The organism is Algoriphagus winogradskyi, from assembly GCF_900182815.1.
Classification (GTDB): Bacteria; Bacteroidota; Bacteroidia; order Cytophagales; family Cyclobacteriaceae; genus Algoriphagus; species Algoriphagus winogradskyi.
Window position 1 is genome coordinate 576,715 of record NZ_FXUA01000002.1, and the last position, 115,343, is coordinate 692,057.

General features: G+C 41.0%; 110 protein-coding genes, 2 tRNA genes and 1 pseudogene (2 of these 113 only partly in view). 66 read left to right on the forward strand and 47 right to left on the reverse strand.

The annotated features are described in order from the left end of the window. The 3 genes in view from QOL76_RS06950 to QOL76_RS06960 are tightly spaced (at most 47 nt apart) and all read right to left on the reverse strand, a layout consistent with a single transcriptional unit that may run on beyond the window. Positions 1-364 carry the 5' portion of a hypothetical protein gene (locus tag QOL76_RS06950; protein ID WP_283412311.1) on the reverse strand. The gene continues 146 nt to the left of window position 1, outside the view, so only the first 364 of its 510 coding nucleotides appear in the window; it begins with the start codon at positions 362-364; its stop codon lies beyond the left edge, outside the window. Positions 365-411: 47 nt separating this feature from the next. Further along, a complete protein-coding gene (locus QOL76_RS06955; protein ID WP_283412312.1) occupies positions 412-699 on the reverse strand; it encodes a winged helix-turn-helix domain-containing protein in 288 nt (95 codons plus the stop codon). Next, positions 686-1,261 carry a hypothetical protein gene (locus QOL76_RS06960; RefSeq protein ID WP_283412313.1) on the reverse strand — a complete coding sequence of 192 codons (576 nt, stop codon included), beginning with the start codon at positions 1,259-1,261 and terminating at the stop codon, positions 686-688. The genes QOL76_RS06955 and QOL76_RS06960 overlap by 14 nt, the downstream gene beginning before the upstream one ends. Positions 1,262-1,460: 199 nt before the next feature. Here QOL76_RS06960 and QOL76_RS06965 point away from each other — a divergent pair, with 199 nt between their 5' ends. The 3 genes from QOL76_RS06965 to QOL76_RS06975 all read left to right on the forward strand — a co-directional run bounded on the left by QOL76_RS06965 (position 1,461) and on the right by QOL76_RS06975 (position 2,916). Beyond that, positions 1,461-1,913, forward strand: a complete 453-nt coding sequence (locus QOL76_RS06965; RefSeq protein WP_283412314.1) for a DinB family protein — start codon at positions 1,461-1,463, stop codon at positions 1,911-1,913. Beyond that, positions 1,910-2,278 (forward strand): VOC family protein, encoded by a 369-nt coding sequence (locus QOL76_RS06970; RefSeq protein WP_283412315.1) that lies wholly within the window; start codon positions 1,910-1,912, stop codon positions 2,276-2,278. The genes QOL76_RS06965 and QOL76_RS06970 overlap by 4 nt, the downstream gene beginning before the upstream one ends. Before the next feature lie 179 nt (positions 2,279-2,457). Next, positions 2,458-2,916 carry a copper resistance protein NlpE gene (locus QOL76_RS06975; RefSeq protein WP_283412316.1) on the forward strand — a complete coding sequence of 153 codons (459 nt, stop codon included), beginning with the start codon at positions 2,458-2,460 and terminating at the stop codon, positions 2,914-2,916. Between the two features lie 3 nt (positions 2,917-2,919). Here the strand turns inward: QOL76_RS06975 and QOL76_RS06980 are convergent, their stop codons facing one another. Next, positions 2,920-3,852 (reverse strand): hydrogen peroxide-inducible genes activator, encoded by a 933-nt coding sequence (locus QOL76_RS06980; RefSeq protein WP_283412317.1) that lies wholly within the window; start codon positions 3,850-3,852, stop codon positions 2,920-2,922. A 178-nt stretch (positions 3,853-4,030) separates the two neighbouring features. On the opposite strand from QOL76_RS06980, the gene QOL76_RS06985 reads away from it, so the two are divergent. The 3 genes from QOL76_RS06985 (at position 4,031) to QOL76_RS06995 (ending at position 6,278) form a co-directional block, all read left to right on the forward strand. Continuing rightward, a complete protein-coding gene (locus QOL76_RS06985) occupies positions 4,031-5,332 on the forward strand; it encodes a Gfo/Idh/MocA family protein (protein WP_283412318.1) in 1,302 nt (433 codons plus the stop codon). Between the two features lie 88 nt (positions 5,333-5,420). Next, positions 5,421-5,855: a MarR family winged helix-turn-helix transcriptional regulator gene (locus QOL76_RS06990; protein WP_283412319.1), complete on the forward strand. Its 435-nt coding sequence runs from the start codon at positions 5,421-5,423 to the stop codon at positions 5,853-5,855. Next, positions 5,856-6,278 (forward strand): organic hydroperoxide resistance protein, encoded by a 423-nt coding sequence (locus QOL76_RS06995; protein ID WP_283412320.1) that lies wholly within the window; start codon positions 5,856-5,858, stop codon positions 6,276-6,278. Between the two features lie 52 nt (positions 6,279-6,330). Here the strand turns inward: QOL76_RS06995 and QOL76_RS07000 are convergent, their stop codons facing one another. Further along, entirely contained in the window at positions 6,331-7,326 is a 996-nt protein-coding gene (locus QOL76_RS07000) for an NADPH:quinone oxidoreductase family protein (RefSeq protein WP_283412321.1), read from the reverse strand. Positions 7,327-7,516: 190 nt separating this feature from the next. On the opposite strand from QOL76_RS07000, the gene QOL76_RS07005 reads away from it, so the two are divergent. Beyond that, entirely contained in the window at positions 7,517-8,905 is a 1,389-nt protein-coding gene (locus QOL76_RS07005) for a dipeptidase (protein WP_283412322.1), read from the forward strand. A 198-nt stretch (positions 8,906-9,103) separates the two neighbouring features. Then, positions 9,104-11,197, forward strand: coding sequence for a protein-disulfide reductase DsbD family protein (locus QOL76_RS07010; protein WP_283412323.1), 2,094 nt, complete (start codon positions 9,104-9,106; stop codon positions 11,195-11,197). Here QOL76_RS07010 and QOL76_RS07015 read toward each other — a convergent pair. The 10 genes from QOL76_RS07015 to QOL76_RS07060 form a co-directional block, all read right to left on the reverse strand. Continuing rightward, entirely contained in the window at positions 11,194-12,471 is a 1,278-nt protein-coding gene (locus QOL76_RS07015; protein ID WP_283412324.1) for an alginate export family protein, read from the reverse strand. The two genes, QOL76_RS07010 and QOL76_RS07015, sit on opposite strands and share 4 nt — an antisense overlap. A 163-nt stretch (positions 12,472-12,634) precedes the next feature. Continuing rightward, positions 12,635-14,077, reverse strand: a complete 1,443-nt coding sequence (locus QOL76_RS07020; protein WP_283412325.1) for a rubredoxin — start codon at positions 14,075-14,077, stop codon at positions 12,635-12,637. 48 nt (positions 14,078-14,125) lie between these two features. Beyond that, a complete protein-coding gene (locus tag QOL76_RS07025; RefSeq protein WP_377919248.1) occupies positions 14,126-17,647 on the reverse strand; it encodes a molybdopterin-dependent oxidoreductase in 3,522 nt (1,173 codons plus the stop codon). 361 nt (positions 17,648-18,008) lie between these two features. Beyond that, a complete protein-coding gene (locus tag QOL76_RS07030; protein ID WP_283412327.1) occupies positions 18,009-19,433 on the reverse strand; it encodes an MFS transporter in 1,425 nt (474 codons plus the stop codon). A 302-nt stretch (positions 19,434-19,735) separates the two neighbouring features. After that, entirely contained in the window at positions 19,736-20,398 is a 663-nt protein-coding gene (locus QOL76_RS07035) for a response regulator (RefSeq protein ID WP_283412328.1), read from the reverse strand. A 59-nt stretch (positions 20,399-20,457) separates the two neighbouring features. Beyond that, on the reverse strand, positions 20,458-22,269 hold the full coding sequence (locus QOL76_RS07040; RefSeq protein WP_283412329.1) for an ATP-binding protein: 1,812 nt from the start codon (positions 22,267-22,269) through the stop codon (positions 20,458-20,460). Positions 22,270-22,273: 4 nt separating this feature from the next. Continuing rightward, positions 22,274-22,852, reverse strand: a complete 579-nt coding sequence (locus tag QOL76_RS07045; protein ID WP_283412330.1) for a DUF4202 domain-containing protein — start codon at positions 22,850-22,852, stop codon at positions 22,274-22,276. A 12-nt stretch (positions 22,853-22,864) separates the two neighbouring features. Continuing rightward, positions 22,865-23,242, reverse strand: a complete 378-nt coding sequence (gene nirD / locus QOL76_RS07050) for a nitrite reductase small subunit NirD (protein WP_283412331.1) — start codon at positions 23,240-23,242, stop codon at positions 22,865-22,867. Positions 23,243-23,260: 18 nt separating this feature from the next. After that, on the reverse strand, positions 23,261-25,771 hold the full coding sequence (gene nirB, locus QOL76_RS07055) for a nitrite reductase large subunit NirB (RefSeq protein ID WP_283412332.1): 2,511 nt from the start codon (positions 25,769-25,771) through the stop codon (positions 23,261-23,263). 544 nt (positions 25,772-26,315) lie between these two features. After that, a complete protein-coding gene (locus tag QOL76_RS07060; protein WP_283412333.1) occupies positions 26,316-26,738 on the reverse strand; it encodes a nucleoside-diphosphate kinase in 423 nt (140 codons plus the stop codon). A 184-nt stretch (positions 26,739-26,922) separates the two neighbouring features. Here QOL76_RS07060 and QOL76_RS07065 point away from each other — a divergent pair, with 184 nt between their 5' ends. The 4 genes from QOL76_RS07065 to QOL76_RS07080 all read left to right on the forward strand — a co-directional run bounded on the left by QOL76_RS07065 (position 26,923) and on the right by QOL76_RS07080 (position 30,186). Then, positions 26,923-27,957: a DHH family phosphoesterase gene (locus QOL76_RS07065; RefSeq protein WP_283412334.1), complete on the forward strand. Its 1,035-nt coding sequence runs from the start codon at positions 26,923-26,925 to the stop codon at positions 27,955-27,957. 142 nt (positions 27,958-28,099) lie between these two features. Continuing rightward, positions 28,100-29,023 (forward strand): FKBP-type peptidyl-prolyl cis-trans isomerase, encoded by a 924-nt coding sequence (locus tag QOL76_RS07070; protein WP_283412335.1) that lies wholly within the window; start codon positions 28,100-28,102, stop codon positions 29,021-29,023. 48 nt (positions 29,024-29,071) lie between these two features. Next, positions 29,072-29,623 (forward strand): FKBP-type peptidyl-prolyl cis-trans isomerase, encoded by a 552-nt coding sequence (locus QOL76_RS07075; RefSeq protein ID WP_283412336.1) that lies wholly within the window; start codon positions 29,072-29,074, stop codon positions 29,621-29,623. A 5-nt stretch (positions 29,624-29,628) separates the two neighbouring features. After that, positions 29,629-30,186: an FKBP-type peptidyl-prolyl cis-trans isomerase gene (locus tag QOL76_RS07080; protein ID WP_283412337.1), complete on the forward strand. Its 558-nt coding sequence runs from the start codon at positions 29,629-29,631 to the stop codon at positions 30,184-30,186. A gap of 155 nt (positions 30,187-30,341) precedes the next feature. On the opposite strand, the gene QOL76_RS07085 is transcribed toward QOL76_RS07080, so the two are convergent. From QOL76_RS07085 to QOL76_RS07105, 5 genes are all read right to left on the reverse strand, one after another. After that, entirely contained in the window at positions 30,342-30,641 is a 300-nt protein-coding gene (locus QOL76_RS07085; protein WP_283412338.1) for a hypothetical protein, read from the reverse strand. A gap of 197 nt (positions 30,642-30,838) precedes the next feature. Beyond that, positions 30,839-31,204 (reverse strand): 50S ribosomal protein L19, encoded by a 366-nt coding sequence (gene rplS / locus QOL76_RS07090; RefSeq protein WP_091692379.1) that lies wholly within the window; start codon positions 31,202-31,204, stop codon positions 30,839-30,841. A 49-nt stretch (positions 31,205-31,253) separates the two neighbouring features. Continuing rightward, on the reverse strand, positions 31,254-31,970 hold the full coding sequence (gene trmD, locus QOL76_RS07095; RefSeq protein ID WP_283412339.1) for a tRNA (guanosine(37)-N1)-methyltransferase TrmD: 717 nt from the start codon (positions 31,968-31,970) through the stop codon (positions 31,254-31,256). A gap of 3 nt (positions 31,971-31,973) precedes the next feature. After that, positions 31,974-32,504, reverse strand: coding sequence for a ribosome maturation factor RimM (rimM, locus tag QOL76_RS07100; protein ID WP_283412340.1), 531 nt, complete (start codon positions 32,502-32,504; stop codon positions 31,974-31,976). Between the two features lie 11 nt (positions 32,505-32,515). Next, positions 32,516-33,121, reverse strand: a complete 606-nt coding sequence (locus QOL76_RS07105) for a 30S ribosomal protein S16 (protein WP_283412341.1) — start codon at positions 33,119-33,121, stop codon at positions 32,516-32,518. A 308-nt stretch (positions 33,122-33,429) separates the two neighbouring features. Between QOL76_RS07105 and QOL76_RS07110 the strand changes: the two genes are divergently transcribed. Continuing rightward, positions 33,430-33,501 (forward strand) — tRNA-Arg (locus tag QOL76_RS07110). 68 nt (positions 33,502-33,569) lie between these two features. Next, positions 33,570-34,622: a LacI family DNA-binding transcriptional regulator gene (locus QOL76_RS07115; protein WP_283412342.1), complete on the forward strand. Its 1,053-nt coding sequence runs from the start codon at positions 33,570-33,572 to the stop codon at positions 34,620-34,622. Here QOL76_RS07115 and QOL76_RS07120 read toward each other — a convergent pair. The 13 genes from QOL76_RS07120 to QOL76_RS07180 all read right to left on the reverse strand — a co-directional run bounded on the left by QOL76_RS07120 (position 34,615) and on the right by QOL76_RS07180 (position 49,012). Next, positions 34,615-36,567: an alpha-amylase family glycosyl hydrolase gene (locus QOL76_RS07120; protein WP_283412343.1), complete on the reverse strand. Its 1,953-nt coding sequence runs from the start codon at positions 36,565-36,567 to the stop codon at positions 34,615-34,617. The two genes, QOL76_RS07115 and QOL76_RS07120, sit on opposite strands and share 8 nt — an antisense overlap. Before the next feature lie 11 nt (positions 36,568-36,578). Then, on the reverse strand, positions 36,579-38,057 hold the full coding sequence (locus QOL76_RS07125) for an MFS transporter (RefSeq protein ID WP_283412344.1): 1,479 nt from the start codon (positions 38,055-38,057) through the stop codon (positions 36,579-36,581). A gap of 282 nt (positions 38,058-38,339) precedes the next feature. After that, on the reverse strand, positions 38,340-39,227 hold the full coding sequence (locus tag QOL76_RS07130; RefSeq protein ID WP_283412345.1) for a sugar phosphate isomerase/epimerase family protein: 888 nt from the start codon (positions 39,225-39,227) through the stop codon (positions 38,340-38,342). Positions 39,228-39,252: 25 nt separating this feature from the next. Further along, positions 39,253-40,131 (reverse strand): SMP-30/gluconolactonase/LRE family protein, encoded by an 879-nt coding sequence (locus QOL76_RS07135; RefSeq protein ID WP_283412346.1) that lies wholly within the window; start codon positions 40,129-40,131, stop codon positions 39,253-39,255. A gap of 159 nt (positions 40,132-40,290) precedes the next feature. Then, complete coding sequence (locus QOL76_RS07140) at positions 40,291-41,178, reverse strand: sugar phosphate isomerase/epimerase family protein (RefSeq protein WP_283412347.1); 888 nt, start codon at positions 41,176-41,178, stop codon at positions 40,291-40,293. A 169-nt stretch (positions 41,179-41,347) separates the two neighbouring features. Beyond that, a complete protein-coding gene (locus QOL76_RS07145; protein WP_283412348.1) occupies positions 41,348-42,145 on the reverse strand; it encodes an SDR family NAD(P)-dependent oxidoreductase in 798 nt (265 codons plus the stop codon). Between the two features lies 1 nt (position 42,146). After that, positions 42,147-43,184, reverse strand: coding sequence for a zinc-binding dehydrogenase (locus QOL76_RS07150; RefSeq protein WP_283412349.1), 1,038 nt, complete (start codon positions 43,182-43,184; stop codon positions 42,147-42,149). Positions 43,185-43,196: 12 nt separating this feature from the next. After that, the gene (locus QOL76_RS07155; RefSeq protein ID WP_283412350.1) at positions 43,197-43,895 is read right to left on the reverse strand and encodes an orotidine 5'-phosphate decarboxylase / HUMPS family protein; all 699 of its coding nucleotides are present in this window, start codon (positions 43,893-43,895) and stop codon (positions 43,197-43,199) included. Positions 43,896-44,116: 221 nt separating this feature from the next. Beyond that, positions 44,117-45,454, reverse strand: a complete 1,338-nt coding sequence (locus QOL76_RS07160) for a PEGA domain-containing protein (RefSeq protein WP_283412351.1) — start codon at positions 45,452-45,454, stop codon at positions 44,117-44,119. Positions 45,455-45,547: 93 nt separating this feature from the next. Then, complete coding sequence (locus QOL76_RS07165) at positions 45,548-46,618, reverse strand: dipeptidase (protein WP_283412352.1); 1,071 nt, start codon at positions 46,616-46,618, stop codon at positions 45,548-45,550. A gap of 3 nt (positions 46,619-46,621) precedes the next feature. Then, entirely contained in the window at positions 46,622-47,332 is a 711-nt protein-coding gene (locus QOL76_RS07170) for an SAM-dependent methyltransferase (protein ID WP_283412353.1), read from the reverse strand. 99 nt (positions 47,333-47,431) lie between these two features. Next, positions 47,432-48,190 carry an alpha/beta fold hydrolase gene (locus QOL76_RS07175; protein ID WP_283412354.1) on the reverse strand — a complete coding sequence of 253 codons (759 nt, stop codon included), beginning with the start codon at positions 48,188-48,190 and terminating at the stop codon, positions 47,432-47,434. Positions 48,191-48,295: 105 nt separating this feature from the next. Then, positions 48,296-49,012, reverse strand: coding sequence for a pyridoxine 5'-phosphate synthase (locus QOL76_RS07180; RefSeq protein ID WP_283412355.1), 717 nt, complete (start codon positions 49,010-49,012; stop codon positions 48,296-48,298). A 62-nt stretch (positions 49,013-49,074) separates the two neighbouring features. On the opposite strand from QOL76_RS07180, the gene QOL76_RS07185 reads away from it, so the two are divergent. From QOL76_RS07185 to QOL76_RS07220, 8 genes are all read left to right on the forward strand, one after another. Further along, complete coding sequence (locus QOL76_RS07185) at positions 49,075-49,527, forward strand: GatB/YqeY domain-containing protein (protein WP_283412356.1); 453 nt, start codon at positions 49,075-49,077, stop codon at positions 49,525-49,527. Between the two features lies 1 nt (position 49,528). Next, positions 49,529-50,074: a CvpA family protein gene (locus tag QOL76_RS07190; RefSeq protein ID WP_283412357.1), complete on the forward strand. Its 546-nt coding sequence runs from the start codon at positions 49,529-49,531 to the stop codon at positions 50,072-50,074. Then, positions 50,058-50,630, forward strand: a complete 573-nt coding sequence (locus QOL76_RS07195; RefSeq protein ID WP_283412358.1) for an anthranilate synthase component II — start codon at positions 50,058-50,060, stop codon at positions 50,628-50,630. Before QOL76_RS07190 ends, QOL76_RS07195 begins: the two co-directional genes overlap by 17 nt. A 264-nt stretch (positions 50,631-50,894) precedes the next feature. Then, complete coding sequence (locus QOL76_RS07200) at positions 50,895-51,629, forward strand: RluA family pseudouridine synthase (protein ID WP_283412359.1); 735 nt, start codon at positions 50,895-50,897, stop codon at positions 51,627-51,629. Positions 51,630-51,824: 195 nt separating this feature from the next. Continuing rightward, a complete protein-coding gene (locus QOL76_RS07205; RefSeq protein WP_283412360.1) occupies positions 51,825-52,322 on the forward strand; it encodes a SixA phosphatase family protein in 498 nt (165 codons plus the stop codon). Positions 52,323-52,408: 86 nt separating this feature from the next. Next, on the forward strand, positions 52,409-53,974 hold the full coding sequence (locus tag QOL76_RS07210) for a glycerol-3-phosphate dehydrogenase/oxidase (RefSeq protein WP_283412361.1): 1,566 nt from the start codon (positions 52,409-52,411) through the stop codon (positions 53,972-53,974). 17 nt (positions 53,975-53,991) lie between these two features. Continuing rightward, a complete protein-coding gene (gene glpK, locus QOL76_RS07215) occupies positions 53,992-55,491 on the forward strand; it encodes a glycerol kinase GlpK (protein ID WP_283412362.1) in 1,500 nt (499 codons plus the stop codon). Further along, positions 55,491-56,225, forward strand: a complete 735-nt coding sequence (locus tag QOL76_RS07220; RefSeq protein WP_283412363.1) for an MIP/aquaporin family protein — start codon at positions 55,491-55,493, stop codon at positions 56,223-56,225. The genes glpK and QOL76_RS07220 overlap by 1 nt, the downstream gene beginning before the upstream one ends. 183 nt (positions 56,226-56,408) lie before the next feature. On the opposite strand, the gene QOL76_RS07225 is transcribed toward QOL76_RS07220, so the two are convergent. Beyond that, a complete protein-coding gene (locus tag QOL76_RS07225) occupies positions 56,409-57,551 on the reverse strand; it encodes an acyl-CoA dehydrogenase family protein (RefSeq protein WP_283412364.1) in 1,143 nt (380 codons plus the stop codon). Positions 57,552-57,789: 238 nt separating this feature from the next. Between QOL76_RS07225 and QOL76_RS07230 the strand changes: the two genes are divergently transcribed. The 3 genes from QOL76_RS07230 to QOL76_RS07240 all read left to right on the forward strand — a co-directional run bounded on the left by QOL76_RS07230 (position 57,790) and on the right by QOL76_RS07240 (position 60,685). Then, on the forward strand, positions 57,790-59,730 hold the full coding sequence (locus tag QOL76_RS07230) for a tetratricopeptide repeat-containing sensor histidine kinase (RefSeq protein WP_283412365.1): 1,941 nt from the start codon (positions 57,790-57,792) through the stop codon (positions 59,728-59,730). A 114-nt stretch (positions 59,731-59,844) separates the two neighbouring features. Next, on the forward strand, positions 59,845-60,132 hold the full coding sequence (locus QOL76_RS07235; protein WP_283412366.1) for a hypothetical protein: 288 nt from the start codon (positions 59,845-59,847) through the stop codon (positions 60,130-60,132). A gap of 106 nt (positions 60,133-60,238) precedes the next feature. Continuing rightward, positions 60,239-60,685, forward strand: coding sequence for a hypothetical protein (locus tag QOL76_RS07240; protein ID WP_283412367.1), 447 nt, complete (start codon positions 60,239-60,241; stop codon positions 60,683-60,685). 82 nt (positions 60,686-60,767) lie between these two features. On the opposite strand, the gene QOL76_RS07245 is transcribed toward QOL76_RS07240, so the two are convergent. Then, the gene (locus QOL76_RS07245; RefSeq protein ID WP_283412368.1) at positions 60,768-61,586 is read right to left on the reverse strand and encodes an inositol oxygenase family protein; all 819 of its coding nucleotides are present in this window, start codon (positions 61,584-61,586) and stop codon (positions 60,768-60,770) included. 4 nt (positions 61,587-61,590) lie between these two features. Beyond that, positions 61,591-63,195, reverse strand: a complete 1,605-nt coding sequence (locus QOL76_RS07250) for a solute:sodium symporter family transporter (RefSeq protein ID WP_283412369.1) — start codon at positions 63,193-63,195, stop codon at positions 61,591-61,593. 320 nt (positions 63,196-63,515) lie between these two features. Between QOL76_RS07250 and QOL76_RS07255 the strand changes: the two genes are divergently transcribed. Both QOL76_RS07255 and QOL76_RS07260 read left to right on the forward strand, forming a co-directional pair. Next, the gene (locus QOL76_RS07255; RefSeq protein WP_283412370.1) at positions 63,516-64,190 is read left to right on the forward strand and encodes a hypothetical protein; all 675 of its coding nucleotides are present in this window, start codon (positions 63,516-63,518) and stop codon (positions 64,188-64,190) included. Positions 64,191-64,278: 88 nt separating this feature from the next. Further along, the gene (locus QOL76_RS07260) at positions 64,279-65,691 is read left to right on the forward strand and encodes an alpha/beta hydrolase family protein (protein WP_283412371.1); all 1,413 of its coding nucleotides are present in this window, start codon (positions 64,279-64,281) and stop codon (positions 65,689-65,691) included. A gap of 24 nt (positions 65,692-65,715) precedes the next feature. Here QOL76_RS07260 and QOL76_RS07265 read toward each other — a convergent pair whose 3' ends face one another. Further along, positions 65,716-68,682 (reverse strand): DNA polymerase III subunit alpha, encoded by a 2,967-nt coding sequence (locus tag QOL76_RS07265; RefSeq protein WP_283412372.1) that lies wholly within the window; start codon positions 68,680-68,682, stop codon positions 65,716-65,718. 1 nt (position 68,683) lies between these two features. After that, the gene (gene dinB, locus QOL76_RS07270) at positions 68,684-69,832 is read right to left on the reverse strand and encodes a DNA polymerase IV (protein WP_283412373.1); all 1,149 of its coding nucleotides are present in this window, start codon (positions 69,830-69,832) and stop codon (positions 68,684-68,686) included. A 69-nt stretch (positions 69,833-69,901) separates the two neighbouring features. On the opposite strand from dinB, the gene QOL76_RS07275 reads away from it, so the two are divergent. From QOL76_RS07275 to QOL76_RS07290, 4 genes are all read left to right on the forward strand, one after another. After that, on the forward strand, positions 69,902-70,714 hold the full coding sequence (locus QOL76_RS07275) for an XRE family transcriptional regulator (protein ID WP_283412374.1): 813 nt from the start codon (positions 69,902-69,904) through the stop codon (positions 70,712-70,714). Positions 70,715-71,253: 539 nt separating this feature from the next. Continuing rightward, entirely contained in the window at positions 71,254-72,420 is a 1,167-nt protein-coding gene (locus tag QOL76_RS07280) for a CynX/NimT family MFS transporter (RefSeq protein ID WP_283412375.1), read from the forward strand. A 69-nt stretch (positions 72,421-72,489) separates the two neighbouring features. Further along, on the forward strand, positions 72,490-73,092 hold the full coding sequence (locus tag QOL76_RS07285) for a DUF2179 domain-containing protein (protein WP_283412376.1): 603 nt from the start codon (positions 72,490-72,492) through the stop codon (positions 73,090-73,092). Continuing rightward, on the forward strand, positions 73,092-73,805 hold the full coding sequence (locus tag QOL76_RS07290) for a tRNA1(Val) (adenine(37)-N6)-methyltransferase (protein WP_283412377.1): 714 nt from the start codon (positions 73,092-73,094) through the stop codon (positions 73,803-73,805). Before QOL76_RS07285 ends, QOL76_RS07290 begins: the two co-directional genes overlap by 1 nt. On the opposite strand, the gene QOL76_RS07295 is transcribed toward QOL76_RS07290, so the two are convergent. Continuing rightward, the gene (locus QOL76_RS07295; protein ID WP_283412378.1) at positions 73,795-75,132 is read right to left on the reverse strand and encodes a saccharopine dehydrogenase family protein; all 1,338 of its coding nucleotides are present in this window, start codon (positions 75,130-75,132) and stop codon (positions 73,795-73,797) included. The two genes, QOL76_RS07290 and QOL76_RS07295, sit on opposite strands and share 11 nt — an antisense overlap. A 121-nt stretch (positions 75,133-75,253) precedes the next feature. On the opposite strand from QOL76_RS07295, the gene QOL76_RS07300 reads away from it, so the two are divergent. The 4 genes from QOL76_RS07300 to QOL76_RS07315 all read left to right on the forward strand — a co-directional run bounded on the left by QOL76_RS07300 (position 75,254) and on the right by QOL76_RS07315 (position 77,514). Further along, complete coding sequence (locus tag QOL76_RS07300) at positions 75,254-75,736, forward strand: cytidine deaminase (RefSeq protein WP_283412379.1); 483 nt, start codon at positions 75,254-75,256, stop codon at positions 75,734-75,736. Then, positions 75,729-76,388 carry an alpha/beta hydrolase gene (locus QOL76_RS07305; protein ID WP_283412380.1) on the forward strand — a complete coding sequence of 220 codons (660 nt, stop codon included), beginning with the start codon at positions 75,729-75,731 and terminating at the stop codon, positions 76,386-76,388. The genes QOL76_RS07300 and QOL76_RS07305 overlap by 8 nt, the downstream gene beginning before the upstream one ends. Positions 76,389-76,483: 95 nt before the next feature. Next, positions 76,484-76,921: a UPF0158 family protein gene (locus QOL76_RS07310; protein WP_283412381.1), complete on the forward strand. Its 438-nt coding sequence runs from the start codon at positions 76,484-76,486 to the stop codon at positions 76,919-76,921. 86 nt (positions 76,922-77,007) lie between these two features. Continuing rightward, entirely contained in the window at positions 77,008-77,514 is a 507-nt protein-coding gene (locus tag QOL76_RS07315; protein WP_283412382.1) for a GNAT family N-acetyltransferase, read from the forward strand. Between the two features lie 48 nt (positions 77,515-77,562). Here QOL76_RS07315 and QOL76_RS07320 read toward each other — a convergent pair whose 3' ends face one another. After that, a complete protein-coding gene (locus tag QOL76_RS07320; RefSeq protein ID WP_283412383.1) occupies positions 77,563-78,222 on the reverse strand; it encodes a bifunctional 4-hydroxy-2-oxoglutarate aldolase/2-dehydro-3-deoxy-phosphogluconate aldolase in 660 nt (219 codons plus the stop codon). A 7-nt stretch (positions 78,223-78,229) separates the two neighbouring features. Then, complete coding sequence (locus QOL76_RS07325) at positions 78,230-79,225, reverse strand: sugar kinase (RefSeq protein WP_283412384.1); 996 nt, start codon at positions 79,223-79,225, stop codon at positions 78,230-78,232. Between the two features lie 286 nt (positions 79,226-79,511). Here QOL76_RS07325 and carB point away from each other — a divergent pair, with 286 nt between their 5' ends. Both carB and QOL76_RS07335 read left to right on the forward strand, forming a co-directional pair. Further along, positions 79,512-82,331 carry a carbamoyl-phosphate synthase large subunit gene (carB, locus tag QOL76_RS07330; protein WP_283412385.1) on the forward strand — a complete coding sequence of 940 codons (2,820 nt, stop codon included), beginning with the start codon at positions 79,512-79,514 and terminating at the stop codon, positions 82,329-82,331. A 75-nt stretch (positions 82,332-82,406) separates the two neighbouring features. Beyond that, positions 82,407-82,667, forward strand: a complete 261-nt coding sequence (locus tag QOL76_RS07335; RefSeq protein ID WP_283412386.1) for a DUF4834 family protein — start codon at positions 82,407-82,409, stop codon at positions 82,665-82,667. A gap of 17 nt (positions 82,668-82,684) precedes the next feature. Here QOL76_RS07335 and QOL76_RS07340 read toward each other — a convergent pair whose 3' ends face one another. Both QOL76_RS07340 and QOL76_RS07345 read right to left on the reverse strand, forming a co-directional pair. After that, positions 82,685-83,869 (reverse strand): THUMP-like domain-containing protein, encoded by a 1,185-nt coding sequence (locus QOL76_RS07340; protein WP_283412387.1) that lies wholly within the window; start codon positions 83,867-83,869, stop codon positions 82,685-82,687. Next, positions 83,869-84,858, reverse strand: coding sequence for an aspartate-semialdehyde dehydrogenase (locus QOL76_RS07345; protein ID WP_283412388.1), 990 nt, complete (start codon positions 84,856-84,858; stop codon positions 83,869-83,871). The genes QOL76_RS07340 and QOL76_RS07345 overlap by 1 nt, the downstream gene beginning before the upstream one ends. Before the next feature lie 174 nt (positions 84,859-85,032). Here QOL76_RS07345 and QOL76_RS07350 point away from each other — a divergent pair, with 174 nt between their 5' ends. The 4 genes from QOL76_RS07350 to scpB all read left to right on the forward strand — a co-directional run bounded on the left by QOL76_RS07350 (position 85,033) and on the right by scpB (position 89,145). After that, positions 85,033-87,555, forward strand: coding sequence for a lamin tail domain-containing protein (locus QOL76_RS07350; protein ID WP_283412389.1), 2,523 nt, complete (start codon positions 85,033-85,035; stop codon positions 87,553-87,555). Between the two features lie 67 nt (positions 87,556-87,622). Next, the gene (locus QOL76_RS07355; protein WP_283412390.1) at positions 87,623-87,793 is read left to right on the forward strand and encodes a hypothetical protein; all 171 of its coding nucleotides are present in this window, start codon (positions 87,623-87,625) and stop codon (positions 87,791-87,793) included. A 404-nt stretch (positions 87,794-88,197) separates the two neighbouring features. Continuing rightward, positions 88,198-88,581 (forward strand): TraR/DksA family transcriptional regulator, encoded by a 384-nt coding sequence (locus tag QOL76_RS07360; RefSeq protein WP_283412391.1) that lies wholly within the window; start codon positions 88,198-88,200, stop codon positions 88,579-88,581. A 3-nt stretch (positions 88,582-88,584) separates the two neighbouring features. Then, positions 88,585-89,145 (forward strand): SMC-Scp complex subunit ScpB, encoded by a 561-nt coding sequence (scpB, locus tag QOL76_RS07365; RefSeq protein ID WP_283412392.1) that lies wholly within the window; start codon positions 88,585-88,587, stop codon positions 89,143-89,145. Here the strand turns inward: scpB and QOL76_RS07370 are convergent. The 4 genes from QOL76_RS07370 to era all read right to left on the reverse strand — a co-directional run bounded on the left by QOL76_RS07370 (position 89,142) and on the right by era (position 92,313). Further along, entirely contained in the window at positions 89,142-89,765 is a 624-nt protein-coding gene (locus QOL76_RS07370; protein ID WP_283412393.1) for a SprT-like domain-containing protein, read from the reverse strand. The two genes, scpB and QOL76_RS07370, sit on opposite strands and share 4 nt — an antisense overlap. Before the next feature lie 63 nt (positions 89,766-89,828). Next, positions 89,829-90,026 (reverse strand): hypothetical protein, encoded by a 198-nt coding sequence (locus QOL76_RS07375; protein ID WP_091692326.1) that lies wholly within the window; start codon positions 90,024-90,026, stop codon positions 89,829-89,831. Between the two features lie 77 nt (positions 90,027-90,103). Continuing rightward, the gene (gene der, locus QOL76_RS07380) at positions 90,104-91,417 is read right to left on the reverse strand and encodes a ribosome biogenesis GTPase Der (RefSeq protein ID WP_283412394.1); all 1,314 of its coding nucleotides are present in this window, start codon (positions 91,415-91,417) and stop codon (positions 90,104-90,106) included. 2 nt (positions 91,418-91,419) lie between these two features. Beyond that, a complete protein-coding gene (gene era / locus QOL76_RS07385; protein WP_283412395.1) occupies positions 91,420-92,313 on the reverse strand; it encodes a GTPase Era in 894 nt (297 codons plus the stop codon). Between the two features lie 328 nt (positions 92,314-92,641). On the opposite strand from era, the gene QOL76_RS07390 reads away from it, so the two are divergent. The 25 genes and pseudogenes from QOL76_RS07390 to QOL76_RS07510 form a co-directional block, all read left to right on the forward strand. After that, positions 92,642-92,714 (forward strand) — tRNA-Met (locus tag QOL76_RS07390). 171 nt (positions 92,715-92,885) lie between these two features. Continuing rightward, entirely contained in the window at positions 92,886-94,142 is a 1,257-nt protein-coding gene (locus QOL76_RS07395; RefSeq protein ID WP_146914387.1) for a tyrosine-type recombinase/integrase, read from the forward strand. A 2-nt stretch (positions 94,143-94,144) separates the two neighbouring features. Further along, positions 94,145-94,840: a hypothetical protein gene (locus QOL76_RS07400; protein ID WP_146914386.1), complete on the forward strand. Its 696-nt coding sequence runs from the start codon at positions 94,145-94,147 to the stop codon at positions 94,838-94,840. Positions 94,841-94,909: 69 nt separating this feature from the next. Then, positions 94,910-95,212: a hypothetical protein gene (locus tag QOL76_RS07405; RefSeq protein ID WP_103923791.1), complete on the forward strand. Its 303-nt coding sequence runs from the start codon at positions 94,910-94,912 to the stop codon at positions 95,210-95,212. Positions 95,213-95,489: 277 nt separating this feature from the next. Continuing rightward, positions 95,490-96,512: an AAA family ATPase gene (locus QOL76_RS07410; RefSeq protein ID WP_103923792.1), complete on the forward strand. Its 1,023-nt coding sequence runs from the start codon at positions 95,490-95,492 to the stop codon at positions 96,510-96,512. A gap of 192 nt (positions 96,513-96,704) precedes the next feature. Continuing rightward, a complete protein-coding gene (locus QOL76_RS07415) occupies positions 96,705-97,721 on the forward strand; it encodes a toprim domain-containing protein (protein WP_160111208.1) in 1,017 nt (338 codons plus the stop codon). Positions 97,722-97,971: 250 nt separating this feature from the next. Next, a pseudogene (locus QOL76_RS07420) lies at positions 97,972-98,118 on the forward strand (phage integrase N-terminal SAM-like domain-containing protein); the annotation flags it as partial. Next, positions 98,116-98,760: a tyrosine-type recombinase/integrase gene (locus tag QOL76_RS07425; RefSeq protein WP_255590697.1), complete on the forward strand. Its 645-nt coding sequence runs from the start codon at positions 98,116-98,118 to the stop codon at positions 98,758-98,760. The pseudogene QOL76_RS07420 and the gene QOL76_RS07425, both read left to right, overlap by 3 nt. A gap of 85 nt (positions 98,761-98,845) precedes the next feature. Next, positions 98,846-100,756: an ATP-binding protein gene (locus QOL76_RS07430; RefSeq protein ID WP_103923795.1), complete on the forward strand. Its 1,911-nt coding sequence runs from the start codon at positions 98,846-98,848 to the stop codon at positions 100,754-100,756. An 87-nt stretch (positions 100,757-100,843) separates the two neighbouring features. Beyond that, positions 100,844-102,049 carry an SIR2 family protein gene (locus tag QOL76_RS07435; RefSeq protein ID WP_103923796.1) on the forward strand — a complete coding sequence of 402 codons (1,206 nt, stop codon included), beginning with the start codon at positions 100,844-100,846 and terminating at the stop codon, positions 102,047-102,049. Between the two features lie 141 nt (positions 102,050-102,190). Next, positions 102,191-103,189 carry a DUF2971 domain-containing protein gene (locus QOL76_RS07440; RefSeq protein WP_103923797.1) on the forward strand — a complete coding sequence of 333 codons (999 nt, stop codon included), beginning with the start codon at positions 102,191-102,193 and terminating at the stop codon, positions 103,187-103,189. Positions 103,190-103,559: 370 nt separating this feature from the next. Next, complete coding sequence (locus tag QOL76_RS07445; protein WP_160111209.1) at positions 103,560-103,826, forward strand: ArsR/SmtB family transcription factor; 267 nt, start codon at positions 103,560-103,562, stop codon at positions 103,824-103,826. A 96-nt stretch (positions 103,827-103,922) separates the two neighbouring features. After that, positions 103,923-104,792, forward strand: coding sequence for an SDR family oxidoreductase (locus QOL76_RS07450; protein WP_014773254.1), 870 nt, complete (start codon positions 103,923-103,925; stop codon positions 104,790-104,792). A 45-nt stretch (positions 104,793-104,837) separates the two neighbouring features. Then, positions 104,838-105,599: an SDR family NAD(P)-dependent oxidoreductase gene (locus QOL76_RS07455; protein ID WP_144605546.1), complete on the forward strand. Its 762-nt coding sequence runs from the start codon at positions 104,838-104,840 to the stop codon at positions 105,597-105,599. A gap of 83 nt (positions 105,600-105,682) precedes the next feature. After that, the gene (locus tag QOL76_RS07460) at positions 105,683-106,036 is read left to right on the forward strand and encodes a nuclear transport factor 2 family protein (protein ID WP_014773255.1); all 354 of its coding nucleotides are present in this window, start codon (positions 105,683-105,685) and stop codon (positions 106,034-106,036) included. A 43-nt stretch (positions 106,037-106,079) separates the two neighbouring features. Continuing rightward, positions 106,080-106,493, forward strand: a complete 414-nt coding sequence (locus tag QOL76_RS07465) for a hypothetical protein (RefSeq protein WP_146914385.1) — start codon at positions 106,080-106,082, stop codon at positions 106,491-106,493. A gap of 111 nt (positions 106,494-106,604) precedes the next feature. Next, entirely contained in the window at positions 106,605-106,982 is a 378-nt protein-coding gene (locus tag QOL76_RS07470) for a DoxX family protein (RefSeq protein ID WP_014773257.1), read from the forward strand. Continuing rightward, on the forward strand, positions 106,982-107,647 hold the full coding sequence (locus QOL76_RS07475; protein WP_014773258.1) for an NAD(P)-dependent oxidoreductase: 666 nt from the start codon (positions 106,982-106,984) through the stop codon (positions 107,645-107,647). The genes QOL76_RS07470 and QOL76_RS07475 overlap by 1 nt, the downstream gene beginning before the upstream one ends. Positions 107,648-107,731: 84 nt before the next feature. Further along, on the forward strand, positions 107,732-108,613 hold the full coding sequence (locus QOL76_RS07480; RefSeq protein ID WP_014773259.1) for a dioxygenase family protein: 882 nt from the start codon (positions 107,732-107,734) through the stop codon (positions 108,611-108,613). Between the two features lie 13 nt (positions 108,614-108,626). Then, on the forward strand, positions 108,627-109,115 hold the full coding sequence (locus QOL76_RS07485) for a luciferase domain-containing protein (RefSeq protein ID WP_014773260.1): 489 nt from the start codon (positions 108,627-108,629) through the stop codon (positions 109,113-109,115). A 52-nt stretch (positions 109,116-109,167) separates the two neighbouring features. Beyond that, entirely contained in the window at positions 109,168-109,599 is a 432-nt protein-coding gene (locus QOL76_RS07490) for a PaaI family thioesterase (protein WP_014773261.1), read from the forward strand. Positions 109,600-109,750: 151 nt separating this feature from the next. Next, entirely contained in the window at positions 109,751-110,344 is a 594-nt protein-coding gene (locus QOL76_RS07495; protein WP_200820542.1) for a TetR/AcrR family transcriptional regulator, read from the forward strand. A 65-nt stretch (positions 110,345-110,409) separates the two neighbouring features. Then, positions 110,410-111,450: an efflux RND transporter periplasmic adaptor subunit gene (locus QOL76_RS07500; protein WP_014773263.1), complete on the forward strand. Its 1,041-nt coding sequence runs from the start codon at positions 110,410-110,412 to the stop codon at positions 111,448-111,450. 4 nt (positions 111,451-111,454) lie between these two features. Then, on the forward strand, positions 111,455-114,529 hold the full coding sequence (locus tag QOL76_RS07505; protein ID WP_014773264.1) for an efflux RND transporter permease subunit: 3,075 nt from the start codon (positions 111,455-111,457) through the stop codon (positions 114,527-114,529). An 11-nt stretch (positions 114,530-114,540) separates the two neighbouring features. Beyond that, a protein-coding gene (locus QOL76_RS07510; RefSeq protein ID WP_014773265.1) for a TolC family protein crosses the window boundary here: on the forward strand, positions 114,541-115,343 show its 5' portion. 568 nt of this gene lie beyond the right edge of the window; only the first 803 of its 1,371 coding nucleotides appear in the window; its start codon is at positions 114,541-114,543; its stop codon lies off the right edge, out of view.

The window sequence follows — 115,343 nt, forward strand, 5'->3', positions numbered from 1 at the left end:
TTATTTCAGATTTGAAAGTCCCTTTTTGTCCAGATGGAAGGAATGATTGAAAATCAAACTGATTTTCTGCTCCGGAAGATGTGATGATGGCTAGCGCATTGTGGACAATTTCTCCATCTGATTTACCTAATCCTTCAATTAAAATAGCCGTGGAATCTAGTTTGAACTGAATATTTTCAGTTTGTTCAAATGTACGTTTGACTCTATCTTGGCCCATCATCCACCCGGATCCTTTCCATTCCCCGACTAGAAAAGATAGTTTTTTCACTTCTGCTTGGAAAGATTTATCGGTTTCACTGCTTTGCGCAATTGATAGGTTTGTGATAACCGATAGAGCGAGTATTAGAATTGTTGATTTTTTCATAATTTCTATAAAATGGTTTATACTATAAACTAAATATTCAAATTTTTTTAAGTGATGTAATTTTTAAGATTTTCAACATAACTCTCAAAAGCTCTAACACCTTTTTGTGTTACAGAGCAGGTAGTTAGCGGTCGTTTTCCTTTAAATGACTTTGTTATTCTGATATACTCGGCTTTGTCAAGTTTATCCAACTGTACACTTAGATTTCCTGCAGTTGATTCAGTTTTCTCTTTGAGAAAGGTGAATTCTGCTGACTCCACGCTGATTAGGATGGACATAACGGCTAGGCGCAACTGCGAATGTAAAAGAGGGTCTAATGGCTTAAACTCGCTCACGATAAGTGTATTTTAAGTAATAACCAGGCACAAGATATCCCAAAACCATCGCAATCCCAGCGACTAAGTACTGATCAGAAACTGATACAAGGAATGCAATAATAGCAGCAATCGCCAAAACTAATCCGCCAAACTTAACCATCGAAACTTTGATGATGCTACCGGTAGCAAACATTCCAACTGCGGCTAATAGTAAAATCACAGGATTATGATTAAATCCTAGCACTGGCATAAAACTCAGAACTATTAGCATGGCAACGAATACTCCTATCCAGACTTGGTTCAGGATCTGATCTAGATGTGTTTTGAATTTTGCCTTGCTCCGCTTATTGTAGCTCCAGTAAAAACTGAATAAGGAAGCTGGAATTACAAGAATCCAGATGTAATAAGGGTGTTCGTAATTTGCTTTTTCAAGTGCATAAAACCCAAGATTGCAAATAGATATTACCCATCCCCAGAGCAAAAGGTGAAAACTTCCATCTCCTGCCGCTTCTTTTTTGACTCTAGCGATCATATCAGTGATGATCGCTAAGGACTCAGTACTTGATAATTCTTTTTCCATGATTTTAAAATTTAATGTTTGAGCGATAAATGTAAATAAGTTTATAATATAAACCAAAAATAAATTAAAATGCTGATTATAAAATGTTTAAAATCCTTTTGGTCGTATTTGGGTTTGATAATGAATTTGGAACCCTCCGGGAATTCATTTTTGAATTCATTTTCTTAACTTGATTCTTAAACCTTTTTGATGCCAAAACATGAAAAATATTTTTCATCCTCAGATAGTTCAAGAATTAATCGACAGGATAAACAAGCTTACTCCCGAGACCACGCCGCGTTGGGGAATAATGCGTGTAGATCAAATGATGGCTCACTGCTGTGTTGCTTATGAAATGGCATATACCAATAAGCATCCCAAGCCTAATGGGTTTATGCGCTTCTTGTTGAAAACCTTCGTAAAGAATGGCGTAGTAAACGATAAACCTTACCCGAGAAATGCCAGAACTGCACCTGCTTTTATTATTGCGGAGCGCAAAGACTTTGAAACTGAAAAAGCACGTTTAATTGGGTATTTGGAGCAGACTAGAGATCTTGGTATCCCCCATTTTGAGGGCAAGGAATCGCTATCTTTTGGTCCGCTCACAGCTGAGGAATGGAATAGTCTTTTTTATAAGCATCTCGATCACCATTTAACCCAATTCGGTGTATGATACATCCTGCAAAGTCTATCAGGACTTTTATTGGTTCAAAAGACTATAACGAGAGTATTCGATTTTATAAAGTATTGGGATTTGAGGTGAAGTCACTCGATCCCAAGATGTCATTAGTTACCGTTACCGATAAGCTTGCATTCTATTTACAAGATGCTTACTTGAAAACCTGGTGCGAAAACTCCATGATTTTTCTAGAATTAGAAAGTGATCTCGAGTCTTATTGGGAGGCTATCAAAGTCCTTGGTTTACCGGATAAATTTCCTGGAACCAAACTGAGCACGATTAAACATAACGATTGGGGAAGTGAGTTTTTTCTTCATGACCCAGCCGGTGTTCTTTGGCATTTTGGGATATTCAATTGATCCCTACTCCAGATGTGGAAAATATAGGCTGACTTATAGACTAATTCCGCTATACTTTGAGCCTAAATAAGTTAGCTTATTGACGGTTAAGATTTCTTTTAATAGACCATAAGAATTTTGTCAAGTAGTTCTTTCGGTCTGATTCTTGAGCCCTTTTGCCTCAAAAAGATTAACTACATATGAACAAAAATTTGCTTCTATTGGGACTTTTTGCGTCACTTTCATTTGCAACTTCCTGCTCTAACTCTGAATCAGTTTCTGAAGAGGAAAATGAAATCAATTCTACAGAAAAGGCTTTATATGTTGGTGACAATTCAGCTACCTCGCTTGACTGGAACGGTACCTATAAAGGCACAGTGCCCTGCGCTAGTTGTGAGGGAATTGAAACTATTCTAACCCTCAACATCGATCGTACTTATAAATTGTCAACCCATTATTTCGGAAGAAATGACGCTCTGGAAGAGGATGATATGGGGACTTTTACTTGGGATGAAACTGGATCTATTATTACGCTGGAGCATGTAAGCAATGGGCCTAGCAAATATAAAGTGGGTGAAAATCGCATTTGGCAACTTGACATGCACGGAAATATTATCACCGGAGATCTTGCGGATCATTACATACTGACCAAGCAATAAACCTTACTTAAATCGCACTATTTTTCCATGAGCTTTTGAGGTCATGTTCTGAGGAATGGAATCTGTGATTTCCTTGTATAAAAGTTCTACGAGCTTTTGCTTTAGGAAACTTCGATTTAAAATTATACTTACTTCGCGTGTAGGAGAAACGCCGTCAAAAGGCCTTAATCTGGTTTTCTCCTCATCGGAAAGTTCTAAGGTCGCTAATTCTGGAAGAAGAGTAACGCCTTTGTATCTGTTTACCATGTTTTTAAGCCCTTCAAGTGATCCACTTTCGTAGTGAAAATTCTTTGGTCCGCTTAGGCTTTGATCACAAAGATTAATCACTTGATCCCGAAAACAATGCCCTTGCTGGAGAACCCAGAAATCTTCTTTCTGCACTTTTTCAGGATGAAACGCCGACTCCTTTAATAGGGGATGATCCTTTGATAAATAGGCGAAAAACTTTTCATAAAACATTGGTTTCTCGACAATTCCTGCTTCCTCCAAAGGTGTCACAATAATTCCAAGATCTAACTCGTCATTCTTTAACTTTTTCACTACGTCTTCAGTGACCATTTCCTGCACCTCCAGCTTCACATGTGGATATTTCTCCAAAAACTTTCTGATAAAAAGATGCAATAAGTAAGGTGCCAGCGTAGGGATAATCCCCAACTTTATCACCCCTGAAACATCTCCTTTCAAGTCAGCTACCAATTCAAAAATTCCTTTGCTTTCAGACACCACCTTCTTGGCTTGCTTGATTATTTGAACTCCCATTTCAGTAGGAATTACAGGCATTTTACTTCGATCAAAAAGAATGACCCCTAAATCCCGTTCTAACTTACTGAGCTGTGCGCTCAAGGTAGGTTGAGTTACAAAACAGCTCTCCGCAGCATGGCCAAAGTGTCTGTGCTTGTCGACTGCTATCAGGTATTCTAGTTGTTGTATAGTCATAGGCTTATGCTTCTCTATGTCAAAAGTAGAAATTTCCGAAAAGAGTTTCTTCCTCCTTTTCTAATACCAAGAACCTTTAATCAAATAGCGAATTGAATGTTTTTCAGTCGATCAGAAAATCAGTACTTTATAAGCCAATATTCAAAAGATCCCCTAATAACCTTAATCTCTCTAAATAATGAGCAAATCAAATTTTTCCCGAAGGAAATTCCTAAGTGCCTCCTTATTAAGTACCGTTGGCTTTTCAGCTATTCCAAATCTAAGTTTTGGAAAAAATACGGTCGCAGCCGATACCTCTAAAATTCGCCTAGGATTCATAGGAGTTGGGAGGCAGGCGATGGGATTGCTTAGCAACATGATGAAAAACCCAATTGTGGACGTAGTGGCAGGTGCAGACGTCTATGAGATAAAATTGGAAAGATTTAAAGAACGTGTAGCAAAGCTTTATAAGGAGGAGAAAAGAGAGGCTCCATCAATGAAAGTTTATGGGGATTACAAAGAATTGCTAGCAAATCCTGATGTCGATGCGGTAGTGATCGCTTCGCCAGATCATTGGCATGCAATGATGGCAATAGATGCCTGTCATGCCGGAAAAGACATTTATCTGGAAAAGCCGCTAACCTTCACCATTCATGAGGGGCAAGAGTTAGTTAAAGCTGTGCGCTCCAATGGGATCGTACTTGCTGTAGGAAGCATGCAGCGATCTGGGGCTAATTTTCAACACGCAGCCAGAATGGTCCAAAAAGGAATGCTTGGAAATATCAAACAAGTTCTGGTTAATGTAGGTACTCCGCCTCATCCCAAGCCTTACGATTTGCCAATTCAACCGGTTCCTGCAGGTTTAGATTGGAATTCTTGGGTTGGGCCTATTCCAGCTATTCACTACAACGAAGAATTAAATCCTCCAATTAGCCTGAACCCAGAGCAAAATGAAAAAGTATGGGGAGCATGGCGATGGTACCAAGAAACAGGTGGCGGGCTGATGACTGACTGGGGAGCACATATGATAGATATCGCACAGTGGGGACTTGGAATGGATAGAAATGGTCCAGTTGAAGTAATCCCTAGTACTGGTTCTGCACCGCTGAAATACATTTATTCAAATGGAGTCCCTATGGTTATTGAGCCTTTTGATGAAGGAAGGCAAGGAGTGAAGTTTATTGGAGAAAAGGGCTGGATTAAGGTTTCTAGAGGTACTTACGACACGAATGTTTTAGCCTGCGAGCGCAAATTCGAGAAAGAGGAGTTTGGATTCGGGGATCATCACATAGATTTTATTGATTGTGTAGTTAAGCGAAAAGATCCTGTAGTGCCTGTTGAAATCGGTCATAGCTCGTGTACAGCTTGCACTATCGGAAATATTGCGCATCAATTAGGACGACCACTTAAATGGGATCCAATAGCACAAGTATTTGTAGATGACTGGGAAGCCAATTCCAAGCTTCATTATACTTACCAGCATGGCTATTCACTTGGTTAAAGCGTATTAATTGAGGTTGTTGTATAGTTCAGGTAGTTGATTTTTAAGATTATACAGTTAGATTGTATAAAATCCTAATTTTCGCCCCATGCTTCCAATCCATCAGCTTTCGCTATCTCTTTATTCAAGTTCCAGATTATTAATTCAGTTCATTCAAACCGCTTTGAATGAACTGAATTTGACCTACCCACAATTTCTTGTGCTATCTGTTTTGTGGGAAGAAGATGGGTTGAAGGTCAATGAAATCGGTAAGCGTCTTTATCTTGATTCAGGGACGTTGACCCCTTTGTTGAAAAAACTAGAGGCAATGAATTACGTGAGGAGGCAGAGAGGTGAGGCGGACGAACGGACAGTTCATGTGGAATTAACTTATCCTGGAAAATCACTTCAAGTTAAAGCCCATGAAATAATTGAGCCTTTAAATGAACAAATGACAGAATCTTCAGATTTAAAATTGTCTGAGCTAAACCATTCTATTTCTCACTTGTTAGATAGTATTGAAAAACTAAAAAGATCTAACTAAATGAAGAAGTTGAATATTGATTATACCGCGGTAGCTATAAATACTGGAGGTAGAAAAGGCCATGTGAAAACGGATGATGGACTTTTGGATTTTGACGTTGCGATGCCAAAAGAAATAGGAGGTGAAGGAGGGAAAACAAATCCAGAACAATTTTTTGCTGCAGGTTATGCTGCTTGTTTCGGTGGTGCATTAGGTGCTGTTGCTGGGAAGACGAGTCTGCGGGATTCTGAAATTACCGCCAAAGTTCATCTGGGTAATTATGGTCCGGGTGATTTCGGTTTGGCGGTGGATATTTTTGTGAAAATACCGCATGCTGATTCTTTGGAAGAAGCCCAAAAACTAGTTGAGGCAGCGCATGAAGTTTGTCCTTACTCCAAAGCAACTAAAGGGAATATAGAAGTAAATGTGAAGGCTATCTCTTAGCTTTCGCTCTTAAAATCTACAGTCTAGCTACTCGCCTAGACTGTAGATATGTTTATTTGATGGATTGTGGTTGAGTTATTTTTATGATCCCTTTTTTAAAAATTTTGCGTTCTTGAAGAGCCATAAGTCCACTTGGTGCATTTTCTAAAGCATATAATCCTAGGTCGTGTCCAGTGATTTTTCCTTCCAAAATCCAGTGAAAAAGGGTCTCCATATTCTGCCTATTCTGTGAAGCTTCCACTTTTGAGAAATTCCCCCAGAATACACCAACAATAGAACATCCTTTGAGTAAAGGTAGATTCATGGGGATTTTAGGAATATCTCCATTGGCAAATCCTACAATCAGGTACCGGCCTTTCCATGCGATTCCTCGCAAAGCGGGATCAGTGTACTTTCCTCCAACAGGGTCTAAAATCACATCAACTCCCTTTCCATTTGTTAATTCCTTAATTCTGGATTTCAGATCTTCCGTTTCGTAATTGATCGTTTCATCAGCACCTTTACATCTGCAGTATTCAAGTTTTTCATCCGAAGATGCACAGGCAATGACTTTTGCTCCCATGGCTTTTCCCAATTCAACTGCAGCAATCCCGATTGCGCCGGAAGCTCCTAGCACAAGTAAGGTTTCTCCTTCCTGAAGATTTGCCCGATCTTTCAACCCATGAAAAGCTGTGCTTAAGGAATAAAGAGATCCAGCAGCTATTTTTGAGGAAATTTCATCAGGAAGTACAAAAATTCGATCAGTATCCACAGCTATTTTCTCCGCAAATCCACCCCAGCGACAAAGCGCCAAGACGCGATCTCCAATCTTCAGATTGCTAACACTATCGCCTAATTCGATGATTTTACCCACTACTTCTCCACCAGGAGAAAAAGGAAGCTCTGGCTTAAATTGATACTTGTTTTGGATGATCAGCAAATCAGGATAGCTCACACCACATACTTCTACTTGGATCAAAACTTGATTTTCCTTCGGTCTAGGATCAGGTAATTCTCCAATTTTTAAATTTTCAGGTAGGCCAAACTCCTCGCAAATAACTGCTTTCATTTCGATGTAATTTTTTTACGATAAAAATCTTTAAGGTATGTTTTCTATGATTCTATTTGGCTAAACTTTTTCGCCACCAATCAGCTTCTCTGGTTCTTGCTACCTTCCTGCCTGACAATTACATCTTTAAAATAGGCATTTCAGGCTGAAAAGGATAATTTTGAAGCTGTACTAAATAATCCCCAGATATATGGCAGTTAATGATTTTATCCGAGACAACAAAGATCGATTTCTTAATGAATTGTTGGATTTGCTCCGCATTCCTTCGGTAAGTGCTGATCCTAAATTTAAAGATGATGTTTTTGCTGCGGCTAATTTTGTGAAGGAAAGCTTGGAAAAAGCAGGTGCTGATGTAGTGGAAATTTGCCAGACGAAAGGTTATCCAATTGTTTACGGAGAGAAAATCATTGACCCTACTTTGCAGACGGTTTTGGTGTATGGACATTACGATGTGCAGCCTGCTGATCCTTATGAACTTTGGGATTCTCCTCCTTTTGAGCCCGTGATCAAAAAGACGAAGATTCATCCCGAAGGAGCAATTTTCGCTCGTGGATCTGCGGATGATAAGGGTCAGTTTTACATGTATGTCAAAGCTTTTGAAGCGATGATGGCTTCAGGAGATTTGCCTTGCAATGTCAAATTTATGATCGAAGGAGAAGAGGAAGTTGGGTCTGACAACTTGGATAAATTCGTCATCGAAAATAAAGAAAAGCTGAAAGCAGACGTCATTTTGATTTCTGATACGCATATGATTTCCATGCAAGATCCTTCCATCACGGTTGGTCTTCGCGGCATGGCTTACATGGAAGTGGAAGTAACTGGATCCAATCGAGACCTTCACTCAGGTACATACGGAGGAGCTGTTGCCAACCCGATTAATGTACTTTGTGATATGATTGCTTCCATGCAGGATGAGAATAAGCATATTACCATTCCTGGGTTCTACGATAAGGTGCAAGAGCTGACGGCTGCGCAAAGAGCACGCTTGAACGAGGCTCCATTTGATCTAAATGAGTATAAAGAGAAATTAGATATTGATGATGTGCATGGGGAAGAAGGCTATACGACTATTGAGCGTGTTGGTATTCGTCCTACGCTAGATGTCAACGGTATCTGGGGTGGATATATTGGAGAAGGAGCCAAAACGGTTTTGCCGTCAAAAGCACATGCGAAAATCTCTATGCGTCTCGTACCTGATCAGGACTGGAGAGAAATCGCTGAGTTATTCGAAAATCACTTCAAATCTATTGCTCCAAAATCAGTAAAAGTAAAAGTGAAAGCTCATCATGGCGGTTCCCCTGCGGTAGTTTCCGATTCATCTGTTGGTTACAAAGCAGCAGAAGCTGCAATGGAAGAGACTTTTGGGAAAAGACCAATTCCGACTCGCGAAGGTGGATCTATTCCTATCGTTGCGTTGTTCCAAAAGGAATTAGGTTCTGATCCAATTCTGTTTGGTTTTGGGCTTGATACGGATGCATTACATTCACCTAATGAGCACTACGGCGTAAAGAATTACTTTATCGGTATAGAAACTATTGCGGCGTTCTTCCGTCAATTTAGAAAGCTAAGCGACCACTAATAATTGGCTTAATGCTTTATCTTGTAGTTCAATAATTCTCTTACCTCTATTTTCTTTTCCATCAGGTTGGAAGACCGAAGACGGATGACCGGAAGTCTTGAATTCGCTAGAGTTAGCCATATTAGAAGACGAGTTTGTTCTGGTAGTAAAATAAATGAGGTTACTCAAAAAAGTAAATTGCTAATCAATCATTCTTTCATGACTAAAACCAAAGGAAAATCAGGAAAACTACTGCTACTGGTACTGCTTTTCTTCAGTTTCTACGCTCAAGCACAGATTATTGCTCCGCCAAAATGGACGATTTCAATCGAGCCAAAAAGTCTGGTTCAAGGTGAAGAGGCTAAGTTGGTATTCGAAGCACAAATTCCAATTGGTTGGTATATCTATGCCAATGATTTTGATCCGGATCTAGGTCCGATTTTGGCGACTTTGGAGTTGGATAATTCTGAAGAATATACTTTGACAGGTGGTTTTAAAGCCATTGATTCCAAGACAAAATATGAAGATATCTGGGAAGGTGATGTAAAGTATTTTATAGGTAAAGGGAGGTTTGAGCAATTATTTATCCCTAAAAGTACCTCAGGAAAGATTACCGGAACGCTGGCATATCAAATGTGTTCTGATGTCTCAGGTAAGTGTGTTAATTATGATCTTGATATAGAGACTGAATTCGAGGCTAGTGAGCCTGCTATTACCTCAACTCCTTCAGAAAGTACTGTTCTAGCAATAGATTCAGTTTCTTCTTCTGATTCTGAAACAGAGGATACTCCTTTTGGTATCCAGGAAAATCAGGTGGATGAGCCAGTTGCCAATTCTTCTCCATCTATTGAGATCGTTCAAGTTCAAGAGAGCGAATCACTATTAGGTTTTATGGTATTGGCTTTCCTTGCTGGACTTGCAGCTTTACTGACACCTTGTGTGTTCCCTATGATTCCTATGACGGTAAGTTTCTTCACTGGCCGTGCTGGGAGCAAAGCAACAGGAATACGAAATGCCATCATTTATGGCTTGTCGATTATTGCTATTTATACAATTGCTGGAACTGCAGTGGCCGCTATTCAAGGTCCTGAATTCGCCAATTGGCTCGCAACACATTGGCTTCCGAATCTTTTTTTCTTCGGGATTTTTATCTTTTTCGCCTTGGCTTTTCTTGGGATGTTTGAGATTACTTTGCCTTCTGGCTTTGTAAACAAAGTAGATGAAAAGGCTGAAAAAGGTGGTTTGACAGGGATTTTCTTTATGGCATTCACACTCGTGTTAGTGTCGTTTTCCTGCACAGGCCCTATCGTTGGATCTATTTTGATCTCTTCGGCTGGTGGAGAATTGATTAAACCGATTCTGGGAATGTTTGCATTCTCCCTAGCCTTTGCAATTCCATTTACGCTGTTTGCTATTTTCCCTGAATGGATGAATCGCTTGCCGAAGTCCGGCGGATGGCTGAATTCTGTGAAAGTGGTTTTGGGATTTCTAGAACTGGCTTTAGCTTTCAAATTCCTTTCCATCGCTGATCTGGTATATCACTGGGGAATCCTGGATCGGGATATTTTCTTAATTATCTGGATTGTGATTTTCTCTGGATTGGGACTTTATCTTTTGGGTAAAATCCGCCTTCCACACGATTCACCAATGGATGCCATAGGGGTGCCAAGACTACTTTTGGCTTTGTTCACCTTTATGTTTGTGCTTTACATGATTCCAGGTCTTTTTGGAGCGCCGCTGAAATACCTAAGCGGTTACCTTCCTCCTATGTCCACCCAGCAGTTTAAATTGACTGGTGGGCAAAGTATGGTTGAGGCTGGAGAGAATATCCTGGGTGAACCAGTAAAATATGCAGATATCCCACTGGAAATACCTCTCGGTATTCAGGGGTATTTTGACTATGAGCAAGCGATGAGAGCTGCAAAAAAGGCAAATAAGCCACTTCTCATTGACTTCACTGGGCATGGATGTGTGAACTGCCGAAAAATGGAGGAAAACGTCTGGGTAGATCCGCAGGTTCTGAAGAGGCTGAAAGAAGATTTTGTAATGGTAGCACTCTATATCGATGAGCGATTGGAGCTTCCTGAAAGCGATTGGTACACCTCAGAATACGACGGAAAAGTCAAGAAGACTTTGGGTAAGCAAAATGCTGATTTCCAGATTACCCACTTTCAAAACAATGCACAGCCTTACTATGTGATCCTAGATCACAGTGAAAATCTCCTCGCTCAGCCTAAGGGATATGAAACCGATATTCAGGAATTTGTTGAGTTTTTAGACGGAGCGAAAGAGAGGTTTAAGCAAGCGAATTAATCTTGCTTCATTTTATAGGTCAGCAATCTAGGATTCACAATCAATTGCACCCAACCCCAGTTATTGGTGTTTTCTGAACTTGTTCCGCCTTTCACAGCACTCATACTTTCCGTGGCAAATAGCTGAGAGTAACCCACATTCATTTTCACATATTTTCCCAGGGAGTTACCATAGACTAAGTCAAGCTCTGTTCCCAGATTTTGTGATAAATCGTTTGCCATTTCACCGTTGGCAAAAAACACGTGAGCATTCAGACCCAAAGTGGATTTCTCTCCAGTTGGTAAGGCTATTTTTCCATAGACATCATTCAGTCCTACGTTATTGGCATGATTTCCCACGTAGAAGTAATCCATGTATCCATTGAATTTATGGTTGGTACCATAAAGAGGGAAGAAGGATTTATTCTTTTCTTCGCCAGCTTGATCTGTCCCACTCAATGACTCAAAGCCTCCAATTAAAGTCACTTTTCCAGCTTTATATTTTGCCTCAACCATGTATTGGTACGCGCTCAGATCTGTGGAGGCATTTGCCTTTCCAGTCTGCAAATAAGCTGAACCCGTAATAATGAGGGCAGAAAGCGGGAAGGTAAAGTAAGTGCCTGTAGTCTGGCGGTAATAAAGTCCGTCTGTCTGAGGAATGGGATCGCTACTGTACTTCTGAAAACCATTATTCATAAAGAGAAAGCTAATCGATCCTTTGTCCCACGCCTTAGTAAGGTGAGCCATTTGCATGGATTTGTAGGAGAAAAACCCAGTAATGGTATAGTCACTACCTATAGTTTTTTGATTCTCCTGATTGTAGGCAAAAGCTAAATCCAGCTTGAACTGATCTTTGGAATACTGGATCATCGCGGCATCATGAAATCTTCCCTGCATCGCCCAATCCACTTCGCCAAGTATTCTCTGATCATCATAAGAAATCGTTTGACGGCCAAGCTTTAATGCCCAGTTTGGAGTAAAAGAATAGCGAAGCCAAGCCTGAAAAAGGCCAAAAGAGTCATTTCCATCTGCTGCACTGAGTTGCTGGGTGTCGCCCCAGGTACTTACGTCCTGTACACTTAAGTAGAGGCTTAGCTTTTCGTCTTGAAAACCCAAATTGAGTCTAGATCGCTGCGTTACAAATGCTGCAGGTTTTCCATTATCTGGGAATAGGCTACCAAAGCCGTGTCTATATTCAAACCGAGGACGTATGTCCGCGTCTAATGTGAATTCCTGAGCCAATACAATTTGATGGTATGCTACGAAGGCAAGAATTAGCGTAAAAATCTTTTTCATAGTTCGAGTGTTAGTGGTTAAATCTCGAACCAAATATAAGTATAAATACTTATTATATTTTAAATAAAATACGTATAAATACTAAGTTTTATATTTTCTGGAATTTCTAACATTTCTTCTCGAATCGATTTAAATGCTTCCACTGAATACAGATCACTGCTCACTATTCAACTTGCTTTTCAAAAGTCTTTTTCACAAACTTCGATTTAGGAGCTTCGCAAAGAGAGCAAAGGTAAGTCTCGGGTAAATCCTCAAATGCAGTCAATGGAGCTATATTCTGAACCAAATCTCCGTATGCTGGATCATAAACTGTGAGGCAATCCGAGCATTGATAAGCTTCAGTTTTTATAGTCTCCTTTGGAGTAGCCAATTTTTTGGAACCCTCTGGCTTTTTTCCCAACTGCTCGAAGTACATCTTACTTAGCTCGATCAAAAGTCCCGGCAATTCTACCTTATCCACTTCTTGTACGTAGACGATGTATTGCTGTGAGTTTGGATCAAAGTTTTTTGCATAAAGAAGATTGTACGTATTTCGGATTTTGATGCCTTCCAATCCTGCCGGTGGCTGATTTTTCTCTATGATGATGGAGGTGAAGTAATATGCCTTTCTGGTGTAATCAGTGATTCCAAAAGTAAGTCCGTAAGTACTGATATCCCGCTTGTCAAAGTTGTCAACAAGATATTCTTTGAGTTTCAGCGCAGATTTATTGTTGACAGGAAGATGCCAATTCAGTTCCAGCATGGAGTGTCGCACATTGATTCCGTAATGGCCCAGCAGTCTTTCCCATTCGATTTTTGTGTTTTCTGGAATTCCTTTAATGATAATGGATTTCCAGGGCGTGATGGAGATTTTTCCGATTCGGCTGTCCGCACAGAGGTCACAGAGCACCTTCAAAAAGTCTATGTAGTACTTATTATTTCTCCAATACAATCCCAGCCAATAGCGATCGTCTCCCACACGATTGATGCCTTCGTAGTAGGGAAACGGGTAAAAGGGAACTTCAAGTGGAGTGTCCACTGTACGGTTATTGGAATCCACAGCGTCATTCACCAACTCAAATAGAAACTCCACATCGGCTGGCTCTTCCTTCAAAATCTCTTCAATTGCTGCAGCTACTTTTGCTATATCCCAACTGTAAATAAGCGCTGGATACATCATTGTCTCTTCCCATTCTGGCAGACGGACGTACAGATACCAGTAATCCTCGTGTGCAGAAGCTATGAAATTCAAATGCCCCGTGAAAAGTGGTACAAGGCGCTGTTTGGGGTCTGTAATGTTGATTTTTAGGTTTGGCTGTACTCTGAATTGTTCCAAAATATACAGATATCGATCCCCAGTCAGCCAAGGGGTGTTAGGAAAAATGTCTGATGAAACGTAAGAAGAAACAATATTTTCCACCCCCAATTCCTCCGGAGACACCAATTGAAATTTATCCTGAGAATCAATTTCCAGCGTATCATCATCTTTGATAAAGAGAATATCTTGACGAGAGCCCAATGAAATAGTGTCCAAACCGGCACTTTCTGCCAGTTCCAAAATCTGCTTTAATTCTGCGGGTGAAAGTACTCCGCCTCTTACGACTACTCTAGAATAATTTTGTGTCATCTGCTTACAAGTTACTTTCAAAGGATTTACTCAGGGTGATGGTTGATTTCACGCCAGTACTTTTGATTGGTGAAGAATCTCTCTAACTTCTGTTTTACAACTTCCGCAACCCAAACCAGCTCCTGTTTGCTGGCATAGAGCAGTAAAATCCGTGCATCCTCCTGCAATAGCTTCCTGGATATTTCCCTCGCCTACACGGCTACAGCTACATACTAATTTTCCTATTACTGGCCTTGTATCAGAAGATCCCATGAGCAGTGATTTCCTTTTTTCAGATAGCTCAATTTTGTTTTCGATAAGGGATTTGAACTCAGCAAATTCATTTTTATCCCCCATCAGCACAGCGCCAATTAGCAAGTCATCTTTGACGATACACTTCTTGTAATAGCGACGACTGATATCGGTGAAAATGATTTCCTCGTAGCTATCATCATTTTCAGGTATGATGATATCCCCAATACTGCACAGTTCCAAATCCTTAAATTTCAGAATGTTCATCAGCACGGATCCGCTATAAATGCTGCTGACATCACCAGCGATATAATTTGCCAAAACCATAGCTTGCTCCTCAGCAGCAGAAGTGATTCCGAAGAGTTGATTTTGGAATTCTGCGATCTCGCCTATGGCAAAAATGTTAGGATAATTGGTCTGTAAGTGCTGATTGACCTTGATGCCACGACCACATAAAATCCCGTTATCCCGGGCAATTTTGATATTCGGCTGAGTGCCAATGGCGTAAACTACTGCATTGGCGTAAATGATTTTTCCGCTTTTCAGCGTGATGGAAAGCGACTTGTGTTCTTCATCATCGAAAACTGTGCTCACTTCGTTGTCGAAATACACGTGAATTCCACGCTCCTGCACATCCAATGAAAGCAGCTTGCTGGAAACCTCATCCAGTTGTCGTTCCATGAGTCTGGAAGCGCGCTGCACGATGGTCACTTTCACACGGTTGTGCTGTAAGGCCGCAGCAAGTTCTAGTCCCAACAAGCCACCGCCGATAATCACGACATGCTGATTTTCAGGTGGTAACTTGGTCGAGTCTAAGTAATCTTTGAATCGATCCGCATCAATTTTACTTCGCATTGTGAATCTACCAGGCAGGTCTAGCTGAGCATCTTTCGGTATAAAAGCTCTACTTCCTGTAGCTAGGATCAACTTGTCGAAAGGATATTCATGCCCATTATCGTCAACCACCACCTGCTTTTCTGGATCGATCTTTTCTATGGAAAGGCCAGTATGAAGAGAGATTTTAAGCTTCTGAAGCTCATATTCCTTTATCTTCTGAAGCTGCTCCCAAGTCAGTTCTTCGGTCACATATTCCGGTAATAGAACCCTGTTGTAGAACGGATGGGGTTCCTTCGAAAATACATGAATCTGATCGGAATCATTATGCTCTCGGTAGTTTTGGATAAAACGGAAAGCGGCGGCTCCGGCGCCCACTACCACTATTTTCTCTTTTTCTTTTTTGTATTTGGATACTGATACCGTCGTAAATTTAAAATCCGGTTCCTTGGACTGCGGATCGACCACAGTTTTGGTCAGGTTATTTGCTCGATTGAGATCACTTTGAAGTTGCTTGCCCCAGTGCATTGGGAGAAAAACTACGCCTTCTAGAATGCTTTTGGAAAGCTTGGCCTTCACACGAACGATGCCGTTTTTGCTTTTGACCTCTACAACATCACCATCTTTCACCTTGTCCAAATAGGCATCTATGGGATTAATTTCTAGTACTGGACTTGGGTAATGCGTACGAAGTCGGGATACTTTTCCCGTCTTGGTCATCGTGTGCCACTGATCACGAACACGTCCTGTCGTAAGAATCAAAGGATATTCCTTGCTCGTTTTTTCGGAAGTGTTTTCTATTTGAGCAGGGATATTGAAGATCGCTTTTTGAGTCGGTGTATAGAATTTATTGTCTGAAAATAGTCGCGCGGTTCCTGTGTGTCTGTATTCTGGAACAGGCCATTGGAAGGTGCCCTCACTTTTCAGTCTATCGTAGTTCAAAAAGGAAATATCAATGTTCGTACCTTTGGTCATGGCACAATATTCCTCGTAAATCTCCTCCGTATTGTTAAAATTAAAGCCTCGGAAACCCATTCTGCGGGCAAAATCGCAAAGTATCTCTACGTCAGGTCTAGCTTCTCCCGGAGGATTGATTCCTTTGTTGAGGTAAGAAATTCTACGCTCAGAATTGGTCATAGTGCCTTCTTTCTCCAGCCATCCTGCTGCAGGCAGAACCAAATCTGCATATTCAACCGTGTCAGCTTTGTGTGAAATATCCTGAACGACTACGAATTTGGCATTTTTCATCGCCTTTTCGATCTTCTTCGAATTTGGCAAACTCACCATAGGGTTGGTGCAGATGATCCAAACGGCCTTCATTTCCCCACTTTCCAAAGCCTCAAACATCTCAGTGGCAGATAATCCAGGTTCTGGAGAAATCTCATTTACGCCCCAAAAATTCGCGACTTCCTGTCGGTGTACAGGATTATTCAAGTCCTTGTGAACAGCCAGTAAACTCGCCATTCCACCCACTTCACGCCCTCCCATGGCATTTGGCTGACCTGTGAGAGAAAAGGGCCCATTTCCAGGTTTCCCGATTCTGCCAGTTACCAAAGAAAGGTTCAGCAGAGAAAAATTCTTATCGGTACCTATGGCGCTTTGGTTGAGCCCCATCGCCCACATGCTGATGAATCCTTTGGATTCGCCGATGATCTCTGCTACTTTTTTAATGTCGTCAACAGAAATTCCGCAGAGTTTTGAAGCTTCTTTCAAGGAAGTTGCCATCACTTGCTTGCGGTACTTCAGGTAGTTTTCGGTGTGATTTTCTATGAATTCTTTATCTGCCAGTCCGATTTCTATGATTCTACGGCCGATGGCGTTGTATAAAATAATGTCAGTGCCGGGAATGATTTGCAGGTGAATATCCGCGAAAGTAGCAGAATCGGTTTTGCGTGGATCCACGACTATTATCTTCACATTGGGATTTTTCTCCTTATGCTTTTCCAATCTGCGGAAAAGGATAGGATGACACCAGGCGGGATTTGCGCCAGCGATCAAAAAAGCATCTGCCAACTCTATGTCTTCATACGAAATAGGAACTGAGTCTTCTCCAAATGTTTTCTTGTAAGCAACTACCGCCGAGCTCATGCACAAGCGACTGTTGGTATCGATGTTATTTGTGCCCAGAAAGCCTTTTGTGAGCTTATTTGCGATGTAATACTCTTCAGTAAGGCATTGTCCTGAAATGTAAAAGCCTACACTGTTTGGTCCGTATTTCTGAATCAAAGACTTGAAAACACCAGCAGCTCTGTCGAGTCCTTGGTCCCAGCTCACCCGCTCCCGAGGATGAGATCTACTCCAACGCATCTCAGGATAGAGAATTCTATCCGAAGTATCGTTTACCACGTAGTGCAGATTACGGCCCTTGGAGCAAAGCATGCCCTGGTTCACAGGATGATTCTGATCACCTTCGACCTGAACTTTGTTTTGAGAGTCCACCTCAGCAACTATTCCGCAGCCAACGCCGCAGTAAGAACAAGTGGTTTTGATTTTTTTATCTGGGATCACTACTCAGGTGTTAGAATTTGAATTTGGAAAATATGGATATCTGTAATGATGTCAGGTATTTCATTTTCTTAGCTTAAAGGACGGAAGATCGAAGTGGCCTTAAATCTGGCGGTTAGCTTATTTTAGTATGATTTAATCTCGTTGATAATTGAAATGCGATATACATATGATTTATTATAATTATAAGCGTCTATGGTAGCCTGCTAGTAAAGAACTTAAACACCAGTGAGGGAGGCAAACATTAACATTGAAGTTGCTTCGGTCATCGGTCATCGGTCTGGCCTTTATCAACAAAATAGCTCATCCGCAAGACAAATGGTCAACTGCAGAAGAGCTATTTTGGGAGTGATGCTACAAGTTAATTATCAATTCTGACTAATTCAGGTTGCAGTTTGCTTAATTCTACCTCAGCCACTTTTTCATCCTCTGTGCTGAATCGAATGGCTAAAGCAACCATTCCTGATACTACGATCAATCCTCCTATGACCAAATATCCTGCAGATACAGCACTTGCTGCAGCGGCTGATTGTGCAGCTGCTACTGCTTCAGGGCCAAGCGTTTCACTTGCAATTACCGCAGCTTTTTCTGCCACGGCAGATTTGGAGCTTAGGAAAAGCGCTGCTATAAAGGCACCAAAATTCCCGCCTGCTCCTACGATTCCAGAGATAGAACCGATTGCTTTCCTATTCACAAATGGGACAACTGAGAATGTGGCCCCCTCCGCCATTTGTACAGCTAGGCTAAATGCAATTAACAAAGCAAATCCTATGAAAAGTCCTGTGGCCAGAGAGAACAAACTAAGCATTAATCCCTCTACAATTAAAATTGCTGCCAAAAACCAAACTCTTCCTTTCAATCCTCTCAATTTTCCAAATTTGTCGCCAAAGTATCCTCCAAGTGTACGTGCAAAAATGTTCATCAGCGCGAATGAGAGTACGATATTACCCGCAGTGATTCGCTCCAGTTGGAAGGTGTTCTGCAAGTAATCGTCCATGGTTCCATATACGGTTAGTTCTATTCCAAAACAGGCCGCATAAACAATGAACAGTAACCATACTCGGTAATCTTTAACTGCTTCTGCAAATCCCACTTTGTCCTTTTTGGTCGAAGGAACCTGCATTCCTCTAGCTTCCAATTCTTTGAAATTTCCTGCTGGAGTATCTTTTGTGAAAAAGTAATATATCAAGCCCATGCTAAAGCATACGATTCCCGCAATCACCATGGCATATCTCCAAGCATCTGCCTGAGCGACTCCGGCTCCTATCACTATAGCTGCGATAATTGGCATTCCAAGTCTATTTGCTCCGCCACCTAAATTCCCCCAGCCTGCAGAAGTTGCATTGGCGGTTCCCACGACATTGGAGGCAAACATCAGCGAGGTATGGACCTGAGTGATGACAAAAGAAGCACCAATAAATCCTGTCAACAGTCTGCAAATCATAAACTGCATCGGCGTTTGCACCAATCCACTAAGTATAACTGGAATTGAGCCAAGGATAAGCAGCCAGGTGTAACAAAGTCTTGGACCGTATTTGTCACAAAGTTTCCCGATGAGAAGTCTGGCGAAAACTGTTCCCGCTACTGCTAATACTGTAGCGTTCCATTTTTGGGCAGGAGTAAGGCCAAGATCCTTGACCACGTCAGGCATGAAAGGCACTATACCGAACCATGCGAAAAAGCAGATGAAAAACGCGATTGATGTAATCCAGAATGTACGGATAGGCACGGTTTTGAAATCAAGAAGATTTAAACGTGTCGCTTTGTGTGTAAGTAGTGGTTCCATAATACTTATATTTAACTGAGTTAAAAGTAAGTATAAATACGTAATTAATAAAAATAATACGTAATTAATTTAGAATAAAAATAAAAAATCCACTTAGAATTGCTCTGAGTGGATTGCTGACTAAGTATAAAATTGAATATATTTTTCTGGATTCCTTTTTTAACCGCGAAGGACACGGAGTTTTTCGCAGAGAGCGCAGTATTAATTTATTTTTCTTATCCCACCAAACAAAGGCTTTATAGTTCTGAGACTGCGACTGATCACTAATCTCTATAGTTCCCATCCCGACTTAATAAGTACTGCTAGATCAAATTCAATTCTCTGGATTTGGTAGTGAGCTCTACCAGATTCTTCACGTTCATTTTCTTCATCAGGTTAAAGCGGTGAACCTCTGCCGTTCTTTTGCTGATTTCCAGTGCATCAGCGATTTCATTATTTCCTTTTCCTTCCAGAATGAGTTCTAAGATCTGCTTTTCTCTGTTTGTCAGATTAGCCAATTCTTCCGGAAGCACATCGGACTTGGAAGATGCTTTGGGTTTTCCATTGACGAAATTGTTGATAATATATGCCGACACATCTCCAGCAAAAAATTTCCCGCCATTGGAAATCGTGTGTAAAGCCTTTAAGAACTCACTTTTAGAGGATCCTTTCAGCAAATACCCATCTGCTCCAGCCTGAATAGCCTCTACTACATACTCTTCCGAATCATGCATAGATAGGACAAGCTTTTTGATTTTTGGAAAGGATTTGGTCATTTCCTTAACTACTTCCAATCCGTTCATGCGTGGCATTCGAATGTCCACTATTAGTAGATCAGGATGTTGCTCCGCGATCACTTTCAGCGCTTCGACACCGTCGGAAGCCTCGTCGATAACTTGGAATTCTTGTTCACTTTCAAGGAGTGACTTGATTCCATCCCGTACCAATTCGTGGTCATCCGCTAAAACTATCTTTATTGGGTTCATATGCGCTTAAGTAAATACGTAGTAAAGTAACAGAATTTACGTATAATAATCTAGAAAATCTAAGTCAAAGGAAGGTTGAGCGTCACTTTGGTTCCTTCGTTTGGAGAAGAATTGATGAATAATCTTCCGTTGATGTATTTCACCCGCTCCCGCATAAAAGTCAGTCCCATTCCGCCTTCTTCGTCAGGTTTGGATTTCAGCTTTGACTTGTCGAAGCCCTTTCCGTTATCATCAACGATGATGCTTAGGATATTTTGACTATGCGAGACCGTCACGATGATGTGAGAGGACTCTGCATATTTAATAGCGTTGTTAATCGCTTCTTGCGTAATTCGATACAAATTAATTTCTATCAAGGAATCTAATCGCTGGGAGAATTCAGATTTGTTGAAAAGTACAATCTCTTTTCCGGTAAGTTTGGAAAGCTCCTGAGTCAATTCCGTCAGCGCTGGGACAATTCCGTAATCCTTTAATTCAGGCGGGGTAAGATTGAAAGTGGCAGTTCTTACTCCTTTGATGATATTGGAAGTCAGCTCTTTTAGCTTAATGATCTTCACCTCGGCTTTCTCGGGATCGGTGGTGTCCACACTTTCCAGTAGGTATTTCAGTCCGGTGAGCATCTGACCGATCCCATCATGAATATCTTTTGCAATACGATTTTGCTCATTTTCCTGATTTTCGATTATTTGTCGGGAAATGACCTTTTGTTGATGCATTTTTTCCTCGAAACTCTCCTTTGTGAGTTGCTCTACCTGATGCATAAATTCCTTACGCTTGGTAATATCCAGGCAAATCAAAATCAGTTCGGATTTGTCTTCAGCCGAATTGAAAGGAATCATGGAGACGTCAAGCCAGATATCTTCGCCAGTTTGTGAAGTGGTTTTTAATTCCCCTTCCCAGCCTGCTTTTTTGTTTTCGGCGATAATGCGATCTATCGTGAGCTGCTCATTTTCGAGAGGGGAAAGCAAATCTGAAATCTTCGCATTGACGTTGAATTTTTGTGCTTTGTACAATCTGCTGAAGCGCTCACCTATATGGGTGATGTAACCTTCAGGAGTAATCCTTGCGAAAAGCAGAATCTGATCCATAGCTTTGCTCAAAGCCTGTAATTCCCGTACAGATTTTTCCTTGGATTGACTCAGAATATCCGCGTTTTTGGCCATTTGAATTGCTTTTTCCTCGGCATCCATCAGCTCGTGAATGCTGGCTTTCATGGCTTTTGCCGAAGGCCAAAAAATTATTAAAAACTCACCAACTAAGACCAGTAGGGTGAAAAGTGTAATGAGTAATTCTACCCGCTTCAAGTTTGAGACTTTCTCCTTTGCTTCGTGATCATATTGGTTCACGATCTCATCCATTTTCACCAAAAAGCTTGTTGCATTACTCTCTATGCTTTTCAGCTGATCTGCCATGGCTGTGGAGTCTGGTGCTTCGGCAGATTTGAGAAAAATGAAATTTTGTGTAGCCTCAGTGACTTGCTTGAAATAAGGATTAATCTCCTCAAACATTTTCGTGACCTCGGGACTATTTTCCACGCTGAAATCCTGGGATTCATCCCCGAGTTGCAGGATTTGATGGGCGATTTCCCAGCGAGTCATGGTGTGTTGGATCGAATCGGTGAGTGGCCCAATGGCTTCAGGAGACGTGGCTGTAGAAAGCAAAAGCACTTCCTTGTTCAGCTTTTGGCTGAGCATACGCTGCCGACCAGCCACATTGACCAGTCGGCTGTCATTTTCCTGATCATTCAGATGTTTTCTGATGAGAATCTGGCTCGCGATCAGGGAGATGGCTATAGCTCCCAAGGCAATGATGTAAAGTCTCCGTAGACGATTAAAAGTATCTTGATCCAGGGATCGCGGTGTACCAGTCATTTGATTAGGTAATGGCTTCTTTGACTAATTCTAAACTTGAGGGTGAAAGAGGTAATTGTAATGCTGCCCGGTGCCCTTTTTCAGACATTTTTGCCCAGGTTTTCTGAAGTATGTCGATGATTTTGGCGGATTCATGCTTGGCCGCAAATTCTTCAAAATAATATTCCAAAAAGACCAGGCAGATGACGTCTTCCATGGTTTGAGTATCTGGATCTGTTTTCAGTTGCTTCTTTCTGATGAGGAACTTTACTCGTTCTATGGTTTCTTCATCATAACCAGCTTCCTGAAGGATCTTCGCAGCCATGTCAGCATGCATCTTTTTCAGCTCTTCCCTCCACTTGAGATATCCTACTCTATCCATTGGATAGTCTGACCTTGGAATCTTCCATCTTCCGATGTGCTGTGCCCTGACGGCTAGCTGCATAGCTTCTGATGATTCAGGATCAAACTGATCCAATTTTTCGGTCATACGGATGGAGTATAACAGCTCTTTTGCAATCTCTTTTCCCGCTACTACTTCTTTGATTGGGTCTTCCGCATTGACCTGATCGATCAATGTGATTGCTTTCTGGAATTTGTTCATGTGTCAATTGGATTAATCTGCGAATCCAATATATACATTTCCCTCCTGAATCCTGACCGGATAAGTTGCAATACTATATTCTTCTCCGTTGAGATTGCTGCCATTTTCCAGCGAAAAGGTCTTCTTGTGAAGCGGGCAGGCCACTTTGGGGATTCCTTGTGAATCGCCCGTCATGCCTCGGCTTAAGACCATTTCCATCTTGTGGGGGCAAAGGTTTTGGCAGGCATACCAAGAGTTGGTTCTCGTAAAATGGTAAACGGCAACCTGTTTGGATTTGTATTTCACACAGGCACCGGCATTTGCTGGGAAGTCATTTGTCTGACCTACTTTGATCCAATGAATAGCATGTTCCTCTGCTACGGATTGATAATTTTTTAATAATTCTTCCATGATCTTATTCGTATAGGATTACCAAGGTCTAGGCATTTTTTGATCTCTCATCGGAACGAATACCAAACTGTCGTCGGTCTCATCAGAGTTGACAAAGGGCTTAAATCGCTTCATCATTTGTGGATCTTCGATGGCTTCTTTCCATTCGCAGGCATATCGCTGCACCAGTTCCTCCATTTCTGCTTCCAGTTCCTCGCCGATTCCGAGGCTATCTTCTACCACTACTTTTTTCAAATAGTCAATTCCACCTTCCAGTTTTTCCAGCCAAGGAGCTGTCCGCTGAAGGGGAGCAGCAGTTCTGATGTAATAGACCAGGAATCTATCTAAGTATTTGATGCAGGTTTCGTCATCCAGTTTCTCTGCCAAAAGGATTGCGTGCTTCGGTGTAGCTCCGCCGTTTCCACAGACGAAGAGGTTCCATCCACCTTCCACTGCGATGACCCCAAAGTCCTTTCCTCTTGCCTCGGCGCATTCACGGATACATCCGGATACGCCACCTTTAAGCTTATGCGGGGAACGAAGACCTTTGTAGCGCTCTTCGATTCGGATCGCAAAGCTTACGCTGTCATGCAAACCGTATCTGCACCAAGTCGAGCCAACACAGCTTTTGACTGTCCTAAGTGATTTGCCGTAGGCGTGACCGCTTTCGAAGCCAGCATCGATGAGTTCTTTCCAAATCATCGGCAACTCATGAAGCTGGGCACCAAAAAGATCAATACGCTGACCTCCTGTGATTTTGGTGTAGAGATCGTATTTCTTTGCGACTTGCCCCAAAACCATCAGTTTCTCTGGAGTAATCTCTCCGCCCGGTACTCGAGGCACTACTGAGTATGTGCCGTTTCTCTGAATATTTGCCAAAAATCTGTCGTTCGAATCCTGAATAGGTGCCTGGCGATTGGCTGTTTCCATGTAGATACTGGCGAAAATGGAAGCCAAAACAGGTTTGCAGGTCTCACAACCATGGCCTTTGCCATGTCGATCCAGTGCTTCGTCAAAATCCATAATGCTTTGAAGCTTCACTAAATCGTACATTTCCTGACGGCTGTATTCGAAGTGCTCACAAATGGTTTCCTTCACTTCCTGCCCCATGGACTTTAAAGTCTCTTTCACCAAGTCGGTCACCATTGGTTTGCAGCCGCCGCAAGAGCTCGAGGCTTTGGTGCTCTTTACCACATCTGAGAATGAACAGCAGGAGCCGCTCGTGATGGAATCACAGATGGTTCCTTTACTTACTGCTTCACACGAGCAGATTTGTGCTGTATCCGGTAGATCGAGTACTGAACCCAAAGCACTTTTGCTCTCTCCACCTCTGGAACCCAAGATCAAATCTTCCGGATTCTCAGGAAGCTTCATGGCATTGATGTAAAGCTGAAACAGGGTGTTGTAATCGGAGGAATCTCCAACCATGATGCCTCCAAGGAGCTTCGAACCATCTTTGGCTATATTGATTCTTTTGTAAACTCCTCGTTGCTTGTTTTCATAGACAATCGCGGTGACCTCATCGTTTTCGATAAAAGGGTCTCCAAAAGAAGCCACTTCTGTACCTACCAGTTTCAGCTGGGTGGACATATCTATGGAAGGACTCATGAGTTTTTCTCCTCCGGTGATTTGCTCCACCGCCACTCCAGCCATCTCATAGCCTGGAGCAACTAATCCGTAGATGCCATTATTATAAAGTGCCACTTCTCCGATAGCATAGATCGCCGGATCTGAGGTTTCCATTTTATTGTTTACATAGACTCCGCCGCGTTCACCTGTTTTTAGACCGCATTTCACCGCCAATTCATCTCGCGGGCGAATTCCAGCGGAAATAATCAGCATGTCTGTTTGAAGTGAGGTTTCGTCCGTAAAATTGATTTTTTCGATACCTTCTTCACCGATGATTTCCTGGGAGTTTTTGCCAAGATGAATTTTCATCCCAAGGCTCTCAATCTTTCTCTGAAGCATATCACTGGCAGCTTTGTCCAGTTGACGAGGCATCAAGCGGGGAGCAAATTCGACTACGTCTGTCTGCATGCCTAGTTCTTTTGCTGCATTTGCAGCTTCCAAGCCTAGCAGTCCGCCGCCAAGGACGGAAGCCTTGAACTTACCATCATTCTTCAGTTTCTGCGCGTAATCCTTGATCGCGTCAAGATCTTCGATGGTTCTGTAGATAAATACGCCTGGCTTGTCTACTCCTTTGATGTTTGGAACGAAGCAGGAAGAACCGGTTGCTAAAACCAGGTAGTCATATTCGAAATAATCATGCTTATGGGTAAACACACGCTTAGATTCATTTTCGATATCAGTGATCATTTCACCTGTTCGAAGTGTGATACCGTTTTCAGCATACCATTCGCGAGTAGCCAAAAGCAGCTTATCCGCAGAGTCTAGAGAGAAGTATTCACTCAGATGGACACGATCGTATGCCGGTCTGGATTCCTCGCCGAACACGGTAATCTCAAACTCATCGCGAAGTGGGTGAGTAGCTAGTTTTTCGCAAAACTTATACCCCACCATTCCATTTCCTATGACAATAACTTTCTTCATGGCTACGTAATTTAGAGCTCAAATATAAGTATAAATACGTAATTCAAAAGAAAATATAAAATAAATACTTACTTATAATAAGTATTGAAATAAGGCCTTGAAAAGCATATATCTGCCTCTATTTAAATTTAGATCATGTTTTATTTGTTCAGAATTATCCCGATACGTATTTTTTTCTCTTACAAAGAGGCGATAAATACGTAAGTGGTTTCTTTAGAAAAGTGGGGTGTGATGTAAATTCAGGCAGTATGGAATAAAGGGCGTTCCAATTATTTCTTTTATCTCGCTCTTTCAGAGCTTTTTGATTTATATTAATTAAAAATTCCCAGCCCTCCAGGCTGGGCTATAATATTTGAGGCTTTCAGCCCTATGCGTATTAATTAATTATTCCGATAATCTGATAGAACCTGATTGGATAATCATATTAAATTACTGCATAGTTTCCTCTGCGAAACCTCTGCGCTCACTGCGGTTAAAAAAGATTGACTTTAATCAAAAAAAGCACCCCAAGATGAGGTGCTTTCAATTTTATTTTCGGTAAGAATTAACCTACTCTTTCGATTTGAGAGAAGTAGAATGCTCCTTCGATAGCAGCGTTTTCGTCTGAGTCAGAACCGTGCACTGCATTTGCTTCGATCGACTTAGCAAAGATCTTACGGATAGTACCTTCTGCTGCATCAGCAGGATTAGTAGCACCGATCAATTTTCTGAAATCTTCCACTGCATTGTCTTTTTCCAAGATAGCAGCGATGATAGGTCCAGAAGACATATATGCGCATAGATCAGCGTAGAATGGTCTTTCTGAGTGAACTTCGTAGAATTTACCTGCGATAGCTGGAGTCAATTGGGTAGCTTTCATGGCTACGATTTTGAAGCCTGCTTCTTCGATCATTTTAAGGATTGCTCCAGAATTGCCTGCAGAGAAAGCGTCAGGCTTGATCATGGTGAATGTTCTGTTAGTTGCCATGTTATTGGTATTTCATTGGTTTAAATCGGGCGCAAAAATAGACTTTTTCATTACAATCTCCATAATAACTTTTGTATTTATCGCTTACCTGCTTCATTATCAGCAGGCTACTATAATTGGGAATTGTCAAAAAATTCCTGACCTTTGCGAGCTACAAGAGCCAAAAAGCAGCTAAATGTATAAAATGGAAGCTTTAGCCTCGTTTAAGAGAGAGATATCTTCACCCAAAAAAATATTCATTACAACTCACGTCAAGCCTGATGCCGACGCATTGGGATCTTCCTTGGGATTGGCTAATTACCTGCTCAAGAAAGGACATGAAGTGACTGTAGTGACTCCATCGGATTATCCTTCGTTTCTTAATTGGATGAAAGGCAATGATTCTGTGTTGGATTTTAGTAATCCCCTACACACTGAACTTGCTACCAAAAAGTTAAATGAAGCTGATATAATTTTCTGTTTGGATTTCTCTGTCTTAAATAGGGTAAATGAATTAGGCGAAATGATCCGGAACTCGGATGCATATACCGTCAACATTGACCATCATCAAGATCCTGAAGACTTTGCTGACTATCGTATATGGAGTACGGAAGCCGCAGCTACCTGTGAATTGGTGTATGAAATGGTGGTACAGCTCGGCGATGAAAATCTCCTGGATAAGGACATAGCAGAATGCCTATACGCTGGTATTATGACTGATACGGGTGGATTTAGACATCCTAATACCACCAAGAATGTTCATTTAGTTGTTGCAGAATTGTTGGATTTGGGAGCGGATAGTTCTCAGATTGCCAATTGGATTTACGATTCCAATTCTGTTAACAGGTTGAAATTTATCGGCTTTGCGATCAGCCGCCGTCTAGTAGTTCACGAGGAACTTCATATGGCCTATTTTGCGATCAGCAAAAAAGATCTTAAAAAATATCAAAGCCGTACTGGCGATACCGAAGGTTTAGTCAATTATGCATTATCTTTGGACGGGATAAAGCTGGCTGCCCTATTTTCGGAACGCGAAGATGGTATCAAAATTTCCTTTAGGTCGTCCAGTGAGGTAGCTGTTAATAAATTTGCAGCAGAATATTTCGATGGGGGTGGACATAAAAATGCCTCTGGAGGCAAGTCAATGTTAAGCCTAAAAGATACAGTTGAGCGATTTGAGTCGTTAGTAGAAGAACATCAGGAAGAGTTATTCCGAGTTGTTCCAGCTACAGTCGGATAAATAGCTTACAGCCCTCCCAAATAAATAGTAAAAATCACTCATCCATCCTTTATGAAATCGAGCGAAACCCAGAAGTCAAACAATGGGATGATTATAATATAAGCGAGATTCCATATGACCTTTGAAAAACAAGTATAATCAAATGAAAAATTCAAAAAGCCTTTTGGCAATTCTAGCTCTTATGATAGGAGCAATCAGCTTGACTTCATGCAATAAGACCAAAGTCACTGAAAAAGATGGTATCGAATACACCTATGTTAAAGAAGGGAATGAAAAAGCTCCAAATGGAGAGTATTTACTATATAATCTTGAAGTTCTAACTGCAACTGATTCCGTGATTATATCTACGCTAGAACAACCTTTTCCAGGGTATGTGCAAGCAAATGATTCTATGGAGGTTACAAATGGAATGGATGAGATATTCCTAAATCTTAAAAAGGGCGATAGTATCGCTTTTGAATCAACTGCGAAAACAATTTTTGGTGGTAATTATCCTCCGTTCATGAAAGAAGACGATTTGGTTAAAGTAAGACTAGGGGCGTTTGAAATCATGAATCAAGAGGGAATTCAGGCATACTATGAGAAAGTAATGGCTGCGGAAGAAGTAAAAAGAACTGAAAGAGCGGCTGAAAGAATCATTGAAGAAGATAAAATCATTCAAGATTACCTAAAAGAAAAAGGTCTTGAAGCACAGAAAACTGAGAGTGGTCTGTATTATATCATCGAAGAAGAAGGAACTGGCGATCCGGTGACTCCGGGTACCTCTATGTCTGTGCATTATGCTGGATATTTGATTGACGGTAGTTTGTTTGACACTTCTATCGAGGCAATTGCTAAAGAAAATGGAATCTTCAATGAAGGAAGACCTTATGAGCCTCTTCCCGTAGCTGTCGGCATGGGTCAGGTAATTCCAGGTTGGGATGAAGGGCTACTTTTATTGAAAAAAGGTTCAAAGGGTAAATTCCTTATCCCTTCTCCACTTGGATATGGTGAAAACGCTATGGGAGACAGAATTCCTGCAAATTCAATCCTTATTTTCGACGTAGATGTAGCGGATGTAAAGTAACATACGTATTGAAGCTATAGTCAGCCCGTTTAAACAAAACCAACTACAATGAAATTTAGATTATTTTCCATTTTAAGCTTGATTGCTGGAAGTTTAGCATTTGTATCTTGCATTGATGAGGAGGCTACTGATGCCACAATCCTTGCAAACGATAAAGCTGCCATACTTGCATACGTCGATACCACTACGATAGTCAATGTGAAGGAATTTCACGATGAGGCTTCAGGTATAAGAATAATTTGGCAACTTGAAGCTCAGCCTGATACCATTTCTGAATTTTACTCAACAGATACGGTAACTGTAAATTACACGGGAAAATTCCTAACTAATCAGGTCTTTGAAACAACTGTTGAATCTGTAGCCAAGGCTAATGGGATATATAATCAAAACAAAAATTACGAGCCAGTTCAGTTTATTTTAGGAGGAGTTATTGCAGGATTTCAGTTTGGAATTTCTCAAATGGAAACAGGTGAAAAAGCAACTGTCTTTATCCCTTCAAGATACGCATATGGAAGAAATGGTCAAGGTAATATAGGAGCAAATACACCTTTAATATTCGAGCTAGAGCTAGTAAAAGTGAATCCTGGGCCGAGAAACTAATTAATATGATTTTACAACGAGTTAGTATTTTCTTCTTTCTGCTGATATCAATTGCATTTGTAAGCTGCGATGCTCAGAATCCTTTCGATACTGGCCCCGTCTATGATACGGCAGGGAACCTTGAGAGAGATAGCTTATTAATTGTGGAATATCTAGAGACGGCTGATATAGATAGCCTTTATCGTATTCATGATCCAAGTGGTATAGTTATTATCGTTCAAGAAGAAGGTGTCGCGTCTCGCCCAAATAGTGGAAATGTAGTATACACTAATTACGTAGGGTCTTTAATGAGTGATGGGTCTGTTTTTGATACAAACATTGAAAATATTGCAATAGATAATGATATTTTCGTTGAGGGTCGTGATTACGATATTTTCAGCTTTCAGCTAGGTGCTGGTAATGTAATTCAAGGATGGGACATTGCTTTTAGGCGATTAAGGTCAGGGACTAAAGCAAAACTTATCATTCCATCTCCTTATGGGTATCGTGATTCGGAAAATAACGACAGGATACCACCTAACTCGATATTGATATTTGATGTGGATTTCAAAGGAATGGACTAAAATATAAAGGAGGGCTTCAGCAGCCCTCCTTTTTTTTGATCATACTTTTATATAAAACTGAGGCAGAGCCATTTCTGTCTTGATACCAAGGTACTTGTTAACGTATGACTTTCGAATAATAGCTTTTGAAAGCCTTTAGCTTAAACTGTTACCTGTTATGTTTGGCTTTCTTGCTTTATTTTTTTACCCAAATAGTCCAAAAGAAAGAAGCTAATTAAAAAACCGATTGCAGGAACAGAAAAGAATACCATGTGCCAAAACTCAGAGTTAGCAGGAGGGTAATAATCATATAACTCAGTCTGAATAGATAGATCCCAATCTGTCATAATCCCCAGTGATGCGAGATAAATCATGTAGATAAATAGAGCCACCATCACCGCCGAAAATATCATCCCTAAACGAATGAAAACTCTTGCTAGTTTATAACTTGGGTCGAGAGATAAGGTAGTTGTCATGGCGGAAAAGTTTATTAAAAATGCGTTTCAAATTGCTGCTAACCAATTATTTAACGTTAAATCCCTTTAAAATTATCTATAGGGTCAGGTTTTTATTTATGGTAAAGACTTTAGGGAGTTGGTAAAACTTGCTTTTATCCTAAATAAAAAAAGGAACTCATTGCTGAGTTCCTTTTCGATTTCAAACGGGAGAAATCTTACTTTCTCACTCTGATTTTTTCCTTGATACGTGCAGCTTTACCCTGACGTCCTCTTAGGTAGAATAGACGAGCTCTTCTTACTTTACCTTGTCTCAATAGATCGATTTGCTCGATTGCAGGAGAGATGATAGGGAAGATTCTTTCTACACCGATACCATTGGATATTTTTCTTACAGTGAATGTCTCACCGTTAGAGTTCGGGTTTCTACGCTGGATCACAGTTCCTTGGAACTGCTGGATACGCTCCTTGCTACCTTCTTTGATACGTACGTGTACGTTGATGGTATCGCCAGCTTTGAATGAAGGGAATTTAGCTCTAACCTCGCTGTATTCCGCTTCTACTATTTTCATTAGATCGCTCATAGCTTTATATTTTTATGCTTTCGCTGTTTGCCAACGCGTGGCTTATTAATTATTTCTTATACGATTCTGCATCGCTTTTCCCGGGTTGGTTGTCCCTGAGCAAGTCAGGTCTTCTCTCGTGGGTTCGGCGAACCGATGCTTCAAATCTCCATTCATTTATCTTGGCTTCATGTCCTGATAGCAATACCTCAGGTACTTTCATCCCGTCGTATTCGGCGGGGCGAGTGTACACCGGCGGTGCCAGTAGACCATCCTGGAAGGAGTCTGTCAAAGCTGAGGTTTCATCATTCAGCACTCCCGGTATCAGGCGAATCAATGCGTCAGCTACTACAGCTGCTGCTAATTCTCCTCCGGAAAGTACGTAATCACCAATGCTAATTTCCTTGGTGATGAATCGCTCTCTCACTCGCTCATCTACTCCCTTATAATGACCACAAAGGATCAGCAGGTTTTGGTTGAGCGAAAGGGCATTTGCCATGGGCTGATCGAAACGAGCTCCGTCAGGTGTCATGTAGATGATCTCATCGTACGTGCGTTCCTTCTGAAGTGCTTCTATGCAACGAGCGATGGGCTCGATTGACATTACCATCCCTGCTCCCCCTCCAAAAGCGTAGTCATCGACTTGCTTTTGCTTGCTTGTTGAATAATCCCGTAGGTTGATCACGCGAATACTGGCTAGTCCTTTGTCCTCCGCTCTTTTCAGAATGGAGTGAGCAAAAGGCCCTTCCAATAATCCCGGTACTACAGTGATGATATCAATGTGCATGGGTTAGTCTTCCAGATAAATTTCAAGTAAACCTTCGGGTAATCGGCAGTAAACTTTTTTAGCTGCCTTGTCCACCTTTAGGATAATTCCGTCCTGAATAGGTATCAGTACTTCTTTTTCCTTGTGTGTTACTCCGAGGAGATTCTGTGTCTCCAGATCATAAACGATCTGAATAGGTCCGATCAGGCCTTCTGTCTCGTCAAAGACTTCGAATCCGATCAACTCATGAAAGAAGTATTGGTCGTCTTTCAGTTCAGGTAAAGCTGTCAAAGGAAGATAAACTCCCAATCCAACCAAATTTTCTACCTGATCCAACGAGTTCAAATCCTCAAATTTCGCCAATGCTTTATTTCCAGGTTGGAGTACAAAGTGCTCCAGGAAAAACGGCACCAGCCGGGATTTTTGCTCTAAGAATAAATGCTCTAATGTCTCATAATCCTCAGGATAATCGACATCCAGCACTATCATTACTTCTCCACGAAGTCCATGAACTTTAGACACGTAGCCTAACTGAAAGCTTTGGTCCTTATTCATGGGGATTTATATTATGCTTTTGCTTCGTCTTCGCCAGACTCAGGAGCTTTTTCTTCTGCAGGAGCTTCAGCCTCAGCAGCAGGAGCCTCTTCAGTTGCAACTTCTTCTACCGGGGCAGGATTGTTAGCAGCTTCAGCAGCAGCTAGAAGAGCTTTTTGCTCGTCTTCTCTTGCTTTGATAGCATCAAGTCTTGCTTGGTTCTTAGCAGCTTCAGCATCGAATGCTTTCTTCTTAGCATCAGCTTTCGCAGCAGTGATACCCTCAGTTTTTCCAGCAATTTTAGTATCTTTATCGGTCAACCATGCTTCGAATTTCGCGTCTGCTTGTTCTTGGGTGATTGCACCTTTCAATACACCAATCTGAAGGTGTTTTTTCAGCATTACACCTCTGTAAGAAAGCATAGCTTTCACAGTGTCTGTTGGCTGAGCTCCATTCAACAACCATTTAAGAGCGCGCTCATTGTTGATGTTAATAGAAGCAGGATTCGTGTTTGGATTGTAAGATCCGATTTTTTCGATGAAGCGTCCATCACGTGGAGCTCTTGCATCAGCTACAACCACGTCGTAGATAGCCATTTTTCTTCTACCTCTTCGTGCTAATCTGATTTTTACTGACATAAATTATAATGTATTTAGTGAGTGGATGGAACCCGTCCATCCTAATTTTGGAGTGCAAAGATAGTGTAAATACTTGTAAAGCCATAAGTTGGCTAAAGAATATTTGCCTGAAAGCGGGCTTTTCTTTTATCTTGCAGGAGAATGTCCAAAGGCTGGTTAATCAATGGTTTTGATGAGCAATAAGTTCATGTTAACATGACCCGATAGATCAATGAGCGTCCAAATTATTTCAGCTGGTTGGTGATATACCAAGCATTTGCTAAACGCTAAATGAATTTATTTCTTTAATTATAAGGATGATTTGATATGGCCCCGTAGTTCAATGGATAGAACAAGCGTTTCCTAAACGCTAGATCTAGGTTCGATTCCTAGCGGGGCTACTTTTTCACTCAGGCTGTTTTTTGGAATCAATTACCTAAATTAAATACGATTTAGAAACCCAAACTACATGTCAGAAAAGAGAAGAATTGGCTTGAAAGATATTGCCAGAGAACTTGGAATATCTATTTCTACTGCTTCAAGAGCATTAAATGCCTATCCTGGAATAGCAGACGAAACGATTAAACTGGTCAAGGAATATGCCGAAAAGCATAATTATGTGCCAAATACCATGGCTGTCAATTTCCGGAAAAACAAAACCATGACCTTAGGGATAGTGGTACCTGAGCTCATTCACTACTTTTTTTCTTCAGTAATCAGTGGAGCTATTCAAACAGCCAAGAAACATGGGTATAGTGTGTTTGTAAGTCAAACAGATGAAAAAGTAGCTAATGAAATTGTTGCTTGTAGAACTCTACTATCTTCAGGAATAGATGGATTACTCATATCTATCTCCAATGAAACAATTGAGGGTAAGCATATACAAGAGTTTTTGGAAGAGGGAAAACCAGTTGTTCAATTTGATAAAGTCTCCGATTATCTGGAAACTCCCAAAGTAATTGTTGATGATTTCCAGGGTGCCTTTAATGCAGTTGAGCATCTCCTAAAAAAAGGATATAAGAAAATTGCGCATATAGGGGGATGGGCTGATGTCAAAAATTCAGTAGAAAGGAAAAGAGGTTATATGGAAGCTTTAAGGACAAATGGATTTGAAATCCATGGAGATTTTTTATTAGAGTGCACAGACATAAGTGAGCAGGAGGGGTATGAATTCACTAAAAAACTTATGGAATCACACAATCCTCCCGATGCGATTTTTTGCATAACAGATCTGGTTGCTATTGGTGCAATAAAGTATTTGAAAGAGAAGAATTTTCAAATTCCAGAACAAGTTGGGGTTATGGGGTTCAGTAATTGGCAACTCGCAGGAATGGTGTCCCCAGGTTTAAGTTCCGTTGACCAGCATGCATATGAGATGGGAGTGAAATCCACTGAAATTCTAATCAATATTCTAAGGGGAAAAGCACTATGTACGGATCAAACGCACATAGTGAAAACTGAGCTCATTATTAGAGAATCTACCTCGGTTAAAAGTCACAAAGATCAAGAACCGATTAATTAATCGGCTCAAATAAATGGAATGTATATGGCTCCATGATCAAATATTCGTGATCTAACCCAACCTTAAATTCCTGTCCTGTCCAATGATCAAGTAGCTTTTCCGGAATTGGCGTGTGTTCTTTAAAAGCATACCACGTCAAGAATGCTGTTTCTGCACTGAAATTAAAAACGCCGTAAAGCTTTTGGTTTCCAAATTTGCGCAAGTATCCAGCCACATGAATGTTGTGAGGTGGTAGCCATGTCAGATTATTATGATCAGCCACTACATTCAATTTTTTTCTAATCGAAATTAATTTCTTAGTGCTTTCAAAGATCTGACTCTCAATACTTCCGGAGTTTTGTCTCTTTTGGTTTTTATCCCAATCCATTACTGGCCTATGCATCCAACGATTATCATAATTCTTACCAGAATCATTCAGGTAGGAATAATCATTTGTGTACCCAAGTTCATCGCCATAGAAAATAATTGGTAATCCGCCGATAAAGAATGAATGCGCCTGCATCAACACTATTTTTTGAATTGAAAGAGTAATGCTAAATTCATTTTGATCTTCCAAAGCCTTTTCCAAACCACAAAGAGAAGCTAATGACCCACTAATCCGCGCATCTCCGGTTTTTGGGTTGGAAGAGAACAAAGCACCTTTTGCAGGGCTGTGTGCTTGATTTCCGGTGAAGTAATCCTTGAGAAACTTTCGATGCTCATATGGATTTTTTCCTGTTTGAGCTATCATATAATCATCGTATCCCAGACCTATATCATCATGGCAACGGGTGTAGGTGATCCAGCTTGTGCCATAGGGTTTTTTGAGGATTTCATGTTGGGCGGCAAGCATTACCTTGGTTTCTCCAGAGGCTAGCATATCCCATTGTAGCGCCATATGCGTGGCGTTGTAGGCAAAATCACATTCTTTTGCCAAAAACTCACCGGATCCGAAATATTTAATAATCTCCTTAGGAGCTACGATGGCTTCACCCAAAATAGCCATTCCTGGAGTGGCCACTTCTACACATTGTTTGATTAACCGTAATAAAGTGTGCGCCTGTGGGAGGTTTTGAGAGCTTGTACCTGTCTGCTTCCAAATAAATGCAGGAGCGTCAATTCTGAGTACATCCACTCCAAGATTTCCATAGAACAGAATATTGTCTAGCATCGCCCTGAAAACTGCAGGATTCATGTAATTCAAGTCCCACTGGTAATCATGAAAAACAGTCATTACCCATTTATTACACTCAGGTACAAAAGTGAAATTATCTGGTGAGCTCTCTGGGAAAATTTCTGGCATGGATGCATCAAACTGATTTGGAATCCAGCGATCATCATACATGTAGAAATAGTCCTGAAATTCCTTATCTCCCTGCTTTGCCTTCTCTGCCCATTCATGACGATGGGAAGTATGATTTAATACGATGTCCAGCATTAAATACATATCCTTCTTTTGCATGGACTTTCTTAGGTCAATTAATTCAGCCAACGTCCCATATCGCTCGTCTATTTTCCTGAAATTAGATACGGCATATCCTCCATCACTTTCACCTGCCGGACTTTCAAACAAAGGCATTAAATGAAGAAAATTAACCCCCAGTTCTTCAAAATAGTCCAGTTTGGTTTCCATGCTTTTTAGATTACCCGAAAACCTATCTACGTATAGACTCATTCCTACCAGATCATTGCTGAGAAACCATTTTCCAGATTCTTCTTTGGACTTGTCTCTTTGCTTTAGGTCATTTCCCCTTTCCTGATTTGCTTTCGCTATGGTGAGTACTAGCTCTTCGAAAAATTGGTTTGCCTGATAAGAGTGACCATATATTTCTCCAAAAAGGAAAGCTATAGTGTCGATAGATTGAGTGAGCCGCAGATAAAATGAGGGGTCATCTTTCTGGGAAAATCCATTTTTTGATAAAATATCAACTGCAAAAGATTGAGCAGACTGATTTAATGTAAACATCTTGATAGAATTTAATGTCCGCCAGCTCCCATTACAGAACTGTCGATGTTGGTGGTTTCTTTTATTCTCAATACTGCAATGGCTCCCATAAGCAATAAAATGCCAGCGAATGTGATTGCTGATCCAGGATTATTGTCTAGGAAAGTCTTGGAGATATAGCCAAAGCTCAGGGTTTGGAAAATCATAGGGATTACTATCATCATGTTAATGATTCCCATATACACTCCATATCGTTCCTTTGGTATTTCGTTGACTACCAGTAAATAAGGGACTCCCATCATGCTTGCCCACGCAATTCCAAAGCCTGTCATAGGTGCAAATAGCAAGTATTTATTTTCAATTAATGGAAATGCCAAAAGGCCAACTCCTGCCATTATCAAACAGATGAAATGTACTTTTTTAGGACCAAATCTGGTGGCCATTCTGGCTAGGAAAAAGGCTGAAAGAAAAGTGACAATATTATACCAGCCATTTACAAGTCCTGTCCATCCTACTGCCTGCTCATACAGTTGTTTATTCTCCAATGGGCTAGTATTCCATACAGACTGGGCTATGCTTTTGGCTGCATTTTGCCAATAGCAAAACAAGGCATACCACTGAAATAGATACACCAAAGCAAGTTTCCACATCACAGTAGGCATTTGAATTATAGACTCAATTATCTCTAAGTTTTGCGCAAACACAACCTTTACCGTAGGATGATTTTCGGCCCATTTGATAGTTTTTCTAATAATGGTCCTATCAAAAATGGATGGAATAAGCAGAATAAATAGCGCTAAATACCCGATCAAGGTCGTTAATATGGATAAGAAAAATTGAATGACGGGATGAGGCATGCCCTTATTCTTTTCCTCCAAGATCTTTAACTCCTCTTCTGATGGTGGGTATTCCGGTGTTTTGGACATACTCCACAGGACCGAGCCAATAGAACAGACCGTACCTAAAAAGAAAGAAGCATAAACCCAGACCGGTAAAGAGCCCACAATACCTGGAATATATTTTTGAAAGACAAAAAGGGAAACGTTTGCCAAGGTAATTCCTAAGCCAGTGAAGAAGCTTTGTGTAAGAAAGCCTTTGCTGTATTGGGACTCCGGAAGCACATCTGCAATCAAAGCGCGATACGGCTCCATCGCCGTATTATTTGCAGCATCTAAAACCCACAATAGTCCTGCTGCCATCCAAAGCGAGCTACTAAACGGATAAAAGAACAGACAAATACTACATATCAATGCACCAATGAAAAAGAAGGGTTTCCTTCTTCCAAATCTAGGACTCCAAGTACTATCACTTAACGCTCCAATTATCGGCTGGATGAGTAGCCCTGTCATTGGTCCTGCCAAATTCAAAATAGGGATTTCGTCAGGAGCAGCACCAAGCATATCATAAATTGGATTTACTGCACTCTGCTGCAACCCAAAGCTATATTGTATCCCAAAAAAGCCAACGTTCATATTGATAATCTGGGAAAGAGAGAGCTGAGGTTTTCTCATTGGTTTCTTTTGGGTTAGTCGTTTTGGGCTGAGATTAAAGGAATAGGTAACTCGCATCCTTTAAATCAGGTTTAAAATACACATTAAACTCTTCAGACAAATGATAGTAAGGTACAGTGAGGGCGCTGTTTGCTCTTATTTAGAAGAGAAATTGTGTGTTTATTTACTGTTTCAATCGGTTGAAATCAAAAGAAAACTGAGGTTAAAATTTTTTATTTTTTTTTATAAACCAGCTCAAAAAATTAGGATTAGGAGTGAAAAAAAGTTTTCAAACTCTTTTTCTTACTTCATTGCCTCTCGTATTTCCTGAAGAAAAACAGAAACTTTCACTTTAGGATCGCCTTCGCCCAATGTCTCAATTGGGATATGCCCACGGTAACCGGATTTCTTAATTAAGGCCATGATTTTGGTGACATCAGTTTTTTGCTCCACGCCATTCAGATATAAATTTTCTTTCAATTGCCAACTCACCGCGTATGGAATTGCTTTTTCTATTTCCTGATATGCATCAGCACGAAAACTGCCAATATCCAGAATCAATCCAAACCAATCTGAGTTTACTCGGTTGATGATGTCAATAGTCTCATCGGCTGTTTTAAGAAAATCATGGTGGTTTTGTATTGCGACTACCACCCCGTGAGCTTTGCCAAATTCCGCGCATTCTTTGAGGTCGGCAACCATATATTTTATCACTTCTTCGCGTTGCAGATTACTTACATCAGCAGTTCCAGAGAAAACTCGAATAACCGGAGCGCCAATTTTTTCTGCTGCCAAAATCCAATTTTTAACCAACTTCACACTTTCTCTTCGCTTGGCTGGATCTGGATCGGTAAAATCGTTGCGAACTCCTGTTCCGCTTATTTCAAGTCCGAGAAGAAAAGCTTTCTGTTTGATATGATACAAATACTCATCTGAAGGAACCTCGGGATAACCAGGGAAATAGTAGGCTGTAATATCAACAGCGTCAAATTGATTGGCGGCACAATATTCCAACAATTCATCTAGGTTCATTTCCCCTTTCATCAATGGCCGATTAAATGAATAGGCATTTAGGCTGGTCTTTAATTTTGTAGGAAGTTGTTGCTGTGATTTTCCTGTAAAAGGAAGACAAATGACCAAAAAAAGAAGGAGGGCAATAATGTGGATTTTATCTTTCTGATTTCGGTTCATAGTCTTATTTGTATTTAAAGATGCATTAGAATTCGCTTTTGAAAGGTAAATAGCCTTGGCAGGCAGTTTTTACTAAAAATACATCGCCGCTCATCGGAAATTTCTTCAATTGTTCTGTGCTCATATTTTCCTGAGCAGATGTGATCAATAGGGTGTCAAGGTTTTCTCCACCAAAGCAACAGGAAGTAATATGGGGAACTGGTAGCTCGATTTTATCCAGCAATTCACCGTTTTTTGGATTCCAGCGATAAACCCCCGATCCTCCATAATGTGCCACCCAAAGCATTCCGTCCCGGTCGATGCACATGCCATCAGGAAATCCCAATTCCTCTGGAATATCGACAGCAATCTTTTCAAATTCTATTTCGCCAGTTTCAAGATCAAATTGAAAGGCTTTGATTTGCCGAGTAGGTGTATCGATAAAGTAAAAAGTTTGATTGTCTTCTGTCCAAGCCATTCCGTTGGAAATAGTCAAATTGGATAGTTTATTTTTTGGTTCTAAATCCCGATTGATACAATAAAGCGAGCCTGCTCCCACTGTGAATTTGGTGCTCAAAGTTCCTATCCAAATTCTTCCTTTAGGATCCACTTTTCCATCATTGAAGCGATGCAAGGTATAATCTGATTCCACTTCGCATAGCCAGGTTAGTTCTTCCGTTTCCAAATCAAACTGTGCAACCTTTCGGTCTAAACCTAAGATTAAATTTCCGTCTTCTGACTCTAAAACCACTGCCAAATAATGCGGGTAACTTCGCGTTTTCGTCTCCCCAGTCTTGAGATGATGTTCGAATAGCTTTCCGTTTTCAATATCCACCCAGAAAAAACTTTGTCTTCCTGCATGCCAATAAGGTCCTTCGCCTAGGAAGCATTGAGAGGGGATGGAGGTGTAGATGTAAGTTTTCAAGGAAGGACAGGAGTTAAGGTTTTACTGTTATATTTTATGAGTTGTAAGGTTGTAAAGTTGCAATGAGCCAAGTGGACACATTCCAAATGTCAAATAGACTGAAGTCAAAGTGTCTGAGGTTTTAAAAAATCTCGTAAATCCGTTATCATAAATCTTAAATCAATTGTGCCAATACTGAGCAATTTTCTTTTTCAAAAATGCCACAGATCGCTGTAGTTGATCCATGCCATCGACCCCATCTTCTATGCTGATCCAATTGTCAAAACCTACCCGTTTCAACTCGGTGAAAATGGCATCGTAATCATTTAAGCCTTTGCCAACTTCCCCATGACTCAGTCTCGCAGCATAGCCAGTCACGCCACTTTCTTCATTGTTCAAATCTTCAATGGTGCCATACTTCAAAAATCGATCACTGGCATGCATGGTGACTACTCGCTCCGAAACCTCATACAGTAAATCGAGGGGATCTTCACCTGCTAAGAAAGCATTGCTTGGATCGTAGTTCACCCCGAAATTCGTATGCTTGATGCTATTGACCAACTTGGTGAAAAGGGCTCTTTTCTGCGCAAACTCTGGATAATCCCAAAAGTCATCTTTATAGTGATTCTCCAATATCAGCGTGATTCCAAGGGACTTGGCATAAGGTAAACAGGCTTGAATTGACTCAGAAGCATATTTTATTCCCTCATCTTCCGTGAGCTCAGGCCTATATTGCCCAGATAGTACGCGGCAGTATTTTCCTCCTAGTTCATCCGTCATCTCTATCCAACGCTTCTGTTTTTGAATTTCTTTGTCCCGAAAAGCTTTGTCAGGATGAGTGAAATCCGGGGAACAGCACATCATGGGAATCACCATTCCCTTGTCTTCCACCATTCTTCGAAATACGCGCCAGTTGTCTTCTTTTTCCATTTCCAGAAAACCTGCATACCACTCCAATCCATCAATTTCTAGTGCTGCGGAAAGTTCTATCCACTCCGACAATTTCATACTTCCATCTTTGCAGAGTGCTTGCATGAAAGCTTTTGGGAAGGCGGCAATTTTGGGCATTGTGTACTGTTTTTGAAGTTTGTTTTTATTGGTATTTATTAAAAACCTAAAGCAAAGAAGTTGCTGTTAAACTCTTGAGTTTAGGGGCTTCGGTCATCCGTCTTCGGTCTTCCAGCCTGATAAGCAAAGGTTTTAAGGCAACAGCAATCTCTTCTGATAACTACCTCCATTATTTGTGTGGAATGGTCGTCGCGTCCTTTGGAATGTTTCTTCCAATCATCGGGAATTGCTCCAAATCAACAACTTGACCGCTGATCGGTCCGCTTTCATCGGAAAGCCAATAAATACATGCCGCTGCGATTTCTTCTGGCCAAATAATTCTTCCTGCAGGAGCATACATTTTAGATAATTCCTTGTACCAAGTATCCGAAAGTCCATGTTCCTTTTTTCGCTCAATTTCCTTTTCGGTAAGCACCCAGCCTGGATTAATTTGATTGACCCGCACACCATTTTCCCGGAAAAGGGAATCTCCCAAATTCCTGGTCATGGTCATTATTGCGCCCTTAGTAATGCTGTATGCCAATAGATTGTGCTCACCGCTCCATGCATTGATCGAACCGATATTCAAGACTGCTCCATGACTTTCAATCAAATGAGGCAATGCGGATTTGATAAGAAATAATGGGGCATAAGTATTTACCTCCATTAGTTTGTTTAAAAATGCTTTATCAGTAGTGTGAATATCTGATGCTGCCACGATTGCAGCATTATTAACTATGCTGTCAAGTCTTCCCCAAGTGCTAATCGCCAAGTCAACCAGTCTTTGCGTAGCTCCTTCATTAGAGAGATCTTCTATATGCAGTTTTGCGTTTTTAGCTCCGAGTTCAGATACTGCCTGAATGGCCAGATCCTCTTCCAAGCCATGAATGATCACTTTTGCCCCTTCTGATACTACCTTTTTGGCAATGGCTTTGCCAATTCCCATCGTGCTCCCAGTGACGATGATCACTTTGTCTTTTAATCTCATCTTAAACAGGTTTTAATACACTTTTTACTACTTCTCCACTATGCATTTTCTCAAAGGCTTCATGCCATTCTGTTATCGGCCAAACTCCTCCTATGATTGGTTTTACATCTAATGTTCCACTGGAAAGTAAGCCAATAACTTTTTCCCAAATCGGCCAATTATGGCTGAAGCTTCCTTGCAGGCGCACATTTTTCTGTACTAATGGATCTAAAGAAAAATTGAAAGGGCTTGGTCCCCAGCCCACTTTGGTGATTTGCCCATTTGGTCGCACGAGATCCATGGCGATTTTCAAAGTGGCGCTGATTCCTGCTGCGTCTATAATCAGATCTGCTCCCAACCCATCTGTTTTTCTTGCCCATTCTGAAGCATCGTTGATGGTGGGAGTGACCCCATAGCTTTTTGCTATTTCCAATCTACCTCGGTCCTTTTCCAAACCTAAAATGGCCACATCTCCACCGCAAATTTTTGCCACAGCAGCGCAAAGAATCCCGATAGTTCCAGGGCCGATAACAAGTACTCGATCCCCTGGTTTGATATGGGAATTGACAGCAACAGCGTTGTAGGCCACCGAGCATGGTTCGGTGAGGCATGCTTCCTCAAAGGAAAGACCTTCTGGAACACGGTGGAGGCAACGGGCGGGAACTCGCACGAATCGTGTCATGGCTCCATTTACTCCGTAGCCGAATCCTTTTCTGGTTGGATCAAGATTATACAATCCTGTTTTACTCATGGGATTCTGTGGATCGATGACCGCTGCCGTTTCACTGACTACCCGATCCCCGATCTTCCAGCCATTCACCCGATCTCCAACCTCTGCTATTTTTCCTCCAAATTCATGACCTAAAACAACCGGATAATTAACGGGCCAGCTATGATCTGAAGTCCACTGATGCAGATCGCTTCCGCAAACACCCACATTTTCTACTTCCAATAAAATGTCCTCATCTCCAATTTCCGGAACAGGAATTTCTCTGATTTCTACTGAGCCTTTTTTTTCTGAAAAATTAACTACGGCGGCTGATTTACCTAGTATTGACATGAAATGGTAGGTTTAAAAGTTACTGATCTTTTGAGAATGTATAGCTGCGCAGATTTTCCTAAGAGAGGCTTCAAGATCACCATCAGCAGTTTTGAATGCGTCAGCATCTATTGTCAGTGGTGCACCTAGAACTACAAGTGGCGCTCCATATTGTGGACATTGAATGGCTTGTTCAAGCGAAAGTCCGCCCACTGCCTGCACTGGCACTTTTACAGCTTTCACCACTTCACGTAATTGATCCAATGGACTTGGCATTCTGTGGCCCGCTGCGGCAATTCCTCTTCGCTCATCGTATCCAATATGATGGATCACAAAGTCACATCCCAAATCCTCTAAGAATCTTGCTCCTTCCACCATATCAGGGCAACCCAAGTTATCACCCATCACTTTCACTCCATAATCTTTTCCTGCTTGCACCACACATTTGATGGTTTCCTTATGTGCTCTTGCCATCACCACTACATGGGTTGCTCCCGCTTTTGCCATCATCTCTGCTTCCAGGTAGCCTCCGTCCATGGTTTTTAGGTCAGCGACGATTGGAACACCGGGGAAGGCTTCCCGCAATTTTCTCACTCCATGTAGTCCTTCGGCAAGGATCAAGGGAGTGCCGGCTTCAAGCCAATCTACCCCAGCTCGCATAGCCAAAGCGGCCGTTTCCAGCGCTTCATCAATGTCCGTCAGATCTAAAGAGATTTGTACTATAGGTTTCATTTTGGGTTGGGTTACAAGTATTTCTATAAAAAGGGTTAACTATTGCTAAGATTTTTAAGATAAGGAAAATCGGAAAAGATACTTTCCTGATTTGGGATAAAAGGAAGATTATATTTTGAAGAAATGCATAACATTTGATTGGGGGTTTCTATCATGCATAATGGACAAAAAAAACTCCACCCGAATATCAGGTGGAGCTTTTAAGCCAATAGAAAAGAGACTTATTGCTGAAGTCTCGCTTGAACTTCTTCGATTAGTCCTTCATATTTCTTAAGAATTCTCGCCCAGTCCTCGAATTTCTCATCGTCTTTCACAGTCACTTGATTTTGACCATCTAGGTATGCTTCCTGACTGATCAATTTGATTGCATAGGCTAATTGATCGGAATTTCCTCCGCTACTAACGATTACTCTGGTACGGATAATACTGGACTGAAAGTTCTGTACCTGCCAAGAAGTAGTCAAATACCCCGTGTTGAAATCAACTGTTTCCAGGATGTCAAAATATCTCGTAATGATAGAGCTCAGAATTCTCCAAGCTTCTTCAGAAGTATGAACTGTGTTGACTGGAACTGTAATTCTTACATTGGCCAAATCTGATGAAACTGAAGAAGTATAGGCTTCATCTACATTCATTTCTATAAATTCAGTAACTGGTGGCTCCTGCATGTTTGCCTGATTGTAATAGTTCTTCACATAGCGGACGTAGCCATCCTTTTTTACCCGGATTTCTACATTTCCGTTTTTAGGAACCTTCAAATCGTAACTACCGGTGCCCACTGTTTTTCCTCCAATCTCAATGATTGCATCATTAGGGTTCGTGGTGATTTTAACCAATCGATCTTCTAATTGTGCTTTTTCTCTAACTGGAGGTTCTGGGTCTGTGTCAGGCTTGTTACAAAAAACTTTAGTGTACTCTACAAAGCCGTCCTTATTGACAGTGACAGTCACACAGTCGTTTAAAGGGATTTTTATGTCTTGATTTCCTCGGCCTACGCTGACCCCATTGGCTGTGACCACCCCATCTGCAGGTATCACTTCCAAGCGAACTTGTCTGTCTTTCAGTTCAAAATAATCCTTGGAAGGAGGGGTCTCACGATCCGGTGAGTTGTAATAACTTTTTGAGATTGGAGCAAAACCAGCTTTTCTTATCTCAACAGTATGGAAACGATCTTTTTGTATGATAAGATAAATAGCCTTACTACCGATTACTCTACCATCCACGAGGATTTCGGCATCATATGGTTCAGCGGTGATTTCAACTCTTCGGGCATCCAAAGACACGTATTGGTCTTTATCCCATTTCAAGTCTCGGTTGTATTCCTTAATCACAGGCTCATAGCCTGGCTTGGTGATTTTGATTCTGTTTCTACTATCTTTTTCAAGTTTGTATTCAATAGCTCCAGTTCCTAACTCTTGCTTATCAGAATCATCATAGTCATTGAGCAAAATGAATTTTGCATCTGAATGATTGGCTGTGATTTGAAGTTTTTGAGAAAAGGAAAGGGAAGCAGAAAAAAGGAAAAGTAGGCTGAGTGTGAGTAAATTTTTATACTTCATAAATTGGTGGTTTGCGTTTAGCTTGCGCTAAATAATTCAAAATGAAGTATTAAAGCAATTAAAACACCAAGGAATTGTCCAATTTATCCACACTTATCCCCAGTTTTTTCTGAGGAAATTTAACCAGTTTCCGTGCATTATTTTTTTGATATCCTGATTGGAATATCCTCTAATTGACAGTGAATCAGTGAGTTTATTAAGGTCTTTTATGGTGGTGATATCTGCGGGGCATTGCTCAGTCCCAAAAGCGCCATCCAAATCTGAGCCAATTCCAATATGATTAGCATTACCTGCGATCTGACAAATATGATCCATGTGATCTAAAACAGTATTTAACGTCACATTTCTTTCGCGTGGAGTGGATTTTCCTCTTTCCCATCCCGGGCTCAGCATCCATGCATCCATTGCACCTCCGATCACTGCGCCACGATCTATCAGGGCTTTAATCATTTCATCAGAAAACTGGCGATTGTGATCGACCAAGGCTCGGCAGTTATTATGACTTGCCCACACAGGACCTTTGTAGATTTCCAGTGCCTCCCAAAAAGCCAAATCGCACAAATGAGTTGCATCCAGGATAATTCCCAGTTCATCCATTTTGCGCAACAATTCTTTTCCTTTTGAATTGAGAGGGGCGGAGGCATCCGTGCCGTGAGCATATCTACCAGGGCCATAATGTGCTGGTCCCAGAGCGCGAAGCCCATATTCAAATGCTTTTTCCAAATAATCCAGATTCACAATAGAGTCAGCTCCTTCAAGGGAAAGAATGAATCCCACAGGTTTGCTGGAGCTGTCTTCATCATTTTCCCAGAGGGCTAAATGTACATCTAAATCAACGAGATTTCTGATCTGCACCATCTCACCTTTTTCCACCATCGCCTGATACCAAGCTAATTGACCTTGGGTCTGAGCCCAAGCTTGCTCTGCGGAATGCCATCCAGGCAACGGATTTCCCGGTGCGACATAGCGTGCAATTTGTGTAGCGACGACCAACCCGATATTTCCTTCTCGAAGTGCTGGAAGAGAAACCACCGCATTTCCACGATCTGGCTTATCCTTTAGGCCCTTTTCCCTTGCATTGATCTCTGAAACTGGCAGCGTGAGGTCACGATTCCATTCCAGTGCATTCATACTCAGGTCGAGGTGGGCGTCGATTGTAAACATTGATCAGAAGCTTTGGAGCACGAAAACGGTGGGGATTTTATGTAGGTCAAGCGGAATTTGCCTCCACTCTTCAACGGTTTTGGTCAAGATCATTTCGTCCGATCCTGTGATATTTTTTGCGATGCAAAGCTTGGTTTGAGGAGCCAGGGTCTTCAGTAAATCTTCCAGCAATTGATTGTTGCGGAAAGGCGTTTCCATGAAGATTTGCGCTCTTCTTTCCCGAAGTGATTCAGCTTCCAGCTTCTTAATAGCAGCTGCTTTTTCTTTTTTATCAATGGGCAAATAGCCGTGAAAAGCGAAGGACTGACCGGAAAAACCGGATCCCATCAGGGCCATAAACATGGAGCTAGGGCCAGAAAGAGGAACGACTTGAATCCCTTTTTTATGCGCATGTTCCACAGCCAAGGCACCTGGATCTGCGATTCCAGGACATCCAGCTTCAGAAATAATTCCTATATCAGCACCATTAATGAGTGGTTGCATGAGTCGATTGATAAACTCTGGAGAGGTTCCCTTGTCCAAAATTTCCATGTGGACATGATCCAAGTTTACCCCTAGTTTCAAACTGGAAATGTAGCGGCGTGCTGTCCGCATGTTTTCCACCAGATATACTTTGGTGTTTGCGATCACTTCTCTCACCTGTGGAGTGATAACTGCATCTTGGGTATTGTCCGCGAGAACATTCGGTATGAGGAAGAGTTTTCCTTTGGGCATTTTAGATTTGTTGTTTAAAAAAGAACGGAAATTTTGATGAAATCGAGTTGTGTAGGGTTAGAAACTTTTCTTATTCTTAAAACTGCTCTAAAATCAAGCCTATTTCAAAAACCTTCTGATTTCCTCTACTACCGCATCAGGCTGTTCGGCATGTAGCCAATGTCCCGCATCTGCGATAAATTCCACCTCATTGTTTGGAAAAAAAGCATCAATATCATCCAAGTCGGATTGTTGCACATAACTAGAATTGGATCCTGCGAGAAAAAGAGTTGGTCCAGAGTAGGTTTTACCTTCTGGCAAAGCCTTTCCTACTTCGTTGATATTCTCAGTGATTACCGGAAGATTGATTTTCCACATAAATCCATCCGAATCTCTGCCTAAGCTTTTTAGTAGAAATTGCCTTACTCCAATCTCAGGAATGTATTTAGCCAATTCCTCATCCGCTTCTTTTCTAGATTGAATTTCACTAAGATCAAGTGAATTTAATCCCTCCAAAATGCTTTGATGATGGACGGCGTAATATCGAGGAGCTATATCTGCAACAATCAATTTCTCCACTTTCTCAGGATATTTCAGCGCAAAATTCATCACTGTTTTTCCTCCCATGGAATGTCCCATTAGGAAAGCTTTTTCCAGACCTTCCTTATCCATCAGCTCTTTTAGATCCTCGACCATGACATCGTAATTCCACTCCTCCGAATGGGGAGAATCTCCGTGATTTCGTTGGTCAATGAGGTAAAGGGTATAGTTATCCTTGAGTTCTTTGGAGATGCTGAACCAATTATCCGCCGAACCAAAAAGTCCGTGAAGTATGATTAATGGCTTTCCTGTGCCTATTTTTTTGAAATTTAACTGCATTTTAGATTTACGATATGCGAATTACGATTTACGAGATCCTTTGAACCTCAAACCATCATTCCTGTTCTCTGACAATTTTTCAATTTTTAATCGTACAATTCAACACTAGAATTCCAGTTTTCTTCTGTACATCTGAATCGTATTTTCCAAGCCATAATAAAGCGCATCACAAACTAGCGCGTGGCCGATGGAAACTTCATCGAGATAAGGAATGCTTTGTTTCAGAAATGCCAGATTATGCAAATCAAGATCGTGCCCGGCATTCAATCCAAGACCAAGTGCCTGTGCGATTTCGGCTACTTCTACATATGGTTTCACAGCTGCATCCCGATCTTTGTGATAGTTGGAAGCATAAGGCTCGGTGTATAGCTCTACACGATCCGTGCCTGTGAGTTTAGCTGGTTCAAAATATTTGACTTCAGGATTAATGAAAATCGAAACACGAACGCCAGACTCGTGAAGTTCGGCGACGATATCCTTCAACATTCCCTGATTTGAAATCGTATCCCAACCGTTATTTGAGGTAATCGCCGTTGGTGGGTCAGGTACAAGCGTTGCTTGAGCAGGTTTTACCAGGCGAACCAGCTCCATAAAACGCTTGTCTGGGTACCCTTCAATGTTGAATTCTGTTGTTACTACTTTCTCCAGATCGAGTACATCCTGATAGCGAATGTGGCGCTCATCCGGCCGTGGATGGACGGTAATCCCTTGTGCGCCAAAGCGCTCTGCATCCAGTGCTACTTTCACTACATTGGGATTGTCAGCTCCGCGGGCGTTGCGAAGAGTGGCGATCTTGTTAATATTTACGCTTAGCTTGGTCATATCCGAGTCGAAAAAGGTATTTTTGTCAGTATTATTAGAAGTGTAACACAAACTTAGGACTAATGAGTTTAAAGCAGAAAATAGAAAGTGAAATTAAATCAGCAATGATCGCAAAAGACAAAACCCGATTGGGAGCGTTGAGGTCTATCAAGTCGCTGATCCTTTTGGAGGAAACTAAAAGCGGGGCAAAAGCTGAAATCACTGAAGAGGACGAGTTGAAGTTATTGACCAAAGCTGCAAAACAGCGTAAGGATTCGGCAGATATCTACCAGCAACAAAACAGAGCTGATTTGTATGAGGTAGAAATGGCTGAGCTGGAAGTTCTGCAGGAATTTCTGCCAAAAGCACTTACTGACGAAGAAATCACTGCTGCTATTCAGGAGATTATCGCCCAAACCGGAGCTACAAGTCCAAAAGATATGGGTAAAGTGATGGGTGTTGCAAGCAAGCAATTGGCTGGAAAAGCTGATGGCAAAGTTATTTCTGAGAAAGTGAAAGCCATACTGAACAGCTAAGTTGAGCATCATAGATATCATCATAGTAGTCATTCTTGGTCTAGGAGCCTATGAAGGATACCGAAGAGGTTTTCTTCTTGGGGTCTTAGGCCTTTTTGGCTTTGTGATCGCGATTATTCTGGGGCTTTATTTTATGGATCCAATGAATGACTGGTTGGCAGAAAATGTCACTGAATTCAATCTTGGTTTTCCAATTTTTGGTTTTATAGTCGTTTTCGTTCTTACGCTGTTATTTATAAAAGTAGCTGGCTGGATATTGAAGCAAGTGATGGATATGGTCCTTCTTGGACCCTTGGACGCTATAGTTGGGGCTGTTTTTGGAGTGGTGAAAGCAGCGTTTTTTATCAGTTTATTCTTCTGGCAAGCCAGTCTTTTCAAATTGGAGATGCCTAAGAAGTGGACGAAGGATTCCGAAATGCTGTATTTTATAGAGCCCATCGCGCCAGGAATTGTTGCTGCAGTTGAGCCGTTTTTCCCAAGTATAGAAGAAAGTTTGAAGAAGCTGGATGAGGTAGTGGAGGATATCAAAGATGCTACTACTGATTGATAATTTTGATTCCTTTAGCCACATGTTGGCTGATTTGCTGAGGCAGACCGGGGAGCAATTACTTGTACTTCGCAATGATGTCACAATGGAGGAAATCAAAAAGCTGAACTTTGACGGATTAATTTTATCTCCTGGCCCAGGGATTCCACAGAATGCTGGAAATCTAACTAAAATCTTTGCTGAATATTACGATAAAGTTCCTGTGCTGGGTGTTTGCCTGGGGCATCAGGCAATCGGGGAATTTTTTGGAGCAAACCTGAAAAAGAATACTGTTCCCACTCATGGGAAAGTCCATCAAGTCAGAAAGACGAAAGCTCATCCATTCACGACAAACATACCTGAATCTTTTAAAGTAACCCGTTACCATTCCTTACAATTAGCCAATTTGCCAGAGGAGCTTGAAGTGATTTTGGAGACTGAATCAGGAGAAATAATGGGCATGGCGCATAAAAGTTTACCGATTCTTGGGATTCAATATCACCCGGAAGCCTACCTGACAGAGTATGGGTTGGAGCTGGTGAAAAGCTGGGTTGAGCTACGAAAAGTTGAAAGTTAAGAGAATACATCTAGCTAAACCCTTCAAGGGTTAATCTTTAGAGAATTGAACAGTCGTATTTGATTTAAGTTCTTGAAATGGCGGAACCTTAAAGGGTTTTGGATATCCTTTGAGGAGCTTTGAAAAATCAATTATTCAACTCCTGCGAAATTCTTACCTTTGTACCTGATTATGAAATCGAGCAATATTCTTAAAGTGACAAAGAGAAATGCTTAAATGCCCTGCGAGATTCCATCTGACAATTGAAAAACAATTATTAAACAGATGAAAAAGAAGCCATTCACGGTTGTCTATGAAGACAACCACCTTTTGATAGTAAATAAAGCTGCCGGCATACTCGTGCAGGGAGATAAGACTGGGGATAAGACCTTGACGGATTACCTCAAAGAATATATTGCTAAGAAATACGATAAACCAGGCGCAGTTTTTCTTCATCCTATTCACAGACTGGATCGTCCGGTAAGTGGATTGGTAGCTTTTGCCCGAACTTCCAAAGGCCTGGAGCGCATGATGGAGATTTTCCGCAAGCGAGAAATTCATAAAGTTTATTGGGCTTTGGTGAAAAGAAAACCGAGAGAGGAAAGCGGTAAGCTGACACATTACCTCGTTAAAGACGAGCAGAAAAATGTAGTGACAGCTCATGATCGAGAAGTCCCAGGTTCCCAAAAAGCTGAGTTGAATTACAAGACACTTGGTTTTATGAATGACCACTGGTTGATCGAAGTGCGTCCTGTTTCCGGTCGTCCACATCAGATTCGCGTACAGCTTGCATCTATGGGTTGCCCGATTCGTGGAGATATCAAGTATGGCTTTGCGAAGCCTAATCCAGATGCGAGTATCAACCTACATGCATTCAATCTGGTATTTGTTCATCCAATCAAAAAGGAGAAGCTTTACCTAAGAGCTGCTGTGCCAGAGGAGGAGTTCTGGGAGCAATTCTTGGAATTCGAAACCATCAAGACGAAAGACCAGCATTTAGATAATTCCTTTAGCGGATAACTACATAACCTTCGGGATTTCATTAATCTCGGAGGTTTTTTTATTTACCGCAGTGAACGCGGAGTTTTACTCAGAGAAGCGCTAAGTTTAGTAGTCTTTAGTTCTTCTTTTTCTATTCTCGCTATTTTTTTCTTCTGACTTTTCATTTTTCATACATGACTAAAATTCATTTAAAGAATTCTTTAACTTTTCACTATGAAATACATACTCCTGTTTTTAATTGTATCCTTAGCCGCCGCTTGCTCCAGTAAGCAACAGCCAAAAACCATCTACATCGTCCGCCATGCTGAAAAGCAGTTAACCGGGAATGATCCTGAACTATTGCTTGCTGGAGATGTACGAGCAAGAAAGCTTGCACAGATTCTAGCGGATCAAAAGATCACTCATATTTTCAGTACCGACTATAATCGAACCCGATTGACAGCGGCTCCCACTGCAAGTGAGGCAGGAATTGAAATAGAAATTTACGATCCAAAGAATCATGATGCGTTAGTCGAACAACTTAGAAGCCTAGAAGGAAACATCTTGGTAGTTGGTCATAGTAATACAGTGGGAAAGGTTGCCAACTATTTTGTAGGAGACGGTGAGAAATTCCAGGATTTAGAGGATTCAGAGTACAATTTTATCTATGAGGTAACTTTAGAAAAAGATGGCAATTCCGTTGTGGTAAGGAAGACATATAAAGATTATTGATTTTGGTAAGTCAGTAGCTTGTAAAATTCATTCAATCCTCTCTTTTCCGATTTTTTCCCTACCTTAAAATCTATATTTTAAATTCTATGAATCGCCCAGAAAACCTCAGCCAGCTACAAGACACAACTAAAATTTGGGACATTGCCGTCATAGGCGGAGGCTCTTCTGGATTAGGAGTGGCCTTGGATGCCATCTCAAGAGGTCTGTCGGTCGTTCTTTTTGAAAAAGCTGATTTTGCCAAAGGTACCTCAAGTCGAAGTACCAAACTCGTACATGGAGGAGTGAGGTATCTTGCTCAGGGCGATGTGGGGTTAGTGTTCGAAGCACTCAAAGAGCGTGGTAAGCTATTGCAAAATGCCCCTCACTTAGCCCATGACCAACCTTTTATTATCCCGATTTATACCTGGAAGGACCGCATGATGTATAGTGTCGGCCTGAAGGTTTACGATTGGATGTCTGGCAGATTGAGTCTTGGCAAGTCAGAATTTATTTCTGTTGAAGAAACTCTCAGACGTCTTCCGGGACTCAAACCTGATGGTCTTTATGGTGGAGTGGTTTATCACGATGGACAGTTTGATGACGCAAGACTAGCACTGAATATTGCCCAGTCGGCAGATGAAGCTGGCACCTGCGTGTTGAATTATGTCAGTGTGAACAGTTTGGTGAAAAATGAAGCTGGAAAGATTACCGGATTGAATGTTTCGGATAAACTGACCAAGGAAAAATATTTAGTCAATGCAAAAATGGTAGTGAACGCCACCGGAGTTTTTGCGGATAAAATTTTACAGATGGATAATCCTGAGGCTGCAAGAATGATTCAGCCTAGTCAAGGAATTCATTTGGTTTTAGATCTTGATTTTCTAGGTGGAAAAGACGCCCTGATGATCCCTGAAACGAAAGATGGAAGAGTACTTTTTGCTGTTCCATGGCATGGAAAGCTCGTGGTAGGAACTACCGACACGCTTCGTGAAAAGCCAAAATTAGAACCTGAGGCACTTCAGAAAGAAATCGATTTTGTGCTGGAAACTGCTGCAGGATATTTGGCTAAAAAACCTACAAGAGCAGATGTAAAGTCGGTTTTCGCAGGCCTTAGACCACTTGCTAGACCAAAAGAAGGAAGTACGAAAACCAAAGAGATTTCACGCTCTCATAAAGTGATTTTATCAGAAAGCGGATTGGTTACTTTGACTGGAGGGAAGTGGACTACATTCCGGAAAATGGGTGAAGATACAGTGGAGTATTTCACAAAAGTCACTGGTGAAAAACTGAGAGACAGTAAGTCTCTGGATATGAAAATCCATGGGGCAACCAACCGTGTTCCTGAAGGTCACTGGGGAATTTATGGGTTTGATGCCAAGCCTATCCAAGACCTTATAAAGGAAAACGAAACTTGGGAAGCAAAGCTGCATCCTGATTTCCCCAATATAGAGGCAGAAGTGATCTGGGCTGTGCGTGAAGAGATGGCGGTGAAGGTGGAGGATGTATTGGCCAGGAGAATAAGAATGCTATTCCTAGATGCACAGGCTTCCATAGATTCGGCTCCTACAGTAGCTAGGTTGATGGCTGCTGAATTGGAGAAAGACGAAGCATGGATAGAATCTGAATTGGCTGACTTTAATAGGACAGCTTCGAAATATTTGATTAAAAAATAACCCACAAATAACCCAAAATGAGCCAAAATAATACCTATATAATGGCTCTAGACCAAGGTACTACAAGTTCTAGAGCCATTCTTTTTGATAAAAAAGGCAAGATTATCTCAGTCGCCCAAAAGGATTTTAAGCAACATTTCCCCAAAGCAGGTTGGGTAGAACATGATCCGGATGAAATCTGGACTTCCCAGTCATCTGTGATGATAGAATCCCTGGTCAATAAAAAAATCAAAGCAAATCAGGTGGCTGCCATTGGTATCACCAATCAGCGGGAAACGACTATCGTTTGGGATAGAAAAACAGGCAAAGCGATTTATAACGCCATTGTCTGGCAAGATCGCCGAACTGCCAATTACTGTAACGAGCTGAAGGATAAGGGACATTCTGAAATGGTAGTTTCCAAGACAGGTTTGATCATTGACGCGTATTTTTCTGCCACCAAAATCAAATGGATTCTAGATAATGTAGATGGAGCAAGAAAAAAAGCTGAAGCTGGTGAACTTGCTTTTGGAACGGTAGATTCCTGGCTGATTTGGAACCTCACTTCCGGCAAGACGCATATCACAGATATCACAAATGCCAGCCGTACCATGCTTTTCAATATTCATTCGCAGGAATGGGATCAAGAGTTGATGGATTTGTTTGAGATTCCTGCATCGCTTTTACCAGACGTAAAATCCTGCAGCGAAGTCTATTGCGAAACTGCTGGAGATGTCTTAAGCGTAAAAATCCCAATCGCTGGAATTGCCGGGGATCAGCAGGCTGCCCTTTTCGGGCAACTTTGCACCGAGCCGGGCATGGCAAAAACCACCTATGGTACGGGATGCTTTTTGGTCATGAATACCGGCTCTGAAGCGGTCAGATCAAAGAATCAATTGCTTACTACTGTTGCATGGAAAATCGGAGACGAGATCAATTATGCCTTGGAAGGTTCAGTATTTATTGGCGGAGCAGCTATTCAATGGCTTAGAGATGGAATAGGACTTTTGGGTCATGCGAGAGAAAGTGAGCGTTTGGCAGAAAGTATAGATGGAAATGATGGGGTTTACTTCGTTCCTGCACTTTCAGGTTTGGGGGCGCCGCATTGGGATCAAAATGCCAGAGGAGCTTTTTTTGGAATCACCAGAGGTACAGAGAAAGCGCATATGGCTAGGGCGGCTTTGGAAGCAATTGCTTACCAAGTTTATGATGTGCTAAAAGCTATGGAAAAGGATGCCGGCAAGCCAACCAAAGAACTTCGTGTAGACGGTGGGGCTACAGCCAATAATTTTCTGATGCAGTTTCAGGCAAACTTGCTGGATTGCGAAATCAAACGACCAGAGATTATCGAGACCACAGCTATTGGAGCAGCATTTTTGGCGGGCTTAGCAATTGGGTTTTGGGAGGATCGAGATGAAATCCAAGAGCTATGGAATGCTGATAAAAGCTTTACTCCAAGTATGGAAAAAACAGATCGAGATAAATTGATACATTTTTGGCACAAAGCGGTGGAGCGCTCAAAAAACTGGGTTGAATAATGAATGTATATCTAGCAGAATTAATAGGAACAGGTCTGTTACTATTATTGGGTTCAGGAGTTGTTGCGAACATGCTTTTACCAAAAACCAAAGGTCATGGTGGAGGAATCATGGAGATTAGTACGGCTTGGGCTTTGGCAGTTTATGTTGGGGTAGTGGTAGCAGGGCCATACAGTGGCGCGCACTTGAATCCAGCGGTAACTATCGGCCTCGCTTTGACAGGGCAATTTGAATGGGCGATGGCGCCGGGATATATTATTGCTCAGGTTTTGGGGGCAATGATTGGAGTTGGAATAGCTTGGCTGTTCTATAAGGATCATTACGATGCTTCGGATGATGCAGGATTGAAGGCTGCGCCATTTGGCACTTCTCCTGCGATAAGAAACCTGCCTTTAAATTTCTTTTCGGAGGTAGTTGGGACTTTTGTCCTGATTTTAGTGATCCTCTATAACGATGGAGTCGAAATAGGAGACAGCAATAAAACTCCGATAGGCATGGGTTCTCTGGGAGCAATTCCCGTTGCATTTTTGGTTTGGGTAATTGGCTTGGCTTTAGGAGGAACTACTGGTTATGCCATCAACCCTGCCCGTGATTTTGGTCCAAGACTCATGCACTCCATTTTGCCGATAAAAGACAAAGGAAGTTCTGATTGGGGTTATTCCTGGGTCCCTGTTTTAGGACCAATTGTAGGTGCGGCTTTGGCTGCAGGACTATATTTGGTGGCGGGATCTTGATTAATTCTGGAAATTATCTTCGAATACTAAATCCCATTTTATCGGCAAAAATGTAATTTCAGTGATCGTAATCACCAGAAATACGTCTATTTGGTGATTACGATCACCGAATATCCGTTTCTAATGAGAAAAGCCTGAAATCTGGTAAGATTTCAGGCTTTTCTCATTTTGATTAAATAAAGATTATTTCAATATCTCCCGGGCAATTACCATCTTTTGTATTTCAGAAGTTCCTTCGCCAATCGTACAAAGCTTGGAGTCACGGTAGAATTTCTCCACTGGATAGTCTTTGGTAAAACCATATCCACCAAAGATTTGGACCGCATCATTGGAAACGGACACAGCCACTTCAGAAGAAAAATATTTTGCTTGAGCTCCAGCCAAAGTCACTTTTTCTCCTCGGTTTTTGAGATCAGCGGCTTTAAAGATTAACAGGCTGGAAGCCTCAACCTGAGTTGCCATATCAGCAAGCTTAAAGGAAATGCCTTGAAAGGAGCTGATAGGCTTATTGAATTGATGTCTTTCTTTTGAATATTGAATAGATGCTTCCAATGCTCCTTCGGCAATACCTTGGCCTAATGCTGCAATGGAAATTCTCCCACCATCCAGAATCTTCATGGATTGAATAAAGCCATCTCCAACTTCGCCTAATACCTGACTTTCGTGAACAATGCAATCATCGAAAAGCATCTCAGCAGTTTCCGAAGCGCGCATACCCAGCTTATCTTCTTTTCTTCCGCCTTTGAATCCTGAAGTGCCTCGCTCTACGATAAAGGCAGTCATTCCATGGGAATCACCGATTTCACCAGTTCGTGCGATCACTACAGCTACGTCGCCAGAGACACCATGTGTAATGAAGTTTTTAGCACCGTTGATAATCCAAGAATCACCTTCTTTCTTGGCGACAGTTCTCATATTACCGGCATCAGAACCGGTATTGGGCTCTGTCAAGCCCCAAGCGCCTAGCCATTCGCATGTGGCAAGTTTGGGCAAGTATTTTTTCTTTTGCTCTTCATTTCCAAACATCATAATATGCCCAGAACAAAGCGAATTATGAGCTGCCATAGAGAGGCCTATAGATGGGTCAAGCTTGGAAAGCTCCACGATAGCGGTGACATATTCTAAGTATCCAAAACCAGAGCCTCCATATTCAGTAGGAATCAAAACTCCCATGAGTCCGAGTTCGCCTAATTTTTTAAAAAGATCTATGGGGAAATGCGACCTATCATCCCAATCCTTGCGAAAAGGGGTGATTTCTTTGGCTCCAAAATCACGAATCATCTCTGCGATCATTCGCTGATTTTCATTTTGATTAAAATCTAACATGTTTAGCTATTTGGGTTTATCGTCTCTTATTAAGAACCCTAAGATTCAGAAATAGTTTGGAATCAGCAAATTGAAGGATTCCATACTAAATTTTATTTTTAACTCTTTCTCAATCAGATAAATAAGCTTAGAGAGAAATAATCTTAGTATTCTATCTTCATTTAAATTAAACTCCACTTATAATAGAACCTTGCTAGAGAAATTTTTTTTGACTTATTTCCCACCAAACCAATTGTTTATGAATTCATTTTACCGGTTCCTTGGAGTTTTTTCTATTCTTCTATATACGCAGTTTCTCTCTGCGCAGACAACTTCAGAGTTGTTAGACAGCCTCAAAACGGAACTTTCTAAAGCTAAAACCGCCAATGATCGTTCTTTAATACTCTCAGAACTGACTTGGTATTATGTGCCAGTTTCTCAGGATACGGCAATTCTATTTGGAGAGGAAAACATTAAAGTAGCAAAGTCACTCGATGATGCCGCCGTGCTTAGCCAGGCTTACAGCGATTTGGCTTATGCAAATATGGAAAAAGGTGAGTTGATAGAAGCAAAGAAGAATTATCAAGAAGCCTTGAAATTACGCTATCAAACGGGTGATTCTACAAAAATTTACGGCACGATTACAAATCTTGGATCAGTGTATCAGCGTGATTTCCAATCGGACTCTGCCATGGTGAATTACCTTAAAGCTCTAAGTTTTTTTGAACGGACTGGGAATGAGCGTAATGCTGACTTTGTGCGAAATAACATTGGTGTGATTTATCTGGAAATGAGGAATTATCCCAAGGCTTTGGAGATACTGCAGAAGGTCGCAGAATATAGGAAGGCTCAGAATGTAGACTACTTATATGCTTCTACACTTACCAACATTGCCAGTATTTATAAAAACCTAAAGGACTATCAGAACTCAGAAAAAACTTATTTAGAAGCATTGCAGATTTTCATAGAAGAGGGTGATGACTACTACACCGCGACTACTTATAATAATCTTGCAACCCTCTACAATGCCCAAAAATATAGCAAGCTTGCCATTTCCTTTGCAGAAAAGGGATTGGAACTCGCAGCTCAGGTAGGGGCAGATTACGACTATGCTTTATTGGAATCAAATCTTGCGCAGTCTTACCATGACCTCAAAGATTACCCTCAATCCCGGGAGTTTTACCTACGTGCTTTGTCCCACTTCAAAGCCCAAAATGCGGAAGATGATATAGCTACCATGTATCTTTTGATGTCCCCAGTGTATGCAGCGCTGGGTATGCCTGACAGCTCGGCGTATTACACTCAAGCCTATTCTGATCTGAACAAGAAGCTTACCGAGCAGGAAATACAGCAGCTCACGTCTGATCTGGAAGCTCGCTACCAGTCTGAGCAAAAGGATGCTGCTATTTCCCGACAGCGACTCGAACTTCGAAATAAGAATTTTCAGCTTTACGGATCTTTGGTTTTAGCAGTAGTCTTGGGTGTAGTAGGATACTTGCTTTACAGCCAGCAAAAACTTAAGAATCGTCAGCTAGCTCAGGAAGGGGAGTTGAAAATTGCTTTGGCACAAATAGAAACGCAGAATAAACTTCAGGAACAGCGGATGTTGATTTCGAGAGATCTTCATGACAATATCGGTGCGCAACTTACTTTTATCATTTCTGCAATCGAAAATCTCAAGTACTTTGACCCGATCAAGGATACGCTTTCTCATAGATATGACTCCATTGCAGATTTCACCAAGCAAACTATTACCGAGCTGCGGGACACGATCTGGGCGATGAACTCAGGACAAATTACCTTGGGTCAGCTTTCCGCTAGAATTTCAGATTACCTAGAGAGAGCTGGAGTTTCTACACGCGGAATCACCTTTGATTTTGATATAGAAAAAAGTCTGGATCCCAATTTTAGCATGGTTTCATCGGAAGGAATTCAGATTTACAGAATAGTACAGGAGGCGATACAAAATGCTCTCAAATATGCTTATCCTAGCCAAATTACTGTGGCTGTAGCTCAGATTGGTAAGGGTTTCCAACTGGTGGTAAAGGATGATGGGACAGGGTTTGAAGAGTCACAGGTGAAGGCTGGAAATGGGTTGTACAATATGCGAAAGCGTGCCGAAGAGCTTGGAGGAAAGCTCGAGATACAATCAAAAACCGGCAAAGGCACATACGTTACTCTTTTAATTCCGAAAAAGTAAGGTTCGATCCTGAAAGGATTTGATGGGATGAAGCTGGCTATATAGTCCATTTGCCGTATTACCTTGAGCTGTTGGATTAGCTAGTTTTGAAATGCTCCATCTTTTCATCTTTTAATGGTCTTATCCATTTTTGAAAATCATTTACTAAGCCTATTAGTGCTTTTGGTTTTGGGCAGTATTGTACTGCTCCATTACTTGCTTTTCCGTGAATATAGGAGGCAGGATAAGATTCAGAATAAAAGACTTCAGGAAATGGAAGGCTTGGTTCAAAACGAAATAAAACGCTCCCAAGGACTAAGCAATCAAGTAGGAGAGCTCTCCCAAATCAAAGAAAAAACACAGGAACAGTTAGATTTAATAAAGCTTCAAGTCGAGGCAGTAAAGAAGGATTCTGAAAATTGATAGAATGCAAACCAAGCTAAAATGTATTTGTTAATAGTGCGTTTGCCGTATTCTTTACTAGTCCGTATTGATTGATTTTTGATTATCCAAAATCAACCAAAAGCAAATGAAAAACTCCAGGCTATTATTATTCCTTTTTCTCTCACTTTCCATCCTAGCTACTTCCTGCTCAAAAGACGACGATGATCCGGAAGTAGGGGGTTGTAGTACAGTGTGTACAGGAACTATTGCAAGTGGAGAGACCGCAGGAACAGTGGCGCCTTCTATTGTGGGAAAATATTCATTGACCATGCAATACGCTGCTGCCAACAGCCCTTTTCCTGATGGCACAGTTGGTGAATTTGAAGTGTATTCTGATAATAAACTTTACGCTAAGATCGGTGACAAATGTGTGACGATCAGTAACCCAATTCAAAGTGGTACTGCTGAAGTTGTATTCAAAGACAACTGCGTATTCAATCTTAAATTTGGTGTTTCAGAGAAAAATGGAGGTGGCTTAAATGAAATTAATATTGGAAGCAACACAGAGTTTTTAGGGCAATTTCACCTATAATTATTTACGAAAATAGGTCTGTTAACAGAAAAGGCAGGAGCTAACTCAGAGCTCCTGCCTTTTTACTGCTTGTGATTTTGTTTTACCAGAAGATCGGCCCTTTTCCTAAGTACTTTTCAGCTATCGGCAAATAGTAGTCCTTCACATCTTCCAAATCATAGATCTTTGGAGACTTAGTGTACAAATCATATTGGTTAAAATCCAGAATCCACTCTTTGACCTTTGCATCTTGCGGAGCTTCAAATTGGGAGTAACTTCCGCCATTGTGCCAAGGGTAAAAAGAGTGATAGCGAACCATAGCCATTCCAGCTTCAGGGATCGTATTTTCTGAGTGATTGTTTAAAACTTGATAAAAATATTCATCATGTCCCCATGCTAACTGGAGATTGTCCAAGCCACAGCCTTTTTCATAAACTCCCAATTCAGTATTGTAGCGAGGATCTTTCATGTCAGGATTTAGCTCATTGAATTCAGGGTAAACGCAGGTATCCGGTAGTTTTGCTCCAACCACAAACACGTCTCCAACCAGCCCCCATTGCTCGTCCTGGCTCGTTCCGTCCTTATCAGACCCGAACAGATACATCACTTTGCCGAGATCGTGAATCAAACCGACCAACTGCATCCAGTCAGGACGATTGTCAGCACGTAAGGCTTCTGCAGATTGAATTAAATGCTGCACATTAGGCAAATCAAGGTCTGGATCGCTGACGTCAATGAGTGCATTGAGCTTTTCCATCGCATCCCAAAGGTTCATCGGCTTGTCAAACGTTAGATATTTTGACTTCATCCGCTGCACATAATCGTAAGTTTGATACATGCGCATTTTTCTGTAATGCTCTTTCACGGCAGCTTTGATGTCTGCCTTGTTATAATTTCTGAATTCCTTTTCTGTAGTTTCCATAGCCTTAAGCAATTGTACCTAAAATTACATAAATAATTACTGTGATTGCAATCAAAATCCAGCCCAGCATTGTGGCATGTTTCCAAGGAACAATGCTGAGTTTGCCTGAATCTACCATTACAAATGGATTTTTTACTGGAAATTGAGCAGATACCAAATGCATCACAATTAGATTGAGTATAAACTCTATTCCCCAAATATGAACGAAATGGATGTTGACTTTAAGTATCAAATCCATCAAAATGTAGAATGCTAAGCCGAAAACCAATCCTGCTTTGGCACCAGCAGCAGATACTTTTGGGAAAAAGAATCCTGCGATAATCACGGTAGCCATCGGGATAAAGAAGATGCCATTTAGCTGTTGCAAAAGCTGATAAAGCCCTGCCGGTGCATTGGCCACAAAAGGTGCAACTAGAATAGAAACAATCGCCAAAATTGCTGAAACCCACTTTCCTATTCGGACGAGTTGGCCTTCCTTAGCTGATTTCTTGATATAAACTTTAAAAATATCTAGGCTGAAAATAGTCGCTGCGCTATTCAAAGCACTATTGAACGTGCTCAAAATCGCCCCCATGATCACCGCTACAAAGAACCCTGTCATCCACGGCGGAAGCACACGCTTGACCAGCTCTGGATAGACGCTATCCTGGGAATCAAAAAGCGTATCACCGAAATAATAGAAGCCTATAATCCCAGGAAGGACAATCACAAGTGGGATCAGGATTTTCAAAATTCCTGTAAATAATAATCCCTTTTGCGCTTCTTTCAGACTCACCGCTCCTAGTGCTCGCTGCACAATGGATTGATGCATGGTCCAGAAATACAATTGATTGATGATCAGTCCGGTGAAAAGCACTTCGAAAGGAAGAATGGAATCTCTGGATCCCGGACCGATCGAAGGTTCCTTGCTGATCACATTAAACTTCTCGGGAGCATTATTAAAGACCTTCACCAAGCCATCTATTACATTTCCATCTCCAATATCCCAAAGTGCAAAAATAGGAACAAGCAAACCGGCGATCAGCAAGCCGAAGCCATTGATGGTGTCAGTGTAAGCGACCATTTTTAAGCCTCCAAAAATCGCATAAACTGCTCCGATTACTCCCACCACGACTACTGTAAGCCAAATTCCTTCTTTTTGTGTGATCCCGAGTGTTTCCGAAATCCCAAAAATTGATTCAATATTTATCGCTCCTGTATAAAGTACAATTGGGAGTAAAGTGACGACAAATGATGTGATAAGTAAAAGCGAAATCAGCGCCTGCGTCATTTTATCATACCTTTTTTCCAAAAACTCAGGAATGGTAGTCAATCCCATTCTCAGGTATTTTGGGATAAAGTACAGTGCACCGATCACCAAAGCGATGGCTGAAGTGACTTCCCAAGCGATAATGATCGCTCCGTTTTTATAGGCTGATCCATTCATTCCTACCAGGTGCTCGGTGGAAATATTGGTCAGCAACATGGAACCGGCGATGACTACGCCGGTCAAACTTCGACCACCTAGAAAATACCCGTCTTGGGTGGCGAGATTTTGCTTGCGAAGCATCCACGTGGAGTAGATAGCTACGAAGCCTGTGAATGCTAGAAAACTGAAAAGAGTAAGCAATTATTTTGGGTTGTGTGGGTTTATTGAAATTGTATTCTGGAAAAATAGGAAAATAGAACGGGTAGACAAAAGTTCCGGTGTTATCTAATGATCAATAGCAAATTTCCCTTTTGATGAAGTTAAAGTGTCAAACACAAGGTTAGGTCTATTCTGAAAAATGATACTTACCTCATTCAGGATTCTTTGGTCCCTACAGACATTTTTGGTTTAATGAGATGGATTAATGATATTGAAGTAGGTTTCTTTGGATTAAAAACTATAGTCATAAGGAATTTCATTACTGCTTTTATCTGAAATAGTCCAATTTTTTCTTCTATCCTATGGTAGCAACACTCAAAATAGAGCAATCTCAAAGGGTTGTAAATATCGTTTTCCAAATTCTTTTAATCCTTATTCTCATCTTTGGAAATATTTCTACAATAGCTATTCCTCGAGGGATCATTGGATGGCAGATTTCCCATTTTTTCTTGATCGCTGTAGCGGATTTTTATGTAGATGACTTCCGGGAACCAAAATTAAAATACAGTCTATTGCTATATGCTGCTTTTGCAGTTTTTATCCTATTTAGTCTTTCTGAAAATGTTTTTGATAAACTCTATATTCGTTTGCATGGTGCCATCCTGATTTTAGGGAATCTATTAGGGAGGAAGATAGATAGGCCGTTTTGGAAGCATATTACGGTAGTGTATTTGCTGATCCTCTGCGTGTATGAATATCGCAACAATGAAATGACGCAGGATTTAATAACTATCAGTGCCTACTCGGTTGTTGCAATTTTGATTTTAGGTTTGGTTGAAAAACTTTCCGAGCGTCATAAGAATTTTTGGATGCTGCATTCAAGTTTATTATTTGTTTGGATTATTTATCAAGGGCCATATTACAGAGAAGCATTTGTGTTTTTAATAGGAGGTACAGCCTACGAATTGACGAAGCTTTTTATCAATGAGCTGGGATTCAATTTTGTTTTTAAAAAGGATAAAGGAAGTATGGGCTAACCTGATGACGATTGGTTTTATAGCTCTTTTGATTTCCAGTTTTAAATTCAGGATGCATTACTTTAGTGAATTCAATTAGCTGACGATAATGAAAAAAATAATGAAAACTGCTTCCTTAATTATATTGATGTTCTTGGCTTCCCTGAGCAGCTTTGCTCAAGATATCACCGGCCAGTGGAATGGAGCACTGAAAGTTCAGACTGTCCAGCTTCGGTTGGTTTTTAATATTGAAAAATCAGAAAGCGGCTATAGCGCGACCATGGACAGTCCTGATCAAGGTGCATTTGGGATTCCAGTGACTTCAACCAGTTTTGAAGATGGTACACTGAAAATCTCGATTACCAACGCCAATATAAAGTACGAGGGAACACTAGGTGATGACAATGTTATCATCGGGGTATTTACTCAGGCGGGTCAGGCCTTTCCTATGAATCTGTCCAGAGAGGAAATAGAAAAAGTAGTAGCAAAAAGACCACAGGAGCCTCAAAAACCATTTCCTTACCGCTCTGAAAATGTGATTTTTGATAATAAACAGGCGGAAATATTACTGGCTGGTACACTTACGATGCCCGAGCAAGACGGGATATACCCAGCGGTGGTGCTGATCTCAGGGTCTGGTCCGCAAAATCGTGATGAAGAATTAATGGGGCATAAGCCTTTTTTGGTTTTGTCAGACTATCTGACTAGAAATGGGATTGCTGTTTTGCGCTTTGATGATCGAGGCACGGCAGCTTCCACAGGTGACTTCAGTGCTGCTACTTCTGTTGACTTTGCTACTGATGTAGCTTCGGCTGTGCAGTATTTGCAGTCAAGACCGGAGATAGACAAAAGTAAAATAGGTCTTGTCGGGCATAGTGAGGGCGGGATCATCGCGCCTATGGTGGCGGGAGATTCTGATGACATTGACTTTATCGTGTTGCTTGCGGGGACTGGAATTCGTGGAGATAAACTACTTCTTGCGCAACAAACACTGATCGGGGAAGCTGCCGGGATGAGCCCCAATCAGCTTGAAGAAAATGAGATGATCAGCAGGAAAGCTTTTGAAATCATGGTCAAAGATCAAAGCGATGAGGAACTTGAAAATGGTATCAAAGCCTACATGACTCAGGTGTTTCGCAATATCCCGGTAGAAAATGTGCCCGGAGGTATGACCGAGGCGGAGTTTGTTGCAGCTCAAGTGACCCAACTCACCAGTCCTTGGATGCAATATTTTATCAAGTATGATCCAGCTCCAGCTTTGGAAAAGGTAAGCTGTCCGGTGTTGGCGATCAATGGAGAAAAAGACCTCCAAGTCCCACCGAAGGAGAACTTGGAAGCAATCAAAGCTGCCTTAGCAAAAGGAGGAAATACGAACGTGACTACGGTGGAACTGGCCGGGCTGAATCACTTATTCCAGGAAGCTGAGACTGGCTCACCTAGCGAGTATGCTGAGATAGAGCAGACCTTCTCACCAAAGGCGCTTGAGGTGGTCACGAATTGGATCAAGGAGCAGGTGAAGTAATTAACTCCATAAATAGCTTCTGACTTATGTTGATATAGCAAAATCTTTGCTTGTCGGCGGTACCTCCTTCTTCCCCTTCAGCCCCACTTTCCACATGCCATGTACATCCACGGCGAAGGTGCCGAATTCCTCTACGACCTTGCCTCGCATTTTGTAAAATCCTTGGCCCTGAAAAGGAAAGCGCTTCAACGAAGGAGGAAAATGCACCGTGTCCAGCCAGTCTCCCTTGGGATCTAGAAAAGTCCCAAAAGCCATGTGCTCCCGGTGTATCGTTCGTACGTCTTTCGTGACTACGAGTCGACCGAGAACTTCCACATTTTTCCCTAATAACTGTGGAAGCTGCTCTGCCAGAACAGTTCCTTTGCCATCGTGAGCACAAAGACGGAACATGTCCGTAAGCGCAAAACCCAGCACATTGATCTCGTCTAGCGCGTCTTCCAGCGGGTAATCAGGAAAATCCGGTAGGGTAAAATCCATGGGAGGTTCCTTGAAAAGCGCCGGAGAATCAGGAATAGACGTGAGATGTTTTTGGGCGAAATTGGCTTTCCAAAGCAGTTTTTTCTTTCCCAAACCTGTAAACTCAAATGCCCCCACACTGATCAGAATATTCAGTTGCTCCGGACCGGCATGCGTGCGCTCGATAAAATCCTCCAAACCCAGGTAATCTCCATTGGCCTGCCTTTCTTCCAAGATCAAATCGCAGAGCTTCTTTTCCAATTGCTGTACATGGATCAAGCCTACGAAGACCTCCTCCCGAATGATGTTGGTTAGGTACTCACTACGATTGACACAGGGTGGGTTGACCTTTGCTCCGGTGCGTTTGAGTTCATGGAAATAGAATTCGGTGCTGTAAAATCCTCCAAAGTTATTGATCACCGCCACCATAAATTCCATGGGGAAATAGGTCTTCAGGTACAGACTCTGGTAGCTTTCCACTGCAAAAGAAGCTGAGTGCGCCTTGGAAAAGGAATAGCCGCCGAAAGATTCCATTTGCCTCCAAACTTCCGCTGCGACGGTGTCATCATGCCCAAGTTTGGTGCAGTTTGCAAAGTACTTTTCCTTGATCTCATTGAAGCGATTGTGCGATCTGTACTTGCCCGACATGGCCCGACGCAGAATATCCGCCTCGCCCATATCCAGTCCTGCGAAGTGATGTGCAACCTTGATCACATCTTCCTGATACACCATCACGCCGAAGGTTTCTTCCAGCAGTTCCTTCATTTTAGGATGCAGGTAGATGATCTTTTCGGGATCGTGAAATCGCTCGATGTATTGCTTCATCATCCCCGACTGCGACACGCCTGGTCGTATGATGGAACTGGCCGCTACCAGTGTGAGGTAATCGTCACATTTGAGTTTGGTGAGGAGCTGGCGCATGGCCGGACTCTCGATGTAAAAGCAGCCGATCGTATCTGCTTTCCGGATTTGCTCGGCGACTTTGAGGTCGCTCATGAACTCTTCTACCCGATGGATATCGATGTCGATTCCCCGGTTTTGCTTCACCAGTCGGATGGCTTCCTTGATATGTCCCAATCCGCGCTGACTGAGGATGTCAAGTTTGAACAGGCCGATTTTCTCTGCCAAAAACATATCGATCTGTGCCGTGCAAAAGCCCTTTGGAGGAAGTTCGTTGACCGTGTATTGATAGATAGGCTTCTCGGAAATCAGCATCCCGCCCGGGTGAATGGAAAGGTGATTCGGGAAATTCTCCAGCAACTGTCCGTACTTCAGAATCGTGCGCTGGATTTTATCCTCATTCATCGGCTGATCCTTGCCTCGGACGAGTTGGTCGATTTCTTCTTTTGGCAGACCAAAAACTTTCCCCAACTCACGGATCACGGCTCTGCGCTGAAAGGTGCTGTACATTCCCAGCAGGGAAACATGATCTTTGCCGTAACGCTTGAAAATGTAATCGATCACTTCATCCCGGTCTTTCCAGGAGAAATCTATGTCAAAATCCGGAGGGGAAGTCCGGTGAGGGTTGAGAAATCGCTCGAAATACAAGTCGAGTTTGATCGGATCCACATCGGTGATTTTCAGGCAATAAGCTACAATGGAATTGGCGCCACTTCCTCGCCCTACGTAGTAAAAGCCACGATTTTGCGCATAGCGGATCACGTCCCAAACGATCAGGAAATACGCATTGAAATTTAGATCATTGATGATTTTCAGTTCTTTGATTACCCGTGCTTTGGCTACAGGATTATTGCCATAGCGATAGTGAAAGCCTTCCATGGCAAGCTTTTCCAATAAAATCCGGTCGTCTTCCCCGCTCGCGCTGTAGTGTTTTTTGTTTTTGTCAGTGCTCAGCTCTGTTTTGATTTCACAGGACTCGATCAGCTGTAGCGTGTTGCTGATCATTCCGGGAAAATTCCGAAAAGCACTCATCAACGCTGCTTCCGAGACAAACATTTCATCCGGGGAGGCAAAGTCATTTTCTCCCAGTTTACTGATCAGCGTATTTTTGCCGATGGCTCGAAGCAAACGATGAATATTGAAAGCCGTTTTGTCTTGAAAAGTCACCGGATGTCGGATGATGTATTTCTTGGGAAAGGCTTCCACCTCCTGCTTTTTCAGGCGATTCAGCTCGCTCGCCAATACGCCGATGAATTCATGTTCTTTTAGGTTTTGCGCAGCAAAGCTTCCAAACGGATAAATAATCAGTACCTCTGAAAAGCAGTCAGGTCGCTCAGGGAAAGCTAATTCCTGCTGTAAATGCTGAGACAAAAACCGATTGATTTCAAGAAGTCCCGCATCATTTTTCGCCAATAAGGTATAGCAGAAAACATCGGCGTTTCGGATTTCTGTTCCGACAATGGGTTTGATGTTTTTTACCCTACAGAAATCCACGAAATCCCAGCTGTCTGCCGTGCTGTTGATATTGGTGAGGCCAAGAGAGGAAAGGCCGCGCTCGGCTGCAGCATCCACGAGTTTCTCGGTGCTGAAGGTACCGTAGCGGTAGCTGAACCAGGTTTTACAAGTAATAAACATTTTAGGCGCGGGTTAGGGTGATGGCTCGAGTGAGGCTTTTTTCGCCGTAGCGGTTTTTGATCCAGTCGATGGCTTGGTACAGGTTTACACCTTCTTCGGTGTCTTGGAAAAGGTCGATCTGCTGATTTCCCTGTACGAGATGACTGACTTTTACACCGACCAGCCGCACGAGCATTCTCCGGTCATAGAGCTTGGCAAAGAGTTCCTTGGCTCTTTCCAGCAGTACTTCATCCGAACTGGTGTACGATATAATGCATTGACGGCTGACCGTGTCGAAATTTGCATAGCGGAGCTTTACCGTGATGCAGCCACAGAGCTTGCGTTTTTGGCGAAGCTCAAAGCCGACTTTCTCCGTCATTCGCACGAGCTGGCTATTGAGAAAAGCCATGTCGATGGTGTCCGACTCAAAGGTGTTTTCCGTGCCAATGCTCTTTTGCTCGGTGTATGGAATGACCGGTGATTCGTCAATTCCATTGGCTTTTCGGGAAAGGTCGATTCCCCATTTTCCCAGGAGATTTTGCATCATTCGGGGTGGGATTTCGCTGAGTAAGCGGATGTTTTCCACACCCATTCGCTCCAATAATGTGGAGGTTTTTTCGCCTATACCCGGCATTCTTCGAATTGGAAGTGGTGCTAGGTAGGGTTTCTCTTTGCCGAAAGGAATAGTCGTCTGCCCGTTCGGTTTGGCGTCATGGGTGGCAACTTTGGATACGAGTTTGTTCACGGCCAAAGCGCAGGAAATCGGTAAGCCAGATTCCTTGACGATCTTTTCGCGCAGTTCTTTGGTGAATTTTTCGCAGCCAAAAAAGCGATCCATTCCTGTCATATCGATGTAAAATTCATCGATGGAAGCCTTCTCCATCAGCGGAACCTGTTCCTGAATGACTTCCGTGACCAAGCGCGACTGCTGGCTGTAGCTGTCATGATCGCCTTTGATATAAAATGCCGAAGGGCAAAGTCTCCGCGCCAGCTTCATAGGCATGGCGGAATGCACACCGAATTTCCGCGCCTCGTAACTGCACGAAGCCACTACTCCCCGGTCGGAACTGCCGCCGATGATGACGGGTTTTCCCTTTAGCGCTTCGTTTTTCAACCGCTCCACAGACACAAAAAACGTGTCCAGATCCAAATGCACGATATGCCTTTCCATTTCTCAGATTACTTGCTATATTTGATAGTATTAGTATCATTTTATTGTCATTAATTGTATCGAATAAAAATGGGAAGTCAAAGCTTTTTCTGGGCGGGCAATCTGAAATTTCTCAGAAAGCGACGCAAATTGAGTCAGGATATGCTGGCTGAAAATCTTGGCATGACTCGCGCCAAACTGAATGCGCATGAAAATGGACATAGCAAGTCACCGGCAATCGAGGATTTGTTGTTGTGTGCGGATTATTTCAGGATGAGTGTGGATACGCTGCTTCGGGTGGATTTGTCCAAACTAAGTGAACTGAAGATCCGTGATCTGGAAGCTGGAAATGATGTGTTTCTGAGTGGTTCGAAAGTTCGGATTCTCGCCACCACTGTGAGCTCAAGTAATGAAGACAACATAGAACTTGTTCCGATCAAAGCCAAAGCAGGGTATTTGGGCGGTTTTGGAGATCCGGAGTATTTGAGCACACTGCCGGTGTTCAATTTGCCAAATCTGTCAAAGGATAAAAAATACCGCATGTTCCAAACCGAAGGGGATAGCATGTTGCCGATAGCAGATGGGGCTTATGTGATTGGTTCGTATTTGTCCGAGTGGAGGCTAGCCAAAGAAACTCCCTGCGTGGTGGTGACGGCAAGTGAGGGGGTCAGTTTTAAGATGTTAAGTTTTCAGGCGGAGGAGAGAAGCTTTTTGCTTCGTTCGCTAAATCCAATTTACACTCCTTATAGGGTTCCTGCAGAGGAAATCCGTGAGATATGGAAGTTTGAATATTATATGAGTGATGAGTTTCCGCAGGAGCCGCTGACGTTGCAACAAGTTGGGATTGAAATTTCGGAGATTAATAGGAAGTTGGGGTTGATGCAGAAGGGAGGGGAGCTTTGAGAGATTATTTCTCGCGACGACGCAGCGAATGAGTTAACCTTTGAGGTCTTTTTTTGACCTCGAAGGTTTCGTCTAGATGATTAATCTCCCGCTCCCGACAGCTGTACGGGAGGCGCGAAGGCAGGTTTTTTGAGGATATATTTTTTAATACAGATCCTGCCTTTGGCACTCTTTGGTTAAGATGATCATCCTAAACCCAGAATTACATTCTGGGCTTTTATAGACCTTGCCGTTGGCAAGGGATTGGAAGTCCCAATACGCGTGATGATTGTTGGATTGAAGCTATGTGAATAGCAATAGATCAATGTGTGTAAGCAGTATTTTATCGACCCTAGTGCGCTTTTTGTGCCAACGGCACAACCATTAACAGCCCCGAATACAGAGAAGCGAAATTCTGGGTAAAACCAATTCGAAATCACTAGGAGTGCCAAAGGCACGATCAGTTCTACAGCATATTAATAAGTGAAATTTCACTAGTTTTGCCCTTTAGCCAATCGCTAAATCCAATCGTAACACCCTTTAATTTTTATACCTCAGTCTTGACAAAACCACTTTCTTCTCAATCACTCCTAATCACTGGGATTATTTTGGTTTCGATCAATTTGCGCACCTCGATAGCATCGGTTGGTCCACTGATTCCATTTATCCGGGAGGACTTGGGTTTATCCAATGGCTTGGCGGGATTTCTCACAACACTTCCTCTGTTGACGTTTGCGACATTTTCGCTTTTTGCTCCAGGAATAGGAAAGCGACTGGGAATGGGAAGAGCCGTGTTTTTGGGAGTTGCTATTCTTACTGCTGGCGTGATCCTTCGTGTGTTGGGAGGAATTGAGTTAATGCTCTTTGGCACAGCTCTGACTGGAATAGGGATCGTGATTGCCAATGTGCTGCTGATTCCTTTGATCAAAGTCAGACTGCCGGAGAAGCTAGGCTTGATGACAGCTTTGCTGGCTACGATGATGTCGCTTTTTGCTGCGATTGCTGTAGGTATGAGTGTGCCGATTGCGGTGGATTGGGATTTTGGATGGCGGGGATCTTTGGCGTTTTGGGCTGTATTTATGGTTTTGGCGATGATACTATGGATTCCACAACTTCAGCGACCTAAGGCAAGTCTCACTGAAGTCACCGATCCTGCAAAAAATGTGTGGAAATCCAAGTTGGCCTGGCAGATCACTATTTTCATGGGCTGTCAGTCCGTGATGTACTTTACCATGGTGACCTGGTTGCCGGATATGTTGATTTCCCGGGGTTGGACTCCTGCTCAGGCGGGTTTTGTGTCTTCGATGATGCAGGTGATTTCTCTACTTGGATCTTATTTCGCTCCGAATTTCCTGATCAAACTCAGGGAGCAAAGTGGAGTCGTATTAGCTGTGGGAGTAGCCTATGTGCTAGGTTATTTAGGTTTGTTTGTAGAAAACGAGTGGGTGACTTATGCTTCGCTGGGAATCGTAGGGATTTGTATGGGATCGAGTTTGAGTATCGCTTACACACTCATTGCTTTGCGTACCGCTGAGGATCAGACCACTGCCAAGCTTTCAGCAATGGTGCAGTCTTCTGGTTATTATTTGGCAGCGTTGGGACCTTTTCTTTTTGGCGTGTCGCTGGATCTTTTTGACAACTGGAATGTGCTGATTTTCTTCTTGTTATTCTTTGCTTTAGCCTTTACCTTTTTCGGGGTACCGGCAGGAAGAGATAGCAAAATCTAATTCCAAATATTATTTCGTCCTTCATGGAATAGGGTGTAATTTTGCGCTCAAATCAAGACCCTGTTTGCTATGCAAGAATTCCTTCAAACTCTAGGCGTGTCCGAGCAATTGTTCGATTACCTGATTATGCCTTTGCTTATCTTCTGTGCAAGAGTCGGAGATGTGTCGATCAACACCCTGAGAATCATGTTTATGATGAATGGGAAAAAGAATATTGCGCCATTTTTAGGTTTTTTTGAAGCCTTGATTTGGCTTTTGGCGATTGGTCAGATTTTTCAAAATATAGATAATCCGATGTCTTACCTGGCTTATGCGGGTGGCTTTGGTACTGGGACGTACGTGGGGATGTATTTTGAGGAGAAGTTGGCGCTTGGAAGAGTGCTTGTGCGGGTGATTACGCCGAAACCACTTCCAGATTTGATTGAGTACATGAAAGAACGTGATTTCCGCTTTACCAATGTGGGTGGCGAAGGTCGCTTTGGAAAGGTAAATCTACTTTTTACTGTAATGAAACGTGATTCTTTGAAGGAATTTGTGGACAAAGTGCAGAGCATAGACGAAAAAGCATTCTATACTATCGAGAGCGTGAAGCGGGTATCTGAGGACGATTTAAATGTGATGGATGACAAGCCACGATTTAATATGAGTTTCTTCAGCAAAGCCCGTACTTAATGGCCAATTCCTGGTTTCAGTTTCAGCAGTTTCGGGTCAATCAGGATCGCTGTGCAATGAAAATCAGCACCGATGCTGTGACGCTTGGAGCTTTGGCAGGAGCCGAATCGCCAGTACAAATATTGGACGTAGGAACTGGCACCGGCGTGATTGCCTTGATGCTTGCGCAGCGATTTCCAGAGGCAAAAATTCAGGCTGTAGAGATAGATTCTCAGGCGGCATCTCAGGCTTTGGAGAATTTTCAGATAAATACTTTTTCGGATCGCATGCAGCTTTGGGAAGGTAGGTTTCAGGACTTCGAGCCTCAGCAGAAATACGATCTGATTGTCAGCAATCCGCCTTATTTTCCTGATCATCTCAAATCATCCAATGCGCAGCGAAATATGGCTTTGCATACAGATGAGCTTTCCTTTGAGGATTTATTGGGAAAAGTGGGAGAACTTCTTGCTGAAGATGGACGGTTCTGGGTTATTCTTCCGCCACGACAAATGCAGGATTTTAAGAAAGAAGCAGAGGTGAAAGGATTGTTTCCTGCAAGGAAATTCACACTCCAAGACAAGCCCGGAAAACGAATACAACGGGAAATTTGTGCTTTTTCTAGAAGTCAGAATGAGTTTGAGATATCAGCCATTTTTATCAAAAATGAAGATGAAACGCCTCATGAAACTTACGCTAGCTTAGTTTCAGAATTCCTGCTTGGCTTCAAGGCTTAACCTCCCGAACTTCTTCCCGGAAGCGAATTCCATGACTTTTCAGCTCAGCCAAAATCGGATTATAAATTTCCGGAAGTACAGGGACGTGGAGGCCAGTTAGGTTGATTTTTCCATCCAAAAATAAATCAACAGCAAGCGCAAGTGGTAGGCCTACTGTCTTTGCCATAGCGGTGTAGGTTGCATCTTCCCCAATGCATACCAGACTTGATCTGATCTCCTGGGTGCCTTCCCCAGTTTTGATTTCGAAAAGGTGCTGCATCACAATCATGTCCTTGTCTTCCGGGTAAAGCTTCCAATTCTTTTCGAGAATAGCCTGCAAAATTGCGGCTGGAGAACCACTTAACTTTGGTAGCAAATCATTTCCGAAAAAGCCCAACCACTGAATTTTTTCCCAAGTAGGAAAATCAAAATCAGGGATCAGATTGCCTAACTTTTCTTCCACCGAAAGCGTGGGGTCGTAAGGCAGAAATGAATTTAGGAACTGTCTCAGCGTAGTATCTTCCGGCAAATTCATCTGAAAACTATCATCACACATTCCCAATTGCACGAATACATTCCAGGCTTTGCAGTAGCCATCTCTTCGCAATGTTCCTCTGAGCATGGTTCCTATATTTTCTAATCCATAGACCTTTCTGTAGCTGAGTGAATCCCTGTTTGGATAGCCATCAAAATCCCCTAATCCCGGAAATTGGATAGTTTCCAGCCGGTTGAAAAGCTGATGGTAGGGAACAAATTTCAAATCGCCTTTTTCTATGTAGCGTGAAGTGCCCTGACCTGCTAGCACCACGTTTCTGGGGTTCCATGTGAATTTGTATTTCCAGGGATTGTCTTCTGACTCCGGCGCGAGAAGTCCACCGCAATAGGATTTGAAAGAGATGATTTCATCGCCTTTTGATTTCACATAGTCAATAATCTGCATGGCTGACATGTGGTCAATTCCTGGGTCAAGGCCGCATTCGTTGAGGAAAAACAATCCCTTTGCCTCGATTTCTGATTTCATTTCACGCATTTCTTCCGACTCATAGGATGCCGAGAAAAAGTGTTTTCCAAATTCCAGACAGTCTTTTGCCACTTTAGGATGCATAAAAGCGGGAAGCATGGAAATGACTAGATCTGCTTCTTTGATCATAGACTGCCGAACATGCGAATCTTCAATATCTAGCTGACGGGCCTCAGCATTTGGCTGATTTTTAAGCTTTTCCTGAGCAGAAGCTAGGTGGAGATCCGCCAAAATCAACTTGCGGTCTTTAGCTAGGCAGCTTTTGGCTAAGAAATCGATCAGAAAAATGGCGGATTTTCCACCTCCTAAAATCAGAATGGTATGCATTGCATGTCGGGTTATTGAAGCTAAAATGGAAAATATATTTTAGGGTAAAAAATTGTAGAGAGAATATAAAAAGGAACATTTCCCTACCTTAATCGTTAGGAAAACTCCAATTTACCCAACGATGAGCAAGAAAATAAAAATAGAAGCTGAGTTTGAAGAACTGGGCTGGGATGAACTGACTATCGAAGAGCAACAGCTGATGATGCGGGCGAGAAAAGTGTCAGAAAAGGCTTATGCGCCCTATTCTGACTTTCATGTAGGTGCGGCTGTGCGACTTGAGTCTGGAGAGATTCTTCAGTCCAGCAATCAGGAAAATGTGAGTTTCCCTGTTGGCGTTTGTGCCGAGCGATTGGTGCTTGGGTATGCTGGAGCCAATTTCCCTGATCTGGCGGTTAAGCAAATCGCCATTGTAGCGAGAAGAAAAGGCGAGGAGATTTGGGCTGGAGTTTCGCCTTGTGGGCTTTGCCGGCAGACGATCAATGAAATGGAAATGAGATTTAATCGGCCAATCAACATCCTAATCCAGAATCCTGATGGAAGTGTACTTCGCTTTCCTGGAATTCAGACGCTTTTGCCTTTTAAGTTTGACGATTTGAATGCTTAGTATTTTGAAGAAAAGTATCAATTTTCAGTATCAAGCACAGTATTCGGTCACGCATGAGCCTACTTTCGAAGAGAAGGAAATCTGGCTGGTGCTGCACGGCTATGGGCAATTAGCAGAGTTTTTTATCCGAAAATTCCAAGGCTTTGATTCTTCAGAGCGGCTTTTTGTTGCTCCTGAAGCCACCAATTATGGATATCTCTCTGGCTTTGCCGGAAGAGTTGGGGCCAATTGGATGACTAGGCATGAGCGTGAAATAGCCATTCAAAACAACCATAATTACCTTGATCTTTTAATGGAGAACTTGCTTTCGCAGTTTAAAGAAAGACCAACAATCAATGTGCTGGGATTCTCCCAAGGAGCTGCTACCGCTACGCGCTGGGCGAGCCGCTGGGCAGGTCAAGTAGAGCAATTAGTGCTGTGGGCAGGTGGTTTTGCAGAGGATTTGATTTTGGAAGATGCCCGTAAGAAATTTTCCAAGACTAGACTGACGCTAGTTTTTGGGGATCAGGATGAATTTATTACTTCGGAAAGTATTGAAAAACAGGAGGGTTTGATCAAAAGTTTGGGCAAGGAGGTGAAAAAGCTGTCTTTTGCCGGAGGCCACGAGATTGATATTGAAATGCTTTCAAAAATTCTTGATTCAAGTAATTAAATCCCATTATATTGGCGCTTCAATTGCTTAATTAATACTATAATTTGATCACAATTCGACTTTCACTATTTTTCTGAAAATTTTGTAAACCATCAATGCTTTCGCTTACTGAAAAGGAGATAGACCTTATCTCAACCCAATTACTCAAAGGAATGATCTGTTTCTATCAGATCGACAAGAAAAGAATTCATCAGATGCCAGATGATGAGGATTATTACAACTATGATCTGACTGAGGCTGAAGAGGATGTACTGGATGAAATCGAAGAAAACCCGGACAATTATGCCGAGTTTACCCAGATGGAGCCAGCTCAGGAGCATCAGATGATGCAGGATTTTATTGACCGTCGAGTCAAAGAGAAAAATCTAGCGGATGATTTGGTGAGCTCACTGACCAAACCAAAGGCAAATACCGCTTTCAAGTTTTTGATCGATGATTCCAAGTACAAATCCGAATGGATAGAATTCCGAAAGGAAAAGTACTACGACTGGATCAAAGAGCAAGTTGATAGTTTCAACTACACCGAAGATTAAGACATTTATAGCCGTTCAATTTTGGACGGCTATTTTTTTATAACTCCACTGAGTGAGATTTCGCCAATATTTCATATTTTAATTGGATGCAAAAGTTGCCTGATTTTTTAATACGGAATACCCTTGAGCCAGGAGACCTTGGACAGGTGGCGGCATTACATGGCAAAGTCTATTCAGAAGAGCATGATCTCGGGCTAGGTTTCGAAGCTTATGTCATGGAGAGTTTGCTTGAATTCTATCGCGCCTACAATCTAAAAAGGGATAAAGTCTGGGTTGTAGAAAGTGAAGGTAAGCTGGTCGGCTTTGTATTACTGATGCACCGCCCTGCAAATAGAGCTCAGTTGCGGTATTTTATCCTCGCAAAAGAATTTCGAGGTTTTGGTATCGGAAGCAAGCTCATGAAAGAATGGATGGAGTTCTATCTTGACAAGAACTACGATGCTGCCTATTTGTATACCACAGCTGGATTAGATGCAGCAGCAATCTTATATGAAAGGATGGGCTTCCGCAAAATAAGCGAGATGAAGTCTAGGAATTTTGGTTTGCCTCTGTTGGAGCAGTATTATGAGTTAGTTACTCATCCGAAAAAGTAAAGAATGTAAGTGGTAAGAAGTTCGGAAATTTCTTACCACTTTTAATTCTTACCGAATGCTCTTAATCACTTGTAAAGTTTCTTTGATTTTATTCTCCAAGAGATCGTATTGCTGATTTTTGATCCAGTCTTTTTTGAATAGTTGGGAGCCCATTCCCACGCAGTATACTCCAGCATCAAACCATTCTTTTAAGTTTTCCTGTGTTGGTTCTACTCCGCCAGTTGGCATGATATGCAACTCAGGGTAAACAGACTTGGCTGCAGCTACAAATGCCGATCCCACCACATTTCCTGGGAATGCTTTTACTAAAGTTGCTCCAAGTTTTTTTGCTTGAAAAATCTCTGACATGGTCGCACATCCCGGGACCCAAAAGACATCCTTAGAATTGCAGAAAACCGCCAGTTCTGGGATTAAAGCAGGAGAAACGATAAAATCTGCTCCAGCTTCGATAAATGCATTTGCATCTTCGGTAGTAAAAATGGTGCCTATACCCATGACCATATCTGGATATTTGCCTGCATATGCATAAAGCTCCCTGAAAACCTCTAGCGAGTTTGTTGCCCTATTGGTGAATTCAAAAACCCGAATACCTGCTTTATAGGAAGCGTCAAGAACGCCTTTTGCTACTTCTATATCTACATGATTGAATACAGGAATCATCCCTGTTTCGCTCATAGCTTTTAACATTTCACTGTTTGAAAATCTCATCTTATAATTATCGTAAAAGTTTACCTACATTTTTTCCTTCCACCAATTGGCTCACTTCATCTACAGAGACGAAATTGGCATCACCTGGGATAGAGTGTTTTAGCACCGAAGCCGCAACTGCAAAATCAAGTGCATTTTGATCGTCGAAATGCAATAGTCCATAGATCAATCCAGCCATATATGCATCTCCACCTCCGATTCTATCCACGATATGTGTCATTTCGTAGGTTTTGGACTCTAGCATGGTTTCACCATTCCAAAGAACTCCGTTCAGATCATTGGCCGATGCGCTGATGGAATCACGATGTGTGGTGGAAACATATTTAAGTGATGGGCACATGGTTTTGGCTTTTTCACACGCTTGCAAATAGTCTGTGTCTGTGATTCCCATGCAGTTTTCGAAGTCGGTCAGACCCGCGATGATCAGATGCGATGGTTTGATCAATTCTGGCATGATATCCATAGGGCCTTTGCCATATTGCCATAGATTTCTTCGGTAATTGATGTCCGCGCTGATTTTTACACCGAGTCTAGAAGCAGCGTTTACGGCAGCTTTGCAAAGATCAGCGGCAGATTGGGATACGGCAGGAGTTATTCCAGTCCAATGGAACCAATCTGCGCCCTCAAATATCTTTTCCCAGTTGAAGTCATCTGGATTTAAATTGGAAAAGGCGGAATCAAAACGATCGTATATTATTTTGGAAGAACGTTGCATAGCTCCATTTTCCACAAAATAAATACCCATCCGACCTTCATTGAATTGGATGAGGGAGGTATCTACTCCTGCAAATTGCAACGTGTTAGTAGCAGCCTTGCCGATATCGTTGGTGGGGAATACAGTCACATGAGCTGCAGATTCCCCCCAGTTTGCTAGTGAGATGGCTACATTTGCCTCGGCACCGCCATAAATGACGTCATAAGATCTGGTATTGATGAATCTCTCGTAACCCGGTGTAGAAAGGCGGAGCATGATTTCGCCAAGCGTGATAATTCTATGAGGCATTTGTGAGCTGGGTTTAAAGGATGATGAGTTTCCGAAAAATTGTGGAGGCAAATTATGTTCTAATTGCCAATTAATTATAGGACAATAATAAATGTCAAAAATTGGTTTACCAATTTTTTCTCTTCAATTTTTTGTAGGGAATAGAATAACTTCAAGGATTGGTTGGTCAGTGATGTTTCGTATAAAGAGTGATTTCTTTAAGTTTTACCGTGCCCCTTCAGAATATTTTTTTAATTTTGCCCCAATTTGGACTTAAGCAAAACTTTCTCTTCAATCTCCCTCTCTAATGCCTAAAGATAGCAGCATCAAGCACGTTCTCATCATTGGTTCAGGTCCCATCGTTATTGGTCAAGCTTGCGAATTTGATTACGCAGGCTCCCAAGCATCCAGGTCTCTTCGTGAAGAAGGTATCACTGTGACGCTGATCAATTCCAATCCTGCAACGATCATGACCGATCCGGTCACAGCAGATAATGTGTATTTGCTCCCTTTGGAAAAGAAATCCATCGTACAAATCCTCAAAGATCATCCAGACATCGATGCCGTCCTTCCTACCATGGGTGGACAGACCGCGTTGAACCTTGCAATAGATTGCGACAAAGGTGGTGTGTGGGATAAATATGGTGTCAAAATGATCGGCGTTGATATCGATGCGATTGATACTGCCGAGAACCGTGAAAAATTCAAAGCGCTGATGGAAAAAATCGGCGTGGGCGTATGTAAAGGTTCCACAGCTACATCTTTTCTTCAGGGAAAAGAAATCGCACAAGAAATTGGTTTCCCATTGATCATCAGAGCTTCCTACACCTTAGGTGGAGCAGGTGGTGCATTTGTGGAAACTGCAGAAGAATTTGAACAAGCGCTTTCTGCAGGTTTGCAGGCATCTCCAGTTCACGAAGTATTGATCGAGCAAAGTATTCTCGGATGGAAAGAATACGAGCTGGAAGTAATGCGTGACAACATCGGTAACATGATCGTGATCTGTTCTATTGAGAACTTTGATCCTATGGGTGTGCATACAGGTGATTCTATCACAGTGGCACCTGCGATGACCTTACCTGATACCACGTTTCAGCGCATGAGAAACTATGCTATCACGATGATGAATAGCATCGGGAATTTTGCAGGTGGCTGTAACGTACAGTTCGCTGTAAGCCCTGATAATTCTGAAATTATCGGTATCGAGATCAACCCTCGAGTTTCCCGCTCTTCAGCTTTAGCTTCTAAAGCGACTGGATACCCAATCGCGAAAGTAGCTGCTAAACTGGCTATAGGATATAATCTGGATGAGTTGAAAAACTCTATTACCGGAACAACTTCAGCATTTTTTGAGCCTTCCATAGATTACGTAATTGTAAAAGTTCCTCGTTGGAACTTTGATAAATTTAAAGGTGCCGACCGAAGACTAGGTCTATCGATGAAGTCGGTAGGTGAGGTAATGGGAATCGGAAGAAACTTCCAGGAAGCCCTACAGAAAGCATGTCAGTCACTAGAGATCAAGAGAAATGGTCTTGGAGCTGATGGCAAAGAGCTGCGCAATCAGGATGAGATTTTATATTCTTTGGCTAACCCAAGCTGGAATAGACTTTTCCATGTATATGATGCATTCAAACTTGGGATCTCTTTCAGAACTATCCATGATTTGACAAAAATCGATAAGTGGTTCTTGAAGCAAATCGAAGAATTGATTCACTTGGAAAGAGAGATTGAAAAATTCAAATTGGATACTATTCCGATGGAATTGATGGATCTCGCTAAGCGAAAAGGGTATGCGGATCGTCAAATCGCACACTTGCTTGACTGCTTGGAAAGCGAAGTTTTTGACAAGCGCTACACAGAAATGGGTATCAAGCGAGTTTATAAGTTGGTTGATACTTGCTCGGCTGAATTCGAAGCAAAGACTCCATATTATTATTCTTCATTCGGTACTGAAAATGAGTCAGTAAAATCCGATCGTAAAAAAGTAGTGGTTCTTGGATCTGGTCCGAACCGAGTAGGTCAAGGAATCGAGTTTGATTATTCCTGTGTACACGGAGTTTTGGCAGCCAAAGAATGTGGCTACGAGACCATCATGATCAACTGTAACCCAGAGACAGTTTCGACTGACTTTGACATTGCAGATAAACTATACTTCGAGCCAGTTTTCTGGGAGCATATCTACGAAATCATCCTACACGAGCAGCCTGAAGGTGTGATCGTTCAGTTGGGTGGTCAGACAGCTTTGAAGCTTGCTGAGAAGATGGAGAAATACGGTATCAAAATCATCGGTACTAGCTTTGAAGCGTTGGATTTGGCTGAAGATAGAGGAAGATTCTCCAGCTTATTGAAAGATCTAGACGTTCCTTATCCTGAATTTGGAACTGTTCATAATACAGATGAAGCGCTTGAGCTTTGTAAGACGATTGGTTTCCCTCTTTTGGTTCGCCCAAGCTACGTGCTAGGTGGACAGGGTATGAAGATCGTGATCAACGAAAAAGAACTTGAGCAGCATGTGGTGGATGTCTTGAGAGATATTCCTAACAATGAAATTTTGCTTGATCACTTCCTAGAAGGAGCTATTGAAGCAGAAGCTGATGCGATTTGTGATGGTGAAAATGTGTACATCATAGGTATCATGCAGCACATCGAGCCTGCTGGAATTCACTCTGGTGATTCCTACGCTGTGCTTCCTCCATACAACTTGGGAGATTTGGTGATTCGTCAGATCGAAACGTATACTGAGAAAATTGCCCTTGCACTGAAAACTGTAGGCTTGATCAACATCCAGTTTGCGATCAAAAATGATAAAGTTTACATTATCGAAGCAAATCCAAGAGCTTCCCGTACGGTACCATTTATTTGCAAGGCTTACAGAGAACCTTATGTAAACTATGCCGTAAAGGTGATGTTGGGAGAGAAAAAAGTGACTGACTTTGAATTCAAGCCTTACAAAAAAGGTTATGCTATCAAGGAGCCAGTTTTCTCTTTCCATAAATTCCCGAAAGTAAATAAAGAATTGGGGCCTGAAATGAAATCAACCGGTGAAGCGATTTACTTTATCGACGACCTGATGGATGATTATTTCTTGAAAATCTACGCAGAGAGAAATCTCTATTTGAGTAGATAATTAGAGCTGAAGTCATAATTCTAAAAGCTGAATAGGGAACATTAAATTGAATAAAGAATAAAATATTAACCTATTGTGTGGAAATTTCTTGTAATAGTACTCGGAGTTGGTTGGCTACTCGGCCAACTAATCCGATATTTTCTTCGAAGTAAACTAGCGAAATTTGCGCAACATGTGAATGAAGTCGCTAAAGAGGCAGAACGAGAACAAAGAAAAAGTACTCAGACTTCTAAGGACGGGATTCATGTGGATGTTATTCCGAAAAAATATGCTGAAAAAAGGCAAAAAGATATCAAGGGCGGAGAATACGTCGATTATGAAGAAGTGAAGGAGTAATCCTTCACTTTTTTTTATTAAAGCATCCTACACCAGAACACTTTAAAACCACTTTGGGTTTTGGTTCCAATCAAAAAGTCCTCTCCCCCATCTTTTACACCAAGTTTCTTTTTCAGGACTTCCGAGCCGCTAGCATAATTCCGTGTAATCACATTTACCTTTCCCGTAGGAAAGAGCTTTTTGATTTCAGCTTTCTTAGTCTGGACTTCCTGAATTACTTTGAATACTCTTGCAGGGATTTCCGTAGGAACTTCAAATGAAGTGTACAGATGACTATTTGGCTCCAGTTTGCTAAATCCAAATCGCTCTCCAAAAGTCTTAAATGCTCCTGCTTTCAGTACTCCAGAAAAAGGCTCAATCAAATACTTTTCTACTTCTCTGTATTCAGATTGGCTACTTTCTTCTTCATTCAAATCAAATGAAAAACTGATTTCTTTAGCACCTAAATCAATTGCTTCTATTGTAAAAGTAGATTCTACGCCTTCTTTATTCCAGTGTAAAAGCAATTCCTTCACTTCATTTTTTACAGAGATTACCTGAACCTTTTGAATGTCTGGAATCTCAGAGACTGCTTGTGAAATATCAAGCATAGGAGATACTTTCAGTAGGATAGCATCCGCTTTACTTTTCATCATCTCCCAAGAACTGACCACGTCAGGCTCGCAATCCTGAAGCTTGTAAAGCTTTTGATTACCTTTTCCCCTGCGAGCTGGATCAGCGTAAATCAAATCAAACTGCTTTTCCGACTGAGCTAAAAATGCTAAGCCATCACCCTTCACTATGTCGAATTTCTTTGGGGCTAACACTTCGAGGTTGTGCTCAACAATCTCAGCTAACTCTACTTGCTGTTCGCAGTAAATGGCTTTTTCAAAGGCTGTGCTAAGAAAAAAACTGTCTACTCCGAAGCCCCCAGTGAGGTCAATCATGAGTTTTCCGGCTCGGTTTCTAGCTTTGAATTCGGCTGTTAGCTCAGATGAGCTTTGCTCCAAAGAAATAGAAGCAGGAAAAATCACTCGAGGATTAGATGCCCAAGAAGGAAGTTTCTTGGCTGCTTTTTGTCGTGCAGAGATTTGTTGCACAGCGGCTTTTAGATCGAAATCAGTTTTGCCCTGATATCTAAAAAGCAAAAGTGCAGGATCTTCCGTAAGATGATCCTGCACAAATTGTTGGAAGTCGGCCCGATGATATTGGGTCAAATCCATTAAATCAGGCCGTTTGCGAGCGCGTATTCTGCGATTTGCACGGCGTTGGTTGCAGCGCCTTTTCGGAGGTTGTCAGCTACAATCCACATATTTAGAGTATTAGCCTGAGACTCATCTCTTCTCAAGCGGCCTACGAATACCTCGTCTTTTTTATGCGCTGTGATCGGCATTGGATAGATGAAGTTTGCTGGATCGTCCTGTACGATTACCCCAGGAGCTGCAGCCAGCAATTCACGGACTTCCGCCAGGTCAAAGTCTTCTTTGAATTCCACGTTAACTGCTTCAGAGTGTCCACCCATAGTTGGGATTCTCACTGTGGTGGCAGTTACTTGGATTGTGTCGTCGCTGAATATTTTCTTAGTTTCCTTGATCATTTTCATTTCTTCCTTCGTGTAGCCATTTTCTTGGAACACATCGATGTGAGGAAGTACATTCATGTCAATTTTGTGAGGATAGACCATGTCTGCCTTTTCTCCTGCACGCTCTGCCATCATCTGATCTACCGCTGCTTTGCCCGTACCGGTCACCGACTGGTAGGTAGACACTACGATTCTTTTGATGCCGTAGCGGTTACGCAAAGGCTCCAGAGCTAATACCATTTGAATGGTAGAGCAATTTGGATTTGCGATGATCTTATCTTCTTTGGTCAATTCCTTGGCATTGATCTCAGGAACGATCAGTTTTTTGGTCGGATCCATTCTCCAAGCTGAAGAATTATCGATGACAATAGTACCTACTTCAGCGAATTTTGGAGCCCACTCTGTAGAAGTGCTTCCGCCTGCTGAAAATATAGCCACTTCAGGTTTCAATGAAACAGCTTCTTCAAGCCCAATAACAGTGTAAGGTTTACCTTTATAATCAATCTGTTTACCTACCGATCGCTCGCTGGCGACTAATAGAAGTTCGTCAAAAGGGAAATTGTGCTCTGCTAGCACCTCTAGGATTTCTGAGCCTACCAAGCCGGTAGCTCCTACCACTGCTAATTTCATCTCTTTAAAAGTAGTTGTTGAAAATTTTTGAAGCACAAAAGTAAGAGCTACTGATTCATTTTCAGGCATGAGGCTTAAATATTTTGGTGAAAAAGTAATAAAAGCTAACAAAAAGAATAGTTTGAGATCATTTTGCTATTTATATTTAGACTACATTTTTTATTTGACTGGTTTATGGTTGGCTTATTTTTTATTTGGCAATTGGTCTATACAGCGGTTTTCCCAGTTGGGCTAGTGTTTGGCTTTGCTGCGACTAATCAGATTCAGCGTTTCGAAACAGAATTTATTATTATTAATCATCCAAATGAGTTCTTGACAGGATGGTTTGGCAATGAAATCAGGGCGACTTCTTCCCGAATTTATCAGGCAAATGGTTTTGGAAGAAATGGAAGCAGAGCGTTGGCTGTACAACCGATTTCTACTTTTGATGGGGAAATTATTATCAGACTTTCTCCATCTGAATTCTCTGATCCTCAAGTGCAATTCTGGGCTAGATCTATGAAAAACGGAACAGGTAATAGAGCTGCTCAGGTTTATTTCAGTTGGAGTAATAGTTTGGAGGGTGAGTATTCAAGTGCAGAATTATTGGGTGGAGAAGCTGAATTCGCAAATGAAGATCAGGATTTCAGGAATTTTGAACTTGATATGCCTGATCGCTTTTCTGGGGATATAGAAGTTTATTTAAAACTGGAAATAAAGTATGGCGCAGGTTCTGGCTCTTGTGCAAAATGGTTGATGGATGACTTTGAGTTTGGGGAATTTGTAGTGGATAAAATACCCCCAAAGATTACAAAGGTTCGTGGATATGATGAGAAACAAATTGAAATTCAGTTTGATGAAGCGGTAGATCCAGTGTTTTCTGAGTTTGCCTTTAATTATAGCCTGAATGAAATAGAACCATCATTTGTGAATAGGAAATTGGATTCTTTGGTGTATATAAGTTTTGATGAAAAGCTTGAGCATGGGAAAAGGTATGAGTTGATGGTCTCCAAGGTTCCAGATCTGGAAGGAAACTTTTTAAAGGACACAGTGATTTCTTTTCAGTTTTTCGATCCGACTTTTATTCCTTCAAAAACGCTTGTGATCAACGAAATTATGCCTGCTCCGAAAGCAGATCTTGACTTGCCGAATGTGGAGTTTGTGGAAGTTTTTCATGCAGGCGAATATCCTATTAGGCTTGAAGGGTTGTCATTTTCTAACTCAAGATCTACTGTGGTTTTGCTGGAGGCATGGATTCAGCCAAGTGAGTTTTTTCTTTTTGCTCCGGAAAATCAAGCTTCAGAATTGAACGAATATGGAAGGGTGATTCCACTTAAGAATTGGCCAACACTTTTGAATTCAGGCGATCAATTGTGGTTGAAAGATGATCGAGGAAGTGAAATCGACATGATTTCTTATGCAACGGGCAGTTGGGGAGGTAGCGAATTTGCTGGTGGTGGATATAGTTTGGAAGTTGCTAATCCATTCTATGCCTGTGAGCAAAGTGATTTGCTGAAAGCTTCGATAGATCCCCTCCGTGGAACTCCAGGTCGGCAAAATTCAGTATTTGATTTATCTCCTGACGGAAGCTTACCGGCCCTAAATTTATTTGAATTCACTTCTTCTAAGAGTCTTCTTCTGACCTTCTCAAAACCGATTTTGGCAGGTTTTGATCAATCAAACTTTAAATTTGAACCAAGCTTGGGGATTGATTCTGTCTTCCATTTATCTTCCAAGCAAATTCAGATTCTGGTTTCGGAGGAATTCGTCTTGAATAAGATTTATCATCTCAGTATAAATGGAATTACAGATTGCTCGGGGAATGAATATATCCAAGCTGAGGCTCTGCTACTAGTACTGCCAATCCAAGCTCAGATCGGAGATGTGCTTATTAATGAGCTGCTTTTTAATCCCAAAACAGGCTCACCAAAATTCGTGGAACTGGTTAATGTGACGGAGAATTATATGGAAGTCAAGGATTGGATGCTGGCAAATCTCGATGATTCAGGGGAAATAGACCAGGTGAAAAAAATCAGCGAAGCTTCAGTAATCATTCCACCCCAAGGTTTTCTAGCGATTACCACCAATGTGGATCAATTGAAGCTGGATTTCCCGAAGTCAGCCTTTGGACAAATTATGCAACTATCTGCACTTCCTAGCTATCCGATTGCTGGCCAAACAGTAGTTTTATTGGATTCTGCAGGGGAGGCTGCTGATTCTTTTTCCTATTCAGAAGATCTGCATCATCCGCTTTTGAGGGACCCGAAAGGAGTTTCCTTGGAGCGACTTTCTACAGATTCGCCAGCTTCTTTATCCGCTAATTGGCATTCTGCCTCAGCTATTGAAGAATATGCAACACCAGGGCGAAGGAATTCTCAGGTGATTTTGGGTGAGTTCGAAGGAGAATTGATTCAAATTGAGCCTGAAGTTTTTGATCCAGAAGGAAGTAATGGTAATACCTTTACGACTATTAAATATGAACTTGATCAAGCTGGATGGATAGGGAATTTTAGGGTTTACTCTACAGCTGGTCAGTTGATGCAGGTATTGGCTCAAAATGAAATGCTAGGTACCTCAGGATTATTTACTTGGTCTGGTACTGACAGTCAAGGAAGGGTAGTGAGGCCAGGATATTATGTGCTTTTAGTAGAATTATATGACTTATCCGGTCAGATAAGGACAATTCGCAAAACTATGGTTGTGGCAACAAAACTTTAAATTTTTATATTCACAGCGAAAATCCAAAGGATAAAATAGTATCTTAAGAGGCAAACACCCCAAAATCATGGTCAAAGATCTCATTACCGAAGCATTGCAGACGCTTCATCTGCAACATGGCAAAGACCTCAAAGAGGTTGCCCAATACCTTAAAATGAAATATCGAGTTGAAGTCGGACTATTGGTTCTCCAAAGTCGTCTCAAGAAGGTACTACTTGAGGAAAAAGCCGTCGCATGATGGCTTTTTTATTTTTAGCTGATGAGTTCATGGTCAAATTATAGGGAAAAATATTTTTATGATCTGGAATTTGATAGTGAGTTTTTCCATTCAAGGGTTCCTGTGTTAAACTATTTCTATGAATTGAGCCAGATGTCGAAAGATGGAATTTGTAGTGTTTTGATTATCAGATTTTTGAAAGAACCTTCGGAGATTGCTTTTTCTTTTACTTTTATAAATAGTTATGGGTACATGGTTTCATGTAGATAGGATCTTCTCGCTAACAGCCTGGATTTTTGCTTAGGCTTGAAATTTTCAAGTAAAAGCTGTGTAATGAATCCTTGTAAATCCAACACGTACATGTATTTTAGAGAACTAATTCTAAAAACAACCGTCCCAATACTATTACCTAATTTTAGCTGGCTATGAGCAAGGAAGAAAAGACCGCATATTCTCAGGAAGAATTAAAAGAATTCGAAGTGATCATCTTAAAAAAGCTTGATAGCGCGAAGGAAGAATTACTTTCTTTGAAAGAATCACTCAGTAAGAAAAATGATAGTGGTACGGATTTCACAGCATCCACCTCGAAATTGCTAGAAGATGGTGCGGATACACTGGAACGTGAAAGTCAGAACCAACTGGCGGCAAGACAACAGAAATTCATCTACAATCTTGAAAACGCATTGATCCGTATCAAAAATGGAACATACGGTATTTGCGTAGATACTGGTAAACTTATTGCAAAGGAAAGATTGATGGCTGTGCCTCATACCATGCATTCCATTGAAGCAAAACTCGCTAAAAAGTAAATTTTGGATTTCCTCCATAGGCATATAGAAGCATTGATTTTTTGTGCTCCGGATCCTTTACCCAAGGAGGAGATAGTAAAATGCCTTTCAGAAATGTTTGAGGCTGAAATTCCTGTTGATCATGTTGATGATGCCATTAATGAATTGATAGGGAAATATCAATCAGAAGATTTTTCATTTCAATTGGAGCATTTGGGTGGTGGATATCAGTTTTTGACTAAGCCTGCCTATCAGACTTCCATTGGCATTCTTCTTCGTCAGCAATCTCAAAAGAGATTGTCAACAGCACAGCTAGAAACTTTGTCCATCATTGCCTACAAGCAGCCAGTTACCAAGGGAGATATAGAGCAAATCCGAGGGGTAAATAGCGACTACTCTGTTCAAAAGCTTTTGGAAAAAGAATTAGTGGATATAAAAGGCAAATCCGACGGGCTAGGTAAGCCAATTTTATATGGAACTTCGAGAAAATTTATGGAATACTTTGGCATTAATTCATTAGCTGATTTGCCTCAACCAAAAGATTTTTCTCAACCAGACAACCAAATTGGGGAGGAAAGAGACTAATTGCTTGGCGTTACTTTAGCCAATTGAGCGATCAAATATTTTCTACCAGAATTTACCTCCTCGCATAGCACTCGGGTTCTTCGCGTTTCGCCTTTTTCAAATTCTCTTCCAGAAAGGAAAAACCTGTTTCCTGGCTTCAAATCTGAAAGGAAAATGACATCAGAATTGCTGATTTTTTCATCGTATTTACTCATTTCCTTCATGAGAAATAGGTCACGGGACGAGCTGGCTTTGGGGTTACTCATGTGCTTGCGCAAAGGAATGAGTAGGTCTATAGGGAATACCGCCGTTGAGAGTAGAGGTAGCATTAATTGCTGAAAAATAGCTTTCCATTCCATACCATGGGGAGTGATAGATTGGCCATATCGTACATAGGCATGAAGGTGGGCAACTTCATGAATGTAAGTCAGGAGAAACTGGTACGGGTTAAGATCCGCATTGATGGTGATAGTTTGGATTGTTCTATCAGAGCGAAATCTAAAATCTCCTAATTTCGTTTTTCGGGAAGCAGTGGTTTGAAATGAAAATTGTTCTTTTGTCCAAAGATCCACAGCATAATTGACTGCAGATAAAGGAATTTTTTTTAATAGGATTTGCCTCAGGGATTCTACTAAAATCATTGTGAAAAATACAAAAAAAAGAGCCCCGACATGCAGGGCTCAATACATTTAGGAAGGGAAGAATTATTGAGCAGGCTCAACAACTTCAACAGTCTCTTCTACTACTACTGTAGTATCAGCTTCGATGATGATTTCTTCCTCAACAACTGGCTCTTCAACTACCTCGATAGTCTCAACAGTTTCTTCTTTAACTTCTTTGTTACCGCATGAAGCTACAGCGAACATGCTAGCGATTGCGAAAATTGCAAATACTTTTTTCATTTTTTGTGGTTTTCTTAATTACACTGCAAATGTATTACAGTTTTCATCAATAAAACAATAGCCCGTTTAAATATATTTTATTTGTTTTTGTAAATTATTTTTACAGGAACTCCCTCGAAATCAAAGTTTTCGCGAAGTCTGTTTTCCAGGTATCTTGTATATGGTGATTTGATGTACTGGGGTAAGTTGCAGAAGAATGCAAACACCGGATTTTTGGTAGGAAGCTGAGTAGAATATTTGATTTTTATATACTTTCCTTTCCAAGCTGGCGGAGGATATCTTTCGATCTCAGCTAGCATGACATCGTTCAGTTTGGAAGTTGGGATGCGTCGAGTTTTATTCTCGTAAACTTTCACAGCTAACTCAATTGCCTGAAAAATCCGTTGTTTTTCAACTACTGAAGTAAAGATGATCGGGATCCATTTGTTTTCACCTAATTTCTCTAACATATCATCTTTGATCTTGCCCATGGTTTTATGATCTTTTTCGATCAAATCCCATTTATTCACCATGATCATCACGCCTTTGTTATTCTTAATTGCGAGAGAGATCAGGTTCATGTCCTGTGCTTCCAACCCTCTGGTAGCATCCACCATGACAATTACCACATCTGATTCTTCCAATGTTCTTAATGAACGCATAACCGAGTAGAATTCTACATCTTCAGTTACTTTGGATTTCTTTCGGATTCCAGCTGTATCTGTTATTATGAAATCCTGTCCATAAAGCTGATAGCGAGTGTGTATAGAATCTCTTGTGGTACCTGCTTCATCCGTTACTATCGAGCGGTCTTTGCCGATCAAGGCATTTAAGAAAGACGATTTTCCAGCATTTGGTCTACCTAGAATTGAAATCTTAGGGGTGTCAGCATCTGGATCTTCTATTCCTTCGTCTTCGAAGTGGGTGATTACCGCATCCAAAAGCTCCCCAGTACCACTACCACTTGCAGAAGCAACTGGATAAACCTCGAAGTCACTTACACCCAAGGCATAGAATTCGTGCATGGCAAAGCTTTTTTCTTGATTATCTGCTTTGTTTGCTACGACATAGATGGGCTTCTTGCTGGAGCGAAGTTCTTTTGCAAACTCGCTATCCAGATCTGTTAGTCCTGTGTGACAGTCAACTATAAATAAAATCACATCAGCTTCTTCTATGGCAAGTTTTACCTGCTTACGGATCTCAGCTTCATACATATCCTCAGAGCCTGTCACATATCCTCCTGTGTCAATCACTGAGAAAAACTTTCCAGCCCATTGCGCATGTCCGTAATGACGATCACGTGTTACACCACTCATATTATCTTCAATCGCCTTTCGTTCTTCTACTAGTCGGTTGAAAAGAGTGGATTTGCCCACGTTAGGGCGTCCTACTATCGCTACTATATTTGCCATGATTAGGTTGGGTCGTACCCAAATTTTTTCAGTTTCAATTTATTTTTTCTCCAGTCTTGCTCCACCTTCACGAAGGTTTCAAGGAAGACTTTCTTGCCGAAGAACTTTTCTAATTCTTCTCGGGCTTGTATTCCCACTTTTTTCAGTGCAGCGCCCTTATCACCTATGATGATTCCTTTCTGACTATCTCTTTCTACATAAATAATAGCCCGGACGCTGATAATATTTTTTTTCACCTTAAAGTCTTCGATGGAAACTTCAGAACTGTAAGGGATTTCTTTTTTATAATTTTCGAAGATTTTCTCGCGGATAATCTCAGAGGCAAAGAACCGCTCAGATCTATCGGAAAGTTCCGCTTTGTCATAAAATGCAGGGTGTTCTGGAAGCCTATCCAGAATCTCTTGCATGATTTTATCCGTATTGAATTTTTCTCCGGCAGAAATTGGAATGACTAGCTCAGACTTGATTCTTGAAGTCCAATAAGCTGTAACTTCTTCCAACTGACCGGGTTTGGCTAAATCGATTTTGTTGACTACCAGCAATACAGGAACACCAGATTCGTTGATTTTCTCAATCACATGCTCGATATCAGCATCTGTTTCGTAAAGATCGGTTACAAAAAGAATGATGTCAGCATCTTCCAGCGAGATGTTGACAAAGCTCATCATGTTCTTCTGAAGCTCATATTGTGGTTTCAGCATACCTGGAGTATCAGAAAACACGATCTGATAATTATCGGAGTTAGTCAGTCCAATGATTCTGTGTCGAGTCGTCTGAGATTTGGAGGTGATGATCGAAAGTCGCTCCCCTACAAGGATATTCATCAATGTAGATTTGCCCACATTTGGTTTTCCTATGATGTTGACGAAGCCTGCTTGATGTTTTGGTATATCCATTGTAGAAATTTTTTACAAAGGTACTTGATTTTTAGATACTACTTACTTTTTTGGGGGTTTGGCAAAATAAAATTTGGCTTTAAAATGGTGTTTTTATGGCGATGATTATGACTTAGGTAATTGATTGAATGATAAACAGCTGAGGGTTTTGCTGGTAGCATACACTAGCTAAGAATGGTGTTTCAATCCATACCTAAGAGAATGGCTATCGAAATATTTTTCTTGTGAAGAGTTTGCTTTCCAAAAATAAAGGCCTACTTTTGTATCACAATTAGCCGAAAGGGCAGATTTAGATAAGAAAAAGAAGCTTTTTGCTTTAAAAATATATCGCGGGATGGAGCAGTTGGTAGCTCGTCGGGCTCATAACCCGAAGGTCACAGGTTCGAGTCCTGTTCCCGCTACTTTTAGACTCCGAACAATGTAAAAATTGTTCGGAGTTTTTTGTTTTTCAGGCATTTAGAACTATCTCGAATCTATTTGATTCTGATAAATTCTAATGATTTTGTCCCCCTTTTTGTCCCCCAATTTGTCCCCCTTCTTGTCCGCCTAGAATTTTTTCGGTATTTTGAACCATGATAGATTTCAAAATTTCCGCGGTTTTGAATCCGAAAAGTAAAAAGTCGCCCGACGGCGAAGCGATCTATTTGTGCATTAATCGAAAAGGAAGGCACTACCTTAATCTCAACCTTGAAAAGATTCCAAAAAATGCTTGGTCAGGAAAACCATTAAAATGGGTCAATAGTCAATATCTGTATGCTGATTTTCACAATCGGGTAATTGCAAGGGAAATTCATCATCTCAAAGAAATCATCCAGGATTTTTATAAGCGGAGTGAGGTTCTGACCGCTGATAAACTGAAGAACATATATCTGGTAAAACACCAAGGCAAAAGAATAAAAGGTGTTAATGGAACAATTGCTCCTGGGGCTAGTGATAAAATTTCATCCTATATCGATTACTCTCTCAAATTTGGAGCAACCAAAAAGAAAGCTGAAGGAACGAGAAAGGTATATGTGACCTTAAAGAATTTGGTTGATAGCTACAAAAGCCAGGCTGTGATGGCTGATTTAGATGAAGCCTATGTTTTGGGATTCATAGATTTCTTGCGGAGCAATGCAACGGAGATTAATTCCGATACCACGGTTGCCAAATATGTGGATCGTTTGAAGGTGATCTATCGAGAGTATTGTGACCAGTATGGGATTCTTTTTAAGAAGCGAATATTTGAAAGACTGGATGTCGAGTCAACCAAAAGGCCTGATAAAATCATATACGTTAATGATAAGCAGTATGAACTGCTGTCTGAAATGAAATTTTCTCTTGAAGAGAGAAGACTTGAAATCACCAGGGATCTTTTTCTTTTGCTTTGCAATACGGCCCTGTATTATAATGATTTGATCGCAATTCGTTCAGAAAATGGATTTGATTGGAACTTGCTGAAAGAAAATCCTGAACACATGGTGCTTCAGGGGGAAAGAAAGAAGAATGGAGAGGAGTTTTGGATTCCGCTTAATGACGCAGCAAAAAGGATCGTCAAAAAGTACTTTCGAGAAGGGGGGGAATATTTGTTTCCTGCAGGCGTGGCTATTTCAGAGCAAAAGTTTAATCAGAACCTGAAAGTCCTTGCAGAGAAGATTAAATTCCCTGATGTGCTATCCAATAAGGTAGGAAGAAAGACTTTCGGAACATGGACAGATCGACTGGGGATGGATGATAATGATATTAGAATGATATTTGGGCATTCGCCCGGCTCGGTTCTTAAGAAATATTATACCGAAAGAAGAACCGTGGAAACCTATAAGAGAATCCTTTCCTTCATTCAGCGATAAGTATGCAAAAGAAAACTAAACTGGCAATCAAACATTACCACGGGAAGGAACTTGAGAAGATTGGAAAATCATCTGCTAGCTTTCCTTTATATGTCATGGTAAGGTACAAGAATGCGAAAACCAAATTTGCATCAAGGTTGGGAATACGATTTGTGAATGAAAATGGTGGTGAGTCCTCTATCCTTGGCAAATTCAATAGAGATGTGATCAGTCTAATTGAAGACGAAGTAAAGCACATTGAACTGCTTAGAGACTATTTTGAGGATGTCTTGGCGGTTGAGTTTACGCCATCTATGGTGGTAAATGAGGTCTTCGAGAATACTGCCTTAGAGAAAGTCATTGATTATTTTGATCAAGTTTTTGAGGAAAAGGAATTGATAGAGATTCTTGCAGAAATTGATCAAGACTTGATTGATTTGTTAAATGCTGCCGGTCCTACCCGGTTTTTGTCAGGTTTAAAGCATCTTGATCTAGCACTTTTTCAGCGATTCATGGAAATTGAAGAAGTCAGACGGGTATTCGATTTTTTCAGGATTTATAAATCATTTAATTGGCCGGAGGTAAATAGGCTTCAATTTAGGATGGCGGTAATTGATGAGAATCAGAATATTGCAGGTTTAAAAAAATGGATGGATGATCGCTTTGATTCCGAAATGCTTCATTATTATCGACTCAATCCAATTGATTTGAATCATTGAAAAAAAAGGACACCAGTGACCGATTTTATTATTTTTCTCTATATTTGAGTAAATCAAACTCAAATCATTATGAATCAAGACACTTTTATTCCGTTTTCGGCTGTTAGCCAAAAATGGCTGGAAGAGAAATTCAAGAATCTGGAAGAGAAAATCTCAAGCATTAATCCGGCTAGTAAATCCGTAAAAGATGAATGGTTGTCGCTTCAGGAATTCATGGAGGCAACTGGCGTTAAATCTCATTACTCGATTTCAAAAATGGAATCCGTTTCCGAGTCCAAAGGGCAGGAGTTTCGCTCCATGTACCGAGGTAAAAGGCGATTTATTCACCAGAGAGAGGTGGATAGGTTTTTTCAGGGGGAGTTTGAGAACTAAAAAAGGAAAGGATGACCATCCTTTCCTTTTGTTGAAAATGCGCAATAGCAGTTCCTTGGTTTGCTTTTAACCTCTTCACAATTAAAAACATGATTCCAAGTTGAACATTCTTTTGATCAAAATCAACCTAGGTAAGGCGGTTTATTGAACTTTTACCACTCTGACTCTCCTCCCAGTTAGATCCTGATAACCATCCGGATCATTTCCAAAAGTTTACAAATCATTCAAAGTAGTATTTACCCCAAAATGCTAATCGAAACCTTATTGCCTAAAAAATATGACTTCAATAAATCATTATACAAAATCGAACGATTCCCGTTCCGGTGAATTCCTAATCATCAAATCCGCCAATGAATGGATGGATGAAGCCAAGTCCAAGCCTATTCCCAAAAAGATCTTTGGCCCGTTTTGGTATGAGGAAGAGCTATGCATTCTCTTCGCTGATACCAATCAAGGTAAGTCGTTGCTTGCCGTACAAATTATCGACAGTGTGTCCAAAGGAGTTCCAACCCTGGGATTGGAGATGGAACTGAAAGCATCTAAAGTCATCTACTTTGACCTGGAATTGACAGCCAAGCAATTTGAAATGAGATATGCTCAATACGATAAGGAAAGAGATATCCTTTTTGATCATTTCGAATTCAGTGACCTTTTCCTGAGAGCAGAAATCAATCCATATGGATTTGATGAGGCTTTTGAAGAGTATGAAAGCTTTCTTTTTAAAGAGATAGAGGTTCAAGCCTCCAAGTCCGGCGCTAAAATCCTCGTAATAGATAATCTGTCTTGTGTGATTTCAGATAATGAGAAGGCAAGGAATACCACTCCATTTTTAATAAGGCTCAACAATCTGAAAAAGATTCATGGGTGGTCGATTTTGCTCATTGCCCATACTCCAAAGAGGAACCTGTTTGCACCGATCAATAGAAACGATATCCAAGGCAGCAAGAGCTTTATTAATCTGATTGATTCTTGTTTCGCTGTAGGAGAAAGTCAAAAAGACCCTTCCATTAAATACTTGAAACAAATAAAAGTCAGGTATGGTGCTTTTAAATATCCCTCCGAAAATGTCCTAGTCTGTAAAATCGGCAAAGACTCAAATTTCAGTTCGTTTAGGTTTATCCAGTTTGGAAAAGAGTCCGATCATTTAAAGCAGTTGAATCCAGTCGATAAATCTCAAATGAAGACCAAGGCCTTGGATCTCAAAAATGAGGGCCATACCAATGTGAAGATAGCTCAGGAACTCGGAGTGTCAGAAGGAGCTGTGAGGAAATGGCTCAAGCAACTTGAGTTAGACGAGTAAGCTCAATCGTAAAAATCGAACTGTACGAGGGGTACGAGGTGTGCGAATCGTACGATTTCCACTTACCACTACCCCTCTTTTTCTTTTTGCAGGTAATCCGACAATTCACGACAAAAGGAAAGATAAGACTCCTTTAAATCAATAAGATGTATTATTTATGTATAGATGTATTTATATAAAAATGTAAATATTATGAACTACTCTGAAGTAAAACAAGCGGCTGCCAGAATCAAACAGGAATTCCCTGTGCTGGATTATTTCCATAGCCTGGTCAGATCAGGATTTCTGAAATTCGAAGGCATCCACGGGAAAGAATATTTTTTTGGTTTCCTGGAACAGCGGACTGGCTCGATTGCCGTAGATGACAAAGCGAATGTGTGGTATGATCATGCCGCAGGAAAGGGCGGAGACGTTATCGCAGCAGTCCAGGAATTTGAAAACAAAACCTTCTTCGAATCAGTGGAAAGCCTCTCTGGATCAGTTCCGGTAAGAAAATTTGTTCCTAGACAAAAACCTGAGATTGCCCAGAAAATAGTGGTGGAAAAGGTGGCTGAGATCAGCCATGATGCACTTATCCAATACATTCGAGGCAGGGGTATTGATCTTCAGGATATTGCTCCTTTCGGTAAAGAGGTGCATTGGCGGAATAAGGGAAAGCGATATTTCGCAGTGGGTTTTCCAAATGAATCGGGTGGATGGGTACTTCGATCCTCTATTTTTAAGGGGAACATTCTTGGAGGAGGTACTTCAATTCGAATCCTTGGGACTGTTAAAGGCATCAAAGTTTTTGAAGGCTGGTTTGACTTTCTGAGTTATCTGAAGCTTTCTAGAGCTACAGATTTCAAAGCCATTATTCTGAATAGTACTGCCAATCTCAGTTTTCGCTTAATTCTGGATGTTTTGGAAGAGTGTGAAGTAGTTGATCTCTATTTGGATAATGATGTTACGGGAGAGAAGTGTACAATTAATTTTATTAGAGTAGCCCAGCTATTCCGTTATTGCCTTCAAAAAGGATCACCTACCGATTGGGATTTGGAGGCATTGAGGGGGAGTAGGGACAAAATTGGAATTCTCCTTTCCAATATGAAAATCATTCCTTCAGAAGCGATGGAAATCTGGAAGATCCAAACGAATGTTTCTGATCAAAGATGTCACTTTTCTGGTTTTGAGGATGTTAATGCATTTTTGGTGGGTGGGGTTCACAAGTGACAATATTCGGTCTGGGGGTTAAAGTGGAATACTTTGGAGTCTCGTCAATACAAAAGCTAATTGGGATCAACTTCAAATGTTATATAAAGGTAAATCTGAAGTCAGGCCATCTGAAAGAAAAGTTGCAGTACCAGTTAGAATCATGAATACGCAATCCGTCCAGGCACTGGCAGATTTGGAGCAGAAATTAATTCTTAAAGCCTATAGCCCATCTACAGTAAAGAACTATTGATCATCATTAACTCAATTTTTATCTTTTTTTGAAAGTCGAAATATTAAGGATGTGACAAAGGAAGAAATAGAAGCCTTTGTCTATCATCAGATCACCAAATATAAAATTTCAGAAAGTGCGCAAAATACGTTGATAAACGCGATTAAGGCGTATTATGAACACGTGCTGGGTAGAGAACGGACTATTTATGATATCCAACGACCTAAGAAAAGCCTAACGCTGCCCAATGTACTCAGTCAGGAAGAGATCAAAGCAATCCTTTGCAGTGTGGAGAATATAAAGCACCGAGCTGTATTGATGCTTATTTACAGTGCTGGATTAAGAATAAGTGAAGCTATCAACCTTTCGTCGGAATATCTAAACCTAAGAAAACGAGATATTCATTCTGATGATGGTTACATTTTCATCAAGGGAGGAAAAGGAAAAAAAGATAGGAAAACTGTGCTTTCACCAATTCTGCTAGTAATGCTTAGAGAGTATTACAAAGCTTATAAGCCCAGTTATTGGCTATTTGAAGGGCAGGAAGGAGGTCAGTATTCAGCGACAAGCATTCAAGCCGTTTTTCGAAGAGCAATAAAGAATAGCAATTCAAACCCTTGGGCGACTGTACACACTTTGCGTCACAGTTTTGCAACTCATCTACTTCAAAAGGGGACAAATTTGCGTTATGTGCAAGCTCTCCTTGGTCATGAAAGTAGTAAGACCACTGAAATATATACGCATGTGCTATCGATATCAAATAAAAATATTCAAAGTCCACTTGATGGGATCGACGAAATCCTTAATTTGGTCACAGCAGATCCCTAAAGACCTGTGGACAATGGTGATATATAGGCAATAGGGAAGTGGTGATGCTGTAACCAAAAAGTATTATAGCTAATAATGAAAACTCATGGAAGGAAAACAAACAGCATTATTTGACGAGAGATTCCTCGAATCATTTACTGGTACTGGAATAGTGAGTGAACCAAAGATTGCTATAATAGAGCTAATTGCAAATTCTTGGGATGCAGGTGCCTCTAAAGTGGAAATCAAATGGCCTAACGAATCAGACAATTCTTTCTTCATCAGAGATAATGGACATGGGATGTCTGAATCCGAATTTGATAAACGTTTTAGAAAATTGGCATATAATAGGCAAAGAGATCAGGGTATTTATGCTGAAATACCTAGAGAAAACTCATTTATTTCAAAACGACTTGCTTTTGGAAAAAACGGCAAAGGACGATTTGCAGGGTTTTGTTTTGGTCCGTCTTTCTTTGTTAAAACATGGAAAAAGAATAATGAAGTTACTGTAAAAGTATTTAAAGGGAATGAAGGCGAAATATTCTTCCAGAAAATAGATAGTAAAGAAGGAGTAACTGGACATGGAACAATGGTTTATGCAGATAATGCCAAAATTCCCATAATCTCGGCTAATTTAATCAAAAGAGAGATTGGTATGAGATTCCTTACTGACCCAAATTTCGAAGTTGCAATTGATGGAGAAAAAATAACCTTTCTAGATATACCAGAGAAAAATATTAAGGAGTTTATTCTAACCGTGGAAGGTTTTGGAGAAGTTAAACTAATTGCAATCGATACTTTATCAACTGACAAAACTACCCATCAACATGGCATTGCATGGCATGTGAATGGGAGGTTAGTTGGTGAGTGTTCGTGGAAAGGAACTGGTATGGATCATCTTATTGACGGAAGACGTATAGAAGCCAAAAGATTTATCTTTATCGTTTTGGCAGATATTTTAAATTCCGAAAAAAACATACATCCGGATTGGTCTGGATTTAAATCAAATAGTGACGAATTTCAATCAGTAAATGAGGTTGTACTCAACAAGGTTAAAGATTTTGTTTTGGATATTTCTAAAGAAAAACGTAAAGAAACTTTTTATGACATCAAATCACAAAATAATCAAACTCTTAAAAGGATTGGGCTAATTGGTCAAACAAAATGGAATTCGTTTATAACTCAAGTGCAGGAGGAATGCCCATCAATTAATGAAACAGAACTTGCAAAGCTTGGGACAATCCTAGCCAATTTGGAGGAATCACAATCTCAATTCAGCCTTATACACGCTCTATATGAACTTGATCCAAATCAACTGGATAATCTCAATGAGATTCTAGAAGAATGGAATGTGGATCTTGCAAAAATAGTTTTGGATGAACTTCAATTTAGGCTAAAATTATTGGAGCAGTTAAAAATCAAAGTACTTTCAAAGGATACTGATGAGGTTCAGGAGTTGCAACCTTTATTCAAAAAGGGCCTATGGATTTTTGGACCCGAATACGAAACTATCGAATACACCTCAAATCAAGGAATGACATCAGTAATACAAAATTTATACGGAGGAATAGAGAAAGGCTCAAGAAAAAGACCAGATTTCGCAATTTTAAGTGACAGTACAGTAGGTCTCTACTCATATCCTAAATATGATGATGAAGGCGGTGAAATTGGCGTAGATAGACTTACGATAGTGGAATTAAAAAAGCCAGGTGTTCCCCTTAGTTCAGAGCAAAAAAGTCAAGCATGGGGATATGTGAAGGAGTTAACAAAAAAAGGATATGTCACTCCTGAAAATAAAATAACATGTTTCGTTCTCGGTTCGGAAATTGATCCACTTGAAGCTCAGGAAACGCATCAAGGGGGAACTAAAATAATTCCTTTACTTTACGATACTGTAGTAAAACGGGCTAACAGCCGATTACTAAATCTTTATGACAAAGTAAAAAATTCACCATTTCTCGAAAATGTAAGACTGGAAGAAGAGCTTAACGGTCAAATGAACTTATTAGAAAATTAATAGGCCATAACAATTTGTAGAAATTAGAGCCTTTCATTGCTACAGCACAACCAAAACTACGATTCTTACATTGACGTTATTTTTTAAATGAAAAGAGCAATAATACTTGGAGCAGGGGCTTCTAAAAGCTATAACAAATCTAAAACAGGTGTGAAAATGCCTGTTGCATTAGACTTTTTTGAAACCTTTAGAAAACTTGAAATTTCAGAAAATCCTTGGGTATTAATTGGACATTTAATTAACTATATATCTGATAGAGATAAAGTTGATGCACTCCAATTTTTGAATTTTTCTGAAGATATCGAATTACTGCATTCTGAAATTCAAAAAAAATTGTACAAGGCTTTACATCGTGGAAATATTTTTAGACACCCAGATGGTATTCAACAATTAAAGGCTTATAATGAATTGATATTTCTTTTTGTAAGTGTAATAAATGAAATTCAGAATGGTGATGAATCTTTAACTCATAAAAATTTAGCTAAACAACTTTCTACGAGAGACTCAATCATAACTTTTAATTGGGATACTTTGATGGACAGAGCTTTAATGAAAGAAACTGATTGGAATAGTGGAAATGGATATTTTGTACAGCCTTCTGCCGTTTTCAGGGATGATTGGATTTATAATGATGATCAATCTATTGAACGAAATTTCCCGAAGTTGTTAAAACTTCACGGTTCTAGTAATTGGATTACAAGTCATATTATACCTAGCAAAGAAGGCAAATTTGAATTAAGCCAGGAAACTAATGTAGAAGACTTCTATGTCTTCGAACGAGCAACTAAACCATATGCAACCTATGCTGGTAGATACATGTCTGGATATGAAGAGTTCTCATATGGCTATTATCCACCAAATCTTCCCTTGATAGGTAAACCTGCTCCTGAAGGTTATACAATAGTAAAAAGCAGAATTAAAAACCCTTTGATGCCTGAAGGAAAATCGAATGATAAAGGTTTGTATTCTATGCCATTAATAATTCCCCCGGTAAAAAATAAAGAATACGATTTATTTGGAACATTATTTACTCGAGTTTGGGCTGAAGCACAAAGAGAAATTGAAAACGCAGAGGAAATCTATATAATAGGATATTCATTTCCTGTAACTGATATTAGAACTGATCAATTGTTTAAATCGGCATTTCTCAAACGGAAAACATTTCCAAAGATTATTATCCATAATCCCAACCCGGATTTGATCTTTGAAAGATTCACATTTGATTATGGCATACCCTCATCTTACATCATCGTCAAAAAGGAATACTTTGATGAAACCTTTAAATTTGAATAAAAACTGTTCATTTAATAAAAAATAAATAATAAAAAACTTGTAACACCACCTATGCCGCTCCACTTAGGGATAATACTCATAGCCAAAAGTTGTGCTGCATACAAGGATAGCTGACTGAAAAATTATTACCACTGCAGGAAATTGAAGATTCTCTATAAATATCGCCCACTTTCAGAATTTCTTTTTAAGGAACTTTACTATCAAGAGTTGTACTTCGCTTCCTACTTCGAATTGAATGACCCGCTTGATTTGTCGGCTCGGATTGAATTTAGTTGTGAGAAATCCGAGCAAGTAGAATATCTGATTTATTTTCTTTTTAAGTCAACCCTATCGCTCAATGATGCCTTAACTGACAAAAAAAGGAAGAACGACAAAAACCTACTTGCATTCAATGACAACAGAACAAAGGTTGCAGAATTTCAGCAAACGGTTTTTGAATATATAAACCAGCTAAAAGATGAAAAAGAAAGAGTTTGGGATATTGATATTAAAAGCATTATTGATTCCGCATCAAAGAAACACAATCTAGAATTCCAATTTGATTCAGAGAATTTCAAAAGCGTACTTAAACGTATATCGTCAAAATTTCTTGAAAATAGTTATGCTACTTGCTTTTCAGAAAGCAATGATGATTTTTTAATGTGGTCGCACTATTCCAGCAAGCATTCAGGAATCTGTTTAGAGTTTGCGTTAGAAAATTCAGGTCTTTTCCCTTACATCGGGAAAGCTCGAAGGAAATTAGATTGCAAAAAATACAAAGAAAGACTATCCAAATGGGATTTAGAAACCCACGTGTATTGGGACAGAATTAAAAAAGTTAATTATGAGAGCGAACAGCCGTTTATAAATTTTTTCGAGTTTTCACAAGTTTTTGAAAATGAACACGATTGTGATTTGATAGGTCTTTCAAAACCTTGGACACATCATTTTGCTCATCAATTAGAATGGGTTTTCTCTACCAAAACTGCACCGTGGAAATATGAAAAGGAATGGAGAGCGATTCATATAAACTTTGGAAATCCCCAAGAACCAGAAGAAAGAATCCGACATTATCCACTTGAAAGTCTGAAAGCTATCTATTTTGGTATGCGAACTCCAGAAAACGTAAAGAAGAGAATCTTTCACATTTTTGATAAGTAAGCAAAAGAACTACAATACTTTGAATGTAAACCGACAAACGGGAAAGACCTAGAATTTATTGAATGGGAATATTATGAATAATATGCCAACGCATGGAGAGAAAAAGAAACGGCCCGACCCTTCGCATTTTTAAGAAGAGTTGTCATCCGAATTGCCCCAAGCATTTGGCACATGCCATAGCCGCGCCAGACTATAAATAGTAGGCAGTGTGAATTCGAGATAGGTCAGTAATATCATCCATACCCTAAGTATATTATACTTATAAAGTTCAGCCTGGCCAGCAATAAAGCACCTTATTTTATTCGCTATTAGTTTTGGTCAACAGTAAAATTCTTTACAAAACATTATCTTTACAAAAAACAAAATGACAATGGATTTGCTCAAAATATCAAAAGCACTGGCTGATGCCACGCGGTTCAAAATTCTAAAGATACTCATGGCAAAAGGAGAAATCAGTTGCAGTGAATTGGAAGGCCACTTTACGCTTTCTCAACCTACCATTTCACACCACTCTAAAATACTGTTTGATTGCGGACTTATCCATGCAAAAAAGGATGGACAACATTCGCTTTTATCGGTAAATAAGAAGTTGTTAGAAAAATACCTCACATCCCTTAAAGAAGAATTGGTCAAGTAATTTTTTTTATTCAATATATAGATATATTTCAATATATCTTTTAATTTTGATTAAGTTTGTGAAAACATCTACCAACTAATTTAAAAACAAAAAATTATGATATTAATTACAGGAGCCAACGGGCATTTAGGGGCGGCCACTATCGAATCTTTATTGAAAAAAAATCCTAAAACCCCAATTAGGGCATTGGTAAGAACCGAAGAAAAAGGAGCTCCATTCAAAAAAAAAGGAGTGGATATTGCCATAGGAGATTACTTTAATTATGATTCATTGCTTGCGGCTATGCGGGGGGTAGATGTCCTTTTACTGGTTTCATCAAGTTCCATAACCGGACGTTATGAGCAGCATTCTAATGCCATAAAAGCGGCAAAAGAGAGTGGCATAAAGCATATCGTTTACACCAGTGTGCTGAAATCTTCCCCTGATTCCAAATTCAGTGGAGGTATGGATCACGTAAAAACAGAAGCAGAGATTAAAGCATCAGGAATTCCTTATACCATTATGGGAAATACCTATTATGCTGATTTTCTACCGATGTTGTTAGGAGATTTTACCAATACAGGAGCTATTTATTACAGTGCTGGTGATGCAAGGGTAAATTTTGCGTCACGAAATGATATGGCAGAGGCCAATGCAGTTGTACTTTCCAACCCTTCTGCCCATCAGAATAAAGTGTATAATATCACCGCATTAAAAGCATATACCTTTACAGAGATAGCTGTTATGCTTTCGGATATTGTAAATGCCCCTGTAAACTATGTAGATATTCCACTGGAAGATTTGAAAAAGGGCATGCTGCAACATGGTTTGCCGGAAAATGTTACGGGTATGATGGCAAGTATTGCCGAGACCATGAAAGCCGGGGAGTTTGATTATGCCGATGATACATTAAAGAAATTAATTGGTCATCCTCCTCTTGATTTAAAGGATTTTCTAAAAAGTGTATATGGCACAAAATCCTTGTAGGATAAATAAAACCTTAAATAGTAGAAATTCATAAATGAAACCAATATGGGAAAATTAGAAAACAAAGTTGCAATCATTACAGGTGGTGCCGGCAGTATCGGCCTGATTACCGCCAAACTTTTTTTACAAAACGGTGCGAAAATAATGCTTGTTGACGTAAATGAGGATTCGTTGAAAAATGCTGCAACAGAATTACAATCACCAAATGTTGATTATTGCGTAGCAGATGTTACCCAAAGTTCTGATGTTGAAAAATATGCACAGAAAACAGTAGATAAATTTGGCAAAATAGATGTGTTCTTCAATAATGCAGGGATCGAAGGGGTGGTAAAGCCAATTACAGAATACCCGGAGGAAAATTTTGATAAAGTTATTGCTGTCAATGTGAAAGGGGTTTGGTTGGGCATGAAGCATGTGTTACCAAGAATGAATGACGGAGGAAGTGTTATCATTACATCTTCCGTAGCAGGGCTTATTGGCATCTCAGGAATGACCGCCTATAATGCAAGTAAACACGCCACCATTGGTATTATGCGAGCCACAGCACAGGAGGCTGCCCCACGAAAAATCAGGGTAAATACAGTTAATCCGGGGACCGTTGATAACCGGATGATGCGTTCTCTGGAAGAAGGAATGGCTCCAGGACATGCAGAGGCAATAAAAGCGGAATTTATAAAAGGTATTCCCTTGGGAAGGTATGTTCAGCCCGAAGAAGTAGCCAATGTAGTTTTGTATTTAGCTTCTGACGATAGCCAATTTATAACTGCAACCATTAATGTGGTAGATGGAGGAATGGCGGCATATTAGATTCTCTGTTTATTCAACATCGGCACTTACATAGTTATCTGCTCTAAAACCGAATTTATTTATACACGAAAAAATATCAAACCATGAACATCAAAGAAAAAATCGAAGACCTAATCAAGCTAATGCTGTCGGGCAAACAAATGGATGCTTTTGAAAAGTATTATCATGAAGATGTAGTAATGCAGGAAAACTCCAAACCCCCAATGGTTGGCAAATCAGCCAACAGGGAAAGGGAAATTCAAGGGATGCAGATGATTGAAACGTTTCACGGAGCAGAAGTAAAAGCAGTTGCCGTGGGCGACAATGTGACTATGGTAGAATGGGAATTTGATGTCACCTACAAAGGCGCGCCCCGCATGAAAATGTGCCAGGTGGCCGTGCAAAAATGGAAGGACGGCCAAATTATTCATGAACGTTTTTATTATTCAACTAACTAAAATCAAAACAAGAGCAATTTCACTCGATCAAGCCATTGCCTTTATGTCATCGTTTAATGAAAATAATGGAAGCAACCCTTCCAATGAAAAATATATTCCCGGAACCTGCAATATGGGGAGAGAGGAAATCAAAAGGCGAAAAGCAAGTGGATGGACAGGGTTGGTACTAACGGTAATTACCATTTCTCTCTTATTATGGTTCAGTGCACCTCACTGGATGCGACTTGTAGTTTTCATTCCGGCAGTAATGGGAGCAACAGGATTCATACAGGCGTACAATAAGTTCTGCGTGTATTTCGGATTTGGGCACATGTTCAATTTAGGAGAGGTGGGGAAAACAGATACCATCGATCAAAAAGAATTCAGGGTGAAAGACAGAGCAAGAGCCTGGCAATTGCTTGCCTATGCTTTTGGTACAGGATTGATTATTACTGTAATCGTTTATCTCCTGCCCTGATTTTGATCGGATATAAACCAGGTAAGTGAACTACTTGGCAGTTCTTGCTTGAGCATCATGCTTAAGTATAGAATTTATGGAAATGAAATTCATTTAGTAAACAAAACCATCATGGAAAAGCAAACAAAGAGTAAAACAAGAAAAATTGCCGCATGGGTGATAATTGGACTAGTGGGTGCGTTGGTTATTATGAGCGCCACCATGAAACTGACACACGCTGAAGAATTGGTAACTAATTTCACTAAATGGGGATTGATTGATAACCTCACGTTTATAGGAATTGGCGAATTGATTTTCATCATTTTATTTATTATTCCCAGAACATCCTCCCTTGGGTTTCTTTTGTTAACCGCCCACTTTGGTGGAGCCATTGCCACTCATCTACAACATGAGGAATCGTTTATAATGCCTGCCATTATTTTGACTGTGATCTGGATTGGTAATTACCTGCGCAATCCCGAAATGCTGGCAAGTTTTACGAAAAAATAATGGACATAAAAGCAATAGCCGTATTAGGCGCCAATGGCCGAACTGGAATTGAAATTGTAAAACAAGCCCTGGAAAAAGGTTGGGTTGTAAAAGCATTGGTTCGCGACAAACAAAAAATCAAACTTGCAAATCCCAATCTACAAGTCATTGAAGGAAATCCTATGCGTATAGATGATGTGAGGAAAGTTATCAAGGAAACACATGCCATCTTTGTTGCGCTCAACATTGGAAGGAAATCTGACCTGCCTTGGGCAAAAGTGACTTCGCCACTTGATTTATTGTATACAAGTATGAAAAATATAATTTTCGCAATGAATGAAAACGGTGTAAAGCGGGTGATAACTGTTTCAGCCTGGGGAACAGGCGATAGCTACAAAGAAACAAATTGGATATTTAAATTTCTTATCAAAAAGACCAACGTTGGTGTAGCCTACGCAGGTCATGAAGATCAGGAAAGAGTACTTCGTACAAGCGGACTGAAATGGACATCTGTTCGACCGGTTGGCCTTAGCAGCAGTGAAAAGCAGAAGCAAGTTCGGGTAAGCATTAAAGGCGATAAAAAACTAAACATGACCATCAGCCGAAAAGATGTTGCCCGCTTTATGCTGGACATTGTTGATGATGAAAAGTATTACCAGCAAGAACTTTCTATTTCATCAGAATGACTTTATCCGGTAGCGGAGTAACGTGCGTCCGATTTAAATTCCCTTTTGAATTGTAAAATGAACCGATCAGACTTTATAAAAATAATGGGAGCAGCAACAATAGGTTTTGGGACTTCAAATGTAAAGAGCTGGGCCAATTCGATAACCGGCTTACCCGAACAGGAAGTAACCCTTCCGGTTCTTTTTACTTCGCACGGAAACCCAATGGACATACACCTTCCTCATAAAGCGAATCCTTTTTTAACTTATCTTTTTGATTTAGGTGTTGACTTACGAAAAAAATATCCAAAAGAAATTAAAGCCATATTGGTAGTATCAGCACACTGGTGTACCAAAGGCACATACGTAAATGTTTCTCCGTGGCCGGAAACGATTTACGATTTTTACGGTTTCCCTCCCGAATATTACACTATAAAATACATGGCTCCAGGTGCTCCGGAATTTGCCAAAAATGTAGCAGAAGCCATCCCTGCAATTAGAACTACAACCGAATGGGGTTTCGATCATGGCAATTGGCCCATGCTTCGTCATCTTTTCCCAGATGCCAATGTACCGGTTTTTCAGATGAGCATTGATTATTATCAATCTCCTCAATACCACTATGAGTTAGCAGTTCAACTGAAGAAATTAAGAACGAAGGGTGTTTTGATTATCGGCAGCGGTTCCGTTGTTCATAATCTTCAATTGGCAAGTTCCAGACTTTTCAAAGGCGATAAAACCTTGTATGGATGGGATAAGGAATTTGATGAATGGATAAAACAGAGAGTGGTGGACCGCGACATAAAAAGTTTGATGAATTATGAAAAAACAAAATTTGGAAAAATGGCTGCCCCGACTCCCGATCATTATGTGCCGCTAATTTATTCTATGGCTATGCTGAATACCAACGATACTATAGAGCACACCTATGAAAGTCTTTTGCCTGCATTTAGCGACCGTAGTTTCATCATTGAATCAACCCATTAAACAATAGTATAACATGACCTTACATTATGATTTTGAGCTTCCAAAAAGAACAGGAGCCAAACCAACTACCACACCGAGCAATCCTCACATGCAATTGGATCAACAACCAAAAGACAGAAAGCTGGTGGATGAACTCATTGGTTGGGCATTCTCGCTTCCTGATATTTCAAAGGAGTATAGCAAAATCTCTGTACCCGGAGCACAGGCCATGTGTATGTCAGAAGAAAAAATGTGCACACATTGTAATGCTTTTATGGTTGAAACGGAATTTGCGCATTTTCATCCTGCTCCGGATGGCAGTATGCACTTAGGCCTCCCGCAGCGTGATGTAAAAAAAGTAATTGAACTGGGTTGGGGCGAATTGCATCCTGTAGTGCATAAAGGATGGTTGCCGCCAAACTTCATAATGGTTTACGCGCCCAGAAACGAAGAGGAGGCCGATGAGATTAAAAAAATTATTTTTCGCTCCTACCAATTTGCAATAGGTGAAATAAGCGATTAATGAGGCGAAGTTTGGGTCAGTAAAAATAAATTCTACTAAAAAAAAATTAACCATGCACGAAAATGATTTTCAAATATTGAAGCACGCCATCGAAAACATGATGCCTGCTAACAAAATACTCGGTTTAAAAATAGTTGAGATTACAGCAGGCTCGGTTCATATTCATGTTCCATTCAAAGAAGAGTTTATTGGTGATTTTATACAAGGCCGCTGGCATGGAGGTATTCTGGCCGCCATTGCCGATACTGCCGGAGGAGTGGCCGGGGCAACGGCTTTACATTCACCCAATGACAGGCTGAACACCATTGATATGCGCATTGATTATTTACATGCAGCCGTTAAGGCGGATGTACAAGCAAAAGCACGAATAATTAAACAAGGGAAGACAATCATTAAGGTTGATGTAGAATTGTTTCAGCCCGATAATAAAGAACCGGTCGCCCTCGCAAGATGTGTGTATAGCGCATTAAGGAGTGAATCTTAACATGAGCCGCTCAAATTTATGCAAAAATCAGCTTGTTTGAGCTAAACTCCCCAACCGAAAGAATTCTTAAAAGAGTGGGTTTAAAAAAAATGTATATCTTTGCACTCGACCAAAAAACTAATTTGGTCGATAAATAGTTTGGGAAGAAACAATGGAAACAACAATGGACATTAAAGACGATGTAAGTGAGGTCATCCTAAATTCCGCTAAAACCATCTTTGCCAGATATGGTTTTAAGAAAACCACAATGGATGAAATAGCTCATGCTTCAAGAAAAGGCAAAAGTTCCATCTATCATTACTTCAAAAGCAAAGAAGATATTTTCAAGGCAATCGTTGAAAAGGAATCGGATGTGTTAAGTGCTGCCATAGCAAAAGCAATCAATGCAGAAACTACCTCTGAAAAAAAAATACGGGCTTATGTTTTAACAAGAATGAAAGTTATTAACAAATTAACCAATCTATACAGTGCTTTAAAAGATGAATATCTGGAGCATTACAGTTTCATTGAAAATGTCAGAGTGAAGTATGACACCGAAGAGGTTAACACCATCAAAGGAATATTGAAGACGGGTGTTGAAGAAGGTGATTTTAAAATAGAAGACATCAACCTCACCGCCTTTGCCCTGGTCACAGCACTGAAGGGTTTAGAATATCCTTTATTCATTAAAAACAATTATGCAAAAACAGAAAATCGGTTTGAAGGATTGCTGAACGTGCTTTTTTATGGAATCATAGCGAGGTAATTTTTTTTTAACCCATTATCGACCAAAAAACTAAAATAGTCTAATTGTAATTAATAGAACTAACAATGAATATGAAAGTCAATAAACTGCACATCGCTCTTTGGTTTTCCGTTATCCTGGCCGGATGCTCGTCAGGAGAGAATACATCATCGGAAAGTGCGAAGCACATTTCCCTTAATGTTAAAACAGAAGAAGTAATTCAATTTAAAGGAAGCCATACAGTTGGGTATTCCGGGGTTGTGGTGCCAAAGAAAAATACACCACTCAGTTTCTCGGTGCCGGGAACCGTTTCGAAAATAGCAGTAGAAGAAGGACAGCAGGTAAACAAAGGCCAGTTGCTGGCACAACTAAATCCATCGACTATGGAGAACACCTACCAGATGGCATTTCAAAAATTACAACAGGCACAGGATGCGTATAACCGGTTAATGCCGATGCATGAAAATGGTACCCTGTCTGAAATAAAATGGGTGGAGGTAGAAACAGGATTAAGTCAGGCAAAATCGGCTACAGCCATTGCAAAAAAAGGACTTGACGATACAAAACTATATGCTTTTACAGCGGGTGTGATAGGTAAAAAATCGATTCAGGAGGGAGAGAATGTATTTCCAAATATTACAGTTTTTGAATTATTCGACATCAGTAAAGTATATGTAAAAATTCCCGTACCAGAAGATGAGATCAGTTCGTTCAAAAAGGGAGATCAGGCCATCATTACTGTTGGAGCTATCTCTAAAACAATCACCGGTATTGTAAGAGAAATTGGTGTTTCGGCTGATATATTTTCACACTCCTATCCGGTAAGACTTGAAGTTGACAATTCTGATTTAGCCATTAAGCCGGGTATGGTTTGTACAGTCAACTTTGCAACCCAAAACAAGGCGACCGGTGTTCTTATCTCTAACAAAGCAATGCAGCAGGATTTACAAGGGACGCAGTTTGTATATGTGATAGAAAATAACACGGCTCAAAAGCGAGCGGTGAAAACCATTGCTTTAATCGACCAAAAAATTCTGGTCAGCGGAAATTTGAAAGAAGGTGATAAAATCATTGTGGCAGGGCAAGACAAACTTCGCCAGGGCTCACAGGTAAACATTATAAAATAGCATCATGACGACACATAAGTTTAATGTCATAGAATTGGCTATGAGGTATAAGCAAATAGCCATTACCATAACAAGTCTGTTGGTGTTGTTTGGTATATTTTCTCTTTGGGTAATGCCCCGAAATGAATTTCCTGAGTTCATCATTCGACAGGGATTGATCATCGGTGTATTTCCGGGGGCTACTTCCGAACAGGTGGAAGACCAATTAGCCACCAAAGTGGAAAGTTTTCTTTACGGTTTTAAAGAAGTAAACCGGGAGAAAACGTATTCCATATCCAGAGAAGGAATGTTGGTTGTGTTTGTGGAAGTAAACAACAACGTAAAAGACCCTGATGGCTTTTGGGATAAAATAAAATTCGGCCTCAGCGAATTAAAATTACAGTTGCCACCGCAGGTACTTGCGCTGATTGCCAACAATGATTTTGGCGATACAGCCGCTTTGCTACTTACCATACAATCAGAAAGCAAAACCTATAAAGAGCTGGAGAAAGAATTGAAAATTATCGAAACGGAATTGCGAAAAATAAAGGCCGTTTCTAAAGTAAAACACTACGGAATTCAACAGGAACAGATAGCCATTTATCTGGATAATGCTAAACTGGCTTATTACGGTGTGCGTCCTATTACGGTGCTTGCCGCCATGCAATTGGAGGGTGCTGTGTATTACGGTGGCGAACTCAATAATTCAGAATTGATTACACCGATACATATTCCAGCAAATTTCAAATCGGAAGAAGACATTAAAAACCAAATCGTGTATGCCGATCCTGCTGGTAACATCATCCGGATGAAAGATATTGCTACTGTAGTTAGAAAATATAAGGAACCTGACTCTTTCATAAAAAACAATGGGGCAAAAAGCTTGCTGGTGTCATTGGAAATGCAACCTGGCAACAACATTGTTGATTTTGGGAAACAGGTGGATCAATCCCTCGCTTCCATCCGGACTAAAATTTCTTCTGATGTAAATCTGGATAAGATTGCTGATATGCCAACAGCCGTAGATCGTTCCATTATTCATTTCCTGAAAGAATTTTTCATTGCTATTATCGCTGTGATCATCGTTACGATGTTGTTATTGCCTTTACGGGTAGCTGCGGTTGCCGGCGTAACGATCCCCATTACCATTTTTATAACCGTAGGCATTTTATATTTATTAGGTGTTGAACTACACACCGTTTCGCTTGCAGGATTAATCGTTGTATTAGGCATGGTGGTGGATAATGCCATTGTTGTTATTGATAGTCATGTAGAAAAATTAGATCATGGCGAAACGCCCTGGGATGCTGCCTGGAAAAGTGCGACAGAACTTTTTGTTCCGGTATTTTCTGCTACCCTTGCCATTATCGCTACCTATGTTCCTTTGGTATTTTTCTTATCTGGAATGACCGGTGATTTTGTTGGTTCTCTGCCTGTTACCATTGGTGTGGCCTTGTTTACGTCTATGCTGGTGGCCTACTTTCTGGTTCCTTACATGAGCTATGTATTTATCAAAAAAGGAGTCAGGAAAGGAGAAGCGGAAGAAGCAAAAGCCGATAAGAAGTCACTACTCGATTGGGTGCAACAGTTTTATAATAGCACACTCGAAAGTGCCTTCAGAGGACCAAAGCTGACCATGCTGGTAGGCTTACTCTCCATTTTATTAGGCGGAGCAATCATGGCACTGTTGCCACGACAGTTATTTCCAAAAGTGGAGAGGAATCAGTTTGCCGTAGAAATTTATCTACCGGAAGGATACACACTTGCCCAAACAGTTGCTGTTGCCGATAGTATGGAGGTATTGCTCATGAGTGATAGTCGGGTGGTTAATGTAGCCTCCTTCATGGGTACCAGCTCACCACGTTTCCACACTACCTACGCACCTAATTTCCCATCAAAAAATTATGCGCAGTTGGTAGTCAATACCATAACAGCCGACGATGCCGTGGCAATATTGGATGAATATGAAGCAAAACGCAATATTTTTCCAAATGCCTATGTGCGCATGAAACAATTGGATATGCTGAGCACAACCGCTCCGATTGAAGTACGGATTTCCGGTAACAACATTGATTCCATAAAAGCCATCGCTGAAAATGTAAAAAGTATAATGCAACAAAACGATGCTGTTATATGGGCGCGTACGGATTATCTTAATAAAAGGCAGGGTGTGCGTGTAGATGTGAATGATGAACTCGCCAACCGGTTAGGGTTGACCCGAGGACTAATCGCCTCTTCAATAGCATCTGGTTTCTCTGGGATACCTATAGGTACAGTTTGGGAAGGAGATTATCCGGTAGATGTGAAGGTCATTAATCCAATCGATAAAAGAGATGGTTTTGATGATATCGAAAATCAAAATGTAACATCCCTGTTTTTGAGTGCCACAGTTCCTGTGCGACAGGTAACTACCATAACCACCGACTGGAGCGAAGGGCAAATTATCCGCAGGAACGGTGTACGAACTATTACGGTGCGAGCGGATGTAAAAAGAGGGGTGCTACCTTATAAAATATTAGCTGAACTAAAGCCGGAACTCAAAAAAATAAAAACAGGTTCCGATGTTCAACTCACGTATGGCGGTGAGGAGGAAAGTGAATTGGAAAATTATACACCGCTGAGCAAAGCCATGCTGGCAGGCGTAATGTTGATTTATTTTATTTTGCTTTTCCAGTTTAAGCGATCGAGATTAGTCTTTTTAGTGATGCTGACCATGCCTTTAAGTTTTCTGGGTGCGGCTATGGGTTTAGTACTTACCGGTTATCCTTTTGGGCTTACCTCCTTCCTCGGAATAATGAGCCTTATGGGTATCGTCGTGCGCAATGGCATTATCCTGATTGATTATGCTGAAGAGCTCCGCAACAAGAACGGAATGTTATTGGCGGAAGCAGCGGTGGCTGCCGGTAAGCGTAGAATGCGCCCCATATTTCTCACTTCTTTTGCGGCTGCCGTTGGCGTGGTGCCGATGATTGTAAGTGGCTCATCTCTTTGGGGGCCTTTAGGTGCTGTAGTTTGCTTTGGACTGCTGATATCCATGATACTTACCTTGTATGTGCTGCCTGTGATGTATCATCAATCACTTAAGAAATCAATTGCTTAAAATTCTTTAGAATGAAAAAGATAATTATCATAGCTGCCACTTTATTTCTCATAACAGAAGGATACAGCCAGACAACGCTGAGCCTACAAGAAAGTAAAGACTTGGCGATTAAAAATAATGTACACATTAAAAACAGTGCATTGGAAATGGAGATGGCTCAGGAGGTAAAGAAAAATGCTTTTACCAACTACTTTCCTAAAGTAAGTGCAACAGCATTTGCTATGCGTGCGATGGACCCCATCATTAAATTCAATATGCCGGGAGGAAATTTGCCGGTATATGACGGCAATCCGGCTAACCTCGCAACGGCAACAGAGTTTGCTTATTTTCCAGGTTTAAACCTCCAGCTTTTAGATAGAGCAACGGTTGGATTACTCAATATAACCCAACCCATTTTTGTTGGTGGAAAAATCAGCAACGGAAATAAACTCGCCCAATTGGGAGTTGACGTAAAAGAGAAGCAACAACAATTAAGTTTAAATGAAACGCTATTAAAAACAGAACAACAATACTGGCAGATTGTAGTGCTTCAGGAAAAAGAAAAGACCATCGCACAATATGAAGCGTTGTTAAACGATGTAAGCAAGCAAGTAAAGGATGCCTTCAAATCAGGGTTAATTATTAAAAACGATGCGTTGAAAGTACAGATAAAGCAAAGTGAACTTAGAACCAATAAAAGCAAACTGCAAAGCGGCAAGCAGTTAGCGATTAGGCAGTTCTGTCAAACCATCGGTATAGTGTATGACTCAGCGCTGGTATTGCAGGAAGATTTGCAAAACATACAATTGCCAAACACTTATTACACCGATATCGA

What these genes read in the sequence shown, in the direction of transcription:
- QOL76_RS07065 (WP_283412334.1), top strand. Translation starts at nt 26,923, where the DNA reads ATGGAAGCTTTAGCCTCGTTTAAGAGAGAGATATCTTCACCCAAAAAA.
- QOL76_RS07015 (WP_283412324.1), bottom strand. Translation starts at nt 12,471, where the DNA reads ATGAAAAAGATTTTTACGCTAATTCTTGCCTTCGTAGCATACCATCAA.
- rplS (WP_091692379.1), bottom strand. Translation starts at nt 31,204, where the DNA reads ATGAGCGATCTAATGAAAATAGTAGAAGCGGAATACAGCGAGGTTAGA.
- QOL76_RS06965 (WP_283412314.1), top strand. Translation starts at nt 1,461, where the DNA reads ATGAAAAATATTTTTCATCCTCAGATAGTTCAAGAATTAATCGACAGG.
- dinB (WP_283412373.1), bottom strand. Translation starts at nt 69,832, where the DNA reads ATGGAAAGGCATATCGTGCATTTGGATCTGGACACGTTTTTTGTGTCT.
- QOL76_RS07035 (WP_283412328.1), bottom strand. Translation starts at nt 20,398, where the DNA reads ATGAACCCAATAAAGATAGTTTTAGCGGATGACCACGAATTGGTACGG.
- QOL76_RS07410 (WP_103923792.1), top strand. Translation starts at nt 95,490, where the DNA reads ATGACTTCAATAAATCATTATACAAAATCGAACGATTCCCGTTCCGGT.
- QOL76_RS07475 (WP_014773258.1), top strand. Translation starts at nt 106,982, where the DNA reads ATGGACATAAAAGCAATAGCCGTATTAGGCGCCAATGGCCGAACTGGA.
- QOL76_RS07115 (WP_283412342.1), top strand. Translation starts at nt 33,570, where the DNA reads ATGTCAGAAAAGAGAAGAATTGGCTTGAAAGATATTGCCAGAGAACTT.
- QOL76_RS07340 (WP_283412387.1), bottom strand. Translation starts at nt 83,869, where the DNA reads ATGGATTTGACCCAATATCATCGGGCCGACTTCCAACAATTTGTGCAG.
- QOL76_RS07150 (WP_283412349.1), bottom strand. Translation starts at nt 43,184, where the DNA reads ATGTCAATACTAGGTAAATCAGCCGCCGTAGTTAATTTTTCAGAAAAA.
- QOL76_RS07010 (WP_283412323.1), top strand. Translation starts at nt 9,104, where the DNA reads ATGACTAAAACCAAAGGAAAATCAGGAAAACTACTGCTACTGGTACTG.
- QOL76_RS07355 (WP_283412390.1), top strand. Translation starts at nt 87,623, where the DNA reads ATGGTCAAAGATCTCATTACCGAAGCATTGCAGACGCTTCATCTGCAA.
- nirD (WP_283412331.1), bottom strand. Translation starts at nt 23,242, where the DNA reads ATGGAAGAATTATTAAAAAATTATCAATCCGTAGCAGAGGAACATGCT.
- QOL76_RS07245 (WP_283412368.1), bottom strand. Translation starts at nt 61,586, where the DNA reads ATGGAAACTACAGAAAAGGAATTCAGAAATTATAACAAGGCAGACATC.
- QOL76_RS07130 (WP_283412345.1), bottom strand. Translation starts at nt 39,227, where the DNA reads ATGAACCGAAATCAGAAAGATAAAATCCACATTATTGCCCTCCTTCTT.
- QOL76_RS07400 (WP_146914386.1), top strand. Translation starts at nt 94,145, where the DNA reads ATGCAAAAGAAAACTAAACTGGCAATCAAACATTACCACGGGAAGGAA.
- QOL76_RS07005 (WP_283412322.1), top strand. Translation starts at nt 7,517, where the DNA reads ATGGCAGTTAATGATTTTATCCGAGACAACAAAGATCGATTTCTTAAT.
- QOL76_RS07300 (WP_283412379.1), top strand. Translation starts at nt 75,254, where the DNA reads ATGAGCAAGAAAATAAAAATAGAAGCTGAGTTTGAAGAACTGGGCTGG.
- QOL76_RS07360 (WP_283412391.1), top strand. Translation starts at nt 88,198, where the DNA reads ATGAGCAAGGAAGAAAAGACCGCATATTCTCAGGAAGAATTAAAAGAA.
- QOL76_RS07430 (WP_103923795.1), top strand. Translation starts at nt 98,846, where the DNA reads ATGGAAGGAAAACAAACAGCATTATTTGACGAGAGATTCCTCGAATCA.
- QOL76_RS06990 (WP_283412319.1), top strand. Translation starts at nt 5,421, where the DNA reads ATGCTTCCAATCCATCAGCTTTCGCTATCTCTTTATTCAAGTTCCAGA.
- QOL76_RS07305 (WP_283412380.1), top strand. Translation starts at nt 75,729, where the DNA reads ATGCTTAGTATTTTGAAGAAAAGTATCAATTTTCAGTATCAAGCACAG.
- QOL76_RS06970 (WP_283412315.1), top strand. Translation starts at nt 1,910, where the DNA reads ATGATACATCCTGCAAAGTCTATCAGGACTTTTATTGGTTCAAAAGAC.
- QOL76_RS07460 (WP_014773255.1), top strand. Translation starts at nt 105,683, where the DNA reads ATGAACATCAAAGAAAAAATCGAAGACCTAATCAAGCTAATGCTGTCG.
- QOL76_RS07485 (WP_014773260.1), top strand. Translation starts at nt 108,627, where the DNA reads ATGACCTTACATTATGATTTTGAGCTTCCAAAAAGAACAGGAGCCAAA.
- QOL76_RS07350 (WP_283412389.1), top strand. Translation starts at nt 85,033, where the DNA reads ATGGTTGGCTTATTTTTTATTTGGCAATTGGTCTATACAGCGGTTTTC.
- QOL76_RS07160 (WP_283412351.1), bottom strand. Translation starts at nt 45,454, where the DNA reads ATGAAGTATAAAAATTTACTCACACTCAGCCTACTTTTCCTTTTTTCT.
- QOL76_RS07455 (WP_144605546.1), top strand. Translation starts at nt 104,838, where the DNA reads ATGGGAAAATTAGAAAACAAAGTTGCAATCATTACAGGTGGTGCCGGC.
- QOL76_RS07345 (WP_283412388.1), bottom strand. Translation starts at nt 84,858, where the DNA reads ATGAAATTAGCAGTGGTAGGAGCTACCGGCTTGGTAGGCTCAGAAATC.
- QOL76_RS07235 (WP_283412366.1), top strand. Translation starts at nt 59,845, where the DNA reads ATGGTCTTATCCATTTTTGAAAATCATTTACTAAGCCTATTAGTGCTT.
- QOL76_RS07435 (WP_103923796.1), top strand. Translation starts at nt 100,844, where the DNA reads ATGAAAAGAGCAATAATACTTGGAGCAGGGGCTTCTAAAAGCTATAAC.
- QOL76_RS07060 (WP_283412333.1), bottom strand. Translation starts at nt 26,738, where the DNA reads ATGGCAACTAACAGAACATTCACCATGATCAAGCCTGACGCTTTCTCT.
- QOL76_RS07320 (WP_283412383.1), bottom strand. Translation starts at nt 78,222, where the DNA reads ATGAGATTTTCAAACAGTGAAATGTTAAAAGCTATGAGCGAAACAGGG.
- QOL76_RS07290 (WP_283412377.1), top strand. Translation starts at nt 73,092, where the DNA reads ATGGCCAATTCCTGGTTTCAGTTTCAGCAGTTTCGGGTCAATCAGGAT.
- QOL76_RS07145 (WP_283412348.1), bottom strand. Translation starts at nt 42,145, where the DNA reads ATGAGATTAAAAGACAAAGTGATCATCGTCACTGGGAGCACGATGGGA.
- QOL76_RS07260 (WP_283412371.1), top strand. Translation starts at nt 64,279, where the DNA reads ATGAAAAAAATAATGAAAACTGCTTCCTTAATTATATTGATGTTCTTG.
- QOL76_RS07295 (WP_283412378.1), bottom strand. Translation starts at nt 75,132, where the DNA reads ATGCATACCATTCTGATTTTAGGAGGTGGAAAATCCGCCATTTTTCTG.
- glpK (WP_283412362.1), top strand. Translation starts at nt 53,992, where the DNA reads ATGAGCCAAAATAATACCTATATAATGGCTCTAGACCAAGGTACTACA.
- QOL76_RS07175 (WP_283412354.1), bottom strand. Translation starts at nt 48,190, where the DNA reads ATGCAGTTAAATTTCAAAAAAATAGGCACAGGAAAGCCATTAATCATA.
- QOL76_RS07045 (WP_283412330.1), bottom strand. Translation starts at nt 22,852, where the DNA reads ATGAACAAATTCCAGAAAGCAATCACATTGATCGATCAGGTCAATGCG.
- QOL76_RS07495 (WP_200820542.1), top strand. Translation starts at nt 109,751, where the DNA reads ATGGAAACAACAATGGACATTAAAGACGATGTAAGTGAGGTCATCCTA.
- der (WP_283412394.1), bottom strand. Translation starts at nt 91,417, where the DNA reads ATGGCAAATATAGTAGCGATAGTAGGACGCCCTAACGTGGGCAAATCC.
- QOL76_RS07030 (WP_283412327.1), bottom strand. Translation starts at nt 19,433, where the DNA reads ATGGAACCACTACTTACACACAAAGCGACACGTTTAAATCTTCTTGAT.
- QOL76_RS07310 (WP_283412381.1), top strand. Translation starts at nt 76,484, where the DNA reads ATGCTTTCGCTTACTGAAAAGGAGATAGACCTTATCTCAACCCAATTA.
- QOL76_RS07120 (WP_283412343.1), bottom strand. Translation starts at nt 36,567, where the DNA reads ATGTTTACATTAAATCAGTCTGCTCAATCTTTTGCAGTTGATATTTTA.
- QOL76_RS07325 (WP_283412384.1), bottom strand. Translation starts at nt 79,225, where the DNA reads ATGCCTCATAGAATTATCACGCTTGGCGAAATCATGCTCCGCCTTTCT.
- QOL76_RS07195 (WP_283412358.1), top strand. Translation starts at nt 50,058, where the DNA reads ATGCTACTACTGATTGATAATTTTGATTCCTTTAGCCACATGTTGGCT.
- QOL76_RS07170 (WP_283412353.1), bottom strand. Translation starts at nt 47,332, where the DNA reads ATGCCCAAAGGAAAACTCTTCCTCATACCGAATGTTCTCGCGGACAAT.
- QOL76_RS07315 (WP_283412382.1), top strand. Translation starts at nt 77,008, where the DNA reads ATGCAAAAGTTGCCTGATTTTTTAATACGGAATACCCTTGAGCCAGGA.
- QOL76_RS07205 (WP_283412360.1), top strand. Translation starts at nt 51,825, where the DNA reads ATGAAATACATACTCCTGTTTTTAATTGTATCCTTAGCCGCCGCTTGC.
- QOL76_RS07185 (WP_283412356.1), top strand. Translation starts at nt 49,075, where the DNA reads ATGAGTTTAAAGCAGAAAATAGAAAGTGAAATTAAATCAGCAATGATC.
- QOL76_RS06960 (WP_283412313.1), bottom strand. Translation starts at nt 1,261, where the DNA reads ATGGAAAAAGAATTATCAAGTACTGAGTCCTTAGCGATCATCACTGAT.
- QOL76_RS07240 (WP_283412367.1), top strand. Translation starts at nt 60,239, where the DNA reads ATGAAAAACTCCAGGCTATTATTATTCCTTTTTCTCTCACTTTCCATC.
- QOL76_RS07445 (WP_160111209.1), top strand. Translation starts at nt 103,560, where the DNA reads ATGGATTTGCTCAAAATATCAAAAGCACTGGCTGATGCCACGCGGTTC.
- QOL76_RS07000 (WP_283412321.1), bottom strand. Translation starts at nt 7,326, where the DNA reads ATGAAAGCAGTTATTTGCGAGGAGTTTGGCCTACCTGAAAATTTAAAA.
- era (WP_283412395.1), bottom strand. Translation starts at nt 92,313, where the DNA reads ATGGATATACCAAAACATCAAGCAGGCTTCGTCAACATCATAGGAAAA.
- QOL76_RS07080 (WP_283412337.1), top strand. Translation starts at nt 29,629, where the DNA reads ATGATTTTACAACGAGTTAGTATTTTCTTCTTTCTGCTGATATCAATT.
- QOL76_RS07070 (WP_283412335.1), top strand. Translation starts at nt 28,100, where the DNA reads ATGAAAAATTCAAAAAGCCTTTTGGCAATTCTAGCTCTTATGATAGGA.
- QOL76_RS06995 (WP_283412320.1), top strand. Translation starts at nt 5,856, where the DNA reads ATGAAGAAGTTGAATATTGATTATACCGCGGTAGCTATAAATACTGGA.
- QOL76_RS07395 (WP_146914387.1), top strand. Translation starts at nt 92,886, where the DNA reads ATGATAGATTTCAAAATTTCCGCGGTTTTGAATCCGAAAAGTAAAAAG.
- trmD (WP_283412339.1), bottom strand. Translation starts at nt 31,970, where the DNA reads ATGCACATTGATATCATCACTGTAGTACCGGGATTATTGGAAGGGCCT.
- QOL76_RS07165 (WP_283412352.1), bottom strand. Translation starts at nt 46,618, where the DNA reads ATGTTTACAATCGACGCCCACCTCGACCTGAGTATGAATGCACTGGAA.
- QOL76_RS07370 (WP_283412393.1), bottom strand. Translation starts at nt 89,765, where the DNA reads ATGATTTTAGTAGAATCCCTGAGGCAAATCCTATTAAAAAAAATTCCT.
- QOL76_RS07480 (WP_014773259.1), top strand. Translation starts at nt 107,732, where the DNA reads ATGGGAGCAGCAACAATAGGTTTTGGGACTTCAAATGTAAAGAGCTGG.
- QOL76_RS07105 (WP_283412341.1), bottom strand. Translation starts at nt 33,121, where the DNA reads ATGTCAGTAAAAATCAGATTAGCACGAAGAGGTAGAAGAAAAATGGCT.
- QOL76_RS06985 (WP_283412318.1), top strand. Translation starts at nt 4,031, where the DNA reads ATGAGCAAATCAAATTTTTCCCGAAGGAAATTCCTAAGTGCCTCCTTA.
- QOL76_RS07275 (WP_283412374.1), top strand. Translation starts at nt 69,902, where the DNA reads ATGGGAAGTCAAAGCTTTTTCTGGGCGGGCAATCTGAAATTTCTCAGA.
- QOL76_RS07020 (WP_283412325.1), bottom strand. Translation starts at nt 14,077, where the DNA reads ATGACACAAAATTATTCTAGAGTAGTCGTAAGAGGCGGAGTACTTTCA.
- QOL76_RS07285 (WP_283412376.1), top strand. Translation starts at nt 72,490, where the DNA reads ATGCAAGAATTCCTTCAAACTCTAGGCGTGTCCGAGCAATTGTTCGAT.
- QOL76_RS07505 (WP_014773264.1), top strand. Translation starts at nt 111,455, where the DNA reads ATGACGACACATAAGTTTAATGTCATAGAATTGGCTATGAGGTATAAG.
- QOL76_RS07155 (WP_283412350.1), bottom strand. Translation starts at nt 43,895, where the DNA reads ATGAAACCTATAGTACAAATCTCTTTAGATCTGACGGACATTGATGAA.
- QOL76_RS07450 (WP_014773254.1), top strand. Translation starts at nt 103,923, where the DNA reads ATGATATTAATTACAGGAGCCAACGGGCATTTAGGGGCGGCCACTATC.
- carB (WP_283412385.1), top strand. Translation starts at nt 79,512, where the DNA reads ATGCCTAAAGATAGCAGCATCAAGCACGTTCTCATCATTGGTTCAGGT.
- QOL76_RS07085 (WP_283412338.1), bottom strand. Translation starts at nt 30,641, where the DNA reads ATGACAACTACCTTATCTCTCGACCCAAGTTATAAACTAGCAAGAGTT.
- QOL76_RS06980 (WP_283412317.1), bottom strand. Translation starts at nt 3,852, where the DNA reads ATGACTATACAACAACTAGAATACCTGATAGCAGTCGACAAGCACAGA.
- QOL76_RS07470 (WP_014773257.1), top strand. Translation starts at nt 106,605, where the DNA reads ATGGAAAAGCAAACAAAGAGTAAAACAAGAAAAATTGCCGCATGGGTG.
- QOL76_RS07220 (WP_283412363.1), top strand. Translation starts at nt 55,491, where the DNA reads ATGAATGTATATCTAGCAGAATTAATAGGAACAGGTCTGTTACTATTA.
- QOL76_RS07200 (WP_283412359.1), top strand. Translation starts at nt 50,895, where the DNA reads ATGAAAAAGAAGCCATTCACGGTTGTCTATGAAGACAACCACCTTTTG.
- QOL76_RS07500 (WP_014773263.1), top strand. Translation starts at nt 110,410, where the DNA reads ATGAATATGAAAGTCAATAAACTGCACATCGCTCTTTGGTTTTCCGTT.
- QOL76_RS07225 (WP_283412364.1), bottom strand. Translation starts at nt 57,551, where the DNA reads ATGTTAGATTTTAATCAAAATGAAAATCAGCGAATGATCGCAGAGATG.
- QOL76_RS07265 (WP_283412372.1), bottom strand. Translation starts at nt 68,682, where the DNA reads ATGTTTATTACTTGTAAAACCTGGTTCAGCTACCGCTACGGTACCTTC.
- QOL76_RS07140 (WP_283412347.1), bottom strand. Translation starts at nt 41,178, where the DNA reads ATGCCCAAAATTGCCGCCTTCCCAAAAGCTTTCATGCAAGCACTCTGC.
- QOL76_RS07405 (WP_103923791.1), top strand. Translation starts at nt 94,910, where the DNA reads ATGAATCAAGACACTTTTATTCCGTTTTCGGCTGTTAGCCAAAAATGG.
- nirB (WP_283412332.1), bottom strand. Translation starts at nt 25,771, where the DNA reads ATGAAGAAAGTTATTGTCATAGGAAATGGAATGGTGGGGTATAAGTTT.
- QOL76_RS07230 (WP_283412365.1), top strand. Translation starts at nt 57,790, where the DNA reads ATGAATTCATTTTACCGGTTCCTTGGAGTTTTTTCTATTCTTCTATAT.
- QOL76_RS07375 (WP_091692326.1), bottom strand. Translation starts at nt 90,026, where the DNA reads ATGAAAAAAGTATTTGCAATTTTCGCAATCGCTAGCATGTTCGCTGTA.
- QOL76_RS07210 (WP_283412361.1), top strand. Translation starts at nt 52,409, where the DNA reads ATGAATCGCCCAGAAAACCTCAGCCAGCTACAAGACACAACTAAAATT.
- rimM (WP_283412340.1), bottom strand. Translation starts at nt 32,504, where the DNA reads ATGAATAAGGACCAAAGCTTTCAGTTAGGCTACGTGTCTAAAGTTCAT.
- QOL76_RS07040 (WP_283412329.1), bottom strand. Translation starts at nt 22,269, where the DNA reads ATGACTGGTACACCGCGATCCCTGGATCAAGATACTTTTAATCGTCTA.
- QOL76_RS07465 (WP_146914385.1), top strand. Translation starts at nt 106,080, where the DNA reads ATGTCATCGTTTAATGAAAATAATGGAAGCAACCCTTCCAATGAAAAA.
- QOL76_RS07255 (WP_283412370.1), top strand. Translation starts at nt 63,516, where the DNA reads ATGGTAGCAACACTCAAAATAGAGCAATCTCAAAGGGTTGTAAATATC.
- QOL76_RS07490 (WP_014773261.1), top strand. Translation starts at nt 109,168, where the DNA reads ATGCACGAAAATGATTTTCAAATATTGAAGCACGCCATCGAAAACATG.
- QOL76_RS07125 (WP_283412344.1), bottom strand. Translation starts at nt 38,057, where the DNA reads ATGAGAAAACCTCAGCTCTCTCTTTCCCAGATTATCAATATGAACGTT.
- QOL76_RS06975 (WP_283412316.1), top strand. Translation starts at nt 2,458, where the DNA reads ATGAACAAAAATTTGCTTCTATTGGGACTTTTTGCGTCACTTTCATTT.
- QOL76_RS07075 (WP_283412336.1), top strand. Translation starts at nt 29,072, where the DNA reads ATGAAATTTAGATTATTTTCCATTTTAAGCTTGATTGCTGGAAGTTTA.
- QOL76_RS07415 (WP_160111208.1), top strand. Translation starts at nt 96,705, where the DNA reads ATGAACTACTCTGAAGTAAAACAAGCGGCTGCCAGAATCAAACAGGAA.
- QOL76_RS07180 (WP_283412355.1), bottom strand. Translation starts at nt 49,012, where the DNA reads ATGACCAAGCTAAGCGTAAATATTAACAAGATCGCCACTCTTCGCAAC.